The 113,662-nt window shown below is 70.6% G+C and carries 103 protein-coding genes (2 of these 103 running past the window's edge); 69 read left to right on the forward strand and 34 right to left on the reverse strand.

Going from position 1 to position 113,662, the window contains the following annotated elements:
- Positions 1–143 carry the 3' end of a type II 3-dehydroquinate dehydratase gene (aroQ, locus tag ACZ6TU_RS10195; protein WP_467673935.1) on the forward strand. The gene continues 331 nt to the left of window position 1, outside the view, so 143 of the gene's 474 nt are visible here — the last part of the coding sequence; its start codon lies off the left edge, out of view; its stop codon occupies positions 141–143.
- Positions 144–195: 52 nt separating this feature from the next.
- On the opposite strand, the gene ACZ6TU_RS10200 is transcribed toward aroQ, so the two are convergent.
- From ACZ6TU_RS10200 to ACZ6TU_RS10220, 5 genes are all read right to left on the reverse strand, one after another.
- Positions 196–948 (reverse strand): amino acid ABC transporter ATP-binding protein, encoded by a 753-nt coding sequence (locus ACZ6TU_RS10200; protein WP_467673933.1) that lies wholly within the window; start codon positions 946–948, stop codon positions 196–198.
- Positions 945–1,847 (reverse strand): amino acid ABC transporter permease, encoded by a 903-nt coding sequence (locus ACZ6TU_RS10205; RefSeq protein ID WP_467673931.1) that lies wholly within the window; start codon positions 1,845–1,847, stop codon positions 945–947. The genes ACZ6TU_RS10200 and ACZ6TU_RS10205 overlap by 4 nt, the downstream gene beginning before the upstream one ends.
- Positions 1,844–2,722: an ABC transporter substrate-binding protein gene (locus tag ACZ6TU_RS10210; protein ID WP_467673929.1), complete on the reverse strand. Its 879-nt coding sequence runs from the start codon at positions 2,720–2,722 to the stop codon at positions 1,844–1,846. The genes ACZ6TU_RS10205 and ACZ6TU_RS10210 overlap by 4 nt, the downstream gene beginning before the upstream one ends.
- Before the next feature lie 322 nt (positions 2,723–3,044).
- Positions 3,045–3,701, reverse strand: a complete 657-nt coding sequence (locus tag ACZ6TU_RS10215; RefSeq protein WP_467673927.1) for an MBL fold metallo-hydrolase — start codon at positions 3,699–3,701, stop codon at positions 3,045–3,047.
- A 35-nt stretch (positions 3,702–3,736) separates the two neighbouring features.
- Positions 3,737–4,426: a maleylpyruvate isomerase family mycothiol-dependent enzyme gene (locus ACZ6TU_RS10220; protein WP_467673925.1), complete on the reverse strand. Its 690-nt coding sequence runs from the start codon at positions 4,424–4,426 to the stop codon at positions 3,737–3,739.
- A gap of 223 nt (positions 4,427–4,649) precedes the next feature.
- On the opposite strand from ACZ6TU_RS10220, the gene uvrA reads away from it, so the two are divergent.
- Entirely contained in the window at positions 4,650–7,673 is a 3,024-nt protein-coding gene (uvrA, locus tag ACZ6TU_RS10225; RefSeq protein WP_467673924.1) for an excinuclease ABC subunit UvrA, read from the forward strand.
- An 82-nt stretch (positions 7,674–7,755) separates the two neighbouring features.
- Here uvrA and ACZ6TU_RS10230 read toward each other — a convergent pair whose 3' ends face one another.
- Complete coding sequence (locus ACZ6TU_RS10230) at positions 7,756–8,319, reverse strand: YceI family protein (protein WP_467673923.1); 564 nt, start codon at positions 8,317–8,319, stop codon at positions 7,756–7,758.
- Positions 8,320–8,420: 101 nt separating this feature from the next.
- Between ACZ6TU_RS10230 and ACZ6TU_RS10235 the strand changes: the two genes are divergently transcribed.
- The gene (locus ACZ6TU_RS10235; RefSeq protein ID WP_467673922.1) at positions 8,421–9,284 is read left to right on the forward strand and encodes a helix-turn-helix domain-containing protein; all 864 of its coding nucleotides are present in this window, start codon (positions 8,421–8,423) and stop codon (positions 9,282–9,284) included.
- Between the two features lie 51 nt (positions 9,285–9,335).
- On the opposite strand, the gene ACZ6TU_RS10240 is transcribed toward ACZ6TU_RS10235, so the two are convergent.
- The 4 genes from ACZ6TU_RS10240 to ACZ6TU_RS10255 all read right to left on the reverse strand — a co-directional run bounded on the left by ACZ6TU_RS10240 (position 9,336) and on the right by ACZ6TU_RS10255 (position 12,924).
- A complete protein-coding gene (locus tag ACZ6TU_RS10240) occupies positions 9,336–10,244 on the reverse strand; it encodes a carbohydrate kinase family protein (RefSeq protein ID WP_467673921.1) in 909 nt (302 codons plus the stop codon).
- On the reverse strand, positions 10,241–11,350 hold the full coding sequence (locus ACZ6TU_RS10245; RefSeq protein WP_467673920.1) for a LacI family DNA-binding transcriptional regulator: 1,110 nt from the start codon (positions 11,348–11,350) through the stop codon (positions 10,241–10,243). Before ACZ6TU_RS10245 ends, ACZ6TU_RS10240 begins: the two co-directional genes overlap by 4 nt.
- 191 nt (positions 11,351–11,541) lie before the next feature.
- Complete coding sequence (locus tag ACZ6TU_RS10250; RefSeq protein WP_467673918.1) at positions 11,542–12,489, reverse strand: hypothetical protein; 948 nt, start codon at positions 12,487–12,489, stop codon at positions 11,542–11,544.
- A 282-nt stretch (positions 12,490–12,771) separates the two neighbouring features.
- Positions 12,772–12,924: a hypothetical protein gene (locus ACZ6TU_RS10255; RefSeq protein WP_467673916.1), complete on the reverse strand. Its 153-nt coding sequence runs from the start codon at positions 12,922–12,924 to the stop codon at positions 12,772–12,774.
- 263 nt (positions 12,925–13,187) lie between these two features.
- Here ACZ6TU_RS10255 and uvrC point away from each other — a divergent pair, with 263 nt between their 5' ends.
- The 13 genes from uvrC to ACZ6TU_RS10320 all read left to right on the forward strand — a co-directional run bounded on the left by uvrC (position 13,188) and on the right by ACZ6TU_RS10320 (position 29,876).
- Entirely contained in the window at positions 13,188–15,263 is a 2,076-nt protein-coding gene (gene uvrC / locus ACZ6TU_RS10260; protein ID WP_469547722.1) for an excinuclease ABC subunit UvrC, read from the forward strand.
- On the forward strand, positions 15,260–16,219 hold the full coding sequence (gene rapZ / locus ACZ6TU_RS10265) for an RNase adapter RapZ (protein ID WP_467673912.1): 960 nt from the start codon (positions 15,260–15,262) through the stop codon (positions 16,217–16,219). The genes uvrC and rapZ overlap by 4 nt, the downstream gene beginning before the upstream one ends.
- A complete protein-coding gene (locus tag ACZ6TU_RS10270) occupies positions 16,216–17,295 on the forward strand; it encodes a gluconeogenesis factor YvcK family protein (protein WP_467673910.1) in 1,080 nt (359 codons plus the stop codon). The genes rapZ and ACZ6TU_RS10270 overlap by 4 nt, the downstream gene beginning before the upstream one ends.
- Complete coding sequence (whiA, locus tag ACZ6TU_RS10275) at positions 17,286–18,275, forward strand: DNA-binding protein WhiA (RefSeq protein WP_467673908.1); 990 nt, start codon at positions 17,286–17,288, stop codon at positions 18,273–18,275. Before ACZ6TU_RS10270 ends, whiA begins: the two co-directional genes overlap by 10 nt.
- 151 nt (positions 18,276–18,426) lie before the next feature.
- Positions 18,427–21,381 carry a M14 family metallopeptidase gene (locus tag ACZ6TU_RS10280; protein ID WP_467673906.1) on the forward strand — a complete coding sequence of 985 codons (2,955 nt, stop codon included), beginning with the start codon at positions 18,427–18,429 and terminating at the stop codon, positions 21,379–21,381.
- Positions 21,382–21,638: 257 nt separating this feature from the next.
- The gene (gene gap, locus ACZ6TU_RS10285; protein ID WP_086599366.1) at positions 21,639–22,646 is read left to right on the forward strand and encodes a type I glyceraldehyde-3-phosphate dehydrogenase; all 1,008 of its coding nucleotides are present in this window, start codon (positions 21,639–21,641) and stop codon (positions 22,644–22,646) included.
- A 142-nt stretch (positions 22,647–22,788) separates the two neighbouring features.
- The gene (locus ACZ6TU_RS10290; RefSeq protein ID WP_467673903.1) at positions 22,789–24,000 is read left to right on the forward strand and encodes a phosphoglycerate kinase; all 1,212 of its coding nucleotides are present in this window, start codon (positions 22,789–22,791) and stop codon (positions 23,998–24,000) included.
- Positions 24,001–24,005: 5 nt separating this feature from the next.
- Positions 24,006–24,782, forward strand: a complete 777-nt coding sequence (gene tpiA, locus ACZ6TU_RS10295; protein ID WP_467673901.1) for a triose-phosphate isomerase — start codon at positions 24,006–24,008, stop codon at positions 24,780–24,782.
- A gap of 95 nt (positions 24,783–24,877) precedes the next feature.
- Entirely contained in the window at positions 24,878–25,114 is a 237-nt protein-coding gene (gene secG, locus ACZ6TU_RS10300) for a preprotein translocase subunit SecG (RefSeq protein ID WP_208641567.1), read from the forward strand.
- Positions 25,115–25,382: 268 nt separating this feature from the next.
- Positions 25,383–25,718: an RNA polymerase-binding protein RbpA gene (locus ACZ6TU_RS10305; RefSeq protein WP_003976875.1), complete on the forward strand. Its 336-nt coding sequence runs from the start codon at positions 25,383–25,385 to the stop codon at positions 25,716–25,718.
- 123 nt (positions 25,719–25,841) lie between these two features.
- Complete coding sequence (locus ACZ6TU_RS10310) at positions 25,842–27,110, forward strand: MFS transporter (RefSeq protein ID WP_467673899.1); 1,269 nt, start codon at positions 25,842–25,844, stop codon at positions 27,108–27,110.
- A 69-nt stretch (positions 27,111–27,179) separates the two neighbouring features.
- Complete coding sequence (pgi, locus tag ACZ6TU_RS10315; protein ID WP_469547726.1) at positions 27,180–28,832, forward strand: glucose-6-phosphate isomerase; 1,653 nt, start codon at positions 27,180–27,182, stop codon at positions 28,830–28,832.
- 123 nt (positions 28,833–28,955) lie between these two features.
- Entirely contained in the window at positions 28,956–29,876 is a 921-nt protein-coding gene (locus ACZ6TU_RS10320) for a DUF3824 domain-containing protein (protein ID WP_469547728.1), read from the forward strand.
- Between the two features lie 20 nt (positions 29,877–29,896).
- Here the strand turns inward: ACZ6TU_RS10320 and ACZ6TU_RS10325 are convergent, their stop codons facing one another.
- From ACZ6TU_RS10325 to ACZ6TU_RS10335, 3 genes are all read right to left on the reverse strand, one after another.
- Positions 29,897–32,302, reverse strand: a complete 2,406-nt coding sequence (locus ACZ6TU_RS10325) for an ABC transporter permease (protein WP_469547729.1) — start codon at positions 32,300–32,302, stop codon at positions 29,897–29,899.
- Positions 32,303–32,386: 84 nt separating this feature from the next.
- Complete coding sequence (locus ACZ6TU_RS10330) at positions 32,387–33,142, reverse strand: ABC transporter ATP-binding protein (protein WP_467673891.1); 756 nt, start codon at positions 33,140–33,142, stop codon at positions 32,387–32,389.
- The gene (locus tag ACZ6TU_RS10335; protein ID WP_469547731.1) at positions 33,139–33,654 is read right to left on the reverse strand and encodes a PadR family transcriptional regulator; all 516 of its coding nucleotides are present in this window, start codon (positions 33,652–33,654) and stop codon (positions 33,139–33,141) included. Before ACZ6TU_RS10335 ends, ACZ6TU_RS10330 begins: the two co-directional genes overlap by 4 nt.
- 121 nt (positions 33,655–33,775) lie before the next feature.
- Here ACZ6TU_RS10335 and ACZ6TU_RS10340 point away from each other — a divergent pair, with 121 nt between their 5' ends.
- From ACZ6TU_RS10340 to ACZ6TU_RS10360, 5 genes are all read left to right on the forward strand, one after another.
- The gene (locus ACZ6TU_RS10340) at positions 33,776–35,047 is read left to right on the forward strand and encodes an ABC transporter substrate-binding protein (protein ID WP_469547733.1); all 1,272 of its coding nucleotides are present in this window, start codon (positions 33,776–33,778) and stop codon (positions 35,045–35,047) included.
- A gap of 140 nt (positions 35,048–35,187) precedes the next feature.
- Entirely contained in the window at positions 35,188–36,846 is a 1,659-nt protein-coding gene (locus tag ACZ6TU_RS10345) for a glycoside hydrolase family 13 protein (protein WP_467673885.1), read from the forward strand.
- Positions 36,847–36,905: 59 nt separating this feature from the next.
- The gene (locus ACZ6TU_RS10350) at positions 36,906–38,231 is read left to right on the forward strand and encodes an ABC transporter substrate-binding protein (RefSeq protein WP_467673883.1); all 1,326 of its coding nucleotides are present in this window, start codon (positions 36,906–36,908) and stop codon (positions 38,229–38,231) included.
- A gap of 6 nt (positions 38,232–38,237) precedes the next feature.
- Entirely contained in the window at positions 38,238–39,599 is a 1,362-nt protein-coding gene (locus ACZ6TU_RS10355; RefSeq protein ID WP_469547735.1) for an ABC transporter permease subunit, read from the forward strand.
- Positions 39,596–40,435 (forward strand): carbohydrate ABC transporter permease, encoded by an 840-nt coding sequence (locus tag ACZ6TU_RS10360; RefSeq protein ID WP_469547736.1) that lies wholly within the window; start codon positions 39,596–39,598, stop codon positions 40,433–40,435. The genes ACZ6TU_RS10355 and ACZ6TU_RS10360 overlap by 4 nt, the downstream gene beginning before the upstream one ends.
- Positions 40,436–40,589: 154 nt before the next feature.
- Here ACZ6TU_RS10360 and pgl read toward each other — a convergent pair whose 3' ends face one another.
- From pgl to tkt, 5 genes are read right to left on the reverse strand one after another with little or no spacing between them, the layout of a single operon-like run.
- Positions 40,590–41,375, reverse strand: coding sequence for a 6-phosphogluconolactonase (gene pgl / locus ACZ6TU_RS10365; RefSeq protein WP_467673877.1), 786 nt, complete (start codon positions 41,373–41,375; stop codon positions 40,590–40,592).
- Complete coding sequence (gene opcA, locus ACZ6TU_RS10370) at positions 41,372–42,490, reverse strand: glucose-6-phosphate dehydrogenase assembly protein OpcA (RefSeq protein WP_469547738.1); 1,119 nt, start codon at positions 42,488–42,490, stop codon at positions 41,372–41,374. The genes pgl and opcA overlap by 4 nt, the downstream gene beginning before the upstream one ends.
- Positions 42,487–44,010 (reverse strand): glucose-6-phosphate dehydrogenase, encoded by a 1,524-nt coding sequence (gene zwf / locus ACZ6TU_RS10375; protein WP_467673874.1) that lies wholly within the window; start codon positions 44,008–44,010, stop codon positions 42,487–42,489. The genes opcA and zwf overlap by 4 nt, the downstream gene beginning before the upstream one ends.
- 4 nt (positions 44,011–44,014) lie before the next feature.
- Positions 44,015–45,133 (reverse strand): transaldolase, encoded by a 1,119-nt coding sequence (tal, locus tag ACZ6TU_RS10380; protein WP_467673872.1) that lies wholly within the window; start codon positions 45,131–45,133, stop codon positions 44,015–44,017.
- Between the two features lie 34 nt (positions 45,134–45,167).
- A complete protein-coding gene (gene tkt / locus ACZ6TU_RS10385) occupies positions 45,168–47,255 on the reverse strand; it encodes a transketolase (protein WP_467673870.1) in 2,088 nt (695 codons plus the stop codon).
- A 383-nt stretch (positions 47,256–47,638) separates the two neighbouring features.
- On the opposite strand from tkt, the gene ACZ6TU_RS10390 reads away from it, so the two are divergent.
- The 3 genes from ACZ6TU_RS10390 to ACZ6TU_RS10400 all read left to right on the forward strand — a co-directional run bounded on the left by ACZ6TU_RS10390 (position 47,639) and on the right by ACZ6TU_RS10400 (position 50,203).
- Positions 47,639–48,556, forward strand: a complete 918-nt coding sequence (locus ACZ6TU_RS10390; protein WP_467673869.1) for a heme o synthase — start codon at positions 47,639–47,641, stop codon at positions 48,554–48,556.
- A gap of 58 nt (positions 48,557–48,614) precedes the next feature.
- Positions 48,615–48,947 carry a hypothetical protein gene (locus tag ACZ6TU_RS10395; RefSeq protein ID WP_467673867.1) on the forward strand — a complete coding sequence of 111 codons (333 nt, stop codon included), beginning with the start codon at positions 48,615–48,617 and terminating at the stop codon, positions 48,945–48,947.
- Positions 48,948–49,096: 149 nt separating this feature from the next.
- Positions 49,097–50,203 (forward strand): amidohydrolase family protein, encoded by a 1,107-nt coding sequence (locus ACZ6TU_RS10400; protein WP_467673865.1) that lies wholly within the window; start codon positions 49,097–49,099, stop codon positions 50,201–50,203.
- On the opposite strand, the gene ACZ6TU_RS10405 is transcribed toward ACZ6TU_RS10400, so the two are convergent.
- The 4 genes from ACZ6TU_RS10405 to ACZ6TU_RS10420 are packed head-to-tail and all read right to left on the reverse strand — an operon-like array spanning position 50,200 to position 53,829.
- Entirely contained in the window at positions 50,200–51,249 is a 1,050-nt protein-coding gene (locus ACZ6TU_RS10405; protein ID WP_467673863.1) for a COX15/CtaA family protein, read from the reverse strand. The two genes, ACZ6TU_RS10400 and ACZ6TU_RS10405, sit on opposite strands and share 4 nt — an antisense overlap.
- A gap of 3 nt (positions 51,250–51,252) precedes the next feature.
- Positions 51,253–52,008 (reverse strand): ABC transporter permease, encoded by a 756-nt coding sequence (locus tag ACZ6TU_RS10410; protein ID WP_467674414.1) that lies wholly within the window; start codon positions 52,006–52,008, stop codon positions 51,253–51,255.
- A gap of 17 nt (positions 52,009–52,025) precedes the next feature.
- A complete protein-coding gene (locus ACZ6TU_RS10415; RefSeq protein WP_467673861.1) occupies positions 52,026–52,949 on the reverse strand; it encodes an ABC transporter ATP-binding protein in 924 nt (307 codons plus the stop codon).
- A 31-nt stretch (positions 52,950–52,980) separates the two neighbouring features.
- On the reverse strand, positions 52,981–53,829 hold the full coding sequence (locus ACZ6TU_RS10420) for an AAC(3) family N-acetyltransferase (protein ID WP_467673859.1): 849 nt from the start codon (positions 53,827–53,829) through the stop codon (positions 52,981–52,983).
- 161 nt (positions 53,830–53,990) lie between these two features.
- Here ACZ6TU_RS10420 and ACZ6TU_RS10425 point away from each other — a divergent pair, with 161 nt between their 5' ends.
- From ACZ6TU_RS10425 to ACZ6TU_RS10460, 8 genes are all read left to right on the forward strand, one after another.
- Complete coding sequence (locus tag ACZ6TU_RS10425) at positions 53,991–54,743, forward strand: helix-turn-helix transcriptional regulator (protein ID WP_467673857.1); 753 nt, start codon at positions 53,991–53,993, stop codon at positions 54,741–54,743.
- On the forward strand, positions 54,740–56,161 hold the full coding sequence (sufB, locus tag ACZ6TU_RS10430; protein WP_020273984.1) for a Fe-S cluster assembly protein SufB: 1,422 nt from the start codon (positions 54,740–54,742) through the stop codon (positions 56,159–56,161). The genes ACZ6TU_RS10425 and sufB overlap by 4 nt, the downstream gene beginning before the upstream one ends.
- A gap of 62 nt (positions 56,162–56,223) precedes the next feature.
- On the forward strand, positions 56,224–57,408 hold the full coding sequence (gene sufD / locus ACZ6TU_RS10435; protein ID WP_467673855.1) for a Fe-S cluster assembly protein SufD: 1,185 nt from the start codon (positions 56,224–56,226) through the stop codon (positions 57,406–57,408).
- Positions 57,405–57,722: a non-heme iron oxygenase ferredoxin subunit gene (locus tag ACZ6TU_RS10440; protein ID WP_020273986.1), complete on the forward strand. Its 318-nt coding sequence runs from the start codon at positions 57,405–57,407 to the stop codon at positions 57,720–57,722. Before sufD ends, ACZ6TU_RS10440 begins: the two co-directional genes overlap by 4 nt.
- Before the next feature lie 7 nt (positions 57,723–57,729).
- Positions 57,730–58,494 carry a Fe-S cluster assembly ATPase SufC gene (gene sufC, locus ACZ6TU_RS10445; protein WP_467673853.1) on the forward strand — a complete coding sequence of 255 codons (765 nt, stop codon included), beginning with the start codon at positions 57,730–57,732 and terminating at the stop codon, positions 58,492–58,494.
- The gene (locus ACZ6TU_RS10450) at positions 58,491–59,747 is read left to right on the forward strand and encodes a cysteine desulfurase (RefSeq protein WP_467673851.1); all 1,257 of its coding nucleotides are present in this window, start codon (positions 58,491–58,493) and stop codon (positions 59,745–59,747) included. The genes sufC and ACZ6TU_RS10450 overlap by 4 nt, the downstream gene beginning before the upstream one ends.
- Positions 59,748–59,762: 15 nt before the next feature.
- Positions 59,763–60,233, forward strand: a complete 471-nt coding sequence (gene sufU, locus ACZ6TU_RS10455) for a Fe-S cluster assembly sulfur transfer protein SufU (RefSeq protein WP_059419772.1) — start codon at positions 59,763–59,765, stop codon at positions 60,231–60,233.
- Positions 60,230–60,562 carry a metal-sulfur cluster assembly factor gene (locus tag ACZ6TU_RS10460; RefSeq protein WP_010039749.1) on the forward strand — a complete coding sequence of 111 codons (333 nt, stop codon included), beginning with the start codon at positions 60,230–60,232 and terminating at the stop codon, positions 60,560–60,562. Before sufU ends, ACZ6TU_RS10460 begins: the two co-directional genes overlap by 4 nt.
- A 56-nt stretch (positions 60,563–60,618) precedes the next feature.
- Here the strand turns inward: ACZ6TU_RS10460 and ACZ6TU_RS10465 are convergent, their stop codons facing one another.
- Complete coding sequence (locus ACZ6TU_RS10465; RefSeq protein ID WP_467673848.1) at positions 60,619–61,449, reverse strand: AbfB domain-containing protein; 831 nt, start codon at positions 61,447–61,449, stop codon at positions 60,619–60,621.
- A gap of 169 nt (positions 61,450–61,618) precedes the next feature.
- Between ACZ6TU_RS10465 and ACZ6TU_RS10470 the strand changes: the two genes are divergently transcribed.
- The 7 genes from ACZ6TU_RS10470 (at position 61,619) to ACZ6TU_RS10500 (ending at position 67,295) form a co-directional block, all read left to right on the forward strand.
- Positions 61,619–61,939, forward strand: coding sequence for a DMT family transporter (locus ACZ6TU_RS10470; protein WP_467673846.1), 321 nt, complete (start codon positions 61,619–61,621; stop codon positions 61,937–61,939).
- Entirely contained in the window at positions 61,939–62,487 is a 549-nt protein-coding gene (locus tag ACZ6TU_RS10475) for a TetR/AcrR family transcriptional regulator (RefSeq protein WP_467673844.1), read from the forward strand. Before ACZ6TU_RS10470 ends, ACZ6TU_RS10475 begins: the two co-directional genes overlap by 1 nt.
- A gap of 118 nt (positions 62,488–62,605) precedes the next feature.
- Positions 62,606–63,595: a 2,3,4,5-tetrahydropyridine-2,6-dicarboxylate N-succinyltransferase gene (dapD, locus tag ACZ6TU_RS10480; RefSeq protein ID WP_467673843.1), complete on the forward strand. Its 990-nt coding sequence runs from the start codon at positions 62,606–62,608 to the stop codon at positions 63,593–63,595.
- Positions 63,596–64,164: 569 nt separating this feature from the next.
- Complete coding sequence (locus ACZ6TU_RS10485; RefSeq protein WP_467673841.1) at positions 64,165–64,998, forward strand: NAD(P)H-binding protein; 834 nt, start codon at positions 64,165–64,167, stop codon at positions 64,996–64,998.
- A 133-nt stretch (positions 64,999–65,131) separates the two neighbouring features.
- Positions 65,132–65,362 carry a hypothetical protein gene (locus tag ACZ6TU_RS10490; protein ID WP_467673839.1) on the forward strand — a complete coding sequence of 77 codons (231 nt, stop codon included), beginning with the start codon at positions 65,132–65,134 and terminating at the stop codon, positions 65,360–65,362.
- 164 nt (positions 65,363–65,526) lie between these two features.
- Positions 65,527–66,084, forward strand: coding sequence for a SigE family RNA polymerase sigma factor (locus ACZ6TU_RS10495; protein WP_467673837.1), 558 nt, complete (start codon positions 65,527–65,529; stop codon positions 66,082–66,084).
- Complete coding sequence (locus ACZ6TU_RS10500; RefSeq protein ID WP_467673835.1) at positions 66,081–67,295, forward strand: WD40 repeat domain-containing protein; 1,215 nt, start codon at positions 66,081–66,083, stop codon at positions 67,293–67,295. Before ACZ6TU_RS10495 ends, ACZ6TU_RS10500 begins: the two co-directional genes overlap by 4 nt.
- 44 nt (positions 67,296–67,339) lie before the next feature.
- On the opposite strand, the gene dapA is transcribed toward ACZ6TU_RS10500, so the two are convergent.
- On the reverse strand, positions 67,340–68,224 hold the full coding sequence (dapA, locus tag ACZ6TU_RS10505) for a 4-hydroxy-tetrahydrodipicolinate synthase (protein WP_469547749.1): 885 nt from the start codon (positions 68,222–68,224) through the stop codon (positions 67,340–67,342).
- A gap of 393 nt (positions 68,225–68,617) precedes the next feature.
- Here dapA and ACZ6TU_RS10510 point away from each other — a divergent pair, with 393 nt between their 5' ends.
- Positions 68,618–69,037 carry a phage holin family protein gene (locus ACZ6TU_RS10510; protein ID WP_467673831.1) on the forward strand — a complete coding sequence of 140 codons (420 nt, stop codon included), beginning with the start codon at positions 68,618–68,620 and terminating at the stop codon, positions 69,035–69,037.
- Positions 69,034–69,387, forward strand: coding sequence for a DUF3618 domain-containing protein (locus ACZ6TU_RS10515; protein ID WP_467673829.1), 354 nt, complete (start codon positions 69,034–69,036; stop codon positions 69,385–69,387). The genes ACZ6TU_RS10510 and ACZ6TU_RS10515 overlap by 4 nt, the downstream gene beginning before the upstream one ends.
- Before the next feature lie 352 nt (positions 69,388–69,739).
- Here the strand turns inward: ACZ6TU_RS10515 and ACZ6TU_RS10520 are convergent, their stop codons facing one another.
- Entirely contained in the window at positions 69,740–71,569 is a 1,830-nt protein-coding gene (locus ACZ6TU_RS10520; protein ID WP_467673827.1) for an endonuclease/exonuclease/phosphatase family protein, read from the reverse strand.
- Between the two features lie 304 nt (positions 71,570–71,873).
- Between ACZ6TU_RS10520 and ACZ6TU_RS10525 the strand changes: the two genes are divergently transcribed.
- The 11 genes from ACZ6TU_RS10525 to ACZ6TU_RS10575 all read left to right on the forward strand — a co-directional run bounded on the left by ACZ6TU_RS10525 (position 71,874) and on the right by ACZ6TU_RS10575 (position 84,463).
- Positions 71,874–73,292 (forward strand): hypothetical protein, encoded by a 1,419-nt coding sequence (locus ACZ6TU_RS10525; protein ID WP_467673825.1) that lies wholly within the window; start codon positions 71,874–71,876, stop codon positions 73,290–73,292.
- Positions 73,293–73,500: 208 nt separating this feature from the next.
- Positions 73,501–74,946 (forward strand): alkaline phosphatase PhoX, encoded by a 1,446-nt coding sequence (locus ACZ6TU_RS10530; RefSeq protein ID WP_467673823.1) that lies wholly within the window; start codon positions 73,501–73,503, stop codon positions 74,944–74,946.
- A 345-nt stretch (positions 74,947–75,291) separates the two neighbouring features.
- Positions 75,292–76,875, forward strand: a complete 1,584-nt coding sequence (locus tag ACZ6TU_RS10535; protein WP_467673821.1) for a TROVE domain-containing protein — start codon at positions 75,292–75,294, stop codon at positions 76,873–76,875.
- A 92-nt stretch (positions 76,876–76,967) separates the two neighbouring features.
- Positions 76,968–77,609, forward strand: a complete 642-nt coding sequence (locus ACZ6TU_RS10540; protein WP_467673820.1) for a GntR family transcriptional regulator — start codon at positions 76,968–76,970, stop codon at positions 77,607–77,609.
- Between the two features lie 31 nt (positions 77,610–77,640).
- Complete coding sequence (locus ACZ6TU_RS10545) at positions 77,641–78,705, forward strand: 1-aminocyclopropane-1-carboxylate deaminase (RefSeq protein ID WP_467673818.1); 1,065 nt, start codon at positions 77,641–77,643, stop codon at positions 78,703–78,705.
- 123 nt (positions 78,706–78,828) lie between these two features.
- Positions 78,829–79,233 (forward strand): VOC family protein, encoded by a 405-nt coding sequence (locus tag ACZ6TU_RS10550; protein WP_467673816.1) that lies wholly within the window; start codon positions 78,829–78,831, stop codon positions 79,231–79,233.
- Between the two features lie 57 nt (positions 79,234–79,290).
- The gene (locus tag ACZ6TU_RS10555; protein WP_467673814.1) at positions 79,291–80,328 is read left to right on the forward strand and encodes a LacI family DNA-binding transcriptional regulator; all 1,038 of its coding nucleotides are present in this window, start codon (positions 79,291–79,293) and stop codon (positions 80,326–80,328) included.
- A gap of 284 nt (positions 80,329–80,612) precedes the next feature.
- Positions 80,613–81,905, forward strand: a complete 1,293-nt coding sequence (locus ACZ6TU_RS10560; protein WP_467673812.1) for an ABC transporter substrate-binding protein — start codon at positions 80,613–80,615, stop codon at positions 81,903–81,905.
- Between the two features lies 1 nt (position 81,906).
- Entirely contained in the window at positions 81,907–82,926 is a 1,020-nt protein-coding gene (locus ACZ6TU_RS10565; protein WP_467673810.1) for a carbohydrate ABC transporter permease, read from the forward strand.
- On the forward strand, positions 82,916–83,788 hold the full coding sequence (locus ACZ6TU_RS10570) for a carbohydrate ABC transporter permease (protein WP_467673808.1): 873 nt from the start codon (positions 82,916–82,918) through the stop codon (positions 83,786–83,788). The genes ACZ6TU_RS10565 and ACZ6TU_RS10570 overlap by 11 nt, the downstream gene beginning before the upstream one ends.
- 99 nt (positions 83,789–83,887) lie before the next feature.
- Positions 83,888–84,463 carry a TetR/AcrR family transcriptional regulator gene (locus ACZ6TU_RS10575; protein WP_467673806.1) on the forward strand — a complete coding sequence of 192 codons (576 nt, stop codon included), beginning with the start codon at positions 83,888–83,890 and terminating at the stop codon, positions 84,461–84,463.
- Positions 84,464–84,528: 65 nt separating this feature from the next.
- Here the strand turns inward: ACZ6TU_RS10575 and ACZ6TU_RS10580 are convergent, their stop codons facing one another.
- The 8 genes from ACZ6TU_RS10580 to ACZ6TU_RS10615 form a co-directional block, all read right to left on the reverse strand.
- Positions 84,529–85,740 (reverse strand): TerD family protein, encoded by a 1,212-nt coding sequence (locus tag ACZ6TU_RS10580; RefSeq protein ID WP_467674412.1) that lies wholly within the window; start codon positions 85,738–85,740, stop codon positions 84,529–84,531.
- A 64-nt stretch (positions 85,741–85,804) separates the two neighbouring features.
- Positions 85,805–86,026 carry a hypothetical protein gene (locus ACZ6TU_RS10585; RefSeq protein ID WP_467673804.1) on the reverse strand — a complete coding sequence of 74 codons (222 nt, stop codon included), beginning with the start codon at positions 86,024–86,026 and terminating at the stop codon, positions 85,805–85,807.
- A gap of 73 nt (positions 86,027–86,099) precedes the next feature.
- Entirely contained in the window at positions 86,100–87,089 is a 990-nt protein-coding gene (locus tag ACZ6TU_RS10590; RefSeq protein ID WP_469547754.1) for a zinc-dependent alcohol dehydrogenase family protein, read from the reverse strand.
- Positions 87,086–87,937 (reverse strand): carbohydrate ABC transporter permease, encoded by an 852-nt coding sequence (locus tag ACZ6TU_RS10595; protein WP_467673801.1) that lies wholly within the window; start codon positions 87,935–87,937, stop codon positions 87,086–87,088. The genes ACZ6TU_RS10590 and ACZ6TU_RS10595 overlap by 4 nt, the downstream gene beginning before the upstream one ends.
- A complete protein-coding gene (locus ACZ6TU_RS10600; protein ID WP_467673799.1) occupies positions 87,934–88,875 on the reverse strand; it encodes a carbohydrate ABC transporter permease in 942 nt (313 codons plus the stop codon). The genes ACZ6TU_RS10595 and ACZ6TU_RS10600 overlap by 4 nt, the downstream gene beginning before the upstream one ends.
- On the reverse strand, positions 88,872–90,245 hold the full coding sequence (locus ACZ6TU_RS10605) for an ABC transporter substrate-binding protein (protein WP_467673797.1): 1,374 nt from the start codon (positions 90,243–90,245) through the stop codon (positions 88,872–88,874). The genes ACZ6TU_RS10600 and ACZ6TU_RS10605 overlap by 4 nt, the downstream gene beginning before the upstream one ends.
- A gap of 77 nt (positions 90,246–90,322) precedes the next feature.
- The gene (locus ACZ6TU_RS10610) at positions 90,323–91,093 is read right to left on the reverse strand and encodes a DeoR/GlpR family DNA-binding transcription regulator (RefSeq protein ID WP_467673795.1); all 771 of its coding nucleotides are present in this window, start codon (positions 91,091–91,093) and stop codon (positions 90,323–90,325) included.
- A gap of 262 nt (positions 91,094–91,355) precedes the next feature.
- Positions 91,356–92,165, reverse strand: coding sequence for an NAD-dependent epimerase/dehydratase family protein (locus tag ACZ6TU_RS10615; protein WP_467673793.1), 810 nt, complete (start codon positions 92,163–92,165; stop codon positions 91,356–91,358).
- 220 nt (positions 92,166–92,385) lie between these two features.
- On the opposite strand from ACZ6TU_RS10615, the gene ACZ6TU_RS10620 reads away from it, so the two are divergent.
- Both ACZ6TU_RS10620 and ACZ6TU_RS10625 read left to right on the forward strand, forming a co-directional pair.
- A complete protein-coding gene (locus ACZ6TU_RS10620; RefSeq protein ID WP_467673791.1) occupies positions 92,386–93,327 on the forward strand; it encodes a 5-dehydro-4-deoxyglucarate dehydratase in 942 nt (313 codons plus the stop codon).
- On the forward strand, positions 93,324–94,490 hold the full coding sequence (locus tag ACZ6TU_RS10625; RefSeq protein WP_467673789.1) for a hypothetical protein: 1,167 nt from the start codon (positions 93,324–93,326) through the stop codon (positions 94,488–94,490). Before ACZ6TU_RS10620 ends, ACZ6TU_RS10625 begins: the two co-directional genes overlap by 4 nt.
- On the opposite strand, the gene ACZ6TU_RS10630 is transcribed toward ACZ6TU_RS10625, so the two are convergent.
- Entirely contained in the window at positions 94,427–95,665 is a 1,239-nt protein-coding gene (locus ACZ6TU_RS10630) for an MFS transporter (RefSeq protein WP_467673787.1), read from the reverse strand. The genes ACZ6TU_RS10625 and ACZ6TU_RS10630 overlap by 64 nt on opposite strands.
- Positions 95,666–95,797: 132 nt before the next feature.
- Here ACZ6TU_RS10630 and ACZ6TU_RS10635 point away from each other — a divergent pair, with 132 nt between their 5' ends.
- The 15 genes from ACZ6TU_RS10635 to ACZ6TU_RS10705 all read left to right on the forward strand — a co-directional run.
- Positions 95,798–96,394, forward strand: a complete 597-nt coding sequence (locus ACZ6TU_RS10635; protein ID WP_467673785.1) for a TIGR03086 family metal-binding protein — start codon at positions 95,798–95,800, stop codon at positions 96,392–96,394.
- A gap of 150 nt (positions 96,395–96,544) precedes the next feature.
- Entirely contained in the window at positions 96,545–97,204 is a 660-nt protein-coding gene (locus tag ACZ6TU_RS10640; protein WP_467673783.1) for a GntR family transcriptional regulator, read from the forward strand.
- Positions 97,201–98,112, forward strand: a complete 912-nt coding sequence (locus ACZ6TU_RS10645) for a dihydrodipicolinate synthase family protein (protein WP_467673781.1) — start codon at positions 97,201–97,203, stop codon at positions 98,110–98,112. Before ACZ6TU_RS10640 ends, ACZ6TU_RS10645 begins: the two co-directional genes overlap by 4 nt.
- Positions 98,109–99,842 (forward strand): L-arabinonate dehydratase, encoded by a 1,734-nt coding sequence (gene araD, locus ACZ6TU_RS10650; protein ID WP_467673779.1) that lies wholly within the window; start codon positions 98,109–98,111, stop codon positions 99,840–99,842. Before ACZ6TU_RS10645 ends, araD begins: the two co-directional genes overlap by 4 nt.
- 132 nt (positions 99,843–99,974) lie before the next feature.
- Complete coding sequence (locus tag ACZ6TU_RS10655; RefSeq protein WP_467673777.1) at positions 99,975–100,910, forward strand: carbohydrate ABC transporter permease; 936 nt, start codon at positions 99,975–99,977, stop codon at positions 100,908–100,910.
- The gene (locus ACZ6TU_RS10660; RefSeq protein WP_467673775.1) at positions 100,907–101,803 is read left to right on the forward strand and encodes a carbohydrate ABC transporter permease; all 897 of its coding nucleotides are present in this window, start codon (positions 100,907–100,909) and stop codon (positions 101,801–101,803) included. Before ACZ6TU_RS10655 ends, ACZ6TU_RS10660 begins: the two co-directional genes overlap by 4 nt.
- On the forward strand, positions 101,800–103,086 hold the full coding sequence (locus ACZ6TU_RS10665; RefSeq protein WP_469547761.1) for a pectate lyase family protein: 1,287 nt from the start codon (positions 101,800–101,802) through the stop codon (positions 103,084–103,086). Before ACZ6TU_RS10660 ends, ACZ6TU_RS10665 begins: the two co-directional genes overlap by 4 nt.
- Positions 103,083–104,360 (forward strand): Gfo/Idh/MocA family protein, encoded by a 1,278-nt coding sequence (locus ACZ6TU_RS10670; protein ID WP_469547762.1) that lies wholly within the window; start codon positions 103,083–103,085, stop codon positions 104,358–104,360. The genes ACZ6TU_RS10665 and ACZ6TU_RS10670 overlap by 4 nt, the downstream gene beginning before the upstream one ends.
- Before the next feature lie 109 nt (positions 104,361–104,469).
- A complete protein-coding gene (locus ACZ6TU_RS10675) occupies positions 104,470–105,318 on the forward strand; it encodes a DUF6807 domain-containing protein (RefSeq protein WP_467673769.1) in 849 nt (282 codons plus the stop codon).
- Entirely contained in the window at positions 105,315–106,823 is a 1,509-nt protein-coding gene (locus ACZ6TU_RS10680) for a glycoside hydrolase family 43 protein (RefSeq protein WP_469547764.1), read from the forward strand. The genes ACZ6TU_RS10675 and ACZ6TU_RS10680 overlap by 4 nt, the downstream gene beginning before the upstream one ends.
- Before the next feature lie 42 nt (positions 106,824–106,865).
- Positions 106,866–108,851 (forward strand): pectinesterase family protein, encoded by a 1,986-nt coding sequence (locus tag ACZ6TU_RS10685; RefSeq protein ID WP_469547766.1) that lies wholly within the window; start codon positions 106,866–106,868, stop codon positions 108,849–108,851.
- A gap of 48 nt (positions 108,852–108,899) precedes the next feature.
- Complete coding sequence (locus ACZ6TU_RS10690) at positions 108,900–110,246, forward strand: ABC transporter substrate-binding protein (protein WP_467673763.1); 1,347 nt, start codon at positions 108,900–108,902, stop codon at positions 110,244–110,246.
- Positions 110,247–110,387: 141 nt separating this feature from the next.
- Positions 110,388–111,185 carry a rhamnogalacturonan acetylesterase gene (locus ACZ6TU_RS10695; RefSeq protein ID WP_467673761.1) on the forward strand — a complete coding sequence of 266 codons (798 nt, stop codon included), beginning with the start codon at positions 110,388–110,390 and terminating at the stop codon, positions 111,183–111,185.
- A gap of 31 nt (positions 111,186–111,216) precedes the next feature.
- Positions 111,217–112,542, forward strand: a complete 1,326-nt coding sequence (locus ACZ6TU_RS10700) for a pectate lyase family protein (RefSeq protein WP_467673759.1) — start codon at positions 111,217–111,219, stop codon at positions 112,540–112,542.
- Positions 112,543–112,647: 105 nt separating this feature from the next.
- On the forward strand, positions 112,648–113,662 hold the 5' portion of the coding sequence (locus ACZ6TU_RS10705; RefSeq protein WP_467673757.1) for a pectinesterase family protein. The gene runs 110 nt beyond the window's last position; 1,015 of the gene's 1,125 nt are visible here — the first part of the coding sequence; the start codon lies at positions 112,648–112,650; its stop codon lies off the right edge, out of view.

Consider the following 113,662-nt stretch of genomic DNA (forward strand, 5'->3'; position numbering starts at 1 on the left):
TCCACAAGCGCGAGTCGTTCCGGCACCACTCCTACGTCTCGCTGCGGGCCGACGGGGTCATCGCGGGGTGCGGGGTGCAGGGGTACGTGTTCGGGGTGGAGCGGGTCGCGGCGCTGGCCGGGGCGGGGCACGCCGACGCCTGAGTTCTCCTACAACCGCCCCGCCACCACGATTACAACCGCCCGGCTTCCACGACTACAACCGCCCCGCCTCCACGATCCGCCGCAGAAAGCGCCGCGTGCGCTCCTGCCGTGGTTCGCCGAAGACCTGTTCGGCGGTGCCGCGTTCCAGCACAACGCCGCCCTCCAGGAAACACACCTGGTCGGCGACCTCCCGCGCGAAGCCCATCTCGTGCGTGGCCAGCACCATGGTCATGCCCTCGTCCTTCAGGTCGCGGACGACGGTGAGGACCTCGCCCACCAGCTCGGGATCGAGGGCGGCGGTGATCTCGTCGAGCAGCAGCAGCCGGGGCCGTACGGCCAGGGCGCGGACGATCGCCGCCCGCTGCTGCTGGCCGCCGCTCAGCCGGTCCGGGTACTCGTCCGCCTTCCCGCCGAGCCCGAGCCGCTCCAGCAGTTCACGCGCGTGTGCCTCGGCCTCGGCGCGGGGCACGCCGTGCACCCGGCGCGGCGCGAGCGTGATGTTCTCCAGGACCGTCAGGTGCGGGAAGAGGTTGTACGCCTGGAAGACCACGCCGATCCGGCGGCGTACGGCGTCCTGGTCGACGCGCGGGTCGGTGATCTCCTCGCCGTCCAGCCAGATCGCCCCGTCGTCGATCTCCTCCAGCAGGTTCGCGCACCGCAGCAGCGTGGACTTGCCGGAGCCGGAGGCGCCGATCAGCGCGGTGACCGTGTGCGGGGCGACCTCCAGATCGACGTCCCGCAGGACGACCGAGCCGCCGAAGGACTTGCGGACGGCCTCCATGCGCAGCACGGACATCTCGCTCATGTGATTCCTCCCTGGGCCCGCCGGCGGTCCATCCGTGCCGTCACCCAGTCCGTGAAGCGGGTCATGGGGATGGTCAGCGCGACGAAGACCAGCCCCGCGATGATGTACGGCGTGTAGTTGAGGCTGCGCCCCGCGATGATGTCGGCGGCCCGTACGGCGTCCACCGCGCCCCCGATCGAGACGAGCCCGGTGTCCTTCTGCAGCGACACCAGGTCGTTCAGCAGTGGCGGCACCTGGCGGCGCACCGCCTGGGGCAGCACCACGTATCGCAGCGCCTGCCGGTTGCTGAGCCCGAGCGAGCGGGCCGCGGCGCGCTGCGAGGGGTGCACGGACTCGATGCCGGCCCGGAACACCTCGGCGACGTACGCCGAGTAGGTCAGGGTGAGCGCGGTGCCGCCGAGGAGCACCGGGTCGACGGTCACGCCCTGGAGCCGCAGTGCCGGGACGCCGAGGACCACGATCATCAGGTTGATGATGAGCGGCAGTCCCCGGAAGAAGTCGGTGTACGCGGCGGCCAGGACGCGCAGTGGGAAGAACACCGGGCCGCGCAGCGTACGGGCCACGGCGATCAGCATGCCGAGGACGAGCATCGCGGCTCCGCAGACCAGCAGCAGCCGGACGTTCAGCCACAGCCCTTCGAGGACCTTCGGGAACGCCTCGCGCGCGTACTCCCAGTCGAAGAAGGTCTCCTTGGTGCGAGACCAGCCCGGGGCGTTGACGACGACCAGGTAGAGGACGGCTCCGGTGACGAGGGTCGAGAGCGCGCCGATCGCCGTGGCGCGCCGGGCGCGGGCGCGCTGGTAGCGCTCACGGTCCAGGCGCCGCTGCGACGGCACGTAGCCGTCCCGCGCGTCGTGCTCGCCGGAGCCCACCGCCGGCTCTTCCTTGTTCACCGTCACTTGAGCACCGGAGCGTCGACGGCGTCCGACAGCCACTGCTGCTCGATCCCCGCGAGCGTGCCGTCCTCGCGCAGCGCGTCCACGGCCCGCGAGACGCAGGAGGTGAGTGCGCTGCCCTTGTCGAGCACGAGACCGAACTGCTCCGGCGTACCGCCCTGGTTCTCGAACTGGCCGACGATCGTCGCGTCCGTGACCTCGGCTCCGGTGATGTAGAAGGCGGTCGGCAGGTCCACGACGACGGCGTCTACCTGGCCGTTCTTCAGCGCGGACTTGGCCTGGTCGTTCTTGCCGAACACGGCGGCCGCCCGCGTGGGCCGCACCACGTCGTCGATGTAGTCGAGGCTGGTGGTGCCGACCTGGGCGCCCAGCTTCACGTCCTTCAGGTCCGCGACGCTCTTCGCCTTCGCCGCCTTGGAGCCCTTCAGGGCGACGACGGCCTGGCGCACGTCGTAGTAGCCGGACGAGAAGTCCACGGCCTTCTTGCGCTCGTCGCTGATGGACACCTGGTTGATGTCGAAGTCGAACGTCTTCTCGCCGGGCGCGAAGGCCTTGTTGAACGGGACGGTCTGCCAGACGACCCTGTCCTTGCCGTAGCCGAGTTGCCGGGCGACGGCGTACGCGACCGCCGACTCGAAGCCCTTGCCGCTCGCGGGGTCGTCGTCCTTGAACCACGGCTCGTAGGCGGGTTGGTCGGTGGCGATCGTCAGCTTGCCCGAGGTCCGGGTGGCCAACCTGCCCTTCTCGCAGGTGTTTCCGGCCGAGGAGGTGCCGGCCGCAGGCTCCTCCGGCTGCGGTGCACAGCCGACGGCGGTGGCGAGCAGAGCGACGGAGACGGCGGCGGCAGCGCGGCGCAGGGCACGCGGGGCAGGATGCATGGCGCGAGATTGGCAGCCGACGGTGCCGATTGTCGAGGTCACGACGGCGCCTGCTCACATCGTGGGAGCGGGTGTTGCGCTTTTGTGAACGCTCCCTGGCACGCGGCGAGTTCGGCGGTCGCCGGGGCCGCCGGTCGAGGGCGGGGATCGACAGACCGGCGGCCCATCCGCCCAGGAGCCGTCATCCTGCGCGGGGCTCCTACCAGTTGACCGCGCAACTACGTGCAGGGGGAGCGTATGTACGGCACCGGCGTGTGTGAACGATTCACACGGGGCGCGTGCGCGGCCCACTGCTCCACACGCGTGCGCCCCGCGCGGCCCCTCACCACCCGCGCGCGTGCCACTCCGGCAGCTGCGGGCGCTCCGCGCCCAGCGTCGTGTCGTCGCCGTGCCCTGGGTAGACCCACGTCTCGTCCGGGAGGACGTCGAAGATCTTGGTCTCCACATCGTGGATGAGGCTGGCGAACGCCTTGGGGTCCTTGTGGGTGTTGCCCACACCGCCGGGGAAGAGGCAGTCCCCGGTGAACACATGGGGATGCCCGTGCGGGTCGTCGTAGACGAGGGCGATCGAACCGGGCGTGTGCCCGATCAGGTGGCGCGCGGTGAGCTCCACGCGCCCCACTCGGATGGTGTCACCGTCGTCGACCAGCACGTCGGTCCGCACCGGGATGCCGTCGGCGTCGTCCCGGCCCGCGTAGGTGCGGGCGCCGGTGGCCGCCACGACCTCGGCGAGCGCCTGCCAGTGGTCGCCGTGCTGGTGGGTCGTGACGACGGACGCGATGCCGTCGTCACCGATCATGCCGAGCAGTGTCTCCGCCTCGTTCGCGGCGTCGATGAGCAACTGCTCGTCCGTGGCCCGGCAGCGCAGCAGATAGGCGTTGTTGTTCATCGGACCGACCGCGATCTTGGTGATCATCAGGTCCTTGAGCTCGTGCACGTCGGCAGGTCCGCCGACCGTCACCTGTCCGCTGTACGTCATGTCCGCCAGCCTATAGCGGGGGAGTGGCCCGGGTCCTACAGCGGGGGCAGCGCCGGAAGCGGGCCGCCGTCCACCGTCAGCGTGGATCCGGCTCGGCGGCCGGCGAGCCAGCCCAGCAGGTCTGCCGGGGAACCGGTGACGGTCACCTCGGGCCCGTCGTCCGCCTCCCGTCCCGTGCTCCACGCGCGCGTGCCGTCCGTGAGGCGCGTGGGTGGTACGTCGGGATGGCCGGCGAACCGATCGGCCAGAAAGGCGATCTCCCGCTCCGTGAAGTCCGCCGGCAGATCCTCCAGCTCGTACCCGATCCCCAGGTCCACGTGGTGCAGCTCCACCTCCACCCACCGCCGGAACGGCACCCGGGACGCGGAGTCCGTGACCCCACCCCGCAGCTCCACCGTGCGCGACCAGTCCGCCGGAGCGGCCGCGGCCTCATGGAAGCGGGCTGCGCTCTCGCGCAGGTCGGCGAGCTGGACGTCGAGGCTGCGCGGGGCGTCCCGCTCGATGTCGGCGTCCCGGGCTTCGCCGGAGACGTACATGGGACGGCCTTCGAGGACGTTCACGAGGGCGTCCGCGTTGCGGGCGAGGTGTGCCAGTACATGGCCCCGGGTCCAGCCGGGAAGCCGTGACGGCTGCGTCACAGAGGCGTTGTCCAGTTTGCCGACTGCGATGAGCAGCCGTTCCGTAGCGGCATGTACAGACGCCAGGTCATGACCGTGATCAATCATGGTGCTGACCCTAGCCGCGCCACACCTTCGGGTGAAGGTGGTGAACAAGTGCCGGTAATCGAAAGCACGTGCTATAAGGTCGGACGTGACGTCGGGCATGCTGGAAAGCCGGGGTTTGTTGGCAACCCGTGAATCCGACCGGCGTTGTCAGTGGCTCCCCCTAGTCTGAGAAAGCACGGGGGCCCCGCCCCTGTCACTTCTCTCAAGAAAGGTGCGGACCGGCGTGGCCGACCGTCTCATCGTTCGTGGAGCGCGCGAGCACAATCTCAAGAACGTCTCGCTCGACCTCCCGCGCGACTCGCTCATCGTCTTCACGGGCCTGTCGGGGTCGGGCAAGTCCTCGCTGGCCTTCGACACCATCTTCGCCGAGGGACAGCGGCGCTACGTGGAGTCGCTGTCCTCGTACGCCCGGCAGTTCCTCGGCCAGATGGACAAGCCTGACGTCGACTTCATCGAGGGCCTGTCCCCGGCCGTCTCCATCGACCAGAAGTCGACCTCCCGCAACCCGCGCTCCACGGTCGGCACCATCACCGAGGTCTACGACTACCTGCGTCTGCTCTTCGCGCGCATCGGCAAGCCGCACTGCCCCGAGTGCGGCCGCCCGATCACGCGTCAGTCGCCGCAGGCCATCGTCGACAAGGTCCTGGAGCTGCCGGAGGGCAGCCGCTTCCAGGTGCTGTCGCCGCTGGTGCGTGAGCGCAAGGGCGAGTTCGTCGACCTCTTCGCCGACCTCCAGACCAAGGGCTACTCCCGCGCGCGGGTGGACGGCGAGACGATCCAGCTGTCGAACCCGCCCACGCTGAAGAAGCAGGAGAAGCACACCATCGAGGTGGTCGTCGACCGCCTCACGGTCAAGGAGGGCGCCAAGCGCCGTCTCACCGACTCCGTGGAGACCGCCCTCGGCCTCTCCGGCGGCATGGTCGTGCTCGACTTCGTCGACCTCCCCGAGGACGACCCCGAGCGCGAGCGGATGTACTCGGAGCACCTGTACTGCGCGTACGACGACCTGTCCTTCGAGGAGCTGGAGCCCCGCTCCTTCTCGTTCAACTCGCCCTTCGGCGCCTGCCCGGACTGCTCCGGCATCGGCACGCGCATGGAGGTCGACGCGGAGCTCATCGTCCCGGACCCGGACAAGAGCCTCGACGAGGGCGCCATCCACCCCTGGTCGCACGGCCACACCAAGGACTACTTCGGCCGCCTGATCGGCGCCCTCGCCGACGCCCTGGGCTTCCGGACGGACATCCCCTTCGCAGGCCTGCCGCAGCGCGCCAAGAAGGCCCTGCTCCACGGCCACAAGACCCAGGTCGAGGTCCGTTACCGCAACCGCTACGGGCGCGAGCGCCGGTACACCACCGCCTTCGAGGGCGCCGTCCCCTTCGTCAAGCGCCGGCACAGCGAGGCAGAGAGCGACGCCAGCCGTGAGCGCTTCGAGGGCTACATGCGCGAGGTGCCCTGCCCGACCTGTGAGGGCACGCGCCTGAAGCCGATCGTCCTCGCGGTCACGGTCATGGACAAGTCCATCGCGGAGGTCTCCGCGATGTCGATCAGCGACTGCGCGGACTTCCTGAGGGAGCTGAAGCTCAGCGCCCGCGACAAGAAGATCGCCGAGCGCGTCCTGAAGGAGGTCAACGAGCGGCTGCGGTTCCTCGTCGACGTCGGCCTGGACTACCTCTCCCTGAACCGCGCGGCCGGCACCCTCTCCGGCGGCGAGGCCCAGCGCATCCGCCTGGCCACCCAGATCGGCTCAGGCCTGGTCGGCGTCCTGTACGTCCTCGACGAGCCGTCCATCGGCCTGCACCAGCGCGACAACCACCGCCTGATCGAGACCCTGGTCCGGCTGCGCGACATGGGCAACACGCTCATCGTCGTCGAGCACGACGAGGACACCATCAAGACCGCCGACTGGGTCGTCGACATCGGCCCCGGCGCCGGTGAGCACGGCGGCAAGGTCGTGCACAGCGGCTCCCTGAAGGAGCTGCTCACCAACGCCGAGTCGCAGACCGGCCAGTACCTGTCCGGCAAGAAGGCCATCCCGCTGCCCGACATCCGGCGCCCGCTCGACCCATCCCGGCAGCTCACGGTGCACGGCGCCCGGGAGAACAACCTTCAGGACATCGACGTCTCGTTCCCGCTGGGCGTGTTCACCGCCGTCACCGGGGTGTCCGGCTCCGGCAAGTCCACCCTGGTCAACGACATCCTGTACACGCACCTGGCCCGTGAACTGAACGGCGCGAGGAACGTGCCGGGGCGGCACACGCGCGTGGACGGCGACGACCTCGTCGACAAGGTCGTACACGTCGACCAGTCGCCCATCGGCCGCACCCCGCGCTCCAACCCGGCCACGTACACCGGCGTCTTCGACCACATCCGCAAGCTGTTCGCCGAGACCACCGAGGCGAAGGTCCGCGGCTACATGCCCGGCCGCTTCTCCTTCAACGTCAAGGGCGGGCGCTGCGAGAACTGCGCGGGCGACGGCACCATCAAGATCGAGATGAACTTCCTCCCGGACGTCTACGTCCCGTGCGAGGTCTGCCACGGTGCCCGGTACAACCGAGAGACCCTGGAGGTCCACTACAAGGGCAAGTCCATCGCCGACGTCCTGAACATGCCGATCGAGGAGGCCACGGAGTTCTTCGAGGCGGTCCCCGCGATCTCCCGTCACATGAAGACCCTGAAGGACGTCGGCCTCGGCTACGTCCGGCTCGGCCAGTCCGCGACCACCCTGTCCGGTGGTGAGGCCCAGCGCGTCAAGCTCGCCAGCGAGCTCCAGCGCCGCTCCACCGGCCGCACGGTCTACGTCCTGGACGAGCCGACCACCGGTCTGCACTTCGAGGACATCAGCAAGCTGCTGACGGTCCTGTCGGGACTGGTCGACAAGGGCAACACGGTCATCGTCATCGAGCACAACCTCGACGTGATCAAGACTGCCGACTGGATCGTCGACATGGGCCCCGAGGGCGGCGCCGGCGGCGGCCTGGTCGTCGCCGAGGGCACGCCCGAGGAGGTCGCCGCAGTCCCGGCCAGCCACACCGGCAAGTTCCTGCGGGAGGTCCTCGGCGCCGACCGGATCAGCGACGCGTCCTCGGTGAAGGCCCCGCGCAAGACGGCGGCGAAGAAGACGGTCCCGGCGCAGACCAGGGCGTCCAGGACCGCCACCAAGACGGTCAACAGCACCGCGGCCAAGAAGACAGCCGCGAAGTCCGCGAAGGCCGTCGCGAAGAAGACGACGCGGACGGCCAAGGGCTGACCGGCCAAGGGCTGACGGCTCCTGCCGACGCGCCGTGCCCCCACAGGAACTCCCTGTGGGGGCACGGCGCGTCGTTGTGCGGTCAGGCGCTCTTCGGCTCCACGAACTGCATGTCGAGCTGGATCTTCACCACTTCCCCGAGCAGACCGGGGGCGAAGTCGAGCCCGAACTCGCTGCGCCGGATCTCGCCCGTCGCCTCGAACCCGGCATGCCGGCTGCCGTCCATGGGCACGTCGACCAGCCCGCCGAACTCCACGGCGAGCGTCACCGGGCGGGTCACCTCGCCGATCGTCAGCTCGCCCTCCATCGTCCAGTCCTCACCCTCACCCGACACCCGCGTCGAGCGGTACGTCATCGTCGGGCGCTTCTCGACGTCGAGCAGGTCGGAGGCGCGGACGTGCGCGTCCCGGTCGGCGTTGCCGGTGTCGATCGAGGCCAGGTCGACGGTCGCGGAGACCCGCACGTCCTCGACGCGTTCCCCGACGAACAGTTCGGCCTCCAACCGCTCGAAGCGCCCCCTCACCTTGGCGATGCCCAGGTGACGGATGGTGAAGTTCACGGAGGAGTGGAACGGGTCCAGGGCCCAGTTGCCCGGGGCCAGCGGCAGGGCGGTGGCGGAAGCGGCGGTAGCGGTGTCATTGGTCATGGCCTCCACCCTGAGGGGCGCGCGGCCCGTGAGGGAGACCGGCCGGAGCCTGGTAGTGGCAGGGACACCCTCCACGCGCGCGGCCGGGGTACGTTCGGCGGGTGAGCGACAACGAGTTGGGCACGTTCCTGCGCACCTGGCGCGAAGCCGTCAGCCCCGCCGAGGTGGGCCTGCCCACCGGTACGCGGCGCCGCACGCCGGGTCTGCGGCGCTCCGAACTGGCCACGCTCGCCGGCATCAGCGTCGAGTACCTCACCCGGCTGGAACAGGGGCGCGATCGCAACCCTTCCGCCCAGGTGCTCGGCGCCCTCGCCGACGCCCTGAACCTGTCTCTCGCCGACCGGGTGCTGCTGCGCCGCCTGACCAAGGAGGCGGACGGCGGGGACCCGCTGCTCTGCGCGGCGGCCCCGTCGCTCGGCCGCACGGCCCGGCCCACCGTGCGGGCCGTGCTGGACCACCTGGAGCCGGCTCCCGCACTGGTGGTCAACTGGATCGGCGACGTCCTCGCCCACACGACCGGTTACGAACGCCTGGTCGGCCCGCTCGGCCTGCTCGACGACGAGCGCCCCAACCTGTTGCGGTACCTGTTCACCGACGAGCGGGCCCGCAGCGCCTACCGCGACTGGGACCGGGTGGCCGATGACCTCGTCGCCCGGCTCCGGCACGGTGTCCCCCTGCGGGACCCGCACCTCGCTGAGCTGGCCGACGAGCTGACGGTGACGGCGGGGGCGGAGTTCGCCGACCGGTTCGCCGACCTGGCCGCGGCACCGCGGCGTACGGGTTCCCAGCACATCGAGCACCCGGAGGCCGGATCGCTGCGCCTGCTGCACGAGACGTTAGCGCTGCCCGACGAAGGCCAGCGCCTGATCGTCCACCTGCCCGCGGACGAGGCCACGGCCGCCGCCCTGGACCGCCTCAACGGCCGTCGCCCCGGCGCGCTGCGGGCCGTGGGGGAGACCGGCTGAAGGACGCGCACGGGACGCGTTCCCTGCCGTTCGTCCTGACCGCGGGAGGTGTCAGCCCTCCAGCTCGTGCAGGTACGGCGGTTCCGCCCCGGCCCGGGAGCAGGTGATCGCCGCCGCACGGGCCGCGAAGCCCAGCAGCCCCGTCCAGCCGTCGCGCCCCAGTGCGGCCGGCGCCCGCACGCTGAGCGCGTCGCGGGCCGCGAGCCCGTGCAGCAGCGCCGCGTTCACCGTGTCGCCCGCGCCGATCGTGTCCACGACCCGGACCCGCTCGCCCGGCACCGAGTATTCGCCGCCGTCAGCGGTGAAGGCGGTCAGCCCGTCCCCGCCCCGGGTGATCACGACCGCCGCCGGACCGGCCGCCAGCCACTCCTGTGGTGTGCCGCCGAGCCACTGGGCGTCCTCCTCGGACAGCTTCAGCAGCGACACCGACGGCAGCCAGCTCTTGAACCGCGCCCGGTAGGCGTCCGGGTCCGGGATCAGCCCGGCCCTGATGTTCGGGTCCAGCGCGGTGAACACGCCCTGCGCGGCCGCCGCACGCATCAGTTCCTCGTAGGCGCTCGCCCCCGGCTCCAGCACCAGCGAGCACGTCCCGAAGGAGACGGCCCGGGTGCCGGGCGGCAGCGCTGCGGGCGCCGTGAACAACCGGTCCGCCGTCCCGTCGACGTAGAAGGAGTACGCCGCGGAGCCGTCCGCGCCGACGGTGGCGACGGCGAGGGTCGTGGGCTCGGCGCCGCGCTGCACCGACGACACGTCCACCCCGGTCTCCCGCAGCCGGTCCAGCAGGGCCTCCCCGAAGGCGTCGTAGGACACGCGGGAGCAGAAGGCGGCGGGGGAGCCGAGACGGCCCAGCGCCACCGCCGTGTTGTACGGGCCGCCGCCGAGCGCCGGCTGGAGCGCCGCCAGGGCTCCCGTGCCCCGCGGTACCAGGTCGATCAGTGCCTCACCGGCGACGACGATCATGCGACGGTTCCTCTCTCGGACTGCGCGGGCTGCGCGGACTGCTCGTGCTGCTCGTGCCGCACGGACTGCCCCGACTCCACGGGCTGTGCAGGCTCCTCGGGGCAGCCGCACGACGTGCGGTGGACGAAGGTGCAGGGAAGCCGCACGGTCCGGGCGGGCCGGTCCGGTTCGGCGAGACGTTCCAGGAGCACGTGTACGGCCCGGGCGCCGATGTCCCTGCTGGGCTGCGCGACGGCGGTGAGCCGGGGCGAGAACAGGTCCGCCCAGGCGAAGTCGTCGAAGCAGCACAGCGCGATGTCGCCGGGCACGGACAGGCCGTGCGTGCGCAGGGCACGCAGCGCTCCGATGGTCATGGCGTTGTTGCCGGTGACCAGCGCTGTGGGCGGCACGGCGAGGGACAGCAGGGCGGCGGTGGCCTGTTCGGCGCCGGCCGACTCCGAGTCGCCGTGCACCAGGAGCCGCTCGTCGTAGGGCAGGCCCGCGAACGCGAGGCCGGTCCGGTAGCCGGTGATCCGCTCGCTCGTGGTGCTGAGCCCCGGCCGTCCCGCCACCAGCCCGATCCGCCGGTGACCGAGGCCGGCGAGGTGGGTGACCAGCCGGGACGTCGGTTCGGCGTTGTCGGCGCAGACCTGGTCGAAGCGCGGTCCGCCGTCCGGGGCGTCCACCAGCCGGTCGAGGAACACGGCCGGTACGTCGTGCCGCCCCAGGTAGGCGAGCAGTCCGCGCGGATCCGCGGAGGGCGCGACGATCATGCCGTCCACCCGGCGCTCGTGCAGCAGCTGGACGACCTTGCGCTCGTGCCCGGGGTCGTCGTGCGGATCGGCGATCAGGAGGCTGTAGCCGTGCTCCAGGGCGCCGGCCTCGACGCCCTGGAGGATCTCCGTGAAGTACGGGTTGCTGATCGCCGACACCGCCAGCCCGATGGACCGGGTACGGGCCGTCACCAGGGAACGGGCCAGCGTGTTCGTGGTGTAGCCCAGCTCCTCCACGGCGTCCAGGACCGCCTGGCGGGTGTGCGGCAGGACCGGCCGGGTGCCGTTCAGGACGTGCGAGACGGTCGCCACGGAGACACCGGCACTCCGTGCGACGTCGGCCATGGTCGCCATGACGTTCCCTCCGCCTTCCCGTCCGTCCTCCGGCGCGCCGTCCGACGCCCCACGGCCGGGACGGTATCGCATCCGATGCCGGACGTAAACGCTTGCGCAAGCGTTTACGTCGGACGGTGTGCATGCCGGACCGGCGTGTACCCATGACCGTGACTGAGGGCCGGGCGCCGGCCCCGCCGTCGTCCGTCCGGCTACTCCCAGTCCCAGCCGATCCCCACGAACCCGGCCCGCACCCGCGGCTCGACCAGGTGCACCGACCGGTGCCGTCCGCTCAGCGCCAGCTCCTGGCCGCCGGTGCGCGGGGCCGCCGCCGAGTGCTGGGTGAAACGGTGGCAGCGCGCCGGGAGGGACGCCGCGTCGAAGCACACCTGGAGCGCGTACTGGCCGCCGGGGGAGTCGAAGCCGCGGAGGTACTCGTGTGACACACCGGCCGTGCCGTCCTCGACGCCGAAGCGGAACAGGAACGTGTCGCCGGCCCGCAGCCAGGTGTCGAAGAGCAGCTCGGCCGCGAGCACTCCCGTGTCCCCGTGCCAACGGACGCGTCCCGTACGGCAGTTCTCCAGCGCGTGCACCCTCATGCGCTCCGGTACGGCCCCCCGGTCGCCGTGGTGGACGGCCACGAAGCGGTCGACGCCGTCCCGGTGGGCGCGCACGATGTGGTGCGATTCCCGCTCGGCCAGCTCCCGCCGCGCCCCTATCCGCAGCCGCTCGTGGTGCCCGAGGGTGTGCAGACCGCCGTCCGGCGGGCAGTCCAGCTCGGCCAGCAGCTGGTCCAGGACCCCGGAGGCCTCGACGAGGGAGCGGTAGGAGCGGGCTGCGGACCGCAGCCCGGACGGACCTTCGCCGGATTCGGCGAGCAGCCGGATCAGCGACTCCTCGGGAAGCTCCAGGATCTCCTCCAGCGCGCGTACGGCCCGCAGCGACTCGGGGCGCTGCGGGCGCCTGGCCCCCTGCTGCCAGTAACTCAGGCTGGTGACGCCGACCTTCACCCCGTGGCGGGACAGATGGTGTTGCACGCGTTGCAGCGGCAGCCCTCGGGCGGCTATCGCGGCACGCAGGGCGACGTGGAAGGGGCCGCCTCGCAGAACCGAGTCCAGTTCCGCGGTGGCGACGTCCGCGTGCTGTGGGGCGTGCGGCATGCAGGGGCCTCTCTGTGAGTCGGCGACGGCTGGTCAGACCGTTCGCGCGGGCCGCCCGGGACCGTCCCGCCGGCGCAGGGGAGGTCTTCACATCCGTACGCCGTCGTTCAGGGGTCCCGAGTTCCCCCGCATTGAAGCGTGTTGACCTGGTCCCGACAACACCTGATGCCGGACAGTGACGTACTCCCGGCCGGGCCGATCCGGACATGGGACCGCCCGGGGCGTAACACCCCGGGCGGTCCCTGCTGACGGCGCGCCCGGCCTCCGCCGAGGCCGGCCTTCTCAGGAGCGGTCGGTTCCGCCCCGTTCCTCGACGGCCAGGCGCTTGGCCCGCACTATGTCGGGGTCGCGCGGGTCGAGGGCGTCGTGCAGTGCGAACGGTTCGTCCGCGTACCGGCGGGCACGGACGGCCCGCCGGGTTTTCTCGATCCGCATCCGCTTCATCTGCGCAGCCCTCCGACCCGTGGCCCGCCCGTCTCTCACCGAAACGGCCGGTCCGCACCGACAACCTGTGCCTGCACCGACACGGACTCCGCCCGCCGGACGTCGCCGTGTCCCCGTGGGAAGCCTCCATTCCCGCTCCCGGGGTGCCGTAACCCAGGGCGGGGCATGCCGTTGGAAACTGCCCCCTCGCCGAGCCCGTGCTCAGACCCCGCCGTCCCGTCGGACTGTCGGTGCTCGCCAGTAGGGTGTGAGACATGGCCGACCCCTCCAGCTACCGCCCCAAACCGGGTGAGATCCCCGACTCGCCGGGGGTCTACAGGTTCCGTGACGAACACCGCCGGGTGATCTACGTCGGAAAGGCGAAGAGCCTGCGCCAGCGCCTGGCGAACTACTTCCAGGACCTGGCGGGCCTGCACCCGCGCACCCGCTCCATGGTCACCACGGCCGCGTCCGTGGAGTGGACGGTGGTGTCCACGGAGGTCGAGGCGCTCCAGCTGGAGTACTCGTGGATCAAGGAGTACGACCCCCGGTTCAACGTCAAGTACCGCGACGACAAGAGCTACCCGTACCTCGCGGTGACGATGAACGAGGAGTTCCCGCGCGTACAGGTGATGCGCGGTCACAAGAAGAAGGGCGTCCGCTACTTCGGGCCGTACGCGCACGCGTGGGCGATCCGTGACACCGTCGACCTGCTGCTGCGCGTCTTCCCCGTGCGTACCTGCTCGGCCGGCGTCTTCAAGAACGCCGCCCGTACGGGCCGACCCTGCCTCCTCGGTTACATCGACAAGTGCTCGGCTCCTTGCGTGGACCGGGTCTCCGCCGAGGAGCACCGCGAACTGGCCGACGAGTTCTGCGACTTCATGACCGGCCGGACGAACACGTACATCCGCCGCCTGGAGAAGCAGATGGGCGAGGCGGCCGAGGAGATGGAGTACGAGCGGGCGGCCCGGCTGCGCGACGACATCGGGGCCCTGAAGAAGGCCATGGAGAAGAACGCGGTCGTGCTCGCCGACGCGACCGACGCCGATCTGATCGCGGTCGCCGAGGACGAGCTGGAGGCGGCCGTCCAGATCTTCCACGTGCGCGGCGGACGTGTGCGCGGCCAGCGCGGCTGGGTCACCGACAAGGTGGAGGAGATCACCACCGGCGCCCTCGTGGAGCACGCCCTCCAGCAGCTGTACGGCGAGGAGACGGGCGACGCCGTCCCGAAGGAGGTCCTGGTCCCCGCCCTGCCCGACCCGGTGGAGCCCGTCCAGGAGTGGCTCACCGGCCGGCGCGGCTCGGGCGTCTCCCTGCGCGTCCCGCAGCGCGGTGACAAGAAGGCCCTCATGGAGACGGTGCAGCGCAACGCCCAGCAGTCGCTCGTCCTGCACAAGACCAAGCGCGCCTCCGACCTGACCACGCGCTCTCGCGCCCTGGAGGAGATCGCCGACGCGCTCGACCTGGACAGCGCCCCGCTGCGGATCGAGTGCTACGACATCTCCCACCTCCAGGGCGACGACGTGGTGGCCTCCATGGTCGTCTTCGAGGACGGCCTGGCCCGCAAGAGCGAGTACCGGCGGTTCCAGATCAAGGGCTTCGCGGGCCAGGACGACGTCCGCTCCATGCACGAGGTGATCACCCGCCGCTTCCGCCGTTACCTCGCCGAGAAGGAGAAGACGGGCGAGTGGGCGGACGGTGAGACCGCTGAAAGCGGCGAGACCGCTGAGACCGACGAGACCGTCGGAACGAGCCTCACCGAGGACGACGGCCGCCCCAAGAAGTTCGCCTACCCGCCCCAGCTCGTGGTCGTCGACGGCGGCGCCCCGCAGGTCGCGGCCGCCCAGCGGGCCCTGGACGACCTCGGGATCGACGACATCGCCGTGTGCGGCCTCGCCAAGCGCCTGGAGGAGGTCTGGCTGCCCGGCGACGACGACCCGGTGGTCCTGCCCCGCACCAGCGAGGGCCTGTACCTGCTCCAGCGGGTCCGTGACGAGGCCCACCGCTTCGCGATCACCTACCAGCGCACCAAGCGGTCCAAGCGCTTCCGGTCCAGCCCCCTGGACGACGTCCCGGGGCTCGGGGACACCCGAAAGCAGGCACTCCTGAAGCACTTCGGTTCGTTGAAGAAACTGCGATCCGCGACCATCGACCAGATCTGCGAGGTTCCCGGCATAGGCCGCAAGACCGCAGAGACGATCGCGGCGGCCCTCGCCCAGGCGGCTCCGGCCGCACCCGCCGTCAACACGGCGACTGGAGAGATCATGGAGGAGGAACCCGGCACCATGGGTTCCAGCGGGGAGCCCGTGCGTACGGGCGCCCCGGACGAACGACGGGGGCAGGAGACATGAATGTGAACGAGCACGACGGGCAAGAAGAGCAAGCCGGAGACGGAGCACAGGTGAGTACGGGCACGCCCAACGACAAGGCCGCAGTCCCGGACGCGGCCATCCCCGAGCTGGTGATCATCTCCGGCATGTCCGGGGCCGGCCGCTCGACGGCCGCGAAGTGCCTGGAGGACCTCGGCTGGTTCGTCGTCGACAACCTGCCGCCCGCGCTGATCCCCACCATGGTGGAGCTCGGCGCCCGCTCCCAGGGCAACGTGGCCCGGATCGCCGTCGTCGTCGACGTCCGCGGCCGCCGCTTCTTCGACAACCTCCGCGAGTCCCTCGCCGACCTGGAGGCGAAGAGCGTCACCCGGAGGATCGTCTTCCTGGAGTCCTCCGACGAGGCCCTGGTGCGCCGCTTCGAGTCGGTGCGCCGCCCGCACCCCCTCCAGGGCGACGGCCGGATCGTCGACGGCATCGCCGCCGAGCGCGAGCTGCTGCGCGAGCTGCGCGGCGACGCCGACCTGGTGATCGACACCTCCAGCCTCAACGTGCACGAGTTGCGCGCCAAGATGGACGCCCAGTTCGCCGGCGAGGAGGAGCCGGAGCTGCGGGCCACGGTCATGTCCTTCGGCTACAAGTACGGGCTGCCGGTCGACGCCGACCTGGTCGTCGACTGCCGCTTCCTGCCGAACCCGCACTGGGTCCCGGAGCTGCGCCCGTACACCGGCCTCAACGACGAGGTCTCCGGGTACGTCTTCAACCAGCCCGGCGCCAAGGAGTTCCTCGACCGGTACACGGAGCTCCTCCAGCTCGTCGCCACCGGCTACCGCCGGGAGGGCAAGCGCTACGTGACCATCGCCGTGGGCTGCACGGGTGGCAAGCACCGCTCGGTCGCCATGTCGGAGAAGCTCGCCGCCCGGCTCGCCGCCGAGGGCGTGGAGACGGTGGTCGTACACCGGGACATGGGACGCGAATGACACGACGTACTCCGCGGCTGAGCCGGCTGCGCCGGGTGGTGCCCGACGGCAGCACCGACGGAAGAGGCGGCCGGCCCGCCGAGGCCCGCGGCGGCAGACCCCGCCGCCGGGGCACCCAGCCCAAGGTCGTCGCCCTCGGCGGCGGCATGGGCCTGTCCGCCTCGCTCGCCGCGCTGCGCCGGATCACCGGAGACCTCACCGCCGTCGTCACCGTGGCCGACGACGGAGGCTCCAGCGGCCGGCTGCGCGACGAACTGGGCGTGCTGCCGCCCGGCGACCTGCGCAAGGCACTGGCCGCGCTGTGCGGTGACGACGACTGGGGTCAGACCTGGGCGCGTGTCATCCAGCACCGCTTCCAGTCCAAGGGCGACCTGCACGAGCACGCGGTCGGCAACCTGCTGATCGTCGCCCTGTGGGAACAGCTCGGCGACCACGTCCAGGCCCTCGACCTGGTCGGACGGCTGCTCGGAGCACAGGGGCGCGTGCTGCCCATGTCCGCCGTCCCGCTGGAGCTCCAGGCCCTGGTCAAGGGCCACGACCCGGCGCGCCCGGACGAGGTGGACACGGTCCGCGGCCAGGCCACCGTCGCCCTCACCCCGGGTGAGGTGCAGTCCGTGCAGGTCGTGCCGCACGACCCGCCGGCCGTGCCCGAGGCGGTCCAGGCCGTCCTGGACGCGGACTGGGTGGTGCTCGGCCCCGGCTCCTGGTTCTCCTCGGTCATCCCGCACCTGCTCGTGCCCGAGCTGCTGGACGCGCTCACGCAGACGAAGGCGCGCCGGGTACTCTCCCTGAACCTCGCCCCGCAGCCCGGAGAAACCGAGGGCTTCTCCCCGCAGCGTCATTTGGAGGTTTTGGGACGACACGCCCCTAAACTCGCCCTGGACGTGGTGCTGGCCGACGAGGCCGCCGTGCCCGACCGCGCCTCCCTGACCGATGCCGCCAAACGGTTCGGGGCCGCGGTCGAGCTGGCGCCGGTGGCCCGGCCCGACGGGACCCCGAGGCATGACCCGGAGCTGTTGGCCGCCGCGTACGACCGTATTTTTCGGATGCATGGAAGGATCGGCCCATGGCGATGACGGCAGCGGTGAAGGACGAGATCTCCCGGCTCCCCGTCACCCGGACCTGCTGCAGAAAGGCGGAGGTCTCCGCCATTCTGCGGTTCGCCGGCGGCCTTCACCTGGTGAGCGGTCGGATCGTGATCGAGGCGGAGCTGGACACGGCGATGGCGGCCCGCCGCCTCAAGCGGGACATCCTGGAGATCTTCGGCCACAGCTCGGAGCTGATCGTGATGGCACCGGGCGGACTGCGCCGCGGCTCGCGCTACGTGGTGCGCGTCGTCGCGGGCGGTGACCAGCTGGCCCGCCAGACCGGCCTGGTCGACGGGCGGGGCCGCCCGATCCGCGGCCTGCCCCCGCAGGTGGTCTCGGGGGCCACCTGCGACGCCGAGGCCGCCTGGCGGGGCGCCTTCCTGGCGCACGGCTCGCTCACCGAGCCCGGCCGCTCCTGCTCCCTGGAGGTGACCTGCCCGGGCCCCGAGGCCGCGCTCGCCCTGGTCGGCGCCGCCCGGCGCCTCCAGATCCCCGCGAAGGCCCGCGAGGTGCGCGGCGTGGACCGGGTCGTCGTCCGCGACGGCGACGCGATCGGCGCCCTGCTCACCCGGCTCGGCGCCCACGAGTCGGTGCTGGCCTGGGAGGAGCGCCGGATGCGCCGCGAGGTGCGGGCCACGGCGAACCGGCTCGCCAACTTCGACGACGCCAACCTGCGCCGCTCGGCCCGTGCGGCCGTCGCCGCAGGCGCTCGTGTGCAGCGCGCGCTGGAGATCCTCGGTGAGGACGTGCCCGAGCACCTCGCCGCGGCCGGCCGGCTGCGCATGGAGCACAAGCAGGCCTCCCTGGAGGAGCTGGGCGCGCTCGCCGACCCGCCGCTGACCAAGGACGCCGTCGCCGGCCGGATCCGCCGCCTGCTGGCCATGGCCGACAAGCGCGCCTCCGACCTGGGCATCCCGAGCACGGAGGCCAACCTCTCCGAGGAACTGGCCGACAATCTCGTAGGCTGATCCCACAGTCCGTCAAGAAGTCGGTGTCGGCATCCACTCGGGTGGTCGGCACCGGCTTTCGCGTGTCGTTCAGGCACTCTTGACTCGATCATGGACTGTCATGAGCCTGGCATCTGTTCGCTGCTGTGGCGAACCCACGCTAGGGGGGTTCATGAGACGAAGAGCGAGATCGATCCTCGCTGTCGGCGCGCTCCTGATCGGCGGAGCGAGCATCGCACCCATCGCCCAGGCACAACCTGACAGTTCACCTCCGTCCGACCCGGACGAAGTCAAGGTCTTCCGCGCCGACGTCACCCACGAGCAGGTACCCCTGCTGCTCGCGGCCGGCCAGGACGGCCACGAACTCAGTGAGCAGGTGCCCGAGAAGGGAACCGCCACCATCGAGGTCATCCTGACCGACCAGCAGGCGAAGAAGCTGGCGAAGCAGGGCGTCGACCTCACCGAGCACGACCTCTCCACCAAGGCGGAAGCCCGCGTGGAGGACGCCGCCGAGGGCGTGTTCCGCCCGTACAGCGGCAAGGGCGGCATCAAGGAGGAGATCCTCAGGACCGCGCAGGAGAACCCCGGCCTCACCAAGGTCGTCTCCATCGGCAAGACGGTCAGGGGCCAGGACATCCTCGCGCTGAAGCTCACCAAGGGCGCGAAGAAGACGAAGGACGGCTCCAAGCCCTCGGTCCTCTACCTGTCCAACCAGCACGCGCGTGAGTGGATCACGCCGGAGATGACCCGGCGCCTGATGCACCACTACCTGGACAACTACAAGAAGGACCGGCGCGTCAAGAAGATCGTCGACTCCACCGAACTGTGGTTCGTCGTATCGGCCAACCCCGACGGCTACGACCACACCCACACCGGCGACGCCAACCGCCTGTGGCGCAAGAACCTGCGGGACGTCAACGGCGACGGCGTCATCGGCACCGGCGACGGCGTCGACCTCAACCGCAACTTCGCCTACAAGTGGGGCTACGACGACGAGGGTTCGTCCCCCAACCCCACCAGCGAGACCTACCGCGGCGCCGGACCGGGCTCCGAGCCGGAGACCAAGGCTCTGGACGCCTTCCAGGAGCGGATCGGCTTCACGTACGGCATCAACTACCACTCCGCCGCCGAACTCATCCTCTACGGAGTCGGCTGGCAGGTGGCCACGTCCACCCCGGACGACGTCCTGTACGAAGCGCTCGCCGGTACGCCCGAGAACCCCGCGATCCCCGGCTACCACCCGCAGGTCTCCTCCGAGCTGTACACCACCAACGGCGAGGCCGACGGCCACGCGGCGAACGTCAACGGCCTGGCGATGTTCACCCCCGAGATGTCGACCTGTCAGTCGGCCTCCAACGCCGACCCGAACGACGAGTGGAAGGCGTCCGACTGCCGGTCGATCTTCACCTTCCCGGACGACGAGAAGCTGATCCAGCAGGAGTTCGCCAAGAACGTCCCGTTCGCGCTCTCCGTCGCCGAGTCCGCCGCCCACCCCGACCGGCCGTCCTCGTCGGTCGGACTGAGCGCCGCCGACTTCACCCCGGCCGCGTTCCCGGTGTCGTACTCCCGCGGCGCCGACCAGGAGGTCTCCGTCGTCGCGCGCAAGTCGCTGCGCGACAAGGAGCTGAAGTACCGCGTCAACGGCGGCCGCACCGAGGACATGGCCCTCAAGCCCTGGAAGGGCGGCGAGACCTACGGCGGTGAGGACAACCTCTACTTCGACGAGTACCGGGCGAAGGTCAGGGACGGCGAACCCGGCGACAAGGTCGAGGTCTGGTTCACCGGGGAGACGAAGAAGGGCAAGAAGGTCTCCAGCAAGCGCTTCACCTACACCGTCGCCGAGCGGCCCGGGGCGAACACCCTCGTCGTCGCCGAGGAGGGCGCGGCCGCCACGCAGGCGCAGAAGTACGTGGACGCACTCAAGGCCAACGGCCGCAAGGCGCTCGTCTGGGACGTCGCCGGGCGCGGCGCGCCGGACGCCCTCGGCGTGCTGAGCCACTTCGACACCGTCGTCCACTACACGGGCGCCGGCGTCCCCGGCAACGCCACCCAGCTCCAGCTGCGGTCCTTCCTCAACGAGGGCGGCAGGCTGATCGAGGCCGGCGAGCAGGCCGGCGGCAGCGTCGACCTCGGCGGCGGCACCCTGTCGAACGACTTCAGCCAGTACTACCTGGGCGCCTACAGCCGTACCTCGGCCGGCGGAGCCACCGGTTTCACCGGCTCCGGCGAGCTGGGCGGCTTCACGGGCCCGCTCGCCGCCGCGCCCGGCAACCCCCTGGACAAGGCGGGCCGGTACGGCGTCACCTCCGACGAGCTGCCCGCCGACGAGTTCCCGCAGTTCGCGAGCAAGGGCGCCGGACAGTTCGCCGGCGCGGTCAACCCGTACGGCCCGTACGCGGGCTCCTCGATGGCCGCCGCCGTCCACACCGACGACGCCTACAAGCGTCTCACCCGCACCGTGGACCTCACCGGCATCGCCGCGGCCGACAAGCCCGCCCTGCGCACCCAGCTGATGTGGGACACCGAGCCCGGCTACGACAACGTCCTGGTCGAGGCCCACACCACGGGCGCCGACGACTGGACGACCCTGCCCGAGACGGGCGGCGCCACCAAGGCCGCCCTTCCGGCCGAGTGCGGGGGCGGCTTCTACGTCCGTGAGCACCCTTGGCTGAAGCACTACCTGACCCTGACGGACAACGGCTGCACCGCGACCGGCAGCACCGGGTCGTGGAACAGCCTCACCGGTGCCTCCGGCGGCTGGCAGCAGGTGGACTTCGACCTGAGCGCGTACGCCGGCAGGACGGTCGAGGTCTCGATCAGCTATGTCACCGACCCGGGCACCGGCGGGCACGGCGTCCTCGCGGACGACGCCTCGCTCGTCGTCGGCGGCACGGCGAAGGAGACCGAGGGCTTCGAGACCTCGCTCGGCGCCTGGAAGGCAGCCGGACCGCCCGCGGGCAGCCCGGCCGTCCTCAAGGACTGGACCCGCACCGGTGCCCTGTTCCAGACCTACGGCGCGGTCACCACGGACGACACCGTGCTGCTGGGCTTCGGCCTGGAGCACGTCGCGACCGCCTCCGACCGGGCCGCACTGATGAGGAAGGCGCTCGCCTCCCTCGACGTGTGACCGCAGACGTGTGACCCCACAGGAGCTGGGAACTCTCCGTCAACAGGCACCACGCCGAGTAGCGAAATCGAGTGATCCCGCTCTCGGTGACGGGCGGTCCGTACCCCTACTGGCCGGTACGGACCGCCCTGCCGTGTATGGGGCATCTGGATGTCACCACCGCTGCCTCAGGGAGGTAGGGTCGTAGGCGGTCGGGGACATCCCAAACAGAGCTCGTCGGCTCTTCATGGCCGGCGTACCAACGAGGAGATCGGTTCGTGACGATCCGCGTAGGCATCAACGGCTTCGGCCGCATCGGTCGTAACTACTTCCGCGCGCTGCTGGAGCAGGGTGCAGACATCGAGATCGTGGCTGTCAACGACCTGGGTGACACCGCGACCACCGCTCACCTGCTGAAGTACGACACCATCCTCGGCCGCCTCAAGCAGGAGGTCTCGCACACCGAGGACACCATCACCGTCGGCGACAAGACCATCAAGGTCCTCGCCGAGCGCAACCCCGCCGACATCCCGTGGGGCGAGCTGGGCGTCGACATCGTCATCGAGTCGACCGGCATCTTCACCAAGAAGGCCGACGCCGAGAAGCACATCGCCGGCGGCGCCAAGAAGGTCCTCATCTCGGCCCCGGCCAAGGACGAGGACGTCACCATCGTGATGGGCGTCAACCAGGACACCTACGACCCGGCGAACCACCACGTCATCTCCAACGCCTCCTGCACCACCAACTGTGTGGCGCCGATGGCCAAGGTCCTCGACGAGAACTTCGGCATCGTCAAGGGTCTGATGACGACGGTGCACGCGTACACGAACGACCAGCGCATCCTGGACTTCCCGCACAAGGACCTGCGCCGCGCCCGTGCCGCCGCCGAGAACATCATCCCGACCACCACGGGTGCCGCCAAGGCCACCGCGCTGGTCCTCCCGCAGCTCAAGGGCAAGCTGGACGGCATGGCCATGCGCGTCCCGGTCCCGACCGGTTCGGTCACCGACCTGGTCATCGAGCTGAGCCGCGAGGTCACCAAGGAAGAGGTCAACGCCGCCTTCCAGAAGGCCGCCGAGGGCGAGCTGAAGGGCATCCTCGAGTACACCGAGGACGCGATCGTCTCGTCCGACATCGTCAACGCCCCGGCGTCCTGCACCTTCGACTCCTCCCTGACCATGGTCCAGGAGGGCAAGAACGTGAAGGTCATCGGCTGGTACGACAACGAGTGGGGCTACTCCAACCGCCTCGTCGACCTGACGGTCTTCGTCGGCAACCAGCTCTGATCCACGGAGCCGGCACGTCCATGTGAGAGCAGGGCTCGGGCAGCGCGAGAATGCGCTGTCCGAGCCCTGACTCACGTACAGATCAGAGCTGTTCGATCACGAGCGCTTACGAGCGATCACGAGCTCTTCCAGGAGTCCCCTCATGAAGACGATCGATGAACTCCTCTCCGAAGGGGTAGCGGGCAAGCGGGTCTTCGTCCGCGCCGACCTGAACGTGCCGCTGGACGGCACCACCATCACCGACGACGGCCGGATCCGTGCCGTGGTGCCCACGGTCAAGGCCCTCGCCGACGCGGGCGCCCGGGTGGTCGTCGCCTCGCACCTGGGCCGCCCCAAGGGTGCCCCGGACCCGGCCTTCTCCCTCGCCCCGGCCGCCGCCCGCCTCGGTGAACTCCTCGGCACCGACGTACCGTTCGCCACCGACACGGTCGGCGAGTCCGCCCGGGCCACCGTCACCGCCCTCGCCGACGGCCAGGTCGCGGTCGTCGAGAACCTGCGCTTCAACGCCGGCGAGACCAGCAAGGACGACGCCGAGCGCGGCGCCTTCGCCGACCAGCTCGCCGCCCTCGCGGACCTCTACGTCGGCGACGGCTTCGGCGCCGTGCACCGCAAGCACGCCTCCGTCTACGACCTCCCGGCCCGGCTGCCGCACGCCGCCGGCTACCTCATCGCCAAGGAGGTCGCCGTGCTGAAGAAGCTGACGGAGGACCTCCAGCGGCCCTACGTCGTCGCCCTCGGCGGCGCCAAGGTCTCCGACAAGCTCGCCGTCATCGACCAGCTGCTCGGCAAGGCCGACCGCATCCTCATCGGTGGCGGCATGGCCTACACCTTCCTCAAGGCCAAGGGCTACGAGGTCGGCAAGTCCCTCCTCCAGGAGGACCAGATCGCGGCCGTCCAGGAGTACGTCGAGCGAGCCGAGAAGACCGGTGTCGAGCTGGTCGTGCCCGTCGACGCCCTTACGGCGACCGAGTTCCCGGACCTGAAGACGAAGGCTGCCGCCCACCCCACGACCGTCGCCGCGGACGCCATCCCGGCCGACCAGATGGGCCTCGACATCGGGCCCGAGACCCGCAAGCTGTACGCGTCCAAGCTCGCCGACGCCGCCACCGTCTTCTGGAACGGACCCATGGGCGTCTTCGAGCACCCCGACTACGCCGAGGGCACCAAGGCGGTCGCCCAGGCCCTCGTCGAATCCAAGGGCTTCACCGTGGTCGGCGGCGGCGACTCCGCCGCCGCCGTGCGCACCCTCGGCTTCGACGAGACGGCATTCGGCCACATCTCGACCGGTGGCGGCGCCTCCCTCGAATACCTCGAGGGCAAGACGCTCCCCGGCCTCGCCGCACTGGAGGACTGACCTAGATGAGCACGCGCACGCCGCTGATGGCGGGCAACTGGAAGATGAACCTCAACCACCTCGAGGCCATCGCCCACGTCCAGAAGCTCGCCTTCGCCCTGGCCGACAAGGACTACGAGGCCGTCGAGGTCGCCGTCCTGCCGCCCTTCACCGACCTGCGCTCCGTACAGACCCTGGTCGACGGCGACAAGCTCAAGATCAAGTACGGCGCCCAGGACATCTCGGCACACGACAGCGGTGCCTACACCGGCGAGATCTCCGGCCCCATGCTGGCCAAGCTGAAGTGCACGTTCGTCGCCATCGGCCACAGCGAGCGCCGCCAGTACCACGCCGAGACCGACGAGCTGGTGAACGCCAAGGTCAAGGCCGCCTACAAGCACGGCCTGACCCCCATCCTGTGCGTCGGCGAGGAGCTGGAGGTCCGTGAGGCGGGCAACCACGTCTCCCACACCCTCGCCCAGGTCGAGGGCGGTCTGAAGGACCTCCCCGCCGAGCAGGCCGAGACCATCGTGATCGCCTACGAGCCCGTCTGGGCCATCGGCACCGGCAAGGTCTGCGGTGCCGAGGACGCCCAGGAGGTCTGCGCGGCCATCCGCGGCAAGATCGCCGAGCTGTACTCGCAGGACCTGGCCGACAAGGTCCGCATCCAGTACGGCGGCTCCGTGAAGTCCGGCAACGTCGCCGAGATCATGGCCCAGGCCGACATCGACGGCGCCCTGGTCGGCGGCGCCTCGCTGGACGCCGACGAGTTCGTCAAGATCGTGCGCTTCCGCGACCAGTGAGTATGCGGTAGCGGCGATCCGTCGTACCCTTGCGGGGTCCAGCACAGTGCTGGACCCCGCGTCGTCCATCCGAATCCGAGGAAGTTGGTCCAGCCGTGGTTTTGGGGTTCTCGATCGCCCTGATCGTCTTCAGCCTGCTGATGATGCTGCTGGTGCTGATGCACAAGGGGAAGGGCGGCGGCCTCTCCGACATGTTCGGTGGCGGCATGCAGTCCTCCGTCGGCGGCTCCTCGGTCGCCGAACGCAACCTCGACCGGATCACCGTCGTGGTCGGTCTGCTCTGGTTCGCGTGCATTATCGTGCTCGGCATCCTGATGAAGGTGAACAACTGACCGGCCCGCATTCCGCACGCAATACGTACGCACGCAATACGTACGCACGCAATACGTACGCACGCAATACGTACGCACGCAATACGTACGTAAGGCCCCATGTTCGGTACGCGCGGCAAAGCGCGGCCTATCATGGGGCTTGCGTCTAGGTGTGAGGGTTGTAACTCCAATCACTGGACGCGCGTTGGGCCTTACGTAGACTGAGGCGCTCGCAGCGAAGCGGAACGCCGACTCGCTTCGCGGCACCATCACGCAGGGAGTTACGACCGTGGCAAGTGGCAACGCGATCCGGGGAAGCCGGGTCGGGGCGGGGCCGATGGGCGAGGCCGAGCGCGGCGAGTCCGCGCCGCGGCTGCGCATCTCCTTCTGGTGCTCCAACGGACACGAGACCCAGCCGAGCTTCGCCAGCGACGCGCAGGTGCCCGAAACCTGGGACTGTCCCCGCTGCGGATTTCCGGCCGGCCAGGACCGGGACAACCCGCCGGACCCGCCGCGCACCGAGCCCTACAAGACACACCTGGCGTATGTGCGGGAGCGGCGCAGCGACGCGGACGGCGAGGCGATCCTCGCCGAGGCGCTCGCCAAACTGCGGGGCGAGATCTAGGAGTTGAGACCGGCCGGGCACCAGCAGGTGCCCGGCCGAGCTGCTTTCCCGACCTTCGCCGCCGACCGACTGTCAGTGGTGCCCTCTACGGTTTGTGCATCGGACGAACCATGAGGGGGAGCGGTGGCGACGGTCGAGGCGGCTGGCATGCGCGCGCCCGCGTGGCGCGGGGGCTTCGGGCGGCTGTGGAGCGCCGCCGTGCTGTCCAGTTTCGGTGACGCGCTGCGTACGGCCGCGCTGCCCCTGCTCGCCGTCACGCTGACCGACGAGCCACTGCTCATCGCCTCCGTCACGGCCTGCGGCTATCTGCCCTGGATCGTCTTCGGCCTGCTCGGCGGGGCTGTCGCCGACCGCGTGGACCAGCGGCGCGCCATGTGGATGGTGGATGCCTTACGAGGACTGCTGGTCGCCGTCTTCGCGGTGGCCGTCGCCCTCGGTCACGCCTCGATCGGCCTGCTCATCGTGCTGGCCTTCGCCCTCACCACCCTCCAGACCCTCTTCGACAACGCCGCCACGGCGCTGCTGCCAGCCCTGGTCGAGCGGGACGCCCTCGGCAGTGCCAACGCCCGGCTGCTGACCGGCCAGCGCATCGCGGGCGGCCTGCTCGGCGGGCCCGTCGTCCCGCTGCTGCTGGCGGCCGGGACCGCCGTGCCCTTCGCGGCCGACGCCGTGACCTTCCTGGTGGCCGCCGCGCTGGTGGCCTCACTGCCGGCCGCCGAGTCCGACCGGAAGCCGAGACGCTCGGGCAGCACCCTGCGCCGCGAGATCGCGGAGGGGCTGCGCACCCTGTGGCGCGACCGCGCCCTGCGCGGCCTGTGCGCCGCCACCGCCCTGTGCAACATCGGCATGGGCACCCAGCTCGCCATGCTGGTCGTCCTCGTCACCGACTGGCTCGACGCGGGACCCGCGGGATACGCGGCCGCGGGCGCGGCGTTCACTCTGGGCAGCCTGGCCGGGGGAGTGGTGAACGGCCGGCTGGTCGCGCGTCTCGGTCGGCTGCGGTCCGTGCTGCTCGCCGGCTCGGTGCAGACCGCCGCCCTCGTCGTCATGGGCACCGTGCGCAGCCTCGCCGTGCTGGTGGGCGCGCTGGCCGTCTTCGGGCTCATGGGCATGGTGTGGAACGTCAACACGACGACGCTGATGCAGCAGCGCAGCCCCGCCGAACTCCTGGGCCGGGTCAGCTCGGCCTTCCGGACCCTGGCCTTCGCCGGCGTGCCCCTCGGCGCCCTGCTGGGCGGGGCCGTCGCCACCGCATGGGGGCCGAACACCCCGCCCCTGCTGACAGCCGCTTTCTTCGTCCTCGCCGTCATCGCGCTGATACCCGCGCTCAACGTGAACGTAGGTGTCGTCGAGCCGGACGACGGCGCCACGACAGCCGACGTCACGCGCTGATCAATTAGGTTGGGACCGGCAGCGGGGCAAGGTACGCAGGCAGGACAGGAAAGAAGGCTGAAGTCCGAGATGAACGCAGACGGCCGTACCAGGCTCAACCAGACGTCCGAGTGGACGGCACTGGCCAAGCACCGCGAGGAGCTGGGCGACGTCCAGCTGCGCGAGGTGTTCGCCGCCGACTCAGGCCGCGGCACCGCGTACACCCTCCGGGTCGGCGACCTGTACGTCGACTACTCCAAGCACCTCGTCACCGGCGACACCCTGCGGCTGCTGCGCGAACTGGCCGCCGCCACCGACGTCTTCGGGCTCCGGGACGCCATGTTCCGCGGCGAGAAGATCAACACCACCGAGAACCGGGCCGTGCTGCACACCGCGCTGCGGGCGCCGCGGGACGCGGTCATCGAGGTCGACGGTGAGAACGTGGTGCCGGGCGTGCACGCCGTGCTCGACAAGATGGCCGACTTCGCCGACCGCGTCCGCTCCGGTGTATGGACCGGCCACACCGGCAAGCGCATCCGGAACGTGGTCAACGTCGGCATCGGCGGCTCCGACCTGGGTCCCGCGATGGCGTACGAGGTGCTGCGCGCCTTCACCGACCGCGACCTGACGGTCCGCTTCGTGTCGAACGTGGACGGCGCCGACCTGCACGAGGCGGTGCGGGATCTCGATCCGGCGGAGACGCTGTTCGTCATCGCCTCCAAGACCTTCACCACCATCGAGACGGTCACCAACGCCATGTCCGCGCGCGGCTGGCTGCTGGACGCGCTCGGTGACGAGGCCGCCGTCGCCAAGCACTTCGTCGCCCTGTCGACGAACGCCGAGAAGGTCGCCGAGTTCGGTATCGACATCGACAACATGTTCGAGTTCTGGGACTGGGTCGGCGGCCGTTACTCGTACGACTCCGCGATCGGTCTCGCCCTGATGATCGCCATCGGCCCGGACAACTTCCGGGAGATGCTCGACGGCTTCCGGATCGTCGACGAGCACTTCCGGACCGCGCCCGCCGAGTCCAACGTGCCGCTGCTGCTGGGCCTGCTGGGCATCTGGTACGGCAACTTCCACGACGCCCAGTCGCACGCGGTGCTGCCCTACAGCCACTACCTGTCCAAGTTCACCGCCTACCTCCAGCAGCTCGACATGGAGTCCAACGGCAAGTACGTCGGCCGGGACGGGCAGGAGGTGGAGTGGCAGACCGGGCCGGTGGTGTGGGGCACGCCGGGCACCAACGGACAGCACGCCTACTACCAGCTCATCCATCAGGGTACGAAGATCATTCCGGCGGACTTCATCGGCTTCGCGCGGCCGGTCGCCGAGCTGAGCGACGAGCTGAAGGCGCAGCACGACCTGCTGATGGCCAACTTCTTCGCCCAGACGCAGGCGCTCGCCTTCGGCAAGACCCCGGAGGAGGTGCGGGCCGAGGGCGTGCCGGAGGAGCTGGTGCCGCACAAGACGTTCCAGGGCAACCACCCCACGACCACGATCCTGGCGCCCGAGCTGACGCCGTCCGTCCTCGGCCAGCTGGTCGCCCTCTACGAGCACAAGGTGTTCGTGCAGGGCGCGGTGTGGAACATCGACTCCTTCGACCAGTGGGGCGTGGAGCTGGGCAAGGTCCTCGCCAAGCGCGTCGAGCCCGCGCTGACCGAGGGCGCCGAGGTCGAGGGCCTGGACCCCTCCACCAAGGCCCTGGTCGCCACGTACCGGGAGCTGCGCGGCCGGCAGTGACGAGCGGAGCGCCGGGCGGGAGGCGGATGGCGGCGCGCTGTCCGCCCGCCGCCCGGCGGCGCGCCCTCCGCTTCCCGTAGACTCCCGGACGATCATCACGGCGAGTGCTCGGGGGAGCGCGAAGTGGCACGCACACGCGGAAGTTGGACAGGCGGCACGCTGACGGTCCGGTCCGTCCTGAAGCCCCAGGACGTGGCGCGGGCGGTGTTCCACCCCGCGTGGATACCGCAGCCGCTCGATCCGTCCGTGGAGCGGCTGAAGAGGTTCCGGGTCATCGCCGGGGCGGTCGCGTCCCTCGGGGTCTACACCTTCATCGAGGGCGGCTTCGACTTCACGGAGCTGCTGGAGAACGCGATGACGGCCTCCGTCGTCCTGCTCTTCCTCACGCCGCTGACGGTCGGGGCGATGCTCTGGGTCTGGCGTCGCGGCGGCACGGTGCGGCAGCTGCGGGTGCCGCTGCTCAACTCCCTCCTGCTGCTCCTCCTGTTCGTCGGATGCGTGGCCGCCCTGCTGGGGCTGGTGCGGACGGTGAACGGGTCGCCGAACCCGGCCGTGATCATCGGGGTCGGCCTGACGATGATGTGGATGCTCATCTTCACGGCCTACGGGGCGGTGCGGGTCTCCGGCAACTTCTTCGGCACCGCTGCCACGCACCGCTGTCTGCCGCCGCTGCTCGCCATGGTGACCAGCTGGCTGGTGGCCGTCCCGGACCTCGTCACCGGTGATCTGCACGGGCTGAGCCTCACCCTGGGGATCGTCTTCATCCTGGGTGCTCCGGTGACGGTCACCGCCATCGCGCTGCTGGAGATGGGGCGGCTCAAGCGGCGGTACGGGATCAGGCTGAAGGCCCATCCGGCGACTCTGGCACCGGCGCCCGCACCCGGACCGGTCCCGCCGATGCCTTCGGGGATGCCCCCGGCGGGATCGCCGTACCTGCCGCCGCAGGGCAACCCGTACGGCCATCCCCACGCGCCGGGCGGGCAGCACCCGTACGCCCCGCACCCGCAGCCGCCGTACAACCCGCAGCACCCCTACCGGGGCTGACACCTGGAGCGGTCAGGACGTCAGGCGACGGCGCTCAGCGTGTCCGCGAGTCGGCGGCGGGCCGCGCGGGCCGCGGGTAGGGCGGCCAGTGCGGCCGCGCAGAGTACCGCCGCCGTCCCGAGCAGCAGCATCAGCGGGGCGGACGGGCCCTGGGCGATCCCGGCGCCGATGCCGCTCGACCGGCCCTGGGCGTCGATCAGCCAGTGGGCGAGCGGCAGGCCCAGGGCGGTGGCGGCGAGCACGGCCGCCAGTGCCGTACAGCCGGTGGCCGTGACCGTGATGCCCGTGATCTGCCGGGGGGACAGGCCGATGGCCTTCAGCGCGAGCAGGTCCCGTTCGCTCTCGCGGACGGTGCCGCCGATCGCGGTCAGCAGCTCGATGAGCCCGATGAGGGCGAGGACGGCGATCAGCCCGGCGACGACCGCGCGCAGCGGGGAGAGCCCGTCGGCGGGGTTGGTCACGATGTGCACGTCCAGGTGTCCGCGCCCGGCCGTGGCCAGCCGGTCGGCGACCTCCCGCGGGTCGGCACCGGGATCGAGGCGCAGCTCGTAGAGGGTCGGGCGGAGCCCGGGGTCGTTCGCGCGGAGGGTGTCGAGAGACGTGGAGATGACCCGTCCGGCGTTCTCCGGTTCGATGCTGCGGCCCACGATGTGCAGGATCTGCGGCTGGTCGCCGACCGTCATCCGCACCCAGTCGCCGACCCGCACGTCCAGCAGGTCGAGCAGTCCCTGCCCGGCCACGGCCTCGTCGGCGCCGCGGGCGGGGCGGCCCTCGGCGAGGGTGTACGGGTAGAGGTCCTGGTCGGTGCCGAGGCCGCGCAGGGCGATGGTCGCCGTCTGGCCCGGGACCAGGGCGGCCGTCTCGACGCCGGGGTAGGCGGCGGCCACCTCCGGGTCGCGTTCCAGGAGAGAGCGGGTCTGGCGCTCGTTCAGTCCGGCGTCGGCGCGGATGCTGAGGGCGGTCGGCAGGCCGATCTGTTCGGGCGTGCTGTGGAAGCGGTCGATGGTGGTCCACGCGCTCATCGCCACGACGATCAGCAGCAGGGGCAGCGTGAGGCGGGCGACGGTGGCGAGGGACCGGGCACGGCGGGCGAACGCCTTGTGCCAGCCCAGCACCAGCGCGGGCGGAATCCGCGCCCCGAGGGCGCGGCGCGCCAGGTCGGAGAGCTGCCCGGTCCGGGGAGCCGCGGGCCGCAGCCCGAGGACGCGGCGCAGGCCGCTGGTCAGCCGCCCACCGGGTGCGGCCGCCGCGCGCCGCGTTCCGAGGGCCCGGCCCGTCGCTCCGGACAACCGCCCGCCGAGCGCCGCCGTGGGCCGCTGTACCGGCACCGGCGGCACGCGTCCTGCCCGCCAGGCGGCCAGCCCGGTGGTCGCGCCGATGAACAGCACCGCGCCCACCGGGATCACGAACAGCGCCACGGTGTGCCCGGGCAGCCCCTGCCACACCCCGACCGCGTCCCCGAGCCGCCCCGGGATCCGGCTGCCCAGGGCCTCGGCCAGCGCGGCGGCGGCCACGGCACCCAGGAGGGCGTAGGCGAGGTGCTGGAGCAGGAAGATGCGGACCACCTGGCCAGGGGTGAAGCCGATCGCCTTCAGCACGGAGAGGTCCCGCAGGTGGCCGCGGATGCGGGTGCCGATCGCTCCGTGCACGGCGAGCCCGGCGGCGACCAGCGCGCCCAGCCCGAACAGGCCCAGCACCTGGCCGAGGAGCCGGTTGTCGCCCTGGGCCTCGGCGCGGGCCTGCTGCCAGGTGGACACCTCCCCGATCGCGGCGGCGCCCAGTACGGTCACGGCACGCTGGACGACGTAGGAGGTGTCGCCGGGATCCTTCAGCCGCAGCCCGATCACCTGTCCGCCGGGATCCGGCACGGCCGACGGCAGCGCCCACACCAGGCCCGGCTGCTCACCGGGCCGGTAGCGCGGCTCCGCGCTGTCGGCGAGACCCACGACGGTCAGTTCCCGGGCGGTGCCGGGCACGGTGAGGGTGTCGCCGGGCTCGGCCAGCAGCGCGCGGGCGAGGCGGCTCTCCAGGACCACACCGTTCGGGGTCGCGGGGTCCAGCCAGTGGCCGGAGACGACCGGCGGGCGACCGACGGACGGCCGTTCCGGAGTGCCGCGCAGCTCCACGGCGGCGCGGCTGCCGCGCGAGGCGACGGTGGTGGCGGCGGTGGGGTACGGGCCGGCGACGGTGTCGACACCGTCCAGCTCGGCCAGCTTCCCGGTGTCGGCCGCCTTGTCGGTGTGCAGCCACACGTGCGCGCCGTGCGACTGCGTGAACACCCGCTGCCAGGGATTGGTGGCGTATCCGAACAGGGCCGTGGCCAGCAGCAGGGAGGCGACGATGCCCGCGGTGGCGAGGACGAGGAACAGTGCCTCGCCGCGGTGCGTGCGCAGATCGGAGTGCGCCCAGCGCAGGGTGGCTCGCACGGGCCTCAGTCCCTCGTCCCGCAGGGGGCGCGGTGGCCGTGAACCCGGCTTCCGCACAGGGCGCGGTCGTCGTACACCCGCATGTCAGTCCCTGAGCTCCAGCACACCGGATATGCCGGAGCGGCGCGGCGGTGTGCCGCCGTCGAGTTCCGCGTCGTCGGCGATCCGGCCGTCGAAGAAGCTGATCACCCGGTCCGCGGCGCTCGCCAGCCGCGCGTCATGGGTGACCAGCAGGATCGTCTGGCCGCGCTGGTGGAAGCGGGTCAGCAGCCGCATCACCTCGCGGGTGCCCTTGCTGTCGAGGCTGCCCGCGGGTTCGTCGGCCAGCAGCAGCGGGGGATGGTTGACCAGGGCCCGGGCCAGGGCGACCCGCTGCTGCTCACCGCCGGACAGTTCGCCCGGCATACTGCGCTCCTTGCCCGTCAGGCCCAGTTCGGCCAGTAGCTGCTCCCGCTCGGCCCGGGCCCGCTTCGGCGAGGTCCCGGCGAGCAGGGCGGGCAGCTCCACGTTGTCGGCGACGGACAGGCTGGACACGAGGTTGAAGAACTGGAAGACGATCCCGATCCGCTTCCTGCGCTCCACCGCCCAGCGGGCCTCGCTGTAGGTGTCGGTGCTCTCGCCGTCGAGCCAGATCCTGCCGGCGTCGGGCCGCTGGAGGCCGCCGAGAAGATGCAGCAGCGTCGACTTTCCGGCGCCGGACGGGCCGGTGATCGCCACGAACTCGCCGGGCCGTACGCACAGGTCGACCCCGCGCACGGCATGGGCGGGCGCGCCCTCGCCGTGGTGGGTCTTCACCAGCCCCTCGGCGCGCAGCACAGGAGCGGGACGGTCGTCGCTCACTCCAGCTCCTCCAGCTCTTCCTGGCACCGCTCCAGCCAGTCGAGATCGGCTTGCAGGTGCAGCATCGCGCCCTCGATCAGCAGGTGGGCGATGCGGTTGTCGCGGTCTTCGGCGGCGGCCAGCCTCGACAGCTGCCGCATGGTGTTCAGATACTGACGCCGCTGGTGGTTGATCAGGGAGAGCTGGTCGGCGAGCCCGGTCTGCGGAGCGAGCGCCAGCTTCATGAAGAACTCGTCCCGCACCCGCGGCTCGTCCTCGGGCTCCTCGAACCAGGCGCGCAGCGCCTCCCGCCCGGCGTCGGTGAGGTGGTAGACCTTCTTGTTGGGCCGGCTGGACTGCGCCACGTCCTCGCCCTCGATCAGTCCCGACTTCTCGAGGCGGCCGAGGGTCACATAGATCTGGCCGACATTCGGCTGAGGGTACGCGGAGCCCAGCAGTTGCTCAAGGTCCTGCTTGAGCTCGTAGCCGTGGGCGGGTCCGCGGGCGAGGAGAGCCAGGAGGGGCAGGCGCACGCGTGCAGTCCTCCTGTCCGGTCCAATGTGCTCCAGGCCCTAGTATCGCCCATACCTAACAGGTATACATGGCCTCTGTTCCGGGCGAAGGTGCCCGTCGCCGGTGTACAGGGAGGAACCTATGCGGTGGATCCATGCCGCGGGTAGGGGCCTTCTCGTTCTCGTCGTGGTCCTGACCGGTTATGTTGCTGCCGGCGCACAGGCGGGCGAGCCTGCCGGCAGCGGCCGTGGACCGCTCACCCTCGCCACCGCCGGAGACCTTACCGGCTACCTCGGTCCCCTGCTGGAGGGCTGGAACCGCACCCACCCCGGCGAAAAAGTGACCCTCGTCGAGCTGCCGGACTCCGCCGACGAGACCCAGGCCCAGATGGCCACCGACCTGCGCGACGGCGACCGCAGCCGGTTCGACGTGCTCAACATCGACGTCAACTGGACCTCGGAGTTCGCCGCGGCGGGCTGGATCCGACCGCTGCCCCGCGACCGCTTCCCCCTGAAGACCTTCCTCCCGCCGGTCGTGGACACGGCGACCTACGACGGACAGCTCTACGCCGTCCCGTACGTCACCAACGCCGGCCTGCTCCTCTACCGCAAGGACATCCTCGCGAAGGAGGGCGTGCAGCCGCCGCGCACCTGGGCGGAACTGGAGCGGTACGCGAAGACCATCGCCCCGAAGTACGGCCTCGACGGCTACGCCGGGCAGTTCCTGCCGTACGAGGGCCTCACCGTCAACGCGGCCGAGGCCGTCTACTCGGCGGGCGGCTCGATCCTCGGCGACGAGGGCGAGCGCGTCACCGTCGACTCGGCGGCGGCCCGTGAGGGCATCGGCTTCCTGGCGCGCGGCGTGCGCGAGGGCTGGATCCCGAAGGCAGCGCTGACGTACAAGGAGGAGGAGTCCAAGCAGGCCTTCCAGGACGGCCGGCTGCTCTTCCTGCGGAACTGGCCGTACGCCTACGTCGGCGCCTCCGCCCCGGGCTCCGAGGTCGCCGGGAAGGTCGGCGCCGTACCCCTGCCGGGACCGGACGGGCCCGGGACGAGTGTCCTCGGCGGCTCCAACCTGGCCGTCAGCGCGCACGCGCGGCACCCCGACTCGGCCGCCCGCCTGATCGCCTACCTCACCAGCGAGCGCGTCCAGCGCCAGGTCCTCACGCGCGGCGCGCTGCCGCCCGTCCGGGCCGATCTCTACGAGGATCCCGCGCTCATCCGCAGGTTCCCCTACCTGCCGACCCTGCGGGAGAGCGTGCGCACCGCCGAGCCGCGCCCCAAGAGCCCGCGGTACGACCAGGTCAGTCTGGTGGTGCAGGCGGTCGTGCACGACGCGATGGCCGGGCACGAGACGCCGGCGGCGGCGGTGCGGCGTCTGGCGCGGGAGCTCGCCGTCATCTCGCGCCGGTAGCGCTTCTACATACTTGTTAGGTAACACGGACGTCTCATCTGGCCGAGATATGTCCGTTAAATGCCTGATTCCACCATTTCAACTCCTCGGTAGCTTCCGCCTTTTCATTGACACCCTCTCGACATGCCTACTTAACATGCATGCATAACCGCTGCCCTCCTCAGAGACAGGTCGATGGGTTGAACAGGCACCACTGGTGGCGTGACGCAGTGATCTATCAGGTGTACGTCCGCAGCTTCCTGGACAGCACCGGCGACGGTGTCGGCGATCTCGCCGGAGTCCGGGCCGGGCTGCCCTATCTGAAGAAGCTCGGCGTCGACGGGATCTGGCTGAGCCCCTTCTATCCCTCGCCGCAGCACGATCACGGCTACGACGTGGCCGACTACTGCGACGTCGACCCGCTCTTCGGCGACCTCGACGAGTTCGACCTGCTGGTGGGTGCCGCGCGGCGGCTCGGCATCAAGGTGCTGCTCGACATCGTCCCGAACCACTGCTCCAGCGAGCACCCCTGGTTCCGCGAGGCGCTCGCGGCCGAGCCCGGCAGCCCGGCCCGCGCCCGCTTCCACTTCGCCGACGGCCGCGGCCCGGACGGTGCCGAGCCGCCCAACAACTGGCACTCCATGTTCGGCGGCCCCGCCTGGAGCCGGGTGACCGAGCCGGACGGACGGCCCGGCCAGTGGTACCTGCACATGTTCGCGCCCGAGCAGCCCGACTGGAACTGGCGCAACCCGGAGATCGCCGCCGAGTTCGACCGGATCCTCCGCTTCTGGCTGGACCGGGGCATCGACGGCTTCCGCATCGACGTCGCGGCCGGCCTCTTCAAGCACCCGGAGCTGCCCGACTCGGACGACCCGGAGGCCGACGCCCGCACCCGCGACTCGGTCAACCCGCTCGCGTGGAACCAGCCCGAGGTCCACGACGTGTGGCGGCGCTGGCGCTCCATATGCGAGGAGTACACCGAGCGCGACGGCTTCGAACGCCTGCTCGTCGGCGAGGTCTCCGTCCCGACCGCACGCGAGCACGCGCGGTACGTCCGCCCCGACGAACTGCACCAGGCCTTCTTCTTCGACCTGCTCAGCGCCCCCTGGGACCCGGACGCCTTCCGGAAGGTCATCTCCGAGGCCATGCAGGACATCGCCGGCACCGGCTCGACCGTCACCTGGGTCCTCAACAACCACGACCAGGTACGCACCGTCACCCGCTACGGCGAACCCGCGACCGAGGGCAGTGGCCTCGGCGCCGCCCGCGCCCGGGCCGCCGCGCTGCTGATGCTGGCGCTGCCCGGAGCCGCCTATATCTACCAGGGCGAGGAGCTCGGCCTGCCCGAGGTCGTGGACCTGCCCGACGACGTGCTCACCGACCCGATCTTCCGCCGCACCGGCAGCCGGGCCCGCATCCGCGACGGCTGCCGGGTGCCGCTGCCCTGGTCGGGCCAGGCCTCGCCGTTCGGCTTCACCCCGGGCGTGGAGAGCGCCAAGCCGTGGCTGCCGCAGCCGGAGTACTTCGCCGAGTACGCCACCGACCGGGCCCTCGCCGACACCCGATCCTTCTGGCACCTGTACCGCGACGGCCTCCAACTGCGCGCCGCTCTGCCCCAGTTGGGTGAGGGCACACTGCGCTGGCTGGACTCGCCGCCCGGCGTCCTGGCCTTCACTCGCGGTGACGACCTGGTGTGCGCCGTCAACTTCGGTACGGCCCCCACCCCCGCGCCGGTCTCCGGCACCCCCCTGCTCGCCAGCGGCCCCTGCGCGCCCGGAGTGCTCTCCGGCTCGACGGCCGCCTGGTGGATCCGTTCCTGAACGTCCGCAAACGCCCGCGAGTCAACCCCGCAAGTCAATTCCCCGAAGGGACATCAACGATGATGCGACGACGTACCACCCTGCTCACCGGCTGCACCGCCCTCGTCCTGGCGCTCGGCGCGACCGCCTGCGGCGGCGGCCCCGTCGCGGCCGGCGGCGGCGACAAGGCGCTCGACGGCCAGACCATCACCGTGGCCGGTGTCTGGTCCGGCACCGAGCAGAAGAACTTCCAGAAGGTCCTGGACGCCTTCACCGAGAAGACCGGCGCCAAGACGCAGTTCGTGTCCACCGGCGACAACGTCTCCACCGTCGTCGGCAGCAAGATCGAGGGCGGCAACGCCCCCGACGTCGTGATGGTCCCGCAGGTCGGCGTGCTGAAGCAGTTCGCGCAGAAGGGCTGGCTCAAGCCGCTGTCGAAGAAGACCGAGCAGTCCGTGGACGCCGGGTACGCCCCCGTGTGGAAGGAGTACGGCAGCGTCGACGGCACCCTCTACGGCCTCTACTTCAAGGCCGCCCACAAGTCGACCGTCTGGTACAGCCCCGACGCCCTCGCCCAGGCCGGGGTGAAGCCCCCGAAGACCTACGACGAGATGCTCAAGGCCGGGCAGACCGTGTCCGACTCCGGTCTCGCCGCGTTCTCCGTCGCCGGGCAGGACGGCTGGACCCTCACCGACTGGTTCGAGAACGTCTACCTCTCCCAGGCCGGACCGGAGAAGTACGACGCCCTCGCCGCGCACAAGCTGAAGTGGACCGACGCGTCCGTCGTCGACGCCCTCACCACGCTCGGCAAGCTCTTCAAGGACAAGCAGCTCATCGCCGGCGGCCAGAAGGGCGCCCTGAACACCGACTTCCCCGGCTCGGTGGAGAAGGTCTTCGGGCCGGAGCCCGAGGCCGGCATGGTCTACGAGGGCGACTTCGTCGCCGGCGTCGCCAAGGACCAGTTCGGCAAGAAGGTCGGCGAGGACGCCGACTTCTTCCCGTTCCCGGCGGTCGCCGGTGGCGAGGCGCCTGTCGTCAGCGGCGGTGACGCGGCCGTCGTCCTCAAGGACGGCAAGAACCAGAAGGCCGCCCAGGCGCTCCTGGAGTTCCTGGCTACCCCGGAGGCGTCGGCCGTGTGGGCGGAGGCGGGCGGCTTCCTCTCCCCGAACAAGAAGCTCGACCTCGCCTCCTACGGCGACGACGTCACCCGGGCCACCGCCAAGTCCCTCGTCCAGGCCGGGGACTCGGTCCGCTTCGACATGTCCGACCAGGCCCCCGCCTCCTTCGGTGGCACCAAGGGCACCGGCGAGTGGAAGCTGCTCCAGGACTTCCTGCGCGACCCGTCCGACCCGAAGGGCACCGCCGCGAAGCTGGAGGCCGCGGCGGCCAAGGCGTACCAGGACTGATCCGCCATGACAGCGACCCTCGTCAAAGAGACGAACCCCCCACCGCCCGTCACGGTCGCCGACCGCACACGGCGGCTGCGGCGGCGCGGCAAGATCATCGCCCTGCTGTTCGTGCTGCCCGCGCTGCTGCTGCTCGGCGCGCTCGTCGTCTACCCCGTGCTGTTCAGCGTCGGTCGCAGCTTCTTCGACGCCTCCGGGACGACCTTCGTCGGCGGTGACAACTACGCCGAGATGTTCCGCGACCCGGCGACCCTCACGGCCGTCCGCAACACGGCCATCTGGGTCGTCGTGGCCCCGACCCTGCTGACCGGACTCGGACTGATCCTGGCCGTCCTGGTGGAGAAGGTCCGCTGGGCCACCGCCTTCAAGCTGCTCCTCTTCATGCCGATGGCGGTCTCCTTCCTCGCCGCCGGCATCATCTTCCGGCTCGCCTACGACGAGGACCCGGACAAGGGCGTCCTGAACGCCGCGGTCGTCTCCGTCCACGACGCCTTCAAGGCGGAGTCCTCGTACCCGACGGCCCGAGCGCGCGACGGGCAGGGCCTGACGAAGGACAAGGACGGTTCGTACCGCACGAGTACGAGCGTGTCCCCGGGCGACGCGGTGGCACTGGGCCTGGTCGGCGTGCTGCCCGACGACCTGCCGGGTGGGACCGCGCCCGCGTACGCGGCGGCGCGGCAGAAAGCCGCCCCCGACGAACTGCGCGGCGTGGTCTACCTGGACTTCACGCCCGGCGGGGGAGGGGAACAGGGCAAGGTCGACCGGCGGGAGAGCGGACTGCCGCAGATGAAGGTCGAGGCGGTGCGCGACGGCAAGGCCGTCGCCACGGCGACCACCGCGTCCGACGGCTCCTTCCGCTTCGAGGGACTCGAGCCGGGCTCGTACGCGGTGAAGCTGCCGTCGTCCAACTTCGCCCCGCCCTACGAGGGGGTCTCCTGGCTCGGACCGGCACTCGTCACACCGGCGATCATCGGGGCCTACCTGTGGATCTGGACCGGTTTCGCCATGGTGCTGATCGGGGCGGGCCTGTCGACGCTGCCGCGGGACGCGCTGGAGGCGGCGCGGATGGACGGCGCGAACGAGTGGCAGATCTTCCGGCGGATCACGGTGCCGCTGCTGGCACCGGTGCTGACGGTCGTGTTCATCACCCTCGTCATCAACGTGATGAAGGTCTTCGACCTCGTCTACATCATCGCGCCCGGGCCGGTGCAGGAGGACGCGACCGTGCTCGCGACGCAGATGTGGCTGGTGTCGTTCGGCGGCGGCAACAACCAGGGGCTCGGCAGCGCGCTCGGTGTGCTGCTCCTGCTGCTGGTGGTTCCGGCCATGGTGTTCAACGTCCGCCGTTTCCGAAGGGGTCAGCGATGAACGCGGTTCGGCGCGGGTTGGGCAACGGGGTCGTCCAGGCCTTCCTCGTGGTGGTCGGCCTGGTGTGGATGACGCCGCTGGCCGGGCTGTTCCTGTCCTCGCTGCGGTCCGCCGAGGACACGGCGAAGGGCGGCTGGTGGACGATGTTCACCAGTCCCGGGCAGCTGTCCTTCGACAACTACTCCTCGCTGTTGCAGAACTCGGGCATCACGCAGGCGTTCTGGAACACGGTGCTGATATCGGTGCCTACGACGGTGCTGGTCGTGGTGATCGCGGCGCTCGCGGGCTACGCGTTCGCGTGGCTGGACTTCCCCGGGCGGGAGACGATCTTCCTCGTCGTGGTCGCGCTGCTGGTGGTGCCCGTGCAGATCGGGCTGCTGCCGGTCGCGAAACTGTTCGGGCAGTTGGGGCTGTTCGGCACGATCCCCGGTGTCGTGCTGTTCCACGTGGCCTACGGCCTGCCGTTCGCGGTGTTCCTGCTGCGGAACTACTTCGCCGAGATGCCGAAGGAGATGCTGGAGGCGGCTCGGATGGACGGCGGCAGTGAATGGCGTATCTTCACGCGCCTCGTCCTGCCCGTGGGGCGGCCGGCGATCGCCTCCCTGGCCATCTTCCAGTTCCTGTGGGTGTGGAACGACATGCTGGTGGCGTTGCTGTTCGCGGACAGTTCCTCGCAGCCGTTGACGGTGGAACTCCAGTCGCAGATACGGCAGTTCGGGAGCAACATCGATGTCCTGGCGCCCGGGGCGTTCGTGTCCCTGGTCGTGCCTGTCGTCGTGTTCTTCGCGTTCCAGAGGCACTTTGTGCAGGGGGTCATGGCCGGGTCGGTCAAGTAGCCGCTGTCCCAGGGGGCTCCGCCCCCTGGACCCCCGCCTATGCCCACCCGCCACCCGAAACCGCCCTTGAAGGGGGCAACTCGCGAGGGCTGACCGCTTCGGGTGGTGGGTGGGCGCAGGCACGGGGCCCAGGGGGCGGAGCCCCCTGGTTACCTCAAGCCGAAGCCGGCGGATACAGCGAACGCGGCAGTTGGGAAGCCGCCGCCCCGTCCAGCAGCCACAGCGTCCGGCTGCGGCCGTACGCACCTGCCGCCGGCGCCTGGATCTCCCCCGCGCCGGAGAGCGCGATCGCCGCGGCCTGGGCCTTGTCCTCACCCGCGGCCAGGAGCCACACCTCCCGCGCCGAACGGATCGCCGGCAACGTCAGCGTCACCCGCGTCGGCGGCGGCTTCGGCGCGCCGTGGACGCCGACCACCGTGCGGTCGGTCTCCCTGACCGCCGGCAGCTCCGGGAACAGCGACGCGACGTGCGTGTCCGGCCCGACCCCCAGCATCAGCACGTCGAACGTCGGCACGGGCCCGTGGTTCTCCGGGCCTGCCGCCCGCGCCAGTTCCTCCGCGTACGCGGCCGCCGCCGCGTCCACGTCGGTGCCGTAGGGGCCGTCCGACGCGGGCATCGCGTGCACTCGCTTCGGGTCCAGCGGCACCGAGTCGAGCAGTGCTTCCCTCGCCTGCGTGACATTGCGCTCGGGATCGCCCTCGGGCAGGAACCGCTCGTCGCCCCACCAGAGGTCGAGCCGGCTCCAGTCGACGGCGTCCCGGGCGGGCGCCGCGGCCAGCGCGGCCAGCAGGCCGTTGCCGTTGCGGCCGCCCGTCAGGACCACGGACGCCGAACCCCGGGAGGCCTGCGCGTCCACGATCCTGGTGATCAGCCGGGCCGCCGCGGCCTGCGCCATCAGCTCCTTGTCGCGGTGGACGACGAGCTGCGGTGCCGTACTCACTTCGTTGTCGCCTTCCGTACCGGTTCCAACTTGGGCGGTTCCCGCTTCACCGGTGCCTCCGCCGTCGCTTCCGAAGCGGGTGCTTTCGCAGCCGTTTCGACGGGAGCGGGGAGGGCGAGTCGTGCTCGCTCGCCGCTTTTGGGCTCTCCTTTGGCCACCGGCTCTTCCTTCGCCGCCTGAGCCGGCCAGGACGCCTTCAGCCGGTCCACCCCATACCGCAGCGCCGAGGCGTACGTGTCGTCCGGATCCAGCCGCCGCAGCTCCTCCGCGATCAGCTCGGCCGTCTCCCGGCGCTTGAGCGCCACTCCACGGTCCGGCTGACCCTCGATGGAGAGGGTCGCGAGGGACCCGTCGGCACGGTCCAGGGTGATCGCGCCGCAGTTGGTGTCCATGCGGACCGCCGTCAGACCGGGGCCCCCGGACAGCGAGCGCTTCACGGGGACGTCCAGCCGGTCCGCGAGCCACATCGCCAGCAGCTCGCAGCTCGGGTTGAACTCCTCACCCTCCACCTCGACGGCCCTGACCTCGCAGGTGACCTGGTCGAGGGCGGCCGCCAGCATGGAACGCCAGGGCGTGATGCGGGTCCAGGACAGGTCCGTGTCGCCGGGGGTGTAGGTCCCGGACCGGGTGGCCAGGTCCCGGACCGGCTGCTCGGAGGCGTAGGTGTCGGTGACGCGGCGCTGGGCGAGGGCACCCAGGGGGTCCTTCGCCGGGTCGAGCGGCGCGTTCACCGGCCACCACACCACCACCGGAGCGTCCGGCAGCAGCAGCGGCAGCACCACCGACTGGGCGTGGTCGGCGACCTCGCCGTACAGCCGGAGCACCACCGTCTCGCCGGTGCCGGCCTCCGCGCCCACCCGGACCTCCGCGTCGAGGCGGGACTGCGTACGGTCGCGGGGCGAGCGGGAGACGCGCTTGATGACCACGAGCGTGCGCGAGGGGTGCTCGTGCGAGGCGTCGCTCGCGGCCTTCAGCGCGTCGTAGGCGTTCTCCTCGTCCGTCACGATGACCAGTGTGAGCACCATGCCGACGGCAGGGGTGCCGATCGCCCGGCGCCCCTGCACCAGCGCCTTGTTGATCTTGCTGGCAGTGGTGTCGGTCAGGTCTATCTTCATGGCCGCCGCCAGCTCCGTCCGTGTCGCTCGAGCATTTCGTCCGCCTCGACGGGCCCCCAGGTACCGGCCGGGTACTGGGCGGGCTTGCCGTTCTCGTCCCAGTACTCCTCGATCGGGTCGAGGATCTTCCAGGACAGCTCGACCTCCTCGGTACGCGGGAAGAGGTTCGAGTCTCCGAGGAGAACGTCCAGGATGAGACGCTCGTACGCCTCCGGGCTGGACTCCGTGAAGGACTCGCCGTAGGCGAAGTCCATCGACACGTCCCGGATCTCCATCGACGTGCCGGGGACCTTCGAGCCGAAGCGGACCGTCACGCCCTCGTCCGGCTGGACGCGGATGACGATCGCGTTGGAGCCGAGCTCCTCGGTGGCGGTGGTGTCGAAGGGGGAGTGCGGGGCCCGCTGGAAGACGACCGCGATCTCCGTGACGCGGCGGCCCAGGCGCTTGCCGGTGCGCAGGTAGAAGGGGACGCCCGCCCAGCGGCGGTTGTCGATCTCCAGCTTGATCGCGGCGTAGGTGTCGGTCTTCGAGGAGGCGTCGATGCCGTCCTCCTCCAGGTAGCCGCGCACCTTCGTGCCGCCCTGCCACCCGGCCGCGTACTGGGCGCGTACGGTGTCCCGGCCCATGTCCTTGGGCAGCTTCACCGCGCCGAGCACCTTGGTCTTCTCGGCGGCCAGCGCGTCCGCGTCGAAGGAGGCCGGCTCCTCCATGGCGGTGAGCGCCAGGAGCTGGAGCAGGTGGTTCTGGATGACGTCACGGGCGGCGCCGATGCCGTCGTAGTACCCGGCCCGGCCGCCGATGCCGATGTCCTCGGCCATGGTGATCTGCACGTGGTCCACGAGGGACCGGTTCCAGATCGGCTCGAACATCGTGTTGGCGAAGCGCAGCGCCAGGATGTTCTGGACGGTCTCCTTGCCCAGGTAGTGGTCGATGCGGAAGACCTGGTCCGGGGCGAAGACCTCGTGGACGACCTTGTTGAGTTCCTCGGCCGACTTCAGGTCGTGCCCGAACGGCTTCTCGATGACCGCGCGCCGCCAGGAGCCGCCCTTCTGGTCGGCCAGCCCGTGCTTCTTCAGCTGCTGGATGACCACCGGGAAGGACTTCGGCGGCACGGACAGGTAGAAGGCGAAGTTGCCGCCCGTGCCCTGTGCCTTGTCCAGTTCCTCGATCGTGGAGCGCAGCCGCTCGAACGCGTCGTCGTCGTCGAACGTGCCCTGCACGAAGCGCATGCCCTGGATGAGCTGCTGCCAGACCTCTTCACGGAAGGGCGTGCGGGCGTGCTCCTTGACCGCGTCGTGGACCTCCTGTGCGAAGTCCTCGTGCGCCCACTCGCGGCGGGCGAAGCCCACGAGCGAGAAGCCCGGCGGCAGCAGACCCCGGTTGGCGAGGTCGTACACGGCGGGCATGAGCTTCTTGCGGGACAGGTCGCCCGTGACGCCGAAGATGACCAGGCCCGACGGCCCCGCGATACGCGGGAGCCGTCGGTCCGCGGGGTCACGCAGCGGGTTGCTGCTCGACACCTGTTCAGCCCTCCGAGGGGGCGAGGCGCTGAAGCTCGGCCTCGGTCGACTTCAGCAGGTCGGTCCAGGACGCCTCGAACTTCTCGACGCCCTCCTCCTCCAGCAGCCGCACCACGTCGTCGTACTTGATCCCGAGCCTCTCGACTGCGTCGAGGTCGGCGCGGGCCTGCTCGTACGTGCCGACGACGGTGTTGCCGGTGATCTCGCCGTGCTCCTCGGTGGCGTACAGGGTCGCCTCCGGCATGGTGTTCACCGTGTTCGGCGCGACCAGCTCGGTGACGTACATGGTGTCCTTGTACGCCTTGTCCTTCACGCCGGTGGACGCCCACAGCGGACGCTGCTTGTTGGCGCCCGCCTTCTCCAGGGTGTTCCAGCGGTCCGAGGAGAAGACCTCCTCGTACGCCTGGTAGGCCAGACGGGCGTTCGCGATGGCGGCCTTGCCGCGCAGAGCCCTGGCCTCGTCGGTGCCGAGCGCGTCGATCCGCTTGTCGATCTCGGTGTCGACGCGGGAGACGAAGAACGACGCCACCGAGTGGATCTGCGACAGGTCCAGGCCGCGCTCCTTGGCCTTCTCCAGGCCGGTCAGGAACGCGTCCATGACCAGGCGGTAGCGCTCCAGCGAGAAGATCAGCGTGACGTTGACGCTGATGCCCAGGCCGATGGTCTCGGCGATGGCCGGGATACCCGCCTCGGTCGCCGGGATCTTGATGAGGGTGTTGGGCCGGTCCACCAGCCAGGCGAGCTGCTTGGCCTCGGCGACCGTCGCCCGCGTGTTGTGCGCCAGCCGCGGGTCGACCTCGATCGACACCCGGCCGTCCTTGCCGCCGGTGGCGTCGAAGACGGGGCGCAGGACATCGGCGGCGTCGCGGACGTCCGCCGTGGTGATCATGCGGATGGCCTCTTCGACGGTGACCTTGCGGGCGGCGAGGTCGGTCAGCTGCGTGTCGTAGCCGTCGCCCTGCGAGATCGCCTTCTGGAAGATCGACGGGTTGGTCGTGACGCCCACGACGTGCTGCTGGTCGAGCAGCTCGGCGAGGTTGCCGGACGTGATCCGCTTGCGCGACAGGTCGTCCAGCCAGATCGCCACGCCTTCCTCGGAGAGGCGCTTGAGTGCGTCTGTCATGGAAATTCCATCTCCTACGTGTCGTATATAAGCGTCAGCGCTGAGCTGCGGCGATCGATTCCCGCGCGGCGGCGGCGACGTTCTCGGCAGTGAAGCCGAACTCACGGAAAAGGACCTTGCCGTCGGCCGAAGCACCGAAGTGCTCCAGGGAAACGATGCGGCCGGCGTCCCCGACGTACTTGTGCCACGTCAGGCCGATCCCGGCCTCCACCGCGACACGAGCCTTGACGGACGGCGGCAGAACGCTGTCCCGGTACCCCTGGTCCTGCTGCTCGAACCACTCCACCGACGGCATGGACACCACGCGGGTGGGCACGCCGGCGCCCTGGAGCTGCTCGCGCGCCTCGACGGCGACATGCACCTCCGAGCCGGTGGCGATGAGGATGACCTCGGGCTCGCCGCCGTCGGCCTCGAACAGGACGTAACCGCCCTTGGCGGCATCGTCGTTGGGCTCGTAGGTCGGCACACCCTGACGCGTCAGCGCCAGACCGTGCGGCTGGCCCTTGCCGAACTCCTTCGTCCAGCGCCCCAGGATCTCGCGCCAGGCGATGGCGGTCTCGTTGGCGTCGGCGGGCCGGACGATGTTCAGGCCCGGGATGGCGCGCAGCGAGGCCAGGTGCTCGACGGGCTGGTGGGTCGGGCCGTCCTCGCCCAGGCCGATGGAGTCGTGCGTCCACACGTACGTCACCGGCAGGTGCATCAGCGCCGACAGCCGCACCGCGTTGCGCATGTAGTCGGAGAAGACCAGGAACGTGCCGCCGTAGATACGGGTGTTGCCGTGCAGCGCGATGCCGTTCATCTCGGCGGCCATCGCGTGCTCGCGGATACCGAAGTGGATCGTGCGGCCGTACGGGTCCGCCTCCGGCAGCGGGTTGTCCGCAGGGAGGAAGGAGCTGGTCTTGTCGATCGTGGTGTTGTTGGAGCCGGCCAGGTCGGCCGAGCCACCCCACAGCTCGGGAACGACCGCGCCGAGGGCCTGGAGGATCTTGCCGGAGGCGGCACGTGTGGCCACACCCTTGCCGACCTCGAAGACCGGGATCTTCTCCTCCCAGCCGGTGGGCAGCTCACCCTTGGCGATCCGGTCGTACTCGGCGGCGCGCTCGGGGTTGTTGTCCCGCCACTGCTGGTACGCCTTCTCCCACACCGCGCGGGCCGCCTGGCCCCGCTCCAGCGCCTTGCGGGTGTGCGCGATGACCTCATCGGCGACCTCGAAGCTCTGCTCCGGGTCGAAGCCCAGCACCCGCTTGGTCGCGGCGACCTCGTCCTCGCCCAGCGCCGAGCCGTGCGCGGCCTCGGTGTTCTGCGCGTTCGGGGCCGGCCAGGCGATGATCGAGCGCATCGCGATGAACGACGGCTTGTCCGTGACCGCCTTGGCCTTCTGGATCGCCTCGAAGATCGCGGCCGGGTCCAGGTCGCCGTTCTCCTGCGGCTCCACCCGCTGCACATGCCAGCCGTAGGCCTCGTAGCGCAGAGCGGTGTCCTCGGAGACGGCCGTCTCCGTGTCGCCCTCGATCGAGATGTGGTTGTCGTCCCACAGCAGGATCAGATTGCCCAGCTTCTGGTGACCCGCCAGCGAGGACGCCTCGGCGGAGATGCCCTCCTGGAGGCAGCCGTCACCGGCGACGCAGTAGACGAAGTGATCGAAGGGCGACTCGCCCTCGGGGGCCTCCGGGTCGAACAGACCACGCTCGTAGCGGGCGGCCATCGCCATGCCCACCGCGTTGGCGACACCCTGCCCGAGCGGGCCGGTCGTCGTCTCCACACCGGTCGTGTGCCCGTACTCGGGGTGACCCGGCGTCTTCGAACCCCACGTGCGGAAAGACTTCAGATCGTCCAGCTCCAGACCGAAACCGGCCAGGTACAGCTGGGTGTAGAGGGTCAGGGACGAGTGGCCGGCGGACAGCACGAAGCGGTCCCGCCCCACCCAGTCGGCGTCCGCCGGGTCGTGCCGCATCACCTTCTGGAAGAGGGTGTAGGCGGCAGGCGCGAGACTCATCGCCGTACCCGGATGGCCGTTACCGACCTTCTGTACGGCATCGGCGGCCAGGACACGCGCGGTGTCGACGGCCCGCTGGTCCAACTCGGTCCACTCGAGGTCTGTTGTGGTCGGCTTGGTGCTCACCCTGGGTCAGGGCTCCTCTCCACATGTCGGATGCCGGTGTATCGGGGCGTCCACCGGCCGCAGCCGAGCCTACCCCCGTGGGACGTGCGTTCTTTCGAGTCGCTCCAGAGTGCCGGGACTCGTTTGGATCCGCCTCCTGACTGGGCCGTATCCCATTCGGCATGTGAATACGGAGCCGCTCATCCGGGTGCTCAATCGAGCTCCCACGCGCCCTTCGGAAGCCGCCCCCCAACACGACCCGACCCCCGCGAATGTCCGACTCTGGGCAACGTCTAAAGTGGCGTGGTACGCGCGAGCCTTTACCGGTACTTCACACGGGTGAGGCTTGCTGGGATGTCTCTGTAGGGGTGTGCGTGACGGCCGTTGAATCCCGTCCAGCGGGGATGATCGGGACGGACCAGAGCCCGGCCCACCGGCCGTTCGGGGCCCGTGTCAAGGGGTTCGTGGCTCTCACCAAGCCGCGGATCATCGAGCTGCTGCTGATCACCACCGTCCCGGTGATGTTCCTGGCGCAGCAGGGTGTGCCCGACCTGACGCTGGTGCTGCTGACCTGCGTCGGCGGTTACATGTCCGCGGGCGGCGCCAACGCGCTCAACATGTACATCGACCGCGACATCGACGCCCTGATGGACCGCACCTCGCAGCGGCCGCTGGTCACCGGCATGGTCAGCCCGCGCGAGTGCCTCGCCTTCGGCGTCACCCTGGCCGTCGCCTCGACGCTGCTGTTCGGCCTCACCGTGAACTGGCTGAGCGCCTGGCTCTCCCTCGGCGCTCTCCTCTTCTATGTCGTCGTCTACACGATGATCCTCAAGCGCCGCACCTCGCAGAACATCGTGTGGGGCGGCATCGCCGGATGCCTGCCCGTGCTGATCGGCTGGTCCTCGGTCACGAACTCCATGTCGTGGGCGCCGATCATCCTGTTCCTCGTCATGTTCTTCTGGACGCCGCCGCACTACTGGCCGCTCTCCATGAAGGTGAAGGAGGACTACGCGCGCGTGGGTGTGCCGATGCTGCCGGTGGTCGCCTCCAACAAGGTGGTCGCCAAGCAGATCGTGATCTACAGCTGGGTCATGGTCGCCGTCTCGCTCCTGCTGACCCCGCTCGGCTACACCGGCTGGTTCTACACGGCGGTCGCCGTGCTGGCGGGCGGCTTCTGGCTCTGGGAGGCGCACGGCCTGCAGAACCGCGCGAAGGCGGAGGTGACGGGCGCGAAGCTGAAGGAGATGCGCCTGTTCCACTGGTCGATCACGTACGTCTCGCTGCTGTTCGTGGCGGTCGCGGTCGACCCCTTCCTGCGCTGACGCACGTCACAGGGCCCTGCTCTCGCCAGTCGATCTACTCGTGAGTAGCATCCCCACCATGGCAGACACGCAGCAGGTTGACCCGAAGGCCGAGCGCAAGGTGGCCCGGCTCGCCAAGCAGATCAGCGCCTTCTCCAAGGCCCACGGCGGCGCCGAGGGACAGGTCGCCCACCTCGGCGAACGCGGTGCCCGCATCGTCCTGGTCGGCGAGGACGGCAACTGGGGCGACCTGGTCGCCCCGTCCTACGAGATCGCCGAGAAGGCCGTGGAGAAGTCCGGCATCACGGCCCACGAGTCCTTCGACGGCGAGTTCGCGGCCAAGGTGAAGACGGGCCCCTACGAGTGGTCGCGCATGGCGGGGATCCAGGTGGGCGGCCCCAAGAACGACTGACCCGAAGGGGCGCGGGGAACTGCGCGAGCAACGACACACTGCCCGCACCCGCCGAACAAACCACCGCCTCCCACGACGGCCCGCGACCTGAACCCCGGTTCACCCGTTAGGACCCTTAGGAACAACAGGGTCCACCCCGGGGAGCCCGGATGATCGAAACGCCGTCCCTAGTGGACCAGTACTGCCACGGAGTGCTGCGCACAGAGCTGGGCCTCGGAACCTTCGAGGCCCACCTCTCCCGCACGGAGGGCCCGCCCGCCCCCGGCACCACCCTCTTCGACACCCAGACCGGCTTCGCCGTGAGGCGCTGGTGCCCACCCCTGCTCGGCCTCGAACCGCACTGCGCGCCCGCCCCCTACCTGGCCCGCCGCCGCGAACTGGGCGTCGTGGAGTCCGCCCGCCGGCTCCTGCGCGGCAGCGGCATCACGACGTACCTGGTCGACACGGGCCTGCCCGGTGATCTGACCGAACCCGGCGAACTGGCCTCCGCCGGAGCCGCCGAGGCCCGCGAGATCGTGCGGCTGGAGCTGCTCGCCGAGCAGGTCGCCGACACCTCCGGGACCGTCGAGTCCTTCCTCGCCAACCTCGCCGAGTCCGTGCACGCCGCCGCCGCGAACGCCGTCGCCTTCACCTCGGTCGCGGGTGTACGGCACGGCCTCGCCCTCGCGCCGGAGCCGCCCGGGCCGGGGGAGGTACGGGGGGCCGTCGGCCGCTGGCTCGCGGGGCGCGGTGTCGGCGGGGAGCTGAGCGACCCCGTGCTGCTGCGGCACCTGCTGTGGAGCGCCGTCGCCTCGGGGCTGCCGCTCCAGCTGCACGCGGGGCTCGGTGCGCCGGGCCTGCGGATCGACCGTACGGATCCGGTGCTGCTGACGGACTTCGTACGGGCCACGGCCGGCCTCGGCACGGACCTGGTCCTGCTGCACAGCTACCCGTACCACCGGAACGCCGCCCACCTGGCCGGTGTCTTCCCGCACGTCCACGTCGACTCCGGCGCGGCCCTGGTCCGCACCGGCGCCCGCGCCGCGACCGTCCTCGCGGAGATCCTGGAGCTGGCCCCTTTCGGCAAGATCCTCTTCTCCACCGGCGCCCAGGGGCTGCCCGAGCTGCACGTGGTGGGCGCCCGGCTGTTCCGCGAGGCGCTCGGCCGGGTGCTCGGCACCTGGGTCGCCGAGGGCGCGTGGTCCCTGGCCGACGCGCAGCGGGTGGCGGGCATGCTGGCGTCGGCGAACGCGCGCAGGGTCTACGGGCTTGACTAGGCCTTGGTCAGGGTGGCCTCGGTCGAGGGGCCGGGCACGTCGGCCACGGTCTCCGGCCTTTCGCGCAACGACAGCACCACCCGCAGCACCCAGATCCACATCACGGCCGAGCCGAACATGTGCAGGCCGACCAGGACCTCGGGCAGGTCCGTGAAGTACTGGACGTAGCCGATGACGCCCTGCGCGAGCAGGATCAGGAACAGTTCGCGGGTGCGGTTCAGCGGGCCGCGCGGCGCGTCGACCGCCTTGAGGACGAACCACAGGGCGAACGTCAGTGTCACCACGATCCACGCCAGCACGGCGTGCAGCTTGCTCACCGTCTCCCAGTCGACCGGCATCCGCTCGACCTCGCTGGAGTCGCCGGCGTGCGGGCCCGCGCCGGTGACCACCGTGCCGACCAGGATGAGCAGGACGGCGGCCGCGGTCAGGAACCACACCAGCTGCTGCACGGCCGTGCCGACCAGCGGGCGCGGTGCCGTGTCGCCCTCACGGGCGCGCTGCCACATCACCGTGGCCACCGCGATGAGCGCGGACGTCGCCACGAAGTGGGCCGCGACCGTGTACGGGTTGAGACCGACCAGCACCACGATGCCGCCGAGCACCGCGTTGCTCATCACGATCCAGAACTGCGTCCAGCCAAGCCGGGTCAGGCTGCGCCGGTACGGCTTCTGCGAGCGCGCCGCGATGATCGCCCAGCCGACGGCGGCGCACAGCACGTACGTCAGCATGCGGTTGCCGAACTCGATGGCGCCGTGGAAGCCCATCGCGCTGGTGGCGGTGAGCGAGTCGTCGGTGCACTTGGGCCAGGTCGGGCAGCCGAGGCCCGAGCCGGTCAGCCGTACGGCTCCGCCGGTGACCACGATGAGCACCGACATCACGATTGCGGAGAGGGCCGCGCGCTGGACCGTCCGGGGTTCCGGGGTCCAGCGCTCGGCGATGAAGGCGAGCGGGTTGCGCAGGGCCGCCCTGGCGTCGGCGCGGGTCACTTTTGGCACGCGACCCATCGTAGGGCGCCGCTTGTGCACGCTTTCACGAGGGTCCGTCATGGCCTACTCCCAGCGGAAGAACCGTCCGGCCGCCGCCAGCCCCACGACCGCCCAGACGCCCAGGATCCCCAGGTCGGCCCAGGGCATCCCCGCCCCGTGCTGGAGCACGTCCCGCAGGCCGTCGGACAGGGCCGAGATGGGCAGCAGGCCGAGCACGTCCTGCGCGGCGGAGGGGAACTTGTCGAGCGGCACGATGACCCCGCCGCCGACGAGCAGCAGCAGGAACACCAGGTTGGCGGCGGCCAGCGTCGCCTCGGCCTTCAGCGTCCCGGCCATCAGCAGGCCGAGGCCCGAGAAGGCCGCCGTACCGAGGAGCAGGAGAAGCAGGACGGCGAACGGGTTGCCCTGCGGCGACCAGCCGAGCGCCAAGGCGATCACCGTCAGCAGGACCACCTGGAGCACCTCGGTGACCAGCACGGACAGCGTCTTCGCCGTCATCAGGCCCCAGCGCGGCAGAGGCGAGGAGGCGAGCCGCTTCAGGACGCCGTAGCGGCGCTCGAAGCCGGTCGCGATCGCCTGCCCCGTGAACGCCGTCGACATCACCGCGAGCGCGAGGATGCCGGGGGCGAGGAAGTCGACGGCCTCGCCGGCACCCGTGTCGACGATGTCCACGGTGCTGAAGAGCGCCAGGAGCAGGGTCGGGATGACGACGGTCAGCAGCAGCTGCTCGCCGTTGCGCAGCAGCATCTTCGTCTCGAGCACGGCCTGGGCCGCGATCATGCGGGGGAGGGGCGCCGCGCCGGGCTTCGGCGTGTACATCCCGGTGCCGGTGGCGGTCACGAGCGCAGCTCCTTGCCGGTGAGCTCCAAGAACACGTCTTCGAGGGTGTGCCGCTCCACCGAGATCTTCTCCGGCATCACGCCGTGCTGGGCGCACCAGGAGGTGACCGTCGCGAGCAGCTGGGGGTCGACCTTGCCGACGACCCGGTACGAACCCGGCGTCAGCTCGGCGGCCGAGCAGTCGGCGGGCAGGGCCTTCAGCAGCGAGCCGACGTCCAGGCCGGGTCGGCCCGAGAAGCGGAGGGTGTTCTCGGCGCCGCCGCGGCACAGCTCCTCCGGGGAGCCCTGGGCGATGACCCGGCCCGCGTCGATGATCGCCACGTCGTCGGCGAGCTGCTCGGCCTCGTCCATGTAGTGCGTCGTGAGGATCACGGATACGCCGTCGGCGCGCAGGTCCCGGACCAGGTCCCAGGTGGCGCGGCGGGCCTGCGGGTCGAGCCCGGCGGTCGGCTCGTCCAGGAACACCAGCTCGGGGCGCCCGACGACGGCCATCGCGAGGGCGAGCCGCTGCTGCTGCCCGCCCGACAGCCGACGGTAGGTCGTACGGCCGCAGGAGCCGAGCCCCAGGCGTTCGACGAGCGCGTCCACGTCCAGGGGGTGGGCGTGCAGCCTGGCCACGTGGCGGAGCATCTCGTCGGCCCTGGAGCCCGAGTAGACGCCGCCGGACTGGAGCATCACGCCGATGCGGGGCCGCAGGTCCCGGGACTGTCTCACCGGGTCGAGGCCCAGGACGCGCACCGTGCCGGAGTCCGGCTTCCGGTACCCCTCGCAGGTCTCGACCGTGGTCGTCTTGCCTGCCCCGTTGGGGCCGAGTACGGCGGTCACACCCGGCCGGGCCACCAGGTCGAGCCCGTCCACCGCGGTCTTCGTGCCGTACCGCTTCACCAGGGCCTGGACCTGGACCACGGGCTCACTTCGCATGGGTCCAGAGTCTAGGTTCGTGGGCGGGGGCTCAGGCCTGGGGGTCCCCCCGCTGGAGCGGAGCCGAGAGCGGGGGAGGGTGCGGGAACTCCTCCTCACGGGGCCGGTGGACCGCCAGCCAGCGCTCGGCGTAGGCCACCGCGTCCGCCACCGGGAACAGCCGCGCCTCGGCCGCCCCCACCTTTCCGCGCACGACGGGACAGTCCCGCTCGAAGTCGTAGCCCAGCTCGTCGAACCGGTCCGAGCTGATCGACACCTCGGTCACGGTCTCCCAGCCGTCGGGGCCCGGCCGGCCCACGGCGACGCGCGGGGACGGTATCCGGTACTCGGCGAGGTGGAAGCTGGTGCAGGAGGCGTAGCCGGCGCCGAGCAGCAGGACCCGGGCGCCCATGGCCTCCAGCTTCGCGAGCGGGCTGCGCTCGCCGAGCCGGCAGTCGGGTACGTGGCCCTCGATCACCTCCGCCGCGCGCGGGCCGACCGCCGCGAACGAGGTCTGCGGATGGGCGCTGCGCAGCGCTCCGGGCCAGGTGCGCACGGTTTCGGGGACGACGCCGACACCGCGCGTGGGGGTGATCCGGGGGTCGTAGGCGGGCATCGTGGCGCGGATGTCCGCCCACCATTCCGGGGGCACGGGCGGGTTGCCCCACACAGCGGGGTCGGAGAGGTCGCCGGTCTGCGTCGGAACCACCAGCGTGCCCTCCGGGCCGAGCGCGTCGAGCAGTCCCTGTACGACCGCGACGGCGCCGCCGTTGACCCAGCCGAGGGAGCTGAGCGAGGAGTGCACGAGGAGGGTCTCGCCGGGCCGCACGCCCAGCTCGCGCAACTCGGCACGCAGTGCGTCCCGGGTGACAAGAGGGCCGGTCGGAGGGGGTGTGGACATGGTTCGGGAGTGTCCCCCAAGCGGCTTCGGCATGCCACCGGTTTGATCGATCGGAGATCATTTCCGCAGGTCAGATTAGGTTTACCTAAGTGATGCAGCGCACCTTCCGGGTGGCCGGACGCGGCTTGCCCGGCCCCGATGAATTACGCAACAATGGCGTTGTGAAAAACGTCGGCGAGGCTCGGGAGACCCCCACGGGGCCCCCTCAGGAGGAGCTCGCGGCTGGGTTGCGCTCGGACCGGTCCACCCGCAACCGAGTCGCGCGGTCCATCCTGGACCACGGCCCGTCGACCGTCGCCGAGCTCGCCGAGCGGCTGGGGCTCACCCAGGCGGCCGTACGTCGGCACCTCGACGCCCTCGCGGGCGACGGTGTCGTGGAGGCACGCGAGCAGCGCGTCTACGGCGCACGCACCCGCGGCCGTCCGGCCAAGGTGTTCGCCCTGACCGACTGTGGCCGGGACGCCTTCGACCAGTCGTACGACAAGCTCGCGGCGGACGCGCTGCGCTGGATCGCCGACCGCGAGGGCGGGAACGAGGCGATCGCCGCCTTCGCTCGCGCCAGGATCGCCGCGCAGGCGGGCGCGTACCGCGACGCGGTCGAGGCCGCCGCGCCCGAGCAGCGGACGGAAGCGCTGGCCAAGGCGCTGAGCGCGGACGGGTACGCTGCTACGGCGCGCAGTGCGCCCCACCCCCAGAAGGGTGAGCAGCTCTGCCAGCACCACTGCCCGGTCGCCCACGTCGCCGAGCAGTTCCCGCAACTGTGCGAGGCGGAGACGGAATTTTTCGCCGAGCTGCTCGGTACGCACGTACAGCGGCTCGCCACCATCGCGCACGGCGACGGCGTCTGCACGACGTTCATCCCCAAGATTTCCCACAACGCATCTGCAAGCACGGCCGGGAGGAACCCCGCATGACTCTCCCCACGGAGACTGCCCACCCTGAGCTCGAGGGCCTGGGCAAGTACGAATACGGCTGGGCCGACTCCGACACGGCCGGCGCCTCTGCCAAGCGCGGCATCAACGAGGACGTCGTCCGCGACATCTCCGCCAAGAAGAACGAGCCGGAGTGGATGACCAAGCTCCGCCTCAAGGGCCTGCGCCTGTTCGAGAAGAAGCCCATGCCGAACTGGGGCTCGGACCTGTCGGGGATCGACTTCGACAACATCAAGTACTTCGTGCGCTCCACGGAGAAGCAGGCGGCCTCCTGGGAGGACCTGCCCGAGGACATCAAGAACACGTACGACAAGCTGGGCATCCCCGAGGCCGAGAAGAACCGCCTCGTCGCCGGTGTCGCCGCGCAGTACGAGTCGGAGGTCGTCTACCACCAGATCCGTGAGGACCTGGAGGAGCAGGGCGTCATCTTCCTCGACACCGACACGGCCCTGAAGGAGCACCCGGAGCTCTTCAAGGAGTACTTCGGGACCGTCATCCCCGTCGGCGACAACAAGTTCGCGTCGCTGAACTCCGCCGTGTGGTCGGGCGGCTCCTTCATCTACGTGCCGCCGGGCGTCCACGTGGAGATCCCGCTCCAGGCCTACTTCCGCATCAACACGGAGAACATGGGCCAGTTCGAGCGGACCCTGATCATCGTCGACGAGGGTGCCTACGTGCACTACGTCGAGGGCTGCACCGCCCCGATCTACAAGTCGGACTCGCTGCACTCCGCGGTCGTCGAGATCATCGTCAAGAAGAACGCCCGCTGCCGCTACACGACCATCCAGAACTGGTCGAACAACGTCTACAACCTGGTCACCAAGCGCGCCGTGGCCTACGAGGGCGCGACCATGGAGTGGGTCGACGGCAACATCGGCTCCAAGGTGACGATGAAGTACCCGGCCGTCTACCTGATGGGTGAGCACGCCAAGGGCGAGACGCTGTCCATCGCCTTCGCCGGCGAGGGCCAGCACCAGGACGCGGGCGCCAAGATGGTCCACATGGCGCCGAACACGTCGTCCAACATCGTGTCGAAGTCCGTCGCGCGCGGTGGCGGCCGCACGTCCTACCGCGGCCTGATCGAGATCGGCGAGGGCGCCGCGGGCTCCAAGTCGAACGTGCTCTGTGACGCGCTGCTGGTCGACACGATCTCCCGCTCGGACACCTACCCCTACGTGGACGTCCGCGAGGACGACGTGTCCATGGGCCACGAGGCCACTGTCTCCAAGGTCTCCGAGGACCAGCTCTTCTACCTGATGAGCCGCGGCCTGAGCGAGTTCGAGGCGATGGCGATGATCGTGCGCGGCTTCGTCGAGCCCATCGCCAAGGAGCTCCCCATGGAGTACGCGCTGGAGCTCAACCGGCTGATCGAGCTGCAGATGGAAGGCGCGGTGGGCTGACCCAGCCACCTGCCGTCCCCATCAAGCCCCTTACGCAACGGAAAGCGAGCACTACGACAGCCATGGCTGAGGCTCAGAACATCCCGGTGGGTTCGACCACCACCGGCTCGATCGCGGTGGCGGCCGAGTCGACCGTCGCCACCCGCATGAGCGCGCCCCCCTCCTTCGACGTGGCGGACTTCCCCGTTCCGCACGGCCGTGAGGAGGAGTGGCGGTTCACCCCGCTGGAGCGCCTGCGCGGCCTGCACGACGGCACCGCCGTCGCCACCGGCAACGGCGTGAAGGTCGACGTCCAGGCCCCCGAGGGCGTCACCGTCGCGACCGTCGGCCGTGACGACGCGCGGCTCGGCAAGGCGGGCACCCCGGTGGACCGCGTCGCCGCCCAGGCCTACTCCGCCTTCGAGAAGGCCTCGGTCGTGACCGTGCCGAAGGAGACCGTCCTCACCGAGCCGATCCGCATCGCGGTGCACGGCGAGGGCGGCACCGCCTTCGGCCACCAGGTGATCGAGCTGGGCGCCTTCGCCGAGGCCGTCGTGGTCATCGACCACACCGGTGACGCGGTGCTCGCCGCCAACGTCGACTACCTCCTGGGCGACGGCGCCAAGCTGACCGTCGTCTGCGTCCAGGACTGGGACGACAAGGCCGTCCACGTCGCCCAGCACAACACGCTCGTCGGCCGCGACGCCTCCTTCAAGTCGGTCGTCGTCACCTTCGGCGGCGACCTCGTCCGGCTGCACCCGCGCGTGCGGTACGCCGGCCCCGGCGGCGAGGCCGAGCTGTTCGGCCTGTACTTCACCGACCGCGGCCAGCACCAGGAGCACCGCCTCCTGGTCGACCACAACGTCCCGCACTGCAAGTCGAACGCCGTCTACAAGGGCGCGCTCCAGGGCGACGACGCGCACGCGGTGTGGATCGGCGACGTGCTCATCGAGGCCGCGGCCGAGGGCACGGACACGTACGAGATGAACCGCAACCTGGTCCTCACGGACGGCGCGCGCGTGGACTCCGTACCGAACCTCGAGATCGAGACCGGCGAGATCGTCGGCGCCGGCCACGCCTCGGCCACCGGCCGCTTCGACGACGAACAGCTCTTCTACCTCATGGCCCGCGGCATCCCGGAGCACGAGGCCCGCCGCCTGGTGGTCCGCGGCTTCTTCGCCGAGCTGGTCCAGCAGATCGGCCTCCCGGACATCGAGGAGCGCCTGATCGCCAAGATCGAGGAGGAGCTGGAGGCGGCGGTCGGATGACCTTCGTACGCGCCTGTGGACTCGGCGAGCTGGAGGAGGACACCCCGAAGCGGGTGGAACTCGACGGCACGCCCGTGTCCATCGTGCAGACCGAAGGGGAGGTGTTCGCGATCCACGACATCTGCTCGCACGCGAACGTCTCCCTGTCGGAGGGCGAGGTCGACGACTGCCACATCGAGTGCTGGCTGCACGGCTCGCGCTTCGACCTCCGCTCCGGTAAGCCCGACGCCCTTCCCGCGACGCGCCCCGTCCCCGTATACCCCGTAAAGATCGAAGGGGACGACGTGCTCGTCTCCCTCACCCAGGAGTCCTGAGGCACCCATGGCAACGCTTGAAATCCGAGACCTGCACGTCACCGTCGAGGTCGAGAACGGCACGAAGGAAATCCTCAAGGGTGTCGACCTCACCGTGAAGCAGGGCGAGACGCACGCCATCATGGGCCCCAACGGCTCGGGCAAGTCGACCCTCGCCTACTCCCTCGCGGGACACCCGAAGTACACGATCACCGGCGGCACCGTCACCCTCGACGGCGAGGACGTCCTGGAGATGTCCGTCGACGAGCGCGCCCGCGCCGGCCTGTTCCTCGCCATGCAGTACCCGGTCGAGGTCCCGGGTGTCTCCGTGTCGAACTTCCTGCGCACCTCCGCGACCGCCGTCCGCGGCGAGGCCCCCAAGCTGCGCACCTGGGTGAAGGAGGTCAAGGAGGCCATGGAGCGCCTCAACATCGACCCGTCCTTCGCCGAGCGCAACGTCAACGAGGGCTTCTCCGGCGGTGAGAAGAAGCGCCACGAGATCCTCCAGCTGGAGCTGCTCAAGCCGAAGATCGCGGTCCTCGACGAGACCGACTCCGGCCTGGACGTCGACGCGCTGCGCGTCGTGTCGGAGGGCGTGAACCGCGTCCGCGACACGGGCGAGGTCGGCACCCTGCTGATCACGCACTACACGCGCATCCTCCGCTACATCAAGCCCGACCACGTGCACGTCTTCTCCGGCGGCCGGATCGTCGAGTCCGGCGGCGCCGAGCTCGCCGACAAGCTGGAGGAAGAGGGCTACGAGGCATACACGAAGGGTGGCGCATCCGCGTGACACAGCTGCCGGGCCTCCTCGACACAGAGGCGATCCGCAAGGACTTCCCCATCCTGGACCGCCAGGTCCACGACGGTAAGAAGCTCGTGTACCTGGACAACGCGGCGACGAGCCAGAAGCCGCGCCAGGTGCTGGACGCCCTCAACGAGTACTACGAGCGCTACAACGCCAACGTCCATCGTGGCGTGCACGTCCTCGCCGAGGAGGCCACGGCGCTGTACGAGGGCGCGCGTGACAAGGTCGCGGAGTTCATCAACGCGCCGTCGCGCGACGAGGTGATCTTCACCAAGAACGCCTCGGAGTCCCTCAACCTCGTGGCGAACATGCTGGGCTGGGCCGACGAGCCCTACCGCGTGGACTCCGACACCGAGATCGTCATCACGGAGATGGAGCACCACTCCAACATCGTGCCGTGGCAGCTGCTCGCGCAGCGCACGGGCGCGAAGCTGAAGTGGTTCGGCCTGACCGACGACGGCCGCCTGGACCTGTCCAACATCGACGAGGTCATCAACGAGAAGACGAAGATCGTCTCCTTCGTGCTGGTCTCCAACATCCTGGGCACCCAGAACCCGGTGGAGGCGATCGTGCGCCGCGCCCAGGAGGTCGGCGCGCTCGTCTGCATCGACGCCTCTCAGGCCGCGCCGCACATGCCGCTGGACGTGCAGGCCCTCCAGGCCGACTTCGTGGCCTTCACCGGCCACAAGATGTGCGGCCCGACGGGTATCGGCGTCCTGTGGGGCCGCCAGGAGCTCCTTGAGGACCTGCCTCCGTTCCTCGGCGGCGGGGAGATGATCGAGACGGTCTCGATGCACTCCTCGACCTACGCCCCGGCGCCCCACAAGTTCGAGGCGGGCACCCCGCCGGTCGCCCAGGCGGTCGGTCTCGGCGCGGCGATCGACTACCTCAACTCGATCGGCATGGACAAGATCCTCGCCCATGAGCACGCGCTGACCGAGTACGCCGTGAAGCGGCTGCTGGAGGTCCCGGACCTGCGCATCATCGGCCCGACGACGGCCGAGGAGCGCGGAGCGGCGATCTCCTTCACCCTCGGGGACATCCACCCGCACGACGTGGGCCAGGTCCTCGACGAACAGGGCATCGCGGTCCGGGTCGGCCACCATTGCGCGCGGCCCGTCTGCCTGCGGTACGGAATTCCTGCGACCACGCGAGCGTCGTTCTATCTGTACTCCACGCCGGCCGAGATCGACGCGCTGGTCGACGGCCTGGAGCACGTACGGAACTTCTTCGGCTGAAGGGCGTGCTGAACGGTGAAACTGGACTCCATGTACCAGGAAGTCATCCTGGACCACTACAAGAACCCGCACGGACGGGGCTTGCGGGATGGCGACGCCGAGGTGCACCACGTCAACCCGACGTGCGGTGACGAGATCACACTGCGCGTGAAGTACGACGGAACGAAGATCGAGGACGTCTCGTACGAGGGCCAGGGCTGCTCGATCAGCCAGGCCTCGGCCTCCGTACTGAACGAACTCCTCGTCGGCAAGGACTTCTCCGACGCGCGGAAGATCCAGGAGACCTTCCTGGAGCTGATGCAGTCCAAGGGGAAGCTCGAACCCGACGACGCGATGGAGGAGATCCTGGAGGACGCGGTCGCGTTCGCCGGGGTCTCCAAGTACCCGGCCCGGGTCAAGTGCGCCCTGCTGAGCTGGATGGCCTGGAAGGACGCGACGGCCCAGGTGCTGGGCGGCGCCGACGCCGAGAAGGAGACGACGGCATGAGCGAGACCGTGGAGATGAAGCCGGCCTCGGAGGAAGAACTCCGTGAGGCCCTGATGGACGTCGTCGACCCCGAGCTGGGCATCGACGTCGTCAACCTCGGCCTGATCTACGGCATTCACGTCGACGAGTCGAACATCGCGACCGTCGACATGACCCTGACCTCCGCGGCCTGTCCGCTGACGGACGTCATCGAGGACCAGGCCAAGTCCGCCACGGACGGCCTCGTCAACGAGCTGCGCATCAACTGGGTCTGGATGCCGCCGTGGGGCCCCGACAAGATCACGGACGATGGGCGGGAGCAGCTTCGGGCGCTCGGGTTCAACGTCTGAGATCCACTGACTGACGAAGGGGCGGCACCCTCCCGGGGTGCCGCCCCTTCGCATGTTCAGTCCAGCCCGGCCACCAGCCGGAAAGCCGAGTCCGCGCGGTACAGACCGTCGTGCTGGTACGGCTCGAGGCGGAGTTGGAAGTTGCGGTGGCGGAGGAAGCGGCCCGGGTAGTTCGCCGACTCCAGCATGATCGCGCCGGAGTGGGTGGAGGGGCGGGGGCAGAAGGTGGCGTCCTTGTGGAAGAGGGACGAGCCGTCGTTGCGTTCCACGCGCAGGACGAAGCTGCGGTGGCGGAGGTAGGTGCCGTCGGCCGTGGTGAAGGAGTAGCAGGAGGAGTCGGCCAGGCCCGCCACCCGTTCGAAGGTGGCGTTGCGGCGGGCCGAAGCCGAGCCGACCCGGGCGAGCGTGACGTAGCCGCCGCCGGCCTGCCAGTAGTGGTCGGGGTAGTTGACGGAGCGTATGGAGGTCCCGCTCTTGGAGGCCGGGGGCTTCGGGGGCGGTGAAGTCCCGTGGGACGCCGGGGGTTTCGGCGACTTCGTGTGCGGCTCCGGAGTGGCCTCGGGGCGGGGCGGCGCGCTCGTGGTGGGGGTGGGGGACGGGCGCTTGCGGTCCGCGTCGGGCGCTTTCCCGGTCTTGGAGGGAGTTGCGAAGGAGATCAGGCCGCCCGGCGCCGAGCTGCTGAGGGCCGTCGGCTGCGCCGCCGAAGCGGTGCGCTCGCCGGACTGGTTGTCCATCACGGCGATCGCCGTCACGCACGCGGTGACCGTGGCCACGGCGAGGACGCCTGCCAGCCAGAGCCGTCGCGTTCCCGGTGCCCGGGTGGTGTCCGGGGCCCAGCCGCTCTCCCACGGGCGGTCCAGTGGGGGCCGGGACTTGTCTTCTGGCATGCGCTGTTTCCTCCGGCGGGCACCCTTGACGGCGGTGCAGTTGTGGTTGCCCGGTGTGTGATCGGTGACACCGTAGTGGACCAGTGGGACCCCTGGGAGGCGTTTGTTGAAAGCGGTATCTCTCCTGTCGTTGTGTACGGGCGTACAGGTGTTGTGTACGCTCGTACATATGGGTTATCTGCTGCTGGCCGCGGCCATCGCCGCCGAGGTGGGCGCGACCACCGCCATGAAGTACAGCGACGGTTTCAGCCGGCTCGCGCCCTCGCTGCTCACGTTCCTCGGCTACCTCGTCTCCTTCGCGCTGCTCGCGCAGACGCTGAAGACCGTCTCCGTGGGAACGGCCTACGCGATCTGGGCCGGCGTCGGCACCGCGGCCATCGCCACGATCGGGATCGTCTTCCTGGGGGAGGGGATGAGCGTCGCCAAGGCCGCCGGGATCGCGCTGATCATCATCGGGGTGGTAGTGCTGAACCTGGGAGGTGCCCACTGATGCCCCGCCGCTACGACCCCGAGCGGCGCCAGCGGATCATCGACGCGGCGATCCGGGTCGTCGGGGCGAAGGGCATCGCCGGGCTGAGCCACCGCACCGCCGCCGCGGAGGCCGATGTGCCGCTCGGCTCGACGACGTACCACTTCAAGACCCTCGACGAACTGCTGGTCGCCGCACTGCGGCAGGCCAACGAGGGCTTCGCCAAGGTCGTCGCCCGGCGCGGCGGCCTGGAGGATCCCCGGTCCGATCTGGCCGCTGAGCTCGCCGCGTGGGTGGGGGATTGGCTCGCGGGTGACCGCACGGGTGTCGAGCTGGAGTACGAGCTGTACCTCGCCGCCCTGCGCCGGCCCGCCTTGCGGCCCGTCGCCGCCGAGTGGGCCGAGGAGGTCGCCGAGCTGCTGTCCCGGCGTACGGATCCGGTGACCGCGCGGGCACTGGTGGCGGTCGTCGACGGCATCTGTCTTCAAGTGCTGCTGACCGGGGTGCCGTACGACGAGGCGTATGCCCGGGAAGTGCTGGGGCGGGTTGCTGCGGGGGCGGGGGAGTGATGCCGGTGGCGGGGCCGCCGGGGCGCGTCGCCGACCAGCAGTGAGACGTACCGCCCGGCACGTGAGACGCCCCCGCACCGGTTCGCATCGACCGCCGTCCGCCGGTTAGGTTGCCCTCATGACCGACACGACTGCTCCTCGCCCCACCGGCGCCGTGGCCGCCGGCCTCGCCACGATCGCCGCCGACGGCACCGTCCTCGACACCTGGTTCCCTGCCCCTGAACTGGCCAACGAGCCCGGCCCGTCCGGCACCGAGCGGCTCTCCGCCGAGCAGGCCGCCGAGCTGCTCGGCGGCGGTGCGACCGCGGCGATCGGCCCGGACGCCCGCCGGGGCGTCGAGGTGGTCGCGGTCCGCACGGTCATCGCCTCGCTCGACGAGAAGCCGATCGACGCGCACGACGCCTACCTGCGTCTGCACCTGCTCTCCCACCGCCTGGTCAAGCCGCACGGCCAGAGCCTGGACGGCATCTTCGGTTTCCTCGCCAACGTCGCCTGGACCTCGCTCGGCCCGGTCGCCGTCGACGACCTCGAGAAGGTGCGGCTGAACGCCCGCGCCGAGGGCCTGCACCTCCAGGTGACCTCCGTCGACAAGTTCCCTCGGATGACGGACTACGTGGCCCCCAAGGGCGTCCGGATCGCAGACGCCGACCGGGTCCGCCTCGGTGCGCACCTCGCCGAGGGCACCACCGTCATGCACGAGGGCTTCGTCAACTTCAACGCCGGCACGCTCGGCACGTCGATGGTCGAGGGCCGTATCTCCGCGGGCGTCGTCATCGGCGACGGCTCGGACATCGGCGGCGGCGCCTCGACCATGGGCACGCTGTCCGGCGGCGGCAACGTCATCATCTCCATCGGCGAGCGCTGCCTGATCGGCGCCGAGGCGGGCGTCGGCATCGCCCTCGGCGACGAGTGCGTCGTCGAGGCCGGCCTCTACGTCACCGCCGGCACCCGCGTCACCATGCCCGACGGCCAGATCGTCAAGGCTCGCGAGCTGTCCGGCGCCTCCAACATCCTCTTCCGCCGCAACTCGGTGACCGGCACCGTCGAGGCCCGGCCGAACAACGCGGTGTGGGGCGGGCTGAACGAGATCCTGCACAGCCACAACTGATCATCGGCGGCCGTGACCTGCGGCCGCGTATGGGAGCAACGCTCTGACCTGCTGCCGAGCTGTCGGCAGCTGTCGATGTTGGTCACCATTGAGCGCCCTTCCACGGCCCGAGGACGGCCCGGGAGGGCGCTCGTGTGTGAGCGTGGCTCTCGACGTCTATGAGCCATCACGCCAGACGATGAAGGCTGCGCTTCGCGGCGGCAGTGGCTCACCTCGGAGTCGAGCTGCGAGGAGGTCAATGCCGTCCTGGGAGTGCCCACCATCCTTGCCGCCTTTGTCAGTTCGTCGTGCTCAGAACTGTCGGCGTCTCCCCCCTTCATGCCTGCAGCCGCCGAGCGCTCCTGATGCGCTCGTGCGTTCACCCGTCCCGGGATCTGCGGCGGTGGTCCGCGTGGACTCCGGTCAGCGTGCTCAGCGCGACGAGCGTTGCTTCGCCGCCATCGCCCCTCCCACGACCGGCCTCCGGTTCGCGTGCCGAACCTGGTCGTCGACTTCCTTGACCTCAAGCAAAGTCGAGCTTCTAGCCTGCCGAGGAAATGATCAACAGCTGAGGGCAGGAGTGGACGGCGATGATCCTCGTGACCGGTGCGACCGGAAACATCGGAAGTGATCTGGTGGGGCAGTTGCACGACCGTGGTGCCGTGCCTGTGCGGGGGCTGACCCGTGATCCGGGAGGGTCTTCGTTCCCCGAGGGGATCGCAGCCGTCGAGGGAGACCTCACGCGGGCGGATTCGCTGAAGGCCGCGCTGGAGGGGGTGCGTTCGCTGTTCCTGCTGTCGGGCATGGGCGCTGAGGCGGAGGTCCTCGCGGTTGCCCGGCAGGCAGGCGTGGAGCGTGTGGTGCTCGTGTCCTCGATCACGGTACAGACCCATCCGCATTTGCCCGCGGCCGTCGAGAACCTGGCCGTCGAGAGACTGCTCGTGGACAGCGGCATGGCCTGGACGATCCTGCGGCCGACGCAGTTCGCCTCGAACACCCTGTGGTGGGCGCAGTCGATTCGTGAGGAGGGTCTGGTCCGGGCGCCGTACGCGGACATAGGGCTTCCCACCATCCACCCTGCGGACATAGCGGCGGTCGCTCGCGTGGCGCTGACCGAGCCAGGCCACTCGGGGCGGACATACGCACTGACGGGGCCGGAACGCGTCACGGTACGGCAGCAGGTCGCGGCCATCGCAGCCGCCCTGGGGCGGGAGGTGTCCCTCGCCGAGATCAGCAGGGCGGAGGCCCACCGGCAGCTGGCTTCCTTCCTGCGGGACGAGACCGCGGACGCGGTGCTCGACCTCGTGGGCGGGGACGTCAATGACGAGCTGTCGCAGGTGCGCGCCACGGTCGCGCAGATCACCGGCACCCCGGCCAGGTCGTTTCGGCAGTGGGCGGCGGAGAACGCCGACGCCTTCCGCTGAACCGGGCCACGTACGAGTTACTCGGCGTGACCTCGTGGTGGCTTTTGCAGATGAACGGGTGGGCGCGGGGTCCGATGAACGGACGGACGCCGTGTCCGATCAGAAGCCGAACCGATGAAACGAGGACCGGGGCATGAGGAACGAGCGGGGGCGGGCCGTGGCGCGCCGTCTGGCCGGGGCGGTAACGGCGCTGGTGGTGTGCTGGCTTCCGGCAGGGGCCGCGCACGCCGACGAGACCAACACGGGGTCGCACAACGGCCACCGGGTCGGCCTGGTCAACGTCAACGTCGGCCAGGTCGACGACCCGGCGGAGGACGTGCTGGAGCACACGCTGCTGTTCGGCGACGGGTACGCCTGGAACTGAGCCGGCACCTCGACGGACCGGGGCCCGTACCGCGCACACTTGCGGTACGGGCCCCGGTCCGTTTTTTCGTGTCCGGCAGGTGGCATAGCGGGAGGCTCCCACGCGCGTCACAAGGGGTACGGGGGCGGGCAGCGGGTCCGCCCCGGGGGAAGGCGAAGGTGACGATGGATGCCGAAGCGCAGGAGAGCTTCCGGGAATTCGTGGCGAACAGGTCGTCCGCGCTGCTGAAGACCGCGGTCCTGCTGAGCGGCGGCGACCGGCACGCGGGCGAGGACCTGCTCCAGAACGCGCTGATCAAGGCGGCGGGCCGCTGGCACCGGATCGACGAACCCGAGGCGTACGTCCGGCAGATCCTCTACCGCCAGCAGGTCAGCCGCTGGCGGCTGAAGTGGCCGAGGCGTGAACTGAGCGTCGCCGAACCGCCGGAGACCTCCGCTGCCCCGGACGCCTCCGGCGCGGCCGAGCTACGCCTGGTGATGCGGGGCGCGCTGGCCCGGCTGACCGCGCGGCAGCGCACCGTGCTCGTGCTGCGCTACTTCGAGGACCTGCCCGAGGCCGAGGTGGCCCGCATCCTGGGCTGCTCCGTCGGCACCGTACGGTCCGCCACCCACCGTTCCCTGGCCCGGCTGCGCGCCCTCGCGCCCGAGCTGGCCGCCCTGGGGCAGGCCGCCGCGGAACAGCGGCCGTCCCATGACTACTCGCCCGTGGAGGTGCGTCAGTGAACGTCGACGAACTCGTGCGCGACGCGCTGCGCGACCAGGCCGAGGGGCAGCCGCCCGCGGCACCCGGCTTCGCCGACCGGGTGCTCGCGGTCCGCCGGCGCCGCCGCGGCCGCCGGCTCGCCTCCGCCGCCGCGGCGGCCGCCGCCGTGGTCGCCGTCGCGGTGGCCGTGCCGATGCTGGACTCGGGCAAGCAGGACGTACGTCCCTCGGGCGGCGTGGAGCAGACCAGCGTCAGCCCCCGTCCGGACCAGTCGCCGCCGCGCGATCTGATCGCCGCCGGCCGGGTCGCCCTGGCCGCGTACTACACCTTCAGCAACGTCGAGCAGTCCGCCGACCGTGCCGTATCCGAACGCACGTACTGGCTGCTGAACCCCGAGACGAAGAAGTACGAGCAGGCCGACCGGTGGTCGTACGTCGCCGTCGCTCCCGGGCTGAGGACCGCCGCCGTCCTGGAACGGGACCTGCCCGTCCGGCGCATCGGGCTGCTCGACCTGGCGAGCGGGGAGGTCAAACGGTGGATCCCGGTCGATCGCCAGGTGGCGGGCGTGGAGTTCTCGTCCGACGGCACGAAGCTCGTCGCCACGACCTACAGCCAGAACCCCGACCAGCGGGAGAAGCACGAGGGGTCGGACGACTGGAGCGCCCCGTTCATGAAGTCGTACCGGACCGGGTTCCATGTCATCGACGTGGCATCCGGGAGGAGTTCATGGACCGAGGTCGAGGTCGGCTCGGACCCGGACGACCCGATGAGCTTCCTCAATTCCCGTCAGGACTTCCACTTCAGTCGCGACGGCAGCCTCGTCTGGGCCGGTCTGCCCTCCGAACCGGGCAAGAGGTACTACGACGTCAGCGGCAAGGAGGTCGCCCCGCCCGCGAGGGAACGGTACCGGGACTGGTCGGTCGAGGCCGGGGTGTCGCCGGACGGGGCGCTCGTCGCCGGTCAGTTCGCGGGCAAGAAGTGGAAGACGTCCTCCTGGATCCTTGACTCGCGCACGGGGAAGACGCGCACCGAGGTGCACGGGCAGCAGTTGCTCGCCTGGGTGGACGGCGACTCACTCGTCGCCTGGGACATCGGGCCCGACGGCAACGAGTACCACCAGCGGCTGGTTCTGGTGACGATGGGCAGCGACAAGGTGGTGCCGCTCAGTGGCTTCCGGTCGCCCAAGGACAACACGAAGGGGCGGTGGGAGCCGGTGTTCGCGGAGCGGTGAGCGGGCCTTGAGCAGGCGGTGCGCCGGCCTTGCGCAGGGCTTGGTCAGGCGGTGATCAGGGTGTTGTAGAGCGACAGGAGTCCGCCCGTCGTCCGGTCGTCGGCGGATCGCAGGGGGGTGCGGACCGGGCCGGCGGGGAGGTCAAGGGCGGTGAGGAGCGCCTTGGTCGTGACCGTGCCCGGGAGCCCTGCGGACATGATCGCCTCGATGAGCGGGGTGGCCCGCTGCTGGAGGCGGGCCGCCTGTGCCGTGTCGCCCGCGTCGAACGCGTCCAGGACGGCTCGCAGCCGGTCCGGGATCACGTTCGACACCGTGCTGACGTAACCGGCGCCACCCACCGCGTACAGGGCGAGGTTGTGCTCGTCGCAGCCCGCGTAGTACGCCAGGTCCGTGCGGGCCAGCACCTTCTGGGCGGCCAGGAAGTCGTAGGAGCAGTCTTTGACCGCGACGATCCTGGGGTGTGCGGAGAGGCGGAGGATCGTCTCCGGTTCGACTCGGATGCCGGTGCGGATCGGGATGTCGTAGAGCATGAGCGGGAGCTCACTGGCATCGGCGATCTCGCGGAAGTGTGCCTCGATCGCGTCCTGCGGGGGCCTGCTGTAGTACGGCGGCACCACCAACAGGCCGTCCGCGCCCGCCTTTTCCGCCTCGCGGGCCAGGTCGACGGTGTGGCGGGTGTCGGGTGTGCCGATGCCAGCGACGATCGACGCCCGGTCGGCCACGGCCTCGCAGACGGCTGCGATCAGGGCCGACTTCTCGGCGTCCGTGGTGGTCGGCGACTCGCCCGTCGTGCCGGACAGGACGAGGCCGTCGCAGCCCTGTGCGACCAGGTGGGCGGCGAGGCGTTGGGCACCGTCCAGGTCCAGCGCTCCGGACGTCGTGAACGGGGTGATCATGGCGCACAGGGCGCGGCCGAAGGGGGTTGTCATGTGAGTAGTGTCGGCAGCGTGACTGTGTAGCTCTAGTTAATTTTTCTACCGGGTACTCGTAAGAGATGCTTTCCGGTTGGCTGGCGGTTGCGGGGCGTTGCCGGGGGTGGTAGGGCGCCGACGAGCTGGAGGGGGCCGAGGGGGAGGGGGTGCCCGAACTGGTCGCGGAGGCCGTGTTGTTGCAGGCGCGGCTGGACTTGTTTCAGGCTCGGTCGGCGCGGCTCGGTGAGCTTGGTGCGGGTGGGGCGGCGGCGGGGCAGCCGGGCGGAGACGGGGCTGGGCCGGAGGGGTGGCAAACCGGGCCCTGCGGATGGTGACCGGGGCGGGATGCAGGGGTAGCGGGGGGTGGGCCGGGTACTCGGGGGTTCCTACTTCGAGAGGAGGCGGAACACCGTGACCGGGACCATCGAACATCGGGCCGTGCGCGACGAGCACCACTCCGTGGGCGCGCTCGTCTCACAGGCCTCAGAGCAGCTCTCCCGGCTCGTCCGGCAGGAAGTGGCTCTCGCGAAGGAAGAACTGGCCGAGAAGGGTCGGCGTGCGGGGCGCGGCGGTGGGCTGCTCGGTGCGGCGGGTGCCGTCGCCTACGCCGGGCTGCTCGCGCTGGCCGGGACAGGGGTCGCCGCCCTCTCGCTGGTGCTGTCCGTCTGGGCCGCGGCGCTCATCGTGACGGGGGTGCTGTTCGTGATCGCGGCCGTGCTGGCCGCTGCCGGCCGGGGGCAGTTGCGCCGGGCCACGCCTCCCACGCCTGAGGAGGCTCTCGGCAGCGTCAGGGCCGACGTGGAGGAGATCAGGGAAAGGGCACATCGATGACGGATGCGACGGGCGGGGCCAAGGGGCCCGATGAGTTGCGGCAGCAGATCGAGCGGACCCGTAGTGAACTCGGGAACACAGTGGAGGAGTTGGCGGGGAAGGCGGACGTGAAGGGGCGTGCGCGGGCTCGGGCGGCCGATCTGCGGGACAAGGCCGGGGCGATGACGGTGCAGTTGCGGAGCAGCGCCGCGCAGGCCGGGCATACGGCGCACGACAAGGCGACCCATGCGGGGCCTCGGCCGGCGCTGGTTGTCGGGGCGGCTGCGGGGGCTGCGGTGGTGGCTGTCGAGGTGCTGCGGCGGCGGCAGCACGCGAATCGCGGGCATCGCTGGCCTCACTGGCATCGCTGAGCGGGGTCGGGGCCGGGCCGGGGGGTGCCCGTCCTAGGAACGGCGCATGGGGTCGGACGCCGACTGACTGTCCGCTGACGCGTCAACCGCTGCGGGCGGACACCCCCCGCCCCGTCCGCTTCTCGCCGTGCGCGGGTGCGGGTGCGGGTGCGTCGTGGCTGATCCAACTGCCGCCGGCCGACGCTGCGGGCAGTCGTGCCGCTTGGGGCGGCGCCCGTCCCGAAGAAGCGACACCCCGCCGGCACCAACGTTGAGCACCTGGGGCGGCGTCCGGGACCGACACGTGTGAGCGGGTGAACGGTGCCGTGGGGCCGGCTGGACGCTGTGGTCCAGCCGGCCTGTGGCTGAGGGGTTACGGGCGGAAGCGCAGGACCTGCGGGTCGTGGTCGCTGATCTGGTCGTTGAACTCCGCGTTGACGTGCACGCTGTCGTACTCGAAGTCGCAGTCGCGGCGGATCGACGGGCTGATCAGGATCTGGTCGAGGACCTGGCTGTTGCCCTGGTAGACGTACGAGTAGCGCTCGCTCCTGGGCAGCGACTTGATCGCCGACCAGAGTTCGCCCCGGCCTTCGAGGATGCTCGCGGTGCGGGAGAACTCGAAGTCGTTGATGTCGCCCAGGGTGATGACGTCCGCGTTCTTCTGGGTGTCGAGGATGTCCTTGACGAAGGCGTTCACCAGCGTGGCCTGCTGGTGGCGCTGGGTCTCGGAGCTGCGGGCCGGCGGCTGGTACTGGGAGGTCAGGCCCTGGTCGCCGCCCTTGGAGTTGAAGTGGTTGGCGATCACGAAGACCGTGCGGCCGCGGAAGACGAACTCGCCGGCCAGCGGCTTGCGGCTGTTCCTCCAGGCCTCGTCGGCGGGGGCGATCCGGCCGGGGCTGAGCGTCAGGTGCGCCTTGCCGTGGATCTTCGTCACCCCGGTCGCCGTCGTGGCGTCGCCGCCCGCGCGGTCCGTGAAGGAGACCCGCTCCGGGTTGAACAGGAACGCCTGGCGGATGTTGCCGCCGGGCTCACCGCCGTCGGCCTTGTCGGCCGGGTCGATCGAGCGCCAGTCGTACGTCGGGCCGCCGGCCGCGACGATCGCGTCGATCAGCTTGGTCATGGTCTGGTCGGCGGCGACCGTACCGTCGTTCTTCGCGCCGTTGTTGTCCTGGATCTCCTCCAGGGACACGATGTCCGGCGACTTCAGGTTGTTCACGATCGCGGAGGCGTGCTCGGCGAAGGTGTCGTCGGTCGGGTCGAGGTTCTCGACGTTGTAGGTGGCGACCGCGAGTTCCGAGGAGCGCTGCTTGCGCGTCGTCTCGCGCTTCAGGTCCGCGGACTTGAGCGTGCCCAGTTCGCTCGCGACCAGGGTGTAGCCGCCGAACTGGTTGTAGTCCAGCGGGCCCGCCGTCGTGCCGGTGAGCGTGTCGCCGACGTTCGCCTTCGGGAAGTCGGCCGTCGAGCCGAGGGACTGGATCTGGAGGCGGCCGGCGTTCTGGGCTTCGTAGGAGCCGTAGACCGTGCCGCCGCGGCGGTTGCGGTTCTCGTGCGGCTTCACCGTCACCCAGAGTTCGGTGTACGGGTCGGTGGCGCCCACGACACGGGTGTCGGTGACGCGTACGGTCATGCCCTCCAGCGCCTCGTAGTGGTCCAGGGCGTACTTCGAGGGCTTGAGGGGGAGGGCGTTGATCGAGCCGTTCGCCGTGGTGTCGCCGGTCGGCGCGTAGGTGGCGGGGACCGACCTCGCGTCGATCGTCGTGGCGGCGGGGAGCTGGTTGCCGCTGGAGACGACCGTGGTCGCCGGCTTGGTGATCTCCGTCAGCGACTGGTTGCCGGAGGTGGTGCCGCCGGGGACGTACTCCGAGACCGTGCCGCTGACCGTGACGGAGTCACCGACGGCGACCCCCTTCGGCGTCGAGCTGGTGAAGACGAAGACGCCCTCGCTGGTCGCCGGGTCGGCGTCCGGGTTCGGGTCCTGGATCCAGAAGCCGCGGGACGAGCCGTAGGTCCGGATGCCGGTGACGATTCCGGTCACGTCCGTGACCTGCCGGCCGGCGAACGGCGATGTCCGGGTGCTGCCCTGGATGTCATGGATGCGGACCGAGTCCGCGTGTGCGGGGGCGGTGAGGACGATCGTGGATGCCGCGGAGCACACGGCGGTGACGGTGAGCGCGGCGAGGCGCGCGGACGACTTGCTCGGCAACGGGGTTCCCTCCGGGGACGTGACAGAGCGCCGGGACGAGGGTGGTGCGTGGACTGTCTGCCGCTACCTGTGGGGCGGGCGGTGTGACGCGCGTAGAGGGCGGTGGACGGGCGGGCCTGGTGGGGCGGGCCCGGTGAACAGGTGTCCGCCGACTTCTACGCGCGTCAATCTCCAGCCTGCTCAGGCCACTTGTCAAGGTTTCGGCCATGTACAGCCGCTGACGGGGACATGAAGTAGGCGGCATGGGTGTAAATCCGTCTAGGCTGAGCGGCGAGTCGTAGAGGCGCCCTAGGAGAAACAGCCGATGTCAGACAGCTCCCCCCTGCCGCCGGTGCGGCTGCACCCCGAAGCGGAGCTGGCGCGCGACGCACTGTCCACGCCGTTGCTGTCCCGGGCCGCCCGGCTGGCCCGCTGGGCCGGGCCGGAGACCCGGGTCGACGCCGGGGGCGGGCTCGTCGACGAGCAGTTGCCCGCCGCCGCCGAGGTGCTCGGACTGAGCGGGGACGACGCCGCCGCCGACACCAGTGAGGCGTGGCGGGTGGCCGTGGACGCCGGGCTCGTCGAGATCGTGGACGAGGAGGAGGGCACCGTCACGACGGGCGACGACCTGGCGCTGCTCACCGGTGGCTCGCCGCAGGACGTGCTCGCGGTGTGGGTCGCGGCCCTGGAGACCGTGCTCGCCGACGCGAGCGTGCCCGACCTGGACGGGCTCGTGGCCGAGGACGGCGAGGTCGACCTCTCCGCCCTCGACTGGGACCCGGAGGCCGAGGCCGAGTTCCTCGACGGTGTGCTCGGCAACCTCTATCTGCTGACCGCCGGTGAGGGCACACCCGCCGAGGCTCCGGTGCCGCTGCCCGCACTGGCCGCCTCGGTGATCGTGCCCAGCGACATGGACGAGCCGACCAACGACGTCCTGGAGCAGGTGTCCGACGCGATGATGCGGCTGGACGACCAGTTCCGGATGCTGGAGCCGGTGGGGCTCGTGGCGTACCAGCCCGTGGACGAGGCGCTCATGGCCGAGGCCGACGAGGAGCCCGCGGCGCCCGTCGACGAGACCGACGTCTCCCGGTACGGCATGGTCCGGCTCACCCCGCTCGGGGTGTACGGCCTGCGTGCCCGGCTGCTGGAGGCCGGATTCGAGGCACCGGCCGTCGGAGACCTCGCGGACAAGGGAGCCGACGTGCTGCTCGACGGCACGGCCGCGTTCCCGCCGGGGGCGGCACAGGCCGAGACCGAGCGGTGGCTGGAGCGCCGGGAATCGCTCGACGCGGCGCGGGAGTTGCTGGCGGCGGCGCGGGGTGCGGATGCCGGGGCGCCGCTGCGGCGGCTGCGGTGTCAGCAGGCGTTGTCCCTGGTGGGTGCTTCGGCCGAGCCGGCGTTGCGGGAGGTGCTCGATGATGCCGAGTTGGGTGGCCTCGCGCGTGTCTGGCTCACCGAGCACGGTGCGGCTGATGTGCCTGCGCCGTCGGAAGCGATGGTGTACTGGCTGACCATCGACACGGTGGCCGCGCAGTTGGCTGCCGAAGGGAACTCCGAGGAGTTGCGGGCGTTGGTCGAGGGGCTTGCGCAGCAGCACGGTGGGTTTTTTGAGGCTGTGTGGCGGGTTGACCATCCCGCGACGGCTGACGTGCTGGAGGCGATGGGGCGGTTGCATCCGGACAAGAAGGTCGCCAAGGAAGCGCGGAAGGCGGCCTTCAAGGCGCGGTCGCAACAGGGTGGCTGATCCCGTTTTGCGGGTGCGGGGTCGTTGTGTCTGGTCGCGCCCACGCGGCGGAGCCGCATAGGGACACGGCCCCGCGTCCTCAGGGGCACATGGACACGGTCCCGTGCCCTTAGGGGGGTGTTCAACCGGCGTTCATGCGTGAGCGGGACTGTGTCGGCGTACGAGGTCCGCCACCCTCCACGGCACACCCACCGTCACAGGAGACACCATGTCGCTCACCCGCAGGGACTTCGCCAGAACCTCCGCGATCACCGGTGCCGGTGTCGCGCTGGCGGGCAGTGTCGGGGCCCTCGCGACCGCGCCGAACGCCCTCGCGTCCTCCGACAGCGAGGGCGCGGAGGAGACGTCCGCGGACGCCTCGCACGGAGTCGGCTACGGGCCGCTGGTCCCCGACCCCGAGGGCATCCTCGCCCTGCCCGCCGGCTTCGAGTACCGGATCATCACCTACAGCGGCAGGACGAAGCTGGAGTCCGGTGAGTTCACGCCGTCCAACCACGACGGCACCGCCACCTTCGACGGCCCCCGCGGCACAACCCTGCTCGTCAACAACCACGAGCTGAAGGGCCCGCGCGCCAACTGGAAGTATCCGGTGCCGCTCACCGAGGGCCTCGTCTACGACCCGGCCGCCGCCGGTGGCTGCACGGTCGTCGAGGTACGCCCCGACGGACCGGTCGCCGAGTGGGTCGGCATCGCGGGCACCTCCACCAACTGCGCCGGTGGCAGCACGCCGTGGGGCACCTGGCTCACCTGCGAGGAGAACTCCGACAGGGCCGGCGTCAACGGCATGACCAAGGACCACGGCTACGTCTTCGAGGTCGACCCCTCCGACCGGCGCGCCAACCGCAGCCCCAAGCCGCTGAAGTTCTTCGGCCGTTACGATCACGAGGCCGTCGTCATCGACCCCAAGCGTGGCCACGCCTACCTCACGGAGGACGACGACGAGCCCAACGGCCTCTTCTACCGCTGGACCCCGCCCAAGGGTTTCGCATACGGCCCCGGCAAGTTCCGCGAGCTCGCCGACGACGCCGGTGTCCTCCAGGCGCCCAAGTGCTACGACTCCGGCGGCCGGTTCGTCGACGACCTGTCCCGGGCCACCAAGACCGGCACCGTCTACGGCGTCGACTGGGTGGACGTACCCGACCGCGACGCCCGCACCACGCCCGTGCGCAAGCAGTTCGGCGCCGGGGAGGTCACCCGCGCCCGCAAGCTGGAGGGCATGTGGTGGGGCGACGGCGGCGCCTACATCGTCTCCTCGTACGCCCGCGAGGAGAGCCCCGGCCGGCACGACGGCCAGGTCTGGTTCTACGACCCCAAGCGTCGGACGCTGACGTTGAAGGTCCTGCTCGGTGTGAACCCCGACCCGTCCAAGGACGGCGCGTTCGACGGCCCCGACAACATCACCGTCTCCCCGTACGGCGGCATCGTCCTGGCCGAGGACGGCGAGGGCGTCTCGCACCTCTTCGGCGCCACCGAGAGCGGCCGCACGTACCCGATCGCCCGCAACGACCTGAACGTCGGCACCGAAGAGGAGCCGGAGTACAGCGAGTTCGCCGGTGTCACCTTCTCGCCCGACGGCAAGACCCTTTACGCCAACATCCAGGACCCGGGCATCCTGCTCGCCATCACCGGTCCCTGGAAGCGCCAGAAGCGGTAATTAATTCGCTCGCAGGTCCCGCACCGCGCCTCCTACAGTGAGATCACAACGTCACGCACCTCCCGGTGCGATGGCAGCGGCTACTTCTCTTCCAAAGAATCCGACGCCGCCGCCGACTTGATCTCGGGAGGCGCAGCATGTGGTGGGTGCCCGGTGCGCAGGCAACGGTTACTTCATTTGATCGGAATGTTGCGGGTTCGAGCCCCGTCAGCGACTTCGGGTCGCTGTAGCTCAATGGGCAGAGCATCCGGATAAGTCCGTCGCCGACTTCTGTTCTCGGGCACCCACCTTTCTCATGTGCCGCGCTTCTCTCGGACACCTGTAAAGAATTCGGGGGAATTCATCATGGCGCGATTCAACAGCAAGGCGGCGCGGGCGCGTCCCGTCTCCCGTGTGACGTCCACCGGGCGCGTACTGCGCACCTACGAGGGCGGCCGGGGCCGGGAGCGCGACGCCCGCTCGGAGCTCTTTCTGCTCGCGGTGTCGAACTTCGTGTCGCAGCAGACCTTCTACGAGACCGGCGCCGACCGCGACGACCGCTTCGCGAAGCTCGTGCGCGAACTCGCCGTCACCGACCCGGCGTGGACGGCCGGCCTGCTCGGCTGGCTGCGTGGCGAGGGCAACCTGCGTACGGCCTCCGTCGTCGGCGCCGCCGAGTACGTCAAGGCCCGCCTGGAGGAGGGCTCGACCGGCGGCCCGGCCAACCGGCAGGTCGTCGCCTCCACGCTCCAGCGGCCCGACGAGCCCGGCGAACTGCTCGCGTACTGGACGGCGATGTACGGCCGCAACGTGCCCAAGCCCGTCAAGCGCGGCATAGCCGACGCCGTACGCCGTCTCTACCACGGCAAGGCGCTGCTGAAGTACGACACCGCCTCCAAGGGCTACCGCTTCGGCGACATCCTCAACCTCGTGCACGCCGCCCCGGACCCGGACAAGCCGTGGCAGGGCGAGCTGTTCCGGTACGCCCTCGACCGGCGGCACCACCCCGACACCGCGGTGCCGCCCGCATCGGACCGCGTCCTCACCGCGCACCGCGAGCTGATGGCGCTGCCGGTGGCGGAGCGGCGTGCGGTCGTCACCGCCGAGGGCGGTGCCGAGCGGCTGGCCGCGGCCGGGATGACGTGGGAGACGCTGGCGGGCTGGCTCCAGGGGCCGATGGACAAGGCGGCCTGGGAGGCCGTGATTCCGTCCATGGGCACCATGGCGCTCGTGCGCAACCTGCGCAACTTCGACGAGGCCGGGGTGTCCGACGAGGTGGCCGAGCGGGTCGCCGCGCGGATCGGCGACCCGGCGGAAGTCGCGCGCTCGCGGCAGTTCCCCTTCCGGTACCTCGCCGCGTACCAGCACGCGCCGTCGCTGCGCTGGTCGTACGCCCTGGAGCGGGCGCTCGGCCACTCGCTGGCCAACGTGCCCGCGCTGCCCGGTCGGACGCTGGTGCTCGTGGACCGCTCCGGCTCGATGTTCTGGTCGCGGCTGTCCGACCGCTCGGAACTCACCCGCGCCGACGCCGCCGCGATCTTCGGCACGGCGCTCGCGCTGCGGGCGGAGCGCGCGGACCTGGTCGAGTTCGGCTCGACGAGCGACCGCGTGAAGTTCCGCCAGGGCGAGTCGGTGCTGAGGATCCTCGACCGCTTCGGCGACCTGGGCGGCACCGACACCACCGAGGCGGTGCGCCGGCACTACCGGAAGCACGACCGGGTGCTGATCGTCACCGACGAGCAGTACACGCACCACCACCGGGGCGACCCGACCGAGCAGGTCCCGGCCGACGTGCCGGTCTACACCTGGAACCTCGCCGGATACCGGGCGGGCCACGGCCCGTCGGGCACGGGCAACCGGCACACGTTCGGAGGGCTTTCGGACGCGGCTTTCCGGATGGTTCCGCTGATCGAGGCCACCCGGGACGCCGACTGGCCCTGGGCGGCCTGAGAGACCGTGGCCCGCACCGCGTGGGGAGTGCGGGCCACGGTCTTGCCCGGACCCTTGTCCGGGGCTGGTGCTGACATCTAACATTTCAGTTTGTGGAGGCTATCCGGCCCGTGCCCCGGACCCTGCTCAGGGACCGTGCGTACGCGGCGATCCGGGACGCCATCGTGGCCGGGGAGATCGAACCCGGTGCGGTGGTGCGGGACGCCGAGCTCGCGGAGCGGCTGGGGCTGTCCCGGGCGCCGGTGCGGGAGGCGTTCTCCCGGCTCGTGGACGAGGGGCTGCTGGAGAGCAAGCCGCAGAGCTACACCCGGGTGACCCCGCTCGTGGCCTCCGACGTCCGGGACGCCGCCGCCGTGGTCGGCGCCATGCACGAGCTCGTGACGCGGGTCGCCGTGCCCCGGCTGACGGCCGCGGACATCGAGGCGATGCGCGCCGCCAACCAGCGGTTCGCCGCCTCGGTCGCCGCCGGAGACGTGGACGAAGCCCTGCGTGCCGACGACGCGCTGCACGAGGTCCTCGTCCGGGTGAGCGGCAACCGCGCGGCCGCCGCGACCGTCGCCCGGTACACCCCGCTCATCCGCCGCCTGGAGCGACGGCGCTTCGGCGAGGGCGGCAGCTGTCGTTCGGCCGGGCTGCACGAGCGGCTGATCGAGGCCTGCGCGGCCGGTGACGTGGCCGAGGCGGTCCGCGTCACGGCGGAGATCTGGCGCGGGCTCGAAGAGCTCGCCGACTGAGAACGATCCCCATCCCGACCCGGGAGGACCCATGTCCCTTTCCCCGTCCTCGCCCGCTTCCCCTTCCCCTTCCCCCTCCCACTCCCTCTCCTCGTACGCCCGTTACCCCCTGCTCTTCGGGCCCTCGCCCGTCCACCCCCTGGAGCGGCTGACCGCACACCTCGGCGGCGCCGCCCTCTGGGCCAAGCGCGAGGACTGCAACTCCGGTGTCGCGTACGGCGGTAACAAGACCCGCAAGCTGGAGTACCTGGTCGCCGACGCGCTCGCCCAGGGCTGCGACACGCTCGTGTCGATCGGCGGGGTGCAGTCCAACCACACCCGCCAGGTCGCCGCGGTCGCCGCCCGGGCCGGGCTCAAGTGCGTGCTCGTGCAGGAGAGTTGGGTGGACTGGCCGGACGCCGTGTACGACAAGGTCGGCAACATCCTGCTCAGCCGCCTCGCCGGGGCCGACGTACGGCTGGTGAAGGCCGGGTTCGGGATCGGGTTCAAGGAGAGCTGGGAGCAGGCGCTCAGGGAGGTCGAGGAGGCGGGCGGCAAGCCGTACGCCATCCCGGCCGGGGCCTCCGACCATCCGCTCGGCGGCCTCGGCTTCGCCGGATGGGCGTTCGAGGTCGCCGAGCAGGAGCGTGAGCTGGGCGTCTTCTTCGACACCGTGGTCGTGTGCTCGGTGACCGGCTCCACCCAGGCCGGCATGGTCGCCGGCTTCGCGGCGCTGGAGGATGCGGGCGGGCGGCCCCGGCGCGTGCTCGGCATCGACGCCTCGGCGAAACCCGCCGCGACCCGTGGCCAGGTCGCCCGGATCGCGCACGACACCGGGCAGCTCATCGGCCTCAAGCGCGAGTTGACCGAGTCCGACGTCGAACTCGACGAGCGGTACCACGCGGGCACGTACGGCATCCCCGACGAGACCACGCTGGCGGCGATGCGGCTCGCGGCCCGGACGGAGGGGATGGTCACCGACCCCGTGTACGAGGGGAAGTCCATGGCCGGGCTGATCGACCTGGTCTCGCGGGGCGAGATCGGCCGCGACTCCACGGTCCTCTACGCCCACCTGGGCGGACAGCCGGCGCTGAACGCCTACAGCGCCCTGTTCTGACAAGGTCTCAGTCCCGACCGGCCCGGCCGCGGAAGTCCGCGTCGGGTCCGGCCGCGCGCGGGAATCAACCGGCCGGCTCCTGGGTTGTCAGCGGTTACCCCAGCTCTCGGAGGAGGAGCCCCCATGCCCGACGAACCAGCCGTACGAGAACTCCGTCTGGTCGTGACGGCGGACGACTACGACGCCGCGCTGCACTTCTACCGGGACGTGCTCGGTCTGGCCGAGCAGGGCGCGTTCGCCTCGGAGGACGGGCGGGTCACGATCCTCGACGCCGGGCGGGCCACCCTGGAGCTGACCGACCCGAACCACGCCGCCTTCATCGACGAGGTCGAGGTGGGGCGACGGGTGGCCGGGCACATCCGGGTCGCCTTCCAGGTGGACGACTCCGTCGCCACCACTGCGAAGCTGGCCGCCGCAGGAGCCGAGGTGGTCGCCGAGCCCACGCGCACCCCCTGGAACTCCCTGAACTCCCGGCTCGAAGCCCCGGGCGCCCTCCAGCTGACGCTCTTCACCGAGCTCGACGGCTGAGGGGCCCGCCCGGCCGCCCCTGCCGGGCGGGGGCCGGAGCCGGATAAAGTGCTCAGCGTGTGGACCGACAATCAGTGGGCGGAGCCGGATGCCGAGCGGGCCGGCGGTGCCCGGCGCCGGGCCACGATCCACGACGTCGCACGACTGGCCGGGGTGTCACGGCAGACGGTCTCCCGGGCGGTCAACGACAAGGGTGAGATCGACCCGGCCACCAAGGAGCGGGTCCTGGAGGCGGCCCGGCTCCTGGACTACCGGCCCAGCCGGTTCGCGCGCGGACTCGTCCAGAAGGGGGCGGTGACGGCGGGCCTGGTCATCCCGGACCTGCGCAACCCGTTCTTCCCCGAGGTGGCCGCCGGGGTGCTGGAGGCGGCCGAGCAGCGCGGCTGGCAGGTGGTCGTGTGGGACTCCCGTATCGACGAGGCCAGGGAGCGGCAGGCGCTCGACGTGCTCTCCCACCAGGCTGACGCGGTCGTGGGCTACTTCAAGGACCCGGACGACGTCCTCACCCGGCACCTCGGAGGCGTGCCGCTGGTGCTGCTGGAGCGCGGCCCGCAGCAGACCCGGTTCGCGGCCGTGGGCATCGACGCCGCCACCGGAGTCGAGCAGGGCATGAACCACCTGTTCCGCGCGGGGCACCGCAGGATCGGCATGCTGGACGGCGTGCACGGCCCCGGCCCCCGCAGGCTGGCCTTCCTGGAGCAGGTGCGGCGCCTCGGACTGCCGGTCGACGAGGACTGGGTCGTGGTGTGCCCGGAGCACAGCGTGGCCGGCGGCGAGGCCGGCATGGAACAACTCCTGGCGGCGAGGCCCGAGATCACCGCGGTCTTCGGCTTCAACGACCTGATAGCGATCGGGGCGATGCGCACCGCCCGCCGCCACGGCCGGAGTGTCCCGGACGATCTGGCGGTGCTGGGCTTCGACGGGCTCTCCCTGGGCGAGCTGGTGGACCCCGCCCTGACCACCCTGCACATCGACAAACGGCAGCTGGGACGGCTGGCCGTGGAGCAGGTGGCCCGGCTGCGCGAGGGTGAGGAGCCGCTGCGGGGCGCGGACGCGTGGGTGGTGCCCGAGCTGGTGGTCCGCGCCTCCGCCTGACCTGCCTGGGCGTATGCCCGGCAGACCGTTCCGCGCAGGTCCCTTGACACCGGTTTTCGGGCGCCCCGATACTCGACGGCAACGCTCACGTGAACGTTCACGAGCACCCGGAAACCCCCACCGCGAGACCGTCGGCCCCGGCCACCACGCCCCGCCGACATCGTTGTCTTCACTTCCTCATCAGGGAAGCCTCCCCCCATCCCGTGAAAAACGGGCCCGCGGCAGCGCTGTGCCCTGCCACGGCACGCCCGGAAAGCGAGTGCGCCCCCATGGAACACCGAACGATGTCCCGCAGACGCTTTCTGGGGGCCTCCCTGGGCGGTGCGGGGGCGGGCCTGCTCGGACTGACCGGATGCGGGTCCGTGAAGGGATCGGCCTCCGCCGGAACCGACCACCTCAGCCTCTGGTACTGGAAGGCCTCGCTCAGCGACAAGCTGCTCGCCACCGCCAGGCGGGGCGTGCCGGGGATGCCCGGACTGAAGGTGCGGAGTTCGCAGATACCCGACGGCGACATCGACTCCAAGGTGCGCACCAGCCTCGCCGCGCGCGCCTACGTGCCGGACGTGACGGTCGTGAACAACGACAACCTCGCCACGTTCTTCCCCGACGAGAACGAGTTCCTCGACCTGCGGGAGCTCGGCGCGGAGTCAGTCCGCGACCAGTACCTCGAGTGGAAGTGGAAGGCCTGCTTCACCCCGACGGGCAGGATGATCGGCTTCCCTCTGGACGCCGGCCCCACCGCGCTCTACTACCGGAGGGACCTCTTCCGGGAGGCCGGACTGGCCCACGAACCGGAGGACGTCGCCGAGGAGATCCCCTCCTGGGAGAAGTTCATCGCCGCCGGGCGGGCCCTGCGGGCGAAGGGGCCCGGCAAGCCGTACCTGGTGAGCAACATCGGCAACGTCTTCCAGCAGGTCCTGCTCCAGAGCCCCAGGCAGTTCGTGGACGCCGACAACCGCTTCATCGGCTGCCAGGAGCACATCCGGCGGGCCTGGGACCTGTCCGTGGACATCCTCCGCCAGGGACTCAGCGCCAGGATCACGGACGGCACACCCGACTTCAACGCGGCCATGAGCGGAGGCCGGATCGCCACGATGACCACGGCGGTGTGGGCCATCAACGGCCTGAAGGACACCGCGCCGAAGACCTCCGGGTCCTGGCGGCTGACCACCATGCCGGACGGTCCCGCCAACTACGGCGGCTCGTACATGACTCTGACCCGCTACTGCCGGGACCCCGAGGCGGGCTTCGCCTTCCTGAAGTGGCTGCTCAGCCCGGCGAACCAGCTCGAGAGCTACCAGGAGATTTCCCTGTTCCCCACCACTCCGGCAGCCTACGCGGAGCCGGCGATGCACAAGCCCGACCCCTTCTTCGGCGGCCAGCAGCCCATCGACGTCTTCGGCCCGGCCGCCGAAAAGGCCCCGGTCGTCTACTTCAGCCCCTACGAGGAGTCCGCCAACACCCCGTTCTTCCAGGAGCTGACCAATGTGGAAATGCTCGGCAAGAACCCCGACAGGGCCTGGCGGGACGCCGTGAACACCGCCGAGACCACGCTGTCCCGGGTGGGGGTGAGCTGACATGGCGACAGTTCTCGACCCGGCCGGCGTGCCGGCGGCGAGCGAGAAGCAGCCGGCCGGCCGTACGAAAGCCACCACCCCGGGCGGACGCAGGCGTCACCTCCCGCCGCTGCTCGCGATCTCCCCGTTCTACGTGCTGTTCGCCGTCTTCGGCGCCTTCCCGATCGTCTTCTCCGTCTACCTGTCCTTCCAGGACTGGGACGGCATCGGCGACATGCGCTACGTCGGGCTCAAGCAGTACGGCTGGCTGCTCCAGGACTCGGTGTTCTGGCACTCGGTGCTCAACACCTTCGAGATCTGGTTCCTGTCCACGGTGCCGATGCTGTTCCTGGCTCTGGTGCTGGCGTTCCTGCTGCACTCGCAGGTCCGCTTCGCCGGTGCCTACCGGGTGGCGTACTTCGTCCCCAACGTCACCTCGATGGTCGCCATGACCGTCGTCTTCGGCTCGGTCTTCGCCCAGGCGGGACTCGCCAACTCGGTGCTGCGGGCGATCGGGCTGGACGGGGTCGGCTGGCTGTCCTCGGAGTGGGGCATCAAGTCGTCCGTCTCCATCATGATCATCTGGCGGTGGGTCGGCTACAACGCGCTGATCTTCCTGGCGGGCCTCCAGGCCATCCCCACCGAGCACTTCGAGGCCGCCCGCGTCGACGGCGCGAACAGCCGGCAGACCCTCTTCCGGGTCGTACTGCCGCAACTGCGCCCGGTGGTGCTCTTCGCCGCCGTCACCTCCACGATCAACGGCCTTCAGATCTTCACCGAGTCCCAGGTGCTCTTCCAGTCGACCGACGTCGGAACCACGGGCGGGCCGGGCCAGGAAGGGATGACCATCGTGCTCTATCTGTGGCAGAAGGCCTTCAAGGAGCACCAGTTCGGCTACGGAGCCGCCATGGGCTGGGTCCTCTTCGCGATCATCGCTGTCTTCACCGTCATCAACTGGCGCCTGGTCGCCGGCTCGGACGACGACCGCCGGCCCGGCATCGCCGGTCTGCTGCGCCGCAAGGGGGCTCGCCGTGGCCGCTGAACAGAGGTCGACCGGGAGCGCGGGTTTGGCCATCGGCTCCGGCAGCAGGCTCAGCCGCACTTGCGTCCGGGCGGTGCTGCTGCTCGGTGTGCTGGTCTCGCTGTTCCCCTTCTACTGGCTGGTGGTGCTGGCCTCCGGCACCACGCAGGACATCTACCGCTACCCGCCCAAGCTGGTGCCGGGGTCGCATCTGCTGGACAACATGGGGCGGGTGCTCGACACCGTCGACTTCTTCGGCTCGCTGTTCAACACCGTCGTCGTCGCCGTGCTCGGGACCGTGCTGGTGCTGTTCTTCGACTCGCTGGCCGCGTTCGCCTTCGCCAAGTACGAGTTCCCGGCGAAGAAGTTCCTCTTCGGCATGCTGCTGGTGACGTACATGATCCCCGCGCAGCTCTCCCTGGTGCCGCAGTTCGTGACCATGGCCGAGTTCGGCTGGGCCGGCTCCCTGAAGGCGCTGATCATTCCCGGCGCGGCGAACGCCTTCGGCATCTTCTGGATGCGCCAGTACGCGCAGAACTCGCTGCCGGACGAGCTGCTGGACGCCGGGCGGATCGACGGGGCCGGTTTCTTCCGCCTCTACTGGACGGTCGTCCTGCCGCTGTTCCGGCCGGCTCTCGCCTTCCTCGGCATCTTCACGTTCATCGGCCTCTGGAACGACTACATCTGGCCCCTGGTCGTCATGATCGACCCCGACAAGGTCACCCTCCAGGTCGCCCTGGCCAACCTCAACATCCTCTACAACACCGACTACTCGCTGGTGATGGCCGGTGCCCTGATGAGTGTCATCCCACTGATCGTCGTGTTCCTGATCGGGGCGCGGCACTTCCTGCGGGACCTGGCGGCGGGGGCGATGAAGATGTGAGGCGGGCGGGTGTGCGGACCTCGGCTCGCCGGCCGTTCTCGATAAGGTGCGGAGAGGGTCCCCGGTTCGTAATCCCCCCGGTTCGTGAGGAGTGGCTGCATGGCGCAGGTCAGGCCCATGCGGGCGGATGCTCGGCGTAACTACGAGCGGTTGCTGAAGGTGGCCGTGGAGGCCTTCGCCGAGCACGGGGAGGGCGCGTCGCTCGACGACATCGCCAAGCGGGCCGGGGTCGGCTCGGGCACGCTGTACCGGCATTTCCCGACCCGGCACGCGCTGCTGGAGGCGGCGTACCTCGACCGCATCGAGGCGATCGCAGCCCGGGCCGACGCGCTCGCGGCCGAGCTGCCGCCGGGCGAGGCGTTGGTGGAATGGCTGTACGAACTGGGCGCCGGGATGTTGCAGGTGCGCGGCCTGCGGGCCCTGCTGGGCCAGGCGGTCACGCGGAGCGGCTCGACCGTGGCCACGGCCTGCGGTGACTCGGTGAAGAGCGCGGCGGGGCGGCTGGTCCGGGCAGCGCAGGAGGAAGGCACGCTCCGGCGGGACGTCGAGCCGATCGACGTACTGCGACTGGCTCACGGCATGGTGACGGCGGCGGAGTCGGCGGATGGGGAGGACGGGCACATCCGCCGCTATCTGACGTTGCTGACGGAGGGGCTGGGGGCCGGGCGTCGCTGACCCGCTGGGCGGACGCCGGACGCCCCCTGAACAGGGGGCGTCCTATGAGGCCGGCGGTGCGTGCGTTACAGGGTCTGGGCCGCAGGCTTCACCATTCCCCTGACCGTGCGGGACTTCACGAAGTCGCCGATCGCCGTCATCTCCCACTCGCCGGAGAACTGGCGGATCAGCTTGGCCATCATCACGCCGGTCTGCGGCTCGGCGCTGGTGAGGTCGAAACGGACCAGTTCCTCGCCGGTCGTGGCGTCCAGGAGGCGGCAGTAGGCCTTGGCGACCTCCGTGAACTTCTGGCCGGAGAAGGAGTTGACCGTGAAGACCAGGCCGGTCACCTCCTGCGGGAGGCGGCCGAGGTCGACCACGATCACCTCGTCGTCACCACCGCCCTCACCCGTGAGGTTGTCGCCGGAGTGCTTGATCGCGCCGCCGACGATGGACAGCTTGCCGAAGTAGCAGCTGTCGATGTGGTTGCGCTGCGGGCCGTAGGCGATGACCGAGGCGTCCAGGTCGATGTCCTTGCCCCGGTACGCCGGCTCCCAGCCGAGGCCCATCTTGACCTGGGAGAGCAGGGGGCGGCCGCCCTTGACCAGGGAGACGGTCTGGTTCTTCTGGAGGCTGACGCGGCCCTTGTCGAGGTTGATCTTCCCGGCTCCGGGGGCGGGCGGCGGGGGCGTGGCCGGAGCCGGGGGAGCCGCGGGCGTGGTGACGGGCGGGGCCGGGGGAGCCACCGGCGGCTGCGCCGGGGCCTGAGGCGGCGTCACCGGCCGGGCCGGGGCTGCCGCGGCCGGCTCCTCCACCGTGACACCGAAGTCCGTGGCGATGCCCGCGAGGCCGTTGGCGTATCCCTGGCCGACGGCCCGGGCCTTCCACTGGCCGTTGCGCAGATAGATCTCCACGATCACCAGGGCCGTCTCGTCACCGAGCTGCGGGGGCGTGAACGAGGCCAGGACGGAGCCGTCGTCCGCGTTGCGGATCGTGGCCGTCGGTTCGATGCCCCGGAAGGTCTGGCCCGCGGCGTCCGGGCTCGCCGTGACGACGATCTTCTCGATGCCGGGCGGCACGGCCGCCGTGTCGACCACGATCGCGTCGGGCGCGGTGCCGCCGCCCGAGCGGTACGTCACGCCCGGGCCCGACGGCTGGTTGTAGAAGATGAAGTCGTCGTCGGAGCGCACCTTGCCGTCGGCGGTGAGCAGCAGGCCCGATACGTCGAGCCGCACCGGTGCGGCGACGTCCACCGTCACGCGGGCGGCGGACAGGGGGATGTTCGAGCCGGGGGTCATAGCTGTCATGCCCCGTGAACGAGCGAGGTGGTTTTGCCGTTCCCTTACCCTGGGGCCAATCGGGTCAGCGGCGGTTGCGGGGGTGATCGCGGGCGGTGCGTTCGTTGCCCCGCTTGTAGTTGCCGGTCCAGCGGGCCATGACGAGCTGGGGATCGGAGGTCTCGACCTCGGCGATGAACTGCTCGGCCCGGGTGCCGTTCAGCGTGGTGGCGGGGCGGCCGTGGTGGGTGATGCGGACGGTTCCGCCCGCGTGCCGCTCGTAAGTGAATCCGTGGGGTCGTGGCATGCCGCGAGCGTACGGGGGCGGGTGCAGGCGCCCCAGCGAATTTCGCCTGCCCCGCCCGCGGCGGTCCGTCGCCCTACGGCACGACCACGATCTTGCGGCCGACCCCTGACGCGAACTGCTCCAGCGCCTGCGGGTACCGCTCCAGCGGGATGCGGTCGCTGATGAAAATGCCGGGGTCGAGGACGCCGTTCGCGAACAGCTCGGCCGCGCGCTCGAAGCTGTGCAGCACCGCCATCGAGCCGGTGATGGTTATCTCCTGGTTGTAGATGCGGTACGGGTCGATCATCACGCGCGTCGCGTAGTCGGCCACACCGAACTGCAGGAACGTGCCGGCCTTCGCCACCCGGTCCAGGCCGTCCTGGATCGCCGCCGCGTTGCCCGTGGCGTCGACGACCAGGTCCCAGCCCTGCGGGCGGTCGAGTTCGTCCGGGTTGGCGGCCGACGCCGAGACGCCGAGGCGGCGGGCCGTCTCCAGGCGGGCCGGGTTCACGTCGACGACGTCCACGCTCGCCGCGCCCGTGCGCTTGGCCAGTTCCAGCATCATCAGGCCCATCGTGCCGGAGCCGTAGATCAGGACGTGAGCACCGAGGCGGGACTGGAGCACGTCGTAGCCGCGTACCGCGCAGGAGAGGGGCTCCACCAGGGCCGCGTCCTCCGTGCGGACGTGCTCGGGCAGTGTCACGCAGTTCGCCACGGGGGCGACCGCGTACTTCGCCGCGCCTCCGGCAGTCGTGACGCCGATCGCCGCCCAGCGTTCGCAGAGGTTGTTGTGGCCCGTACGGCAGTAGCGGCACTCGTAGCAGTACAGGGACGGGTCGACCGCGACCCGGCCGCCCACCGACACCTCGGTGACCTGGGTGCCGACCCCGACCACCTCGCCGGCGAACTCGTGCCCGGGCACGATCGGCAGCTTGGGGGCGAACTCGCCCTGGAGGATGTGCAGGTCCGTGCCGCACAGCCCGCAGGCCGCGACCTCGACGACGACCTCGCGCGGCCCTGGCGTCGGGTCCGGGACCTCGGCGACGACGGCCTTGCCCACGGACTCGATGACGGCGGCCTTCATTTGACGGCTCCCAACGACAGGCCCTGGACCAGCTTGTCCTGGGCGGCGAACCCCGCGGCGAGCACCGGCAGGGAGATGACGAGCGACGCGGCGCAGACCTTCGCCAGGAACAGGCCCTGGCTGGTGATGAAGCCGGTCAGGAAGACGGGGGCGGTCTCGGCGACCACGCCGGTCAGCACCCGTGCGAAGAGCAGTTCGTTCCAGCTGAAGATGAAGCAGATCAGGGCGGTCGCCGCGATGCCGGGCAGGGCGATCGGGGCCACCACGCGCGCGAGGACCGTCGGCAGCCGAGCCCCGTCCACCCGGGCCGCCTCGATCACCGCGACAGGGATCTCGGCGAGGAACGACTGCATCATCCACACCGCGATCGGCAGGTTCATGGAGGTGTAGAGGATGACCAGCAGCCAGATGTTGTCGAGCATCCCCGCGTTCTTGGCGAAGAGGTAGATCGGGAGCAGGCCCGCGACCGCGGGCAGCATCTTCGTGGAGAGGAAGAAGAACAGGACGTCCGTCCACTTGCGGACGCGGTTGATCGACAGCGCGTACGCCGCCGGGAAGGCCAGCAGCAGGACCAGCAGGGTCGAGGCGACGGACGCGACCGTGGAGTTGATCAGCGCCGGCCAGGGGCTCGCGCCGCCGCCCGCGCCGAAGAACTCGCGGTAGCCGTCCAGGGTCAGGGCTGCCGCGAAGGACGGCGGGTTGGTCGCCGCGTCCTGCTCGGAGTGGAGGGACGTCAGCGCCATCCACGCGATGGGCAGGAAGAACGCGATGCCGAGCAGCCAGGCCAGCAGGCCGAGGCCCGCACCTTTGCCACGGACACGGCGGACACGCAGGGCGGTCGTGCTCATGCGCCGGACACCTCCTCGCGGAACAGGGACGACACCACGCGCAGGGCGAAGGTCGCGATGACGATCGAGCCGATGACCACCAGGACGCCCGCGGCCGACGCGAGGCCGTTCTCGTGGGCCTGGTAGAAGCTCTGGTAGACGGTGTAGGGGAGGTTGGCGGTGCCCAGGCCGCCGGACGTGATCGTGAAGACCGCGTCGAAGTTCTGGACGATGTAGATCGAGCCCAGCAGGGCGCCCAGTTCGAGGTAGCGGCGCAGGTGCGGGAGTGTCAGGTGGACGAAGATCTGCCAGTCGCTCGCGCCGTCGACGCGGGCCGCCTCGATCTGCTGGTGGTCACGGCTCTGCAGGCCGGCCAGCAGGATGAGCATCATGAACGGCGTCCACTGCCAGACGAGCGACGCTTCGACCGCGAGCAGCGGGGTGTTCGAGATCCAGTCGGGCTGTGGGCCGCCCACATAGTGCAACAACCCATTGAACAAGCCGTATTCGGGGTTGTAGAGCACATGCTTCCAGAGCAGGGCCGCCGCGACCGGTACCACCAGGAAGGGTGCGATCAGCAGTGTCCGCACGATGCCCCGGCCGCGGAACTTCCGGTCCAACAGCAGCGCCAGGACGAGTCCCAGGACCAGGCTGGCCAGGACCACCGCCACCGTCAGCAGGACGGTCGTCCACACCGACTGGCGCAGGTCCGCGTCGGTGAGGACCTCCTGGTAGTTGTCGAGGCCCGTGAAGTGCCGGGCGTCGGGATAGAGGGAGTTCCAGTCGAAGAAGGAGATCACCAGCGTCGCCACGAAGGGCAGCTGGGTGACGACGATCATGAAGATCAGGGCGGGGAGCAGCGGGGCGCGGGTGGCCCAGGCGCGCAGGCGGGCGGAGGGCCGGCGGACCGGGGTACGCGTCTCGGGAGCGGCCACGGGGGCCGTTGTCATGGCGGTCATCGTCCCTCGTACTCCTCGGAGATCTTCTCGGCGAGCGCCTGCGACTTCTTCAGGGCCGACTCGACGGACTGGCGTCCGGCGATGGCGGCGCTGATCTCCTGCGAGACCTTGGTGCCGAGGTCGGTGAACTCGGGGATGCCGACGAACTGGATGCCGGGCGCGGGCCGCGGCTGCACGCCGGGATCGTTCGGCCGGGCCCCCTCGATGGCCTCCTTGGTCATCTCCTGGAAGGCGGCGGCCTCCTTGCGGTAGTCGGGGTTGGCGTAGGTCGACGCCCGCTTGCCGGCCGGGACGTTCGACCAGCCGACCTGGTCGCCGACCAGTTCCTCGTAGCCCTTGCCGGACGCCCAGGAGACGAACTTCCAGGCGTCGTCGGAGTTGCGGGAGGCCTTCTGGATGCCCCAGGCCCAGGTGTAGAGCCAGCCGGAGGACCCGGTCTTCTCGACGGGTGCGGGGGCGTAGCCGACCTTGCCCTTGACGGGGGAGTTCGCCGCCTCCAGGGATCCGGCCGCGGAGGTGGCGTCGTACCACATGGCGACCTTGCTCTGGGTCATGTTGTTCAGGCACTCGGCGAAGCCGGCCTGGGCGGCGCCGGACTCGCCGTGCTCGCGGACCAGGTCGACATAGAACTTCGTCGCCTTCTCGAAGGCGGGGGAGTCGAGCCGCGCCTTCCAGTTCTTGTCGAACCAGGTGCCGCCGAAGGTGTTCACGACGGTGGTCAGGGGGGCCATCACCTCGCCCCAGCCGGGCAGGCCGCGCAGGCAGATGCCCTTCATGCCCGGTTCCGCGCCGTCCGCCTTCGCCGCGAGGTCCGCCACCTGCTGCCAGGTGGGGCGCGCGGGCATCGTCAGGCCCTTCTTCTCGAACACGTCCTTGCGGTACATCAGGAACGACGACTCGCCGTAGAAGGGCTGGCCGTAGAGCTTGCCGTCGTCCCCGGTGAGGGACTGGCGCATCGGCTTCAGGATGTCCTGCTCGTCGTAGGCCGGGTCCTCGGCCACATAGCCGTTCATCTCGTGCAGCCAGCCGTTGCGGGCGTAGATCGGTATCTCGTAGTTGGACAGCGTGGCGACGTCGTACTGGCCGGCCTGGTTGGCGAAGTCCTGGCTGATCTTGTCGCGGACGTCGTTCTCGGGCAGGACGGTGAAGTTGACCTTGATGCCGGTCTCTTCGGTGAAGTGGGCGCGGGTGAGCTTCTGGAGCTCGACCATCTGGGGGTTGTTGACCATCAGGACGTTGATGGCGTCGCCGCCGGATCCGGCCCCGCCCGCCCCGACCCAGCAGCCGGAGAGCAGCGGGGCGAGCAGCGTCCCTGCGGCGGCCATGGCGAGCGTGGCTCGCGGTGGCCGTCGTCGGCTCTGGGTTCGCATGGATCGCTCCTGAATTATGGGGAGATAAGGGGCATGGCAGGACGTGGCTTAGCCCTGCGGGGACGGGGGCCGGTGGGTCAGACCCGGATGACCTGCGGCCCGAGCAGTGAGTAGCGGTGGGCCTCGGCCGCCGGCAGCAGCGTGCTCGTCACGATCGTCTCCAGCGCGCCGACCTCGGCGAACCGGCAGAAGCTGACCGCTCCGAACTTGGTGTGCACGCCCGCGAACACCGTGCGGCGGGCGGCCCGGATCGCCTGTGTCTTGACCTCGCTGACGGCCGGGTCGGGGGTGGTGAGGCCGTGTTCGCGGGAGATGCCGTTGGCGCCGATGTACGCCAGGTCGACGACGAAACCGGCCAGCATCTTCGTCGTCCAGTGGTCGACGGTGGCGAGGGTGCCGGAGCGGACCCGGCCGCCGAGCAGCAGGACGGAGACGGTGTCGGTCCCGGCGAGCGCGCCGGCGACCGGCAGGGACGCGGTGACCACGGTCAGCTGCCGGTCCCGGGGGAGTGCCTCGGCGATGAGCTGGGGGGTGAAGCCCTCGTCGACGAAGACGGTCTCCGCGTCGCCGAGCAGTTCGGCGGCGGCGGTCGCGATACGGCGCTTCTCGGGGACGTGGCTGGTGGCGCGGAAGGCGAGCGTGGTCTCGAAGCCGGCGCTCTCCACCGGGTAGGCGCCGCCATGGGTGCGGCGGAGCAGGCCGTGGTCCTCCAGGATGCGCAGGTCCCGCCGGACGGTCTCCTTGGCCACGCCCAGTTCGGCGGCGAGGGCGGTGACGTCGACGGAGCCGGCACGCCGCGCGGCCAGCACGATCTCACGCTGACGTTCTTCCGCCGTCCTCGTGCTCATGCCGCCACCTGCCTTCCGCTTCTGCTGCCCGTTCGGGCCCGGTGGGACCCGTGGGGGAATTTCTACAGCGGGGATGCGGCACTGACCAGGTCTGTTGCGGGTTCGATACTGCCCGTTTGTGCCCGTTCGACGCGGGGTGTGTCCGTCGCGGACCTGCGTCGGCGGCGATCGGCGCGTGAGAGCGGGCAGCGATGGTGCCCGAATGCGGGGGCGGGCGGGCCCGTTCGGTGCCCGCCCGCCCTCTCGCGACGACTCTTTCCGGTCAGTAGGGCCAGATCGGCGGGTCCGTCACGAAGTGGCCGCCGAGGTAGGCGTGCGCCTCGTTCTCCGGGTCCAGATCGCCCTGCTCGGCGATGAGCTTCTCGGCCCACGGCTCGGAGTCGTCCTGCGGCTCGTAGCCGAGCGCCCGGGCGGTGGTGAGGTCCCACCACAGCCGCGTGTTCGCGGAGGAGCCGTGGACGACGGTGTGGCCGACGTGCTCGGCGGTCAGGGCCGCGTGGAAGAGGCGGGCGCCGTCGGCGGGGCTCATCCACACCGAGAGCATGCGCACGCTGGTCGGCTCGGGGAAGCAGGAGCCGATCCGCACCGAGACCGTCTCCAGACCGTGCTTGTCCCAGTAGAACTGTGCGAGGTCCTCGCCGAAGCACTTGGACAGGCCGTAGAAGGTGTCCGGGCGGCGGGGGGTGTCGACCGGGATCAGCGGGTCGTCGCCCTGGGGGCGCGGGGTGTAGCCGACGGCGTGGTTGGAGGAGGCGAAGACGATCCGGCCGACGCCCTCCTCGCGGGCGGCCTCGTACAGGTGGTAGGTGCCCTCGATGTTCGCCGTGAGGATCTTCTCGAAGGGGGCTTCCAGGGAGATGCCTGCGAGGTGGATGATCGCGTCGACGCCGCGGACCGCCTCGCGCACGGCGTCCTGGTCGGAGAGGTCGGCGGTGATCGCGTCCGGCGCGCCTTCGATCGGGCGCATGTCGAGCAGGCGCAGCTCGTAACCGTAGTCCGGGAGCAGGCTCCGCATCAGGGTGCCGAGGCCGCCGGCGGCGCCGGTGAGCAGGACGGTGCGGGGAGCGGGCATCCTCGGTCTCCTTGAATTTCCCCGTACACATGAGTGCACGGCATTCATATTCGTGGACACGCTAAGGATCTGGAGCGGGGCCCGTCAAGTATGCCGCGGATGGAGTGAATCCGCTGGTGCGTCGCGGGTTCGCGCGCTTGACCGGCGCCGAGGCGGCGCCTTAGCGTGGAGGCGTTCAGAAATATAGACGGCAATCATGAATATGGAACCGGGAGAGCTTGTGACGTCAGCCCCTCTCGCCGCTCGACTCAACATCCCCAGCGGACCGCTGTTCTTCCCGGTCACCGCCTATGGCCCCGACGGCTCCGTGGACCTCGACACCTACCGCGCGCACGTGCGCCGCGGGGTCGAGACCGGAGCGGCCGCCGTGTTCGCCTGCTGCGGCACCGGCGAGTTCCACGCGCTGACGCCCGAGGAGTTCGAGGCGTGCGTACGGGTCGCCGTCGAGGCGACCGAGGGACGGGTGCCGGTCGTCGCGGGCGCCGGGTACGGCACCGCGCTCGCCGTGCGCTACGCCCGCCTCGCCGAGGCGGCCGGGGCGGACGGGCTGCTCGCCATGCCGCCGTACCTCGTCGTCGCCGGGCAGGAAGGGCTGCTGCGGCACTACCGGGAGGTCGCCGCCGCGACCTCCCTGCCCGTCGTCGTCTACCAGCGCGACAACGCGGTCTTCACCCCGGAGACCGTCGTCGAACTCGCCCGCACGGACGGGATCATCGGCCTCAAGGACGGGCTCGGCGACCTCGACCTCATGCAGCGCATCGTCAGCGCCGTCCGCTCCGAGGTCCCCGGCGACTTCCTGTACTTCAACGGCCTGCCGACCGCCGAACAGACCCAGCTCGCCTACCGCGCCCTCGGCGTCACGCTCTACTCGTCCGCCGTGTTCTGCTTCGCGCCCGAGATCGCCCTCGCCTTCCACCAGGCCCTCCGCAGCGGCGACGAGGGCACCGTGGAGAAGCTGCTGGACGGCTTCTACCGCCCCTTCGTCGAACTGCGCGCCCAGGGCCGAGGCTACGCCGTCGCCCTCGTCAAGGCCGGCGTACGGCTGCGCGGACTGGACGTGGGGGAGGTACGGCCCCCGCTGCACGAGCCGACCGAGGATCATGTCAAGCAGCTCGCCGAAGTGATCGAGCGCGGCTACGCGCTGCTTGAGGAGGCCAAATGAAGGCATCGGCATTCGTCTACCCCTGGGACGTCAACGGGGACCCGGAGGCGCCCGCGCGGGTCGCCGCGCTCGGCGTGCAGCAGGTGACGCTCGCCGCCGCCTACCACTCCACGCGCGCGCTCACGCCCCGCCATCCGCGCCACCGCGTCGTCACCGCCGAGCACGCCGCCGTGCTGTACCCGGCGGACGACCGCTGGGACGGGCGGGAGCTGCGCCCCTACGCGGCCGGTGACTGGGCCCCCGGGGACGCCTTCGGCGAGGCCGCCACGGCGCTCGCGGCCGCCGGCCTGGAGGTGCACACCTGGGTCGTCCTCGCGCACAACTCCCGCCTGGGCGCCGAGCACCCGGACACCTCGGTCGTCAACGCCTACGGCGACCGCTACCCCTGGGCGCCGTGCATCGCGCAGCCCGCCACGCGCGCGTACCTGACCGACCTGGCCGCCGAGGCGGCCGTACGGCCCGGGGCGCGCGGTACGGAGCTGGAGTCCCTCGGCTGGTACGGCCTGCAGCATCTGCACGCCCATGACAAGACCGGCGGCGTCGGCCTCGGGGACGCCGGGCAGTACCTGATGGCGCTGTGCTTCTGCCCGGCCTGCCGGGAGGGCTACGGCCGGCACGGCCTGGACGCCGATGACCTGGCCGCCGCCGTACGGACCGCGCTGGAGCCGGTGTGGCAGGGGGTGACGCCCTCCGACGGAGGCTGGACGGGCGTCGAGAAGCTCCTCGGCGAGACGCTCGCGAACACCACGCGCGCGTACCGTGACGCAACGGCCCGCACGCTCCAGGAGGCGGCCGTCGCGGCGGTCCGGGCGGCCGCCCCCGACGGTTTCCAGGTGCTGCTGCACGCGGACCCGGTGTCGTACCACGTCGGCGCCAATCCCGGGGTCGACCCGGCGCACATCCTGTCCGTCGCGGACGGGGTGGTCGTGCCGTGCGCGGGCGGCACCGGCACGCTGACGCCGTTCGCGCGGCAGGGCCGGGAAGGCGCCGTCATCGCCGCCAACTTCACCGTCGTCTCCGGGATGGGCGGCAGCCCCGGCACTCTCGCGTCCGACGCGGCCGAGGCCCGGCGGCTCGGCGCCACCGAACTGCGGCTGTATCACGCCGGGTTGGCATCCGACGGCGACCTGGAGACGGTCCGCTCCGTCCTCGCCGGGCTCTGAAGCAGCGCCGCGGCCGTCATCAGCAGGGCCACGCCCAGGGCCACCAGCACCAGCCGGTGGCCGACCAGCTCGACCAGGGCCGCGCCGGCGGCCAGCCCGACCACGTTCGGCGTGTACACCAGCGTGTTGGCCGTGGCCGTGACCCGGCCCAGCAGCGGGCCCGGCGTCTCGCGCTGCACGGCGGTCAGCGTGGCGATCAGCACCGCGGGCAGTCCCGCGCCGATCGCCGCGCTGCACGCCAGCGCCGCCGGCTCCGACGGCACCGCCCGCAGGGCCACCGCGGCGCCCAGCAGGGCGATGCCGTACACCGCGAAGCGCCGCTCGCCCAGGCGGCGCAGGGCGGTGCCGGAGAGCAGTCCGGCCATGACCGACCCGGCGCCCTGCACGGCGTACAGCACACCGGCGTAGGCGGGGGAGCGCCCGAGGTCGTCGACGACGGCGTAGACCATCGCCCCGTTCAGGCCGGCGCACAGCAGGGTGGCGCCGCCCGCCAGGACCAGGGGGCGCAGCACGGCGTGCGCCCACAGGTGGCGGGCGCCCGCGGCCGTCCGCTTCCGGCGGCTGCCGGTGGGCGGCCCTGGCTTCTCCTCCCGCACTCGCAGCGCCGCGTACAGCCCCGTGGCCAGCACGAACGTCGCCGCGTCCAGGAGCGCGACGCCCGCACCGCCGTACGCCGCGTAGATGCCCGCGCCCGCCAGCGGGGCCAGCAGTTTCATGCCCTCGGTCGCCGTCATACGCAGGCCGTTGAAGTCGCCCAGCAGGGACGGGTCGACGGCGGTCGCGACGAGCGCCGACTCGGCCGCGTCGTGGACGACGCCCGCCGCGCCGTACACGAACAACACCCCGTACAGCAGCCACAGATCGCCCGGGGAGTCGACGGCCAGGAGGGTGAGCAGGAGGGCGCCCAGCAGCAGGTTCGTGCCGATCAGCAGCGGTTTGCGGCGGCCCCGGTCGGCGAGGGTGCCCAACAGGGGGCCGGCCAGGGCCGGCAGCCACATGGCGAGCATGCACAGCGCCGCCAGGCCGTCCGAGCCGGTGAGGTCCTTGACCCACACGCCGGATGCCAGCCACAGGGCCGAGGTACCGAATCCGGAGAGCACCACTCCGGAGAGACAGAGCCCCGTGTTGCGGTCGCGCAGGACGCGCACTACGGGCCAGGGCGTTCTGGTCGTCATGCCTGGTCATCGTGGTTCTAAGGTCCGCGAGCGGGGATCGGGCAAGTGCCGTAGAAAACGGTCGGCCGGGCGATGAGTCCCGCGGTCGCCGTCGGTCTACCTCCCAGGAAACGAAACCAGGAGGAACTGCGGATGACCGACAACACCCCGACCCTCGACCTCGGCCCGCAGACGGCGGTCCTGGCCTGCCTGGCCGAAGGCGTCACCGACGAGCACCTGGCGGCCCCGACGCCCTGCCCGGAGTACGCGGTGCGCAACCTGCTGGGCCACCTGGTCGGGCTGACCGTCGCCTTCCGTGACGCCGGCCGCAAGGACCTGGGCGCCACGACCGACACCAGCCCGGACTCCGCGCTCCCGGACATCGGGCCCGGCTGGCGCGAGGAGCTGCCCAAGGTCCTCGCCGAACTGGCCGAGGTCTGGCGCGACCCGGCCGCCTGGACCGGCATGACCCGGGCCGGGGGCGTCGACCTGCCCGGCGAGATCGCGGGGCTCGTCGCCACCGACGAGCTGGTGATCCACGGCTGGGACCTGGCCCGCGCGACCGGCCAGCCGTACACCCCCGACTCGGCCGCGCTCCAGGTCTGCCATGACTTCCTCGCCGCGTCGGTCGACGACGCCAGCCGGGGCGAGATCTTCGGCCCCGTCGTCCCCGTCCGGCCGGACGCGCCCCTGCTGGACCGGGCGGTGGGGCTGAGCGGGCGGGATCCGGGGTGGACGCCCAGGTCGTAGAAAGCGATTGCTACTTCCTTTGTCAGAAGCATTGACGAAATAACCGCGCCCTCCTACCGTCATCGCGTCGTACTTCGTACGTCATATATGAGACGCGATACGCGAGATCCGATACGCGATCCCCAGGGACGCGAGATCCGAGAGGCGCGCATGACCTCTGTGCCCACGCCGATCCCCTCCCGCACGCAGTACGTGCTGGAGGGGATCAAACACCGCATCCTCACCGGGCAGTTGACGCCGGGCCAGGCGCTGGTCGAGACCGAGCTCGCCGCGCAGTTCGGGGTGTCGAAGACCCCGGTGCGCGAGGCGCTCAAGACCCTCGCCGGGACCGGGCTGGTCGTGATGAGCCAGTACAAGGGCGTCACGGTGCGCATGGTGGACGCGGACATGGCGCGCGAGGTCTACGACGTCCGGTTGCTGCTGGAACCCGAGGCGCTGCGGCGTGCCGTGCAGCGCGGCGCTTCCCTGGACGTCGCCCGGTCTGCGCTGACCAGAGCCGACGCCGCCACCGACACCGCCGAACGCTCCCTCGCCAACCGGGAGTTCCACCGCGCCCTGTACCTGCCGTGCGGCAACCCGCTGCTCGGCCGGATGCTCGACGAGGTCCGCGACCAGGCCGCGCTGGTCTCCGCCGTCGCGTGGGCCGCCTCGCCCTCCTGGGAGCGGGAGGCCGGCGAACACCGGGAGATCCTGCGGCTCGCCCTCGACGGCGACGCCGACGGCGCGGCGCGTGCCCTCCATGCCCACATCGCGTCGTTCGTGCAGCGCGCTTTCCCCCAGGCAGCACTGGAACAGGAAGGTCAGGAATGAGCAGCGTGGCGTTCGAGACCCAGCGGGCGGCCCTGGCCGACGTGGTGGCGATCCCGGTGACGCCGTTCGCCGAGGACGGCTCCGTCGAGCAGGACACCTACCGGGCCCTGTTGCGCCGTCTGCTCGACGGCGGCATCGCGACCCTCACCCCGAACGGCAACACCGGCGAGTTCTACGCCCTGACCCCCGAAGAGCGCCGTCTCGTCACGGAGTTGACGATCGACGAGGCCGGGGAGCGGGCCGTCGTCCTGGTCGGCGTCGGGCACGACATCCCGACCGCCGTCGCCTCCGCCCGGCACGCCCGTGACCTCGGCGCCCAGATGGTGATGGTCCACCAGCCCGTCCACCCCTACGTCTCCCAGGCCGGCTGGGTCGACTACCACCGCGCCGTCGCCGAGGCCGTGCCCGAGCTGGGCGTCGTGCCCTACATCCGCAACCCGCAGCTCACCGGTGCCCGCCTCGCCGAACTCGCCGACGCCTGCCCGAACGTCATCGGTGTGAAGTACGCCGTCCCGGACGCGGCCAAGTTCGCGGCGTTCGCCCGGGACGCCGGGCTGGAACGGTTCGTGTGGGTGGCCGGCCTCGCCGAGCCCTACGCGCCCTCCTACTTCTCCGCGGGCGCCACCGGCTTCACCTCCGGGCTCGTCAACGTCGCCCCGGCCGTCTCCCTGAACATGATCGAGGCGCTGCGCTCCGGCGACTACCCGGCTGCCATGAAGGTCTGGGAGCAGATCCGCCGCTTCGAGGAACTGCGCGCCGCGAACGGCTCCGCCAACAACGTCACCGTCGTCAAGGAGGCCCTCGCCGCCCTCGGGTTGTGCCGCCGTGAGGTCCGCCCGCCGAGCAGGCCGCTGCCCGAGAGCGAGCGGGCCGAGGTCGCCGCCATCGCCGCCGGGTGGTCGATATGACCGCACCGAAGAAGCGTCCGGAGGACCTGCGCAGCCACCAGTGGTACGGCACCGAAGGGCTGCGTACCTTCAGCCACCGCGCCCGTACCCGCCAGCTCGGCTACCTGCCCGAGGAGCACCTCGGCAAGCCCGTCATCGCGATCCTCAACACCTGGTCGGACATCAACCCCTGCCACGTGCACCTCAGGGACCGCGCCCAGGCGGTCAAGCGCGGTGTCTGGCAGGCGGGCGGTTTCCCGCTGGAGTTCCCGGTCTCGACCCTGAGTGAGACCTTCCAGAAGCCGACCCCCATGCTCTACCGCAACATGCTCGCCATGGAGACGGAGGAGCTGCTGCGGTCGTACCCGGTCGACGGGGCCGTCCTGATGGGCGGCTGTGACAAGTCCACGCCCGCCCTGCTCATGGGAGCGGCGAGCGCGGACCTGCCGGCGGTGTTCGTGCCGGCCGGGCCCATGCTGCCGGGCCACTGGCGCAACGAGGTGCTCGGTTCCGGCACCGACATGTGGAAGTACTGGGACGACAAGCGGGCCGGCGTGATCGGCGACTGCGAGATGCAGGAGCTGGAGAGCGGCCTCGCCCGCTCGCCCGGCCACTGCATGACGATGGGCACGGCCTCCACCCTGACCGCCGCCGCCGAGGCACTCGGCGTGACCGTTCCGGGCGCCTCCAGCATCCCGGCCGTCGACTCCGGGCACGACCGGATGGCCGCCAAGGCGGGTATGACGATCGTCGAACTGGTCCACAGGGACCGGAAGCTGAGCGACATCCTCACCGCCGAGGCCTTCCGGGACGCCGTGACGACCGTGCTCGGCCTCGGCGGCTCCACCAACGCCGTGATCCACCTGATCGCCATGGCCGGCCGCGCGGGCGTCCGGCTCACCCTCGACGACTTCGACCGCATCGCCCGCACGGTCCCGGTGCTGGCGAACGTACGGCCCGGCGGACAGACGTACCTGATGGAGGACTTCCACTTCGCGGGCGGTCTGCCCGGGTTCCTCTCCCGGATCACGGACCTGCTCCACCTGGACCGGCCGACCGTCTCGTACGACACGCTGCGGGAGCAGCTCGCAGGCGCGCAGGTGCACAACGACGACGTCATCCGGACCCGGGACAACCCGGTCGCCGCCGAGGGCGGGGTCGCCGTGCTGCGCGGCAACCTCTGCCCGAACGGCGCCGTCATCAAGCACATCTCCGCCGAGCGGCACCTGCTCAAGCACACGGGTCCCGCCGTCGTCTTCGACGACTACAAGACCATGCAGCGCACCATCAACGACCCGTCGCTCGGCATCACCCCCGACCACGTGCTCGTGCTGCGCAACGCCGGTCCCAAGGGCGGCCCGGGCATGCCCGAGTACGGGATGCTGCCCCTGCCCGACTACCTGCTCAAGCAGGGCGTCCGGGACATGGTCCGCATCTCCGACGCCCGGATGAGCGGCACGAGTTACGGCGCCTGTGTGCTGCACGTCGCGCCCGAGTCGTACGTGGGCGGACCGCTCGCCCTCGTCCGCACCGGCGACTCCATCACTCTCGACGTCGAGGCGCGCACCCTCCATCTCCATGTGGACGACGAGGAGCTTCAGCGGCGCAGGGCGGACTGGACGCCGCCGCCCACCCGGTACGAGCGCGGCTACGGCGCGCTCTACAACGAGCAGATCACGCAGGCCGACACCGGCTGCGACTTCGAGTTCCTGGCCCGCTCGGGCAAGGTGCAGGACCCGTACGCGGGCTGAACCACCGCACCACCCATGCACCGCAGCACCACCCCATGCACCTCAGCACGACCCGGCACGACCCTGCACAGGAAGAAAGCGCTTCCCGCGCACGCACGACGTACCACGACGTACTGAGAACGGAGAACAGTCATGGCCCAAGCCGCAGCCGTGGCGAAACCGCCCGCGCCACCCCGGCGGCGCCGTGCCTCCGCCACACCGCGCAGGCTCCCGTACCTGCTGATCGCACCGGCCGCCCTGCTCATGCTGGGCTTCATCGCCTACCCGGTCATCAGCGTCTTCTACTACAGCCTGCAGAACTACAACCCCACCAAGCCATGGCGGAACGGCTACGCGGGCTTCGACAACTTCGTCCACGCCTTCACCGAGGACCCCGTCTTCTGGGACACCCTCGTCTTCAGCGCCAAGTGGGTCTTCGTCGAGGTCGGCCTCCAACTGCTGTTCGGTCTCGCCCTGGCCCTCATCGTCAACCAGACCTTCGTGGGCCGGGGGCTGGGACGCGCGATGGTCTTCTCCCCGTGGGCCGTCTCCGGGGTGCTGACCTCCGCGATCTGGGTGCTGCTCTACAACTCCCAGACGGGCATCACCCGTTACCTCGCGGACATCGGCATCGGCTCCTACGGCACGAGCTGGCTGTCGGACACCTCCACCGTCTTCCCGGCGGCGATCGTGGCCGACCTGTGGCGAGGGGTGCCGTTCTTCGCGATCCTCATCCTCGCCGACCTCCAGTCCGTCTCGAAGGACCTGTACGAGGCCGCCGAGGTCGACGGGGCCAGCCGTCTCAAGCAGTTCTGGCACATCACCCTGCCCCATCTGAAGGACGCCATCATCCTGTCCACGCTGCTGCGCGCGGTCTGGGAGTTCAACAACGTCGACCTGCTCTACACGCTGACCGGCGGCGGCCCCGCGGGTGAGACGACCACGCTGCCGCTGTACATCGCCAACACATCCGTCGACGCCCACAACTTCGGCTACGCGTCGGCCCTGACCACGGTGGCGTTCGTGATCCTGCTCTTCTGCTCGTTGGTCTATCTGCGGCTGAGCAAGTTCGGAGGCGAGAGCAAGTGAGCGTCAAGGAAGCCACCAAGGCGGCGCCCGCCCCGGCGCCCACGGCCCCCGAACCGCCGCGTCCCGCCAAGGGCAGGCGCGCCTGGGACGAGGCGCCCCGCTGGCAGATCTACCTGCCCCTGGGGATCTACCTGGTCTTCACCCTCATCCCCTTCTACTGGATCCTGCTGTTCGCCCTGCGCCCGGCCGGCTCGACCTCGCTGGTGCCCTGGCCGATCACCTTCGACCACTTCGAGAAGGTGTGGACGGAGCGCAGCTTCGGCACCTACTTCGCCAACAGCGTGCTCGTCGGCGTCGTCACCCTGGTCATGACGACCCTCGTCGCCCTGGCCGGCGGCTATGCCCTCGCCCGGTTCGACTTCAAGATCAAGCGGGCGTTCATGCTGGCCCTGCTGTGCTCCCAGTTCGTGCCGGGCGCGCTGCTGCTGGTCCCGCTGTTCGAGATCTTCGCCGAACTCCAGATGATCAACAGCCTCGGCAGTGTCATCCTCGCCGAGACGGTCTTCCAGCTGCCGCTGTCGATGATCCTGATCAGCAACTTCATCAAGAACGTGCCGTACTCCCTGGAGGAGGCGGCCTGGGTGGACGGCTGCAACCGCATGACGGCCTTCCGGATCGTCGTGCTGCCGCTGCTGCGGCCGGGCCTGATCGCCGTCGGCTCCTTCGCCTTCGTGCACTCCTGGAACCACTTCCTGTTCGCCCTGATGTTCCTCAACAACCAGGACAAGCAGACCATCCCGGTCGGCCTCAACACCCTGATGAGCGCGGACAGCGTCGACCTGGGCGCTCTCGCCGCGGGCGGCATCATCGCGGCCGTGCCGGTCGTGATCGTGTTCGCCTTCATCCAGAAGTGGCTGATCACCGGCTTCAGCGCGGGGGCGGTGAAGGGATGAGACTTCGTCAACTCGCCGTCGCGGCAGGGCTGGTGAGCGTGCTCTGCGTCCCCGCCCACGCCGAGGCGCGGGACATCAGCCGCGACACCCTGCCCGCGAACGACGGCTGGGCCGCGCACGGCACAGGCACCACCGGAGGGGCCGCGGCCGACGACGCTCACGTCTTCACCGTGACCGACCGGGCCGGGCTGGTCCGCGCCCTCGACGGCGGCAGCGACACCCCGAAGATCATCAGGATCGCCGGGACCATCGACGCCAACACCGACGACGACGGCGACCGTCTCGACTGCTCCGACTACGCCACCGGCGGCTACAGCCTGAAGAAGTACCTCGCCGCCTACGACCCCCGCACCTGGGGCGCCGCCAAGCCCAGCGGCCCGCAGGAGGAGGCCCGCCAGGCCTCCGCCGCCCGGCAGGCCGAGCGGGTCGTACTGCCCGTCGGCTCCAACACCACGATCGTCGGGCTCGGCGACTCGGCCGTGCTGAAGGGCGCGAGCCTCCAGGTGAGGAACGCGGACAACGTGATCATCCGCAACCTCGACATCCGCGACGCCTATGACTGCTTCCCCGTCTGGCAGCCCAACACCGGTGGCCTCGGCGACTGGAAGACGGCGTACGACACGATCTGGCTGGCCGGCGCCACACATGTGTGGGTCGACCATGTGACGTTGAGCGACAAGGGCCACCCGGACGCCAAGGAGCCCACCTACTTCGCACGCAACTACCTGCGCCACGACGGACTGCTGGACATCACGAACGGCTCCGACCTGGTGACCGTCTCCTGGAGCCGGTTCGCGGACCACGACAAGGCGATGCTCATCGGCAACGGCGACACCGCCACCGGAGACCGCGGAAAGCTCCGGGTCACCCTCCACCACAACGAGTTCGAGTCGGTCGTCCAGCGCGCCCCGCGCGTCCGCTTCGGCCAGGTGCACGTCTACAACAACCGCTACGAGATCACCGGTGACGACTACCGCTACTCCCTCGGCGTCTCCACCGAGTCGAGGATCCACGCGGAGAACAACGCCTTCCACGCCCCCGGCCATGTGGAGGTCGCCGACCTGGTCAAGAGCTGGAACGGCAGCGCCATGCACCAGAGCGGCACGCTCTTCAACGGCTTTCCGGTTGACCTGCTCATGATCTACAACGCCTACAACTCGGGCAGTGAGCGCGACCTGACGGGCGACGTCGGCTGGACGCCCACCCTGCACGGGCGGATCGACAGCGCCGCCGAGGCCGACCGGGCGGTGGCCCGCGGCGCGGGTGCGGGGAGGATCCCATGACCGGTCGCATGATCGACTCCATGAACACACCTCTGCCCGTCGTGCTCGCCGGTGCCCGAGGCCACGGCCGCTGGCACGTCGAGAACATCCGCCGCCTCCAGGAGAAGGGCCTCGTGCGGCTGGCCGGCGTCTGCGAACTGACGCCGCTGACCGAGGCGGAGCTCGACGGCCTGGGCACACCCGAGCAGTCCGCCGACTTCGGCGCGCTGCTGGACTCGACCGGCGCCCGGATCGCCGTGATCTGCACACCGATCCCCACCCACACCGACCTGGCCCTCATCGCGGCCGAGCGGGGCGTGCACCTTCTGCTGGAGAAGCCGCCCGCCCCCTCGTACGCGGAGTTCCGCCGCATGGCCGACGGGGTCGCGGCGGCCGGTGTCGTCTGCCAGATCGGCTTCCAGTCACTGGGCTCGCACGCCGTGCCCGCCATCCGCGAGCTGGTCGCCGAGGGCGCGATCGGCCGGCTGGTCGGGCTCGGCGGAGCCGGTGCCTGGGTGCGGGACGAGGACTACTTCCGGCGGGCACCCTGGGCGGGCAAGCGGCGGCTGAACGGCGTCGACGTGATCGACGGGGCGCTGACCAACCCGCTCGCCCACGCCGTCGCCACCGCACTCGCCCTGGGCGGCAGCACCCGCGCCGAGGACGTCACCGGCATCGAGACCGAACTGCTGCGCGCCAACGCCATCGAGTCCGACGACACCTCCTGCGTCCGGATCAGCACCGCCCAGGGCCACCCGGTCACCGTCGCCGCGACCCTGTGCGCCGAGCAGGCGGACGAACCGTACGTCCTGGTGCACGGCACCACCGGCCGGATCACCTTCTGGTACAAGCAGGACCGCGTGCTGCTCCAGCGCGCGGGGCACGGCCCCGAGGAGTTCGAGCACGGCCGCACCGACCTGCTGGAGAACCTCGTCGCGCACCTCACCACCGGCGCGGACCTGCTGGTCCCGCCGGACGAGACCGGCGCGTTCATGAAGGTCGTGGAGGCCATCCGCACGGCGCCCGACCCCGCGCCGCTGCCGGACACCGCCTGGCACCGCATCCCCGGCGAGAACCGCCGGGTGGTGCCCGGCATCGACGGTCTCGTCGCGGCCGCCGCCGACACCCTCTCCCTCTACTCCGAGCTCGGCGCCCCCTGGGCGCTTGGGCCCTTCTGGCGGCTCACCGCGGCGTCGCGGCGCCCGGCACGCACTCCCCCAAGCTCTCGGCCTCGCTCGAGCAGGGGGCACCCCCATGCCGCACGGTGCGAAGGGCCAGGTGGCTCCGCCATATGACCCTCCACGCCGCGCGCCGATCGCACGCACCGAACGCCGCTCCTTCTTCCGCGGAGAGCCACCAGAAGGGCCCAGCCGCGGAGCACCTGTCGAAAGAGGTGAGCACCAGATGACCAGCAGCGACGACACCGCGGTGCTGCGCGTCGCGGGCCGGCCGGTCGGCCGGTACGTCACCCGGCCCGAGTTGCCGGCCCGGCTCTCCCCGCGTCCTTATCTGCATCCCGTCACCACCCTGGCCGGCACGGCGGTCACCGAACTGACCCCCGCCGACCACGCACACCACCTCGGCGTCGGTGTCGCCGTTCCCGACGTCGAGGGGTTCAACTTCTGGGGCGGGCGCACCTACGTCCGCGACCAGGGCCCGACCGAGCTGGACAACCACGGCGCCCAGCGGCACGTCGCGTTCCAGCTGCGCGACCCGGACGGCTTCGTGGAGGAGCTGCGCTGGGTCGCCGCGGGCGGCGAGCTGCTGCGCGAGCGCCGTACGGTCGCGGCCACCGAACTCACCGACCAGGCCTGGGCGCTGGACCTCACCTTCTCCCTCACCAACGTCACCAAGGACCCGCTGTCGATCGGCAGTCCCGCGACCAACGGGCGGCCGGGCGCTGCCTACGGCGGTTTCTTCTGGCGGGCCCGCAAGGAGCCCTCCGCGCCGGAGGTCTTCTCGGCCGGGGCCGAGGGCGAGGATCAGGTCCACGGCCGCCCCGCCGACTGGCTCGCCCTGCGGGGCGGCACCTGGACGCTGGTCTTCGCCGGCGCCACCGAACAGACCCGCCGCGACCCGTGGTTCGTACGCACCGAGGAGTACCCGGGGGTCGGCTCCTCGCTGGCGCACGGCGAGCGGCTGCCGGTCCCGCCGGGCGAGACCGTCGTCCGCCGGGTGGTCACCGTCGTCGCCGACGGCCGCCTCGACCGGGACGCCGCGGCGGCCCTCGTCCGCAAGGCGGTGAGCCCGTGACCACCGAGACCTACCGCAACCCGGTCCTCGACGCCGACTGGTCCGATCCGGACGTCGTCCGGGTCGGCGACGACTTCTACCTGACCGCCTCCAGCTTCGGCCGCGCCCCCGGCCTGCCGTTACTGCACTCCCGTGACCTGGTGAACTGGAGCCTGGTCGGCCACGCGCTCGAACGCCTGGAACCGGCGGAGGAGTTCGAGAGGCCCCGTCACGACTGCGGCGTCTGGGCCCCGTCCCTCAGGTACCACGACGAACGCTTCTGGATCTTCTGGGGCGACCCCGACCAGGGCATCTTCCAGGTCAACGCCCCGGAGATCAGGGGCCCCTGGACCCGCCCGCACCTGCTGAAGGCGGGCAAGGGCCTGATCGACCCCTGCCCCCTGTGGGACGAGGAGACCGGCGAGGCCTATCTGGTGCACGCCTGGGCCAAGTCCCGCTCGGGCGTCAAGAACCGCCTCACCGGGCACCGTATGCACCCCGACGGCACCGAACTCCTCGACGAGGGCAAGGTGATCGTCGACGCCGACCGCATACCCGGCTGGTTCACCCTCGAAGGCCCCAAGCTCTACCGGCACGACGGCTGGTTCTGGATCCTCGCCCCCGCCGGGGGAGTGGAGACCGGCTGGCAGGGCGCCTTCCGCTCGCGCGGCTTCTTCGGGCCGTACGAGGAGCGGATCGTCCTGGAGCAGAAGGACACCGACGTCAACGGCCCCCACCAGGGCGGCTGGGTGCGCACCCCGTCCGGCGAGGACTGGTTCCTGCACTTCCAGCAGCGCGGCGCCTACGGCCGGGTCGTGCACCTCCAGCCGATGCGCTGGGGCCCGGACGGCTGGCCGGTGCTCGGGGACGACGGCGCCCCCGTCGCCGTACACAAGAAGCCCGACCTGCCGCCGCAGCCGCCCGCCGCGCCCGCCGCCGATGACGACTTCCCGGGTGGACGGTACGGCCGGCAGTGGCAGTGGACGGCCAACCCGGGTGACGGCTGGGCCACCCAGCACTCCGGGGACGGGCTCAGGCTGACCTGCGTCCGCTCGGCCGACGCGCACGATCTGCGCAAACTGCCGAACCTCCTCACCCAGCGGCTGCCCGGCGTCCCGTCCGCCGTCGAGGTGGAGCTGCGCCTGCACAGTGAGGAGCCTGGGGCGCGGGCCGGGCTCGCGGTCCTCGGGGACGCGTTCAGCTGGATCGGTCTCCAGCGTGGGGCCGACGGCACGGTCCACCTCGTGCACCGTTTCGCCGAGGGGGTCGCCGAGCGGGAGCGCGACGCGGCCCACCCGCGCCTCGCACCCGAGGGGCGGGTCAGGATCCGCATCGAGATCGGCGCCGGAGCCCGCTGCCGCTTCTCCTACGACCTCGGCGACGGTCCGTGCCCTTCGGGGCCCGTCTTCGCCGCCACCCCCTGGCGCTGGGTCGGCGCCCTGCTCGGCCTCTTCGCCCTCGCGCCCGTCGGGTCGGGACACGCGGGCGCCGCCACGTTCACGCAGTTCCGGATCACCGAGTTGTAACCCACCGCATCCGTACCCCTCTCTCGCCTGTTGGGAGCCGCAATGACGCACCTCCGTAGCAAGCGCTTGCCCAGACCGGGTGTCGCCCTGGCCGCCGTCGCGGGTCTGGTCGCCGCCCTGGGACTGGGCGCGACCGGGGAGGCGAGGGCCGCCGAACCCGCCCCCGCCGGGATGTCCGCACCGGCGGCGGCGCGCTGGACCGACCAGGCCCACGGCTTCGCCTCGCTGGCCGGAGGCACCACGGGCGGGGCCGGCGGCAAGGTCGTCACGGTCACCGACCAGGCCTCGCTGGCGAAGTACGCGGCCGCCGAGGAGCCGTACGTCATCAGGGTGGCGGGGACGGTCGCCGTCCAGCCCTTCGGCTCGGACATCGTCGTCGCCTCGAACAAGACGATCATCGGTGTCGGTGACACCGGTGAGATCGTCCACGGCGAACTGCACCTCAACCCCGGCACGCACAACGTCGTCATCCGCAACCTGACGATCCGTGACTCCTACGTCGAGGGCGACTGGGACGGCAAGACCACCGACTTCGACGCCATCCAGATGGACGCCGTCCACCACGTCTGGATCGACCACAACCGCTTCACCCACATGGGCGACGGTCTGCTCGACATCCGCAAGGACAGCCAGTACGTCACCGTCTCCTACAACCAGTTCAGCGACCACAACAAGGCGTTCGGGATCGGCTGGACGACCGACGTCCAGACGCAGATCACCATCGACCACAACTGGTTCGCCGGCACGAAGCAGCGCAATCCCTCGGCGGACAACTGCGCCTACGCGCACCTGTACAACAACTACCTCTCGGCACAGGTGGCCGACGGCGACCCCGTGTGGACGTACGGGAACTGGTCCCGGGGCCGCACCAAGATGGTCATCGAGAACAGCTACTACGACAGGGTCCAGCATCCCTACCAGGCGGACGCCACCGCGGAGTTGGTGGAGCGGGGATCGATCCTGAGGAAGACGAGCGGGCGGACCGACGAGTGGGGTGCCGCCTTCGACCCGCGGGACTTCTACGACTACCGGCTGGATCCTGCCGCCGCCGTCCCCGCCCTGGTGAAGAAGTTCTCCGGTCCGCAGCGGCGGATCGGCGTGACCCTCGACGTCCCGGGCGCCTACCCGACCGTGCAGGCCGCCGTGGACGCCGTGCCCGACGGCAACGACGTGCCGGTGACGATCGCCGTCGCGCCGGGCACGTACCGGGAGAAGGTGTTCATCCCGGCGACCAAGCCGAAGATCCTGCTGCGGGGGACTGGACACGACCGCTCCGACACCGTCATCGTCTACGACACGCCCGCCGAGTACGGCGGTTCGACGGGCAGCGCCACCGTGCGGATCGCCGCGAACGACGTCACCGCCCGCAATCTCACCTTCAGCAACGACTTCGACGAGGCCGCGGTCGAGGTGAAGGGCGAGCAGGCCCTCGCCATGAAGACGACCGGCGACCGGATCGTCTTCGAGGACACCGCCTTCCTGGGAAACCAGGACACCCTGATGACCGACAGTCCCAAGCTGAACGTGCTCAGCCGGGTGTATGTCCGCGACTCGTACATCGAGGGTGACGTCGACTTCATCTACGGGCGGGCGACGACCGTGATCGAGCGGTCCGTGATCAAGGCGCTCAGCCGGGGGTCCACGACCAACAACGGCTACATCACGGCCGCTTCGACGTGGAAGGACAACCCGTACGGGTTCCTGATCACCCGCTCGAAGATCGTGAGCGACGCGCCGGCCGGGAGCTTCCACCTCGGCCGCCCCTGGCACCCGGGCGGCGAGCCGAACGCGGTGGCCCAGGTGCTGATCCGCGACACCCGGCTGCCCGCCGCGATCAAGTCCTCGCCGTGGACCGACATGAGTGGCTTCTCGTGGAAGGACGCGCGCTTCACGGAGTACCGGAACTACGGGCCGGGGGCGGCTGTCACCGAGGACCGGCCGCAGATGAGCGACGAGGACGCGAGGACGCACACCGTCACCGCCTACCTCAAGGGCAACGACAACTGGGCGCCCCACGCACGCCACTGACCCCCACAACTTCATATCTCCGTTTGATCCAGAAGAGAGAGCCGACCAATGAAGAGCAGCATCCGCAGAAGCAGGCGCGTGGCCACGGCCGTCGCCCTGGGCTCCGTCCTCGCCCTGACCGCGACCGCCTGCGGTGACGACGGCAGCGGCGCCGGTGGCGACAAGGGGTCCGAGGGCAGCGGCAAGGGCAAGATCGTCTTCTGGGACAACAACGGCGGTGTCCGCACGGACATCTGGAAGCAGATCATCGCCGACTTCGAGAAGGCGAACCCGTCCATCAAGGTCGAGTACGTCGGTATCTCCGCCACCGAGTACCAGTCCAAGGTCGACACCGCCATCCGGGGCGGCGGCCTGCCGGACGTCGGCGGTGTCGGCGCGGCGATGGCCGCCGGGATCGCCGCCCAGGACGCGCTGGAGCCCCTGGACGGCCGCCTCGGAAAGTCCGCGCTCAAGGGCAAGCTCAACGAGGCCATGATCGAGTCGCTGAAGTCCGCCGGTGGCGGCGACGCGCTGTACTCGGTCCCGACCTCCGCGAACAACGGCACCCTCTACTACCGCACCGACCTGTTCAAGAAGGCGGGCCTGGACGCGCCCACCACGTGGGAGAAGTTCTACGAGGCCGCCGAGAAGCTCACCAACGCCAAGAAGAACGAGTTCGGCTACACCATCCGCGGCGGCGCGGGCTCCATCGCCCAGGCGCTGGACGCGATGTACGGGCAGTCCGGCATCACGTCCTTCTGGGACGCCGGCGGCAAGAAGACCACGGTCAACGACCCGAAGAACGTCGAGGCACTGGAGAAGTACGCCGGTCTGTACAAGAAGTACACGCCGGCCGCCGACCTCAACAACGACTTCACCAAGATGGTCGCGCAGTGGGATTCCGGCACGATCGGGATGCTCAACCACAACCTGGGCTCCTACCAGGACCACGTGAAGGCGCTCGGCACCGACAAGTTCCGCGGCATCCCGCAGCCCACCGGACCCGGCGGCAAGCGCGTCCAGGTCTCCAACCCGGTCGACGGTCTCGGCCTGTTCAAGAGCTCCAAGAACAAGGAGGCCGCCTGGAAGTTCATCGAGTTCGCCGCCTCGCACGAGTCCAACTCCAAGTGGAACGAGTCGGCCGGCGCCATTCCGTCCAACACGGAAGCCGCCAAGGACGCCTGGATCTCCAAGGCCGAGCCGACCAAGCTGGCCGCCGCGGCCCTCAACGACGGCTCCACCACCATCGTGCAGCTGCCGTACTACCTGCCGGACTGGAACACGATCTCCAAGGGCGACAACGAGCCCAGCTTCCAGAAGGTCCTGCTCGGCGACATGAGCGCCAAGGAGTTCCTGGACAAGATGGCCGATCAGCTGAACGAGGCCCAGGCGGAGTGGGACCAGCAGAAGGGCTGAGGCTGACCGGTCTCGCCCTGGGGCGGCCTGTGGTGTGCAGGCTGCGGGCCGCCCCGGGCTGGTCGCGCACACGCGACGGAGCCGCGTACGGAAACACCACACCCCCGTGCCCCCGAGGGCCCGCTGAACGAAAGGTCTGTCGTGTCTCTGAGCCGTAGACAAGTCACCGCGGCCGCTGTCGCCGCCGTTCCTCTCACCGTCGCCATGACCGGTACCGCACAGGCCACCGGCCGCCGCGCCCGAACCCTCTACATCGCCGGTGACTCCACCGCCGCCCAGAAGTACACCGACGCGGCGCCCGAGACCGGGTGGGGAATGGCGCTGCCGTTCTTCCTCCACAAGGATCGGCAGGTCGCCAACCACGCGGTCAACGGCCGCAGTTCCAAGAGCTTCGTCGATGAAGGGCGGCTCGCTGTCATCCTCCGGCAGATCCAGCCGGGTGACTTCCTGCTCATCCAGTTCGGTCACAACGACGAGAAGGTGAGCGATCCCTCCCGGTACACCGAGCCCTGGACGACGTACCAGGACTACCTGCGGATGTACATCGACGGTGCCCGGGCGCGTGGGGCGCGGCCCGTGCTCGCCACGTCCGTCGAGCGGCGCAAGTTCGACGCGGCCGGCAAGGCTCTGCCGAGCCACGGCGACTACCCGGCGGCGATGCTGGCGCTCGCCAAGAAGGAGGGGGTGGCGCTGCTCGACATCCAGGCGCTGTCGATCGCGCTCTGGCAGAGGCTGGGGGTCGAGGAGACGAAGAAGTACTTCAACTGGACCGCGACCGAGCAGGACAACACGCACTTCAACCCGCCCGGCGCGATCGCCGTGGCGCGGCTCGTCGCGCGGGAGTTGCTGCGCACGCGGGTGCTCGGGCCGAGCGAGGTGCGCCGGCTGGACGAGACGATTCCCGAGTCCTGGATCACCTGGCCGAAGGCCACCGCGTAACCCCCCGTCCCTGGAAAAGGAGATCCGGACCATGCACGCACGCAGATGGCATGATCATGTCATGACAAAGAGGGTTGCCACTCTCGCCGGCTGCACGGCACTGGTGCTGTCCCTCACCGGCACCGCCGCCGCCCAGGCCGACTCCCGCGATCTCGCCCGGCAGACGCTCGGGGCGAACGACGGGTGGGGGTCGTACGGCACCGGGACCACCGGCGGTGCCGCCGCCGACGCCGAGCACGTGTACACCGTGACCACCTGGGCCCAGTTCAAGGCCGCCCTCGCCGCGGGCGGCAGCGCACCGAAGATCATCAAGGTGAAGGGGACCATCGACGCGGTCTCCGAGGGGTGTGACGCCTTCGCCGTGCCCGGGTACGACTTCGACGCCTATCTGAAGAAGTACGCGCCCGAGACGTGGGGGCTGGACAAGGACCTGAGCGGCGAGCCCGCCGACAGCCCCGAGGGGTTGCGCCGGGCCTCCGCCGACAACCAGGACCAGGCCATCAAGGCCAGTGTCCCCGCCAACACCACCATCATCGGCGTCGGGAAGAACGCGGGCTTCAAAGGCGCCAGCCTCCAGATCAAGGGCGTCGACAACGTCATCGTCCGCAACCTCACCTTCGAGAGCCCCCTCGACTGCTTCCCGCAGTGGGACCCGACCGACACCTCCACGGGCGCCTGGAACTCCGAGTACGACACCGCCGTCGTCTACGGCTCCACCCATGTCTGGATGGACCACAACACCTTCACCGACGGCGGCCACCCCGACAGCAAGGCACCGACGTACTTCGGCACCCTGTACCAGCAGCACGACGGTGAGCTGGACATCGTCCGGGGATCCAACTACGTCACCGCCTCCTGGAACGTCTTCGCCGACCACGACAAGACGCTCATGATCGGCAACAGCGACAGCGAGTCGACGGCCGTGGGCGACCGGGGCAAGCTCAAGGTGACGCTCCACCACAACGTGTTCCGGAACCTGGTCGAGCGCGCGCCACGCGTCCGCTTCGGGCAGGTCGACTCGTACAACAACCACTTCGTGGCCGGCCAGGACTACGTCTACAGCTTCGGCATCGGCAAGGAGTCCCAGCTCGTCGCCGAGCACAACGCCTTCACACTGCCGAACGGGGTCAGCCCGGCGAAGATCCTGAAGAAGTGGATGGATTCGCCGGTCACCGCCGCGAACAACTACGTCAACGGCAAGCTGACCGACCTGATCGCCGTGCACAACGCGGAGATCCCCGGCGAGACCCTCCGGTCGGGCGCCGGCTGGACGCCGACCCTGCGGACCAAGGTCGACCCGGCGAAGGCCGTTCCCGGGATCGTCGACCACCGCGCGGGCGCCGGCCGCATCTGCTGACGCCCCCGAGAACCGGCCGGGCCGGGCGCACGCCACGAGGTGCGCCCGGCCCGGCCGCCCCCGGCCCATCACCCCGCACGAGCCGCACCGCGAAGGGACAGCCGCATGTCCTCGCACTTCCACCGTTCCCTCTCCCGCAGGGGATTCCTCATCGCGAGCGCCGGGGCGGGCGCCGCACTCGCCCTCGCGCCGGTCCCCGCGCGGGCCACCGGGCGGCAGCGCCCGTTCGGCCGGTACGGTTCACCGGCCGCCCGCCTCAACCCGAAGACGCTGTACGTCGATCCGCACGGCCGCGGCGACCACACCTCCGTCCGGGAAGCCGTCGCCGCCGCCGGCGGCAGCGGCTGGACGCTGGTCATCGCGCCGGGCACCTACCGGGGGACGGTCGCCGTCGACGCCACCCGCACCGAGGCGACCTGGATCGGCGCCTCCGAGAACCCCCGAGACGTCGTGATCGTGTACGACAACGCGGCCGGGACGCCCAAGCCGGGCGGCGGCACCTACGGCACCACCGGCTCCGCCACCACCACCGTCCGGGCCGACGGCTTCACCGCCCACCGGATCACCTTCGCCAACGACTTCCTGCGCGCCGACCACCCCGACATCACCGGCACCCAGGCCGTCGCCATCAAGGTGCAGGGCGACCGCTCGGCCTTCCACCACTGCCGCTTCCTCGGCTGCCAGGACACCCTGTACGCCGACTCCAACTCCGCGAGTCTCTTCGCCCGCCAGTTCTTCTCGCACTGCTACGTCGAGGGTGACGTCGACTTCGTCTTCGGCCGGGCCACGGCCGTCTTCGAGCACTGCCACTTCCGTACCCTGAACCGCACCGACGCGTCCGGCGCCCCGTACGGCTTCGTCTTCGCCCCCTCCACGGAGCACGCCAACCCGCACGGCTACCTCGTGACGCGCAGCCACGTCAGCAGCGAGGCCCCGGACGGCTACTACAAGCTGGCCCGCCCCTGGGTGCCCACCTCCAGTACCACCGTCCGCCCGATGCTCACGGTGCGCAACACCTGGCTGGGCCCGGGCATCGACGCGGTCGCGCCCTACGCCAACATGCGGGACGCCCACCCCTGGCAGGACCAGCGCTTCGCCGAGTACGGCAACACCGGCCCGG

The organism is Streptomyces sp. NPDC052064, assembly GCF_055585925.1.

Bases quoted from the DNA above. Each gene is read 5' to 3' on its own strand.
- ACZ6TU_RS10200 (WP_467673933.1), bottom strand. From the start codon at position 948: ATGAGCGAGATGTCCGTGCTGCGCATGGAGGCCGTCCGCAAGTCCTTC.
- ACZ6TU_RS10210 (WP_467673929.1), bottom strand. From the start codon at position 2,722: ATGCATCCTGCCCCGCGTGCCCTGCGCCGCGCTGCCGCCGCCGTCTCC.
- ACZ6TU_RS10215 (WP_467673927.1), bottom strand. From the start codon at position 3,701: ATGACGTACAGCGGACAGGTGACGGTCGGCGGACCTGCCGACGTGCAC.
- ACZ6TU_RS10220 (WP_467673925.1), bottom strand. From the start codon at position 4,426: ATGATTGATCACGGTCATGACCTGGCGTCTGTACATGCCGCTACGGAA.
- ACZ6TU_RS10230 (WP_467673923.1), bottom strand. From the start codon at position 8,319: ATGACCAATGACACCGCTACCGCCGCTTCCGCCACCGCCCTGCCGCTG.
- ACZ6TU_RS10240 (WP_467673921.1), bottom strand. From the start codon at position 10,244: ATGATCGTCGTCGCCGGTGAGGCACTGATCGACCTGGTACCGCGGGGC.
- ACZ6TU_RS10245 (WP_467673920.1), bottom strand. From the start codon at position 11,350: ATGGCGACCATGGCCGACGTCGCACGGAGTGCCGGTGTCTCCGTGGCG.
- ACZ6TU_RS10250 (WP_467673918.1), bottom strand. From the start codon at position 12,489: ATGCCGCACGCCCCACAGCACGCGGACGTCGCCACCGCGGAACTGGAC.
- ACZ6TU_RS10255 (WP_467673916.1), bottom strand. From the start codon at position 12,924: ATGCGGATCGAGAAAACCCGGCGGGCCGTCCGTGCCCGCCGGTACGCG.
- uvrC (WP_469547722.1), top strand. From the start codon at position 13,188: ATGGCCGACCCCTCCAGCTACCGCCCCAAACCGGGTGAGATCCCCGAC.
- rapZ (WP_467673912.1), top strand. From the start codon at position 15,260: ATGAATGTGAACGAGCACGACGGGCAAGAAGAGCAAGCCGGAGACGGA.
- ACZ6TU_RS10270 (WP_467673910.1), top strand. From the start codon at position 16,216: ATGACACGACGTACTCCGCGGCTGAGCCGGCTGCGCCGGGTGGTGCCC.
- whiA (WP_467673908.1), top strand. From the start codon at position 17,286: ATGGCGATGACGGCAGCGGTGAAGGACGAGATCTCCCGGCTCCCCGTC.
- ACZ6TU_RS10280 (WP_467673906.1), top strand. From the start codon at position 18,427: ATGAGACGAAGAGCGAGATCGATCCTCGCTGTCGGCGCGCTCCTGATC.
- ACZ6TU_RS10290 (WP_467673903.1), top strand. From the start codon at position 22,789: ATGAAGACGATCGATGAACTCCTCTCCGAAGGGGTAGCGGGCAAGCGG.
- tpiA (WP_467673901.1), top strand. From the start codon at position 24,006: ATGAGCACGCGCACGCCGCTGATGGCGGGCAACTGGAAGATGAACCTC.
- pgi (WP_469547726.1), top strand. From the start codon at position 27,180: ATGAACGCAGACGGCCGTACCAGGCTCAACCAGACGTCCGAGTGGACG.
- ACZ6TU_RS10340 (WP_469547733.1), top strand. From the start codon at position 33,776: ATGCGGTGGATCCATGCCGCGGGTAGGGGCCTTCTCGTTCTCGTCGTG.
- ACZ6TU_RS10345 (WP_467673885.1), top strand. From the start codon at position 35,188: ATGCATAACCGCTGCCCTCCTCAGAGACAGGTCGATGGGTTGAACAGG.
- ACZ6TU_RS10350 (WP_467673883.1), top strand. From the start codon at position 36,906: ATGATGCGACGACGTACCACCCTGCTCACCGGCTGCACCGCCCTCGTC.
- ACZ6TU_RS10355 (WP_469547735.1), top strand. From the start codon at position 38,238: ATGACAGCGACCCTCGTCAAAGAGACGAACCCCCCACCGCCCGTCACG.
- ACZ6TU_RS10360 (WP_469547736.1), top strand. From the start codon at position 39,596: ATGAACGCGGTTCGGCGCGGGTTGGGCAACGGGGTCGTCCAGGCCTTC.
- opcA (WP_469547738.1), bottom strand. From the start codon at position 42,490: ATGAAGATAGACCTGACCGACACCACTGCCAGCAAGATCAACAAGGCG.
- tal (WP_467673872.1), bottom strand. From the start codon at position 45,133: ATGACAGACGCACTCAAGCGCCTCTCCGAGGAAGGCGTGGCGATCTGG.
- ACZ6TU_RS10390 (WP_467673869.1), top strand. From the start codon at position 47,639: ATGATCGGGACGGACCAGAGCCCGGCCCACCGGCCGTTCGGGGCCCGT.
- ACZ6TU_RS10395 (WP_467673867.1), top strand. From the start codon at position 48,615: ATGGCAGACACGCAGCAGGTTGACCCGAAGGCCGAGCGCAAGGTGGCC.
- ACZ6TU_RS10400 (WP_467673865.1), top strand. From the start codon at position 49,097: ATGATCGAAACGCCGTCCCTAGTGGACCAGTACTGCCACGGAGTGCTG.
- ACZ6TU_RS10405 (WP_467673863.1), bottom strand. From the start codon at position 51,249: ATGACGGACCCTCGTGAAAGCGTGCACAAGCGGCGCCCTACGATGGGT.
- ACZ6TU_RS10410 (WP_467674414.1), bottom strand. From the start codon at position 52,008: ATGTACACGCCGAAGCCCGGCGCGGCGCCCCTCCCCCGCATGATCGCG.
- ACZ6TU_RS10415 (WP_467673861.1), bottom strand. From the start codon at position 52,949: ATGCGAAGTGAGCCCGTGGTCCAGGTCCAGGCCCTGGTGAAGCGGTAC.
- ACZ6TU_RS10420 (WP_467673859.1), bottom strand. From the start codon at position 53,829: ATGTCCACACCCCCTCCGACCGGCCCTCTTGTCACCCGGGACGCACTG.
- sufB (WP_020273984.1), top strand. From the start codon at position 54,740: ATGACTCTCCCCACGGAGACTGCCCACCCTGAGCTCGAGGGCCTGGGC.
- sufD (WP_467673855.1), top strand. From the start codon at position 56,224: ATGGCTGAGGCTCAGAACATCCCGGTGGGTTCGACCACCACCGGCTCG.
- ACZ6TU_RS10440 (WP_020273986.1), top strand. From the start codon at position 57,405: ATGACCTTCGTACGCGCCTGTGGACTCGGCGAGCTGGAGGAGGACACC.
- sufC (WP_467673853.1), top strand. From the start codon at position 57,730: ATGGCAACGCTTGAAATCCGAGACCTGCACGTCACCGTCGAGGTCGAG.
- ACZ6TU_RS10460 (WP_010039749.1), top strand. From the start codon at position 60,230: ATGAGCGAGACCGTGGAGATGAAGCCGGCCTCGGAGGAAGAACTCCGT.
- ACZ6TU_RS10465 (WP_467673848.1), bottom strand. From the start codon at position 61,449: ATGCCAGAAGACAAGTCCCGGCCCCCACTGGACCGCCCGTGGGAGAGC.
- ACZ6TU_RS10470 (WP_467673846.1), top strand. From the start codon at position 61,619: ATGGGTTATCTGCTGCTGGCCGCGGCCATCGCCGCCGAGGTGGGCGCG.
- ACZ6TU_RS10475 (WP_467673844.1), top strand. From the start codon at position 61,939: ATGCCCCGCCGCTACGACCCCGAGCGGCGCCAGCGGATCATCGACGCG.
- dapD (WP_467673843.1), top strand. From the start codon at position 62,606: ATGACCGACACGACTGCTCCTCGCCCCACCGGCGCCGTGGCCGCCGGC.
- ACZ6TU_RS10485 (WP_467673841.1), top strand. From the start codon at position 64,165: ATGATCCTCGTGACCGGTGCGACCGGAAACATCGGAAGTGATCTGGTG.
- ACZ6TU_RS10490 (WP_467673839.1), top strand. From the start codon at position 65,132: ATGAGGAACGAGCGGGGGCGGGCCGTGGCGCGCCGTCTGGCCGGGGCG.
- ACZ6TU_RS10495 (WP_467673837.1), top strand. From the start codon at position 65,527: ATGGATGCCGAAGCGCAGGAGAGCTTCCGGGAATTCGTGGCGAACAGG.
- dapA (WP_469547749.1), bottom strand. From the start codon at position 68,224: ATGACAACCCCCTTCGGCCGCGCCCTGTGCGCCATGATCACCCCGTTC.
- ACZ6TU_RS10515 (WP_467673829.1), top strand. From the start codon at position 69,034: ATGACGGATGCGACGGGCGGGGCCAAGGGGCCCGATGAGTTGCGGCAG.
- ACZ6TU_RS10525 (WP_467673825.1), top strand. From the start codon at position 71,874: ATGTCAGACAGCTCCCCCCTGCCGCCGGTGCGGCTGCACCCCGAAGCG.
- ACZ6TU_RS10530 (WP_467673823.1), top strand. From the start codon at position 73,501: ATGTCGCTCACCCGCAGGGACTTCGCCAGAACCTCCGCGATCACCGGT.
- ACZ6TU_RS10535 (WP_467673821.1), top strand. From the start codon at position 75,292: ATGGCGCGATTCAACAGCAAGGCGGCGCGGGCGCGTCCCGTCTCCCGT.
- ACZ6TU_RS10545 (WP_467673818.1), top strand. From the start codon at position 77,641: ATGTCCCTTTCCCCGTCCTCGCCCGCTTCCCCTTCCCCTTCCCCCTCC.
- ACZ6TU_RS10550 (WP_467673816.1), top strand. From the start codon at position 78,829: ATGCCCGACGAACCAGCCGTACGAGAACTCCGTCTGGTCGTGACGGCG.
- ACZ6TU_RS10560 (WP_467673812.1), top strand. From the start codon at position 80,613: ATGTCCCGCAGACGCTTTCTGGGGGCCTCCCTGGGCGGTGCGGGGGCG.
- ACZ6TU_RS10565 (WP_467673810.1), top strand. From the start codon at position 81,907: ATGGCGACAGTTCTCGACCCGGCCGGCGTGCCGGCGGCGAGCGAGAAG.
- ACZ6TU_RS10575 (WP_467673806.1), top strand. From the start codon at position 83,888: ATGGCGCAGGTCAGGCCCATGCGGGCGGATGCTCGGCGTAACTACGAG.
- ACZ6TU_RS10580 (WP_467674412.1), bottom strand. From the start codon at position 85,740: ATGACCCCCGGCTCGAACATCCCCCTGTCCGCCGCCCGCGTGACGGTG.
- ACZ6TU_RS10585 (WP_467673804.1), bottom strand. From the start codon at position 86,026: ATGCCACGACCCCACGGATTCACTTACGAGCGGCACGCGGGCGGAACC.
- ACZ6TU_RS10590 (WP_469547754.1), bottom strand. From the start codon at position 87,089: ATGAAGGCCGCCGTCATCGAGTCCGTGGGCAAGGCCGTCGTCGCCGAG.
- ACZ6TU_RS10595 (WP_467673801.1), bottom strand. From the start codon at position 87,937: ATGAGCACGACCGCCCTGCGTGTCCGCCGTGTCCGTGGCAAAGGTGCG.
- ACZ6TU_RS10600 (WP_467673799.1), bottom strand. From the start codon at position 88,875: ATGACCGCCATGACAACGGCCCCCGTGGCCGCTCCCGAGACGCGTACC.
- ACZ6TU_RS10605 (WP_467673797.1), bottom strand. From the start codon at position 90,245: ATGCGAACCCAGAGCCGACGACGGCCACCGCGAGCCACGCTCGCCATG.
- ACZ6TU_RS10610 (WP_467673795.1), bottom strand. From the start codon at position 91,093: ATGAGCACGAGGACGGCGGAAGAACGTCAGCGTGAGATCGTGCTGGCC.
- ACZ6TU_RS10615 (WP_467673793.1), bottom strand. From the start codon at position 92,165: ATGCCCGCTCCCCGCACCGTCCTGCTCACCGGCGCCGCCGGCGGCCTC.
- ACZ6TU_RS10625 (WP_467673789.1), top strand. From the start codon at position 93,324: ATGAAGGCATCGGCATTCGTCTACCCCTGGGACGTCAACGGGGACCCG.
- ACZ6TU_RS10630 (WP_467673787.1), bottom strand. From the start codon at position 95,665: ATGACGACCAGAACGCCCTGGCCCGTAGTGCGCGTCCTGCGCGACCGC.
- ACZ6TU_RS10635 (WP_467673785.1), top strand. From the start codon at position 95,798: ATGACCGACAACACCCCGACCCTCGACCTCGGCCCGCAGACGGCGGTC.
- ACZ6TU_RS10640 (WP_467673783.1), top strand. From the start codon at position 96,545: ATGACCTCTGTGCCCACGCCGATCCCCTCCCGCACGCAGTACGTGCTG.
- ACZ6TU_RS10645 (WP_467673781.1), top strand. From the start codon at position 97,201: ATGAGCAGCGTGGCGTTCGAGACCCAGCGGGCGGCCCTGGCCGACGTG.
- araD (WP_467673779.1), top strand. From the start codon at position 98,109: ATGACCGCACCGAAGAAGCGTCCGGAGGACCTGCGCAGCCACCAGTGG.
- ACZ6TU_RS10655 (WP_467673777.1), top strand. From the start codon at position 99,975: ATGGCCCAAGCCGCAGCCGTGGCGAAACCGCCCGCGCCACCCCGGCGG.
- ACZ6TU_RS10665 (WP_469547761.1), top strand. From the start codon at position 101,800: ATGAGACTTCGTCAACTCGCCGTCGCGGCAGGGCTGGTGAGCGTGCTC.
- ACZ6TU_RS10670 (WP_469547762.1), top strand. From the start codon at position 103,083: ATGACCGGTCGCATGATCGACTCCATGAACACACCTCTGCCCGTCGTG.
- ACZ6TU_RS10675 (WP_467673769.1), top strand. From the start codon at position 104,470: ATGACCAGCAGCGACGACACCGCGGTGCTGCGCGTCGCGGGCCGGCCG.
- ACZ6TU_RS10685 (WP_469547766.1), top strand. From the start codon at position 106,866: ATGACGCACCTCCGTAGCAAGCGCTTGCCCAGACCGGGTGTCGCCCTG.
- ACZ6TU_RS10690 (WP_467673763.1), top strand. From the start codon at position 108,900: ATGAAGAGCAGCATCCGCAGAAGCAGGCGCGTGGCCACGGCCGTCGCC.
- ACZ6TU_RS10700 (WP_467673759.1), top strand. From the start codon at position 111,217: ATGCACGCACGCAGATGGCATGATCATGTCATGACAAAGAGGGTTGCC.